The organism is Streptomyces sp. NPDC057697 (assembly GCF_042799335.1).
Lineage (GTDB): Bacteria > Actinomycetota > Actinomycetes > Streptomycetales > Streptomycetaceae > Streptomyces.
This window is the reverse complement of the sequence record NZ_JBHVJA010000003.1, coordinates 344,879-458,944: the sequence shown is the minus strand read 5'-3', so window position 1 is coordinate 458,944 and position 114,066 is coordinate 344,879. Positions and strand designations below refer to the sequence as shown.

Annotated in this window: 101 protein-coding genes and 1 pseudogene (1 of these 102 running past the window's edge); 48 read left to right on the top strand and 54 right to left on the bottom strand. The window is 71.9% G+C overall.

The window, feature by feature from the left end:
• Positions 1 to 80: 80 nt before the first annotated feature.
• Complete coding sequence (locus ACFVFH_RS11865) at positions 81 to 1,538, top strand: flotillin family protein (RefSeq protein WP_383766165.1); 1,458 nt, start codon at positions 81 to 83, stop codon at positions 1,536 to 1,538.
• A 195-nt stretch (positions 1,539 to 1,733) separates the two neighbouring features.
• Here the strand turns inward: ACFVFH_RS11865 and ACFVFH_RS11860 are convergent, their stop codons facing one another.
• From ACFVFH_RS11860 to ACFVFH_RS11850, 3 genes are all read right to left on the bottom strand, one after another.
• Entirely contained in the window at positions 1,734 to 2,129 is a 396-nt protein-coding gene (locus tag ACFVFH_RS11860) for a nitroreductase/quinone reductase family protein (protein ID WP_383766163.1), read from the bottom strand.
• Positions 2,130 to 2,380: 251 nt separating this feature from the next.
• The gene (locus ACFVFH_RS11855; protein ID WP_383766162.1) at positions 2,381 to 3,208 is read right to left on the bottom strand and encodes a hypothetical protein; all 828 of its coding nucleotides are present in this window, start codon (positions 3,206 to 3,208) and stop codon (positions 2,381 to 2,383) included.
• A 66-nt stretch (positions 3,209 to 3,274) separates the two neighbouring features.
• A complete protein-coding gene (locus ACFVFH_RS11850; protein WP_383766160.1) occupies positions 3,275 to 3,781 on the bottom strand; it encodes a SigE family RNA polymerase sigma factor in 507 nt (168 codons plus the stop codon).
• A 264-nt stretch (positions 3,782 to 4,045) separates the two neighbouring features.
• On the opposite strand from ACFVFH_RS11850, the gene ACFVFH_RS11845 reads away from it, so the two are divergent.
• Positions 4,046 to 6,259, top strand: coding sequence for an FG-GAP repeat domain-containing protein (locus ACFVFH_RS11845; protein ID WP_383766159.1), 2,214 nt, complete (start codon positions 4,046 to 4,048; stop codon positions 6,257 to 6,259).
• 112 nt (positions 6,260 to 6,371) lie between these two features.
• Here the strand turns inward: ACFVFH_RS11845 and ACFVFH_RS11840 are convergent, their stop codons facing one another.
• A complete protein-coding gene (locus tag ACFVFH_RS11840; RefSeq protein WP_383766157.1) occupies positions 6,372 to 6,794 on the bottom strand; it encodes a hypothetical protein in 423 nt (140 codons plus the stop codon).
• Between the two features lie 149 nt (positions 6,795 to 6,943).
• Here ACFVFH_RS11840 and ACFVFH_RS11835 point away from each other — a divergent pair, with 149 nt between their 5' ends.
• Complete coding sequence (locus ACFVFH_RS11835; RefSeq protein WP_383766156.1) at positions 6,944 to 7,414, top strand: cation:proton antiporter regulatory subunit; 471 nt, start codon at positions 6,944 to 6,946, stop codon at positions 7,412 to 7,414.
• Positions 7,415 to 7,416: 2 nt separating this feature from the next.
• A complete protein-coding gene (locus ACFVFH_RS11830) occupies positions 7,417 to 8,676 on the top strand; it encodes a cation:proton antiporter (protein ID WP_383766154.1) in 1,260 nt (419 codons plus the stop codon).
• Positions 8,677 to 8,737: 61 nt separating this feature from the next.
• Here ACFVFH_RS11830 and ACFVFH_RS11825 read toward each other — a convergent pair whose 3' ends face one another.
• Positions 8,738 to 9,685: a M56 family metallopeptidase gene (locus ACFVFH_RS11825; protein ID WP_383766152.1), complete on the bottom strand. Its 948-nt coding sequence runs from the start codon at positions 9,683 to 9,685 to the stop codon at positions 8,738 to 8,740.
• 7 nt (positions 9,686 to 9,692) lie between these two features.
• Positions 9,693 to 10,133: a BlaI/MecI/CopY family transcriptional regulator gene (locus ACFVFH_RS11820; RefSeq protein WP_383766792.1), complete on the bottom strand. Its 441-nt coding sequence runs from the start codon at positions 10,131 to 10,133 to the stop codon at positions 9,693 to 9,695.
• A 263-nt stretch (positions 10,134 to 10,396) separates the two neighbouring features.
• Here ACFVFH_RS11820 and ACFVFH_RS11815 point away from each other — a divergent pair, with 263 nt between their 5' ends.
• A complete protein-coding gene (locus ACFVFH_RS11815; protein ID WP_189543223.1) occupies positions 10,397 to 10,852 on the top strand; it encodes a tellurite resistance TerB family protein in 456 nt (151 codons plus the stop codon).
• A gap of 362 nt (positions 10,853 to 11,214) precedes the next feature.
• Here ACFVFH_RS11815 and ACFVFH_RS11810 read toward each other — a convergent pair whose 3' ends face one another.
• Positions 11,215 to 12,285, bottom strand: coding sequence for a PucR family transcriptional regulator (locus ACFVFH_RS11810; protein WP_383766150.1), 1,071 nt, complete (start codon positions 12,283 to 12,285; stop codon positions 11,215 to 11,217).
• A gap of 262 nt (positions 12,286 to 12,547) precedes the next feature.
• On the opposite strand from ACFVFH_RS11810, the gene ACFVFH_RS11805 reads away from it, so the two are divergent.
• The 6 genes from ACFVFH_RS11805 to ACFVFH_RS11780 all read left to right on the top strand — a co-directional run bounded on the left by ACFVFH_RS11805 (position 12,548) and on the right by ACFVFH_RS11780 (position 24,338).
• Entirely contained in the window at positions 12,548 to 13,219 is a 672-nt protein-coding gene (locus ACFVFH_RS11805; protein ID WP_383766148.1) for a hypothetical protein, read from the top strand.
• A gap of 181 nt (positions 13,220 to 13,400) precedes the next feature.
• On the top strand, positions 13,401 to 15,530 hold the full coding sequence (locus ACFVFH_RS11800; protein ID WP_383766146.1) for a flotillin family protein: 2,130 nt from the start codon (positions 13,401 to 13,403) through the stop codon (positions 15,528 to 15,530).
• Positions 15,531 to 16,140: 610 nt separating this feature from the next.
• The gene (locus tag ACFVFH_RS11795) at positions 16,141 to 21,222 is read left to right on the top strand and encodes a DNA repair ATPase (RefSeq protein ID WP_383766145.1); all 5,082 of its coding nucleotides are present in this window, start codon (positions 16,141 to 16,143) and stop codon (positions 21,220 to 21,222) included.
• 29 nt (positions 21,223 to 21,251) lie between these two features.
• Positions 21,252 to 23,243 (top strand): NAD-binding protein, encoded by a 1,992-nt coding sequence (locus ACFVFH_RS11790; protein WP_383766143.1) that lies wholly within the window; start codon positions 21,252 to 21,254, stop codon positions 23,241 to 23,243.
• 99 nt (positions 23,244 to 23,342) lie between these two features.
• Complete coding sequence (locus ACFVFH_RS11785; protein ID WP_383766141.1) at positions 23,343 to 23,555, top strand: hypothetical protein; 213 nt, start codon at positions 23,343 to 23,345, stop codon at positions 23,553 to 23,555.
• 117 nt (positions 23,556 to 23,672) lie between these two features.
• Positions 23,673 to 24,338 (top strand): exonuclease domain-containing protein, encoded by a 666-nt coding sequence (locus ACFVFH_RS11780; protein WP_383766139.1) that lies wholly within the window; start codon positions 23,673 to 23,675, stop codon positions 24,336 to 24,338.
• A gap of 106 nt (positions 24,339 to 24,444) precedes the next feature.
• Here ACFVFH_RS11780 and trpS read toward each other — a convergent pair whose 3' ends face one another.
• On the bottom strand, positions 24,445 to 25,491 hold the full coding sequence (gene trpS / locus ACFVFH_RS11775) for a tryptophan--tRNA ligase (RefSeq protein ID WP_383766137.1): 1,047 nt from the start codon (positions 25,489 to 25,491) through the stop codon (positions 24,445 to 24,447).
• Positions 25,492 to 25,744: 253 nt separating this feature from the next.
• Here trpS and ACFVFH_RS11770 point away from each other — a divergent pair, with 253 nt between their 5' ends.
• Complete coding sequence (locus tag ACFVFH_RS11770) at positions 25,745 to 25,957, top strand: hypothetical protein (RefSeq protein ID WP_383766135.1); 213 nt, start codon at positions 25,745 to 25,747, stop codon at positions 25,955 to 25,957.
• Between the two features lie 68 nt (positions 25,958 to 26,025).
• Here ACFVFH_RS11770 and ACFVFH_RS11765 read toward each other — a convergent pair whose 3' ends face one another.
• From ACFVFH_RS11765 to ACFVFH_RS11755, 3 genes are all read right to left on the bottom strand, one after another.
• Positions 26,026 to 26,436 carry a VOC family protein gene (locus ACFVFH_RS11765; RefSeq protein WP_383766133.1) on the bottom strand — a complete coding sequence of 137 codons (411 nt, stop codon included), beginning with the start codon at positions 26,434 to 26,436 and terminating at the stop codon, positions 26,026 to 26,028.
• Between the two features lie 250 nt (positions 26,437 to 26,686).
• Positions 26,687 to 27,514: an RNA methyltransferase gene (locus ACFVFH_RS11760; protein WP_383766131.1), complete on the bottom strand. Its 828-nt coding sequence runs from the start codon at positions 27,512 to 27,514 to the stop codon at positions 26,687 to 26,689.
• Positions 27,515 to 27,618: 104 nt separating this feature from the next.
• Positions 27,619 to 27,759 carry a DUF6126 family protein gene (locus ACFVFH_RS11755; RefSeq protein ID WP_383766129.1) on the bottom strand — a complete coding sequence of 47 codons (141 nt, stop codon included), beginning with the start codon at positions 27,757 to 27,759 and terminating at the stop codon, positions 27,619 to 27,621.
• 171 nt (positions 27,760 to 27,930) lie between these two features.
• Between ACFVFH_RS11755 and ACFVFH_RS11750 the strand changes: the two genes are divergently transcribed.
• From ACFVFH_RS11750 to ACFVFH_RS11740, 3 genes are all read left to right on the top strand, one after another.
• Positions 27,931 to 29,073, top strand: coding sequence for an LLM class flavin-dependent oxidoreductase (locus tag ACFVFH_RS11750; RefSeq protein WP_383766128.1), 1,143 nt, complete (start codon positions 27,931 to 27,933; stop codon positions 29,071 to 29,073).
• 14 nt (positions 29,074 to 29,087) lie between these two features.
• The gene (locus tag ACFVFH_RS11745; protein WP_383766789.1) at positions 29,088 to 29,759 is read left to right on the top strand and encodes an FMN reductase; all 672 of its coding nucleotides are present in this window, start codon (positions 29,088 to 29,090) and stop codon (positions 29,757 to 29,759) included.
• Positions 29,760 to 29,878: 119 nt separating this feature from the next.
• Positions 29,879 to 30,301, top strand: a complete 423-nt coding sequence (locus tag ACFVFH_RS11740) for a universal stress protein (RefSeq protein WP_383766126.1) — start codon at positions 29,879 to 29,881, stop codon at positions 30,299 to 30,301.
• A gap of 163 nt (positions 30,302 to 30,464) precedes the next feature.
• Here ACFVFH_RS11740 and ACFVFH_RS11735 read toward each other — a convergent pair whose 3' ends face one another.
• Both ACFVFH_RS11735 and ACFVFH_RS11730 read right to left on the bottom strand, forming a co-directional pair.
• Positions 30,465 to 31,631, bottom strand: a complete 1,167-nt coding sequence (locus ACFVFH_RS11735; RefSeq protein WP_383766124.1) for a MerR family transcriptional regulator — start codon at positions 31,629 to 31,631, stop codon at positions 30,465 to 30,467.
• A 55-nt stretch (positions 31,632 to 31,686) separates the two neighbouring features.
• Positions 31,687 to 32,121, bottom strand: coding sequence for a hypothetical protein (locus tag ACFVFH_RS11730; protein WP_383766122.1), 435 nt, complete (start codon positions 32,119 to 32,121; stop codon positions 31,687 to 31,689).
• Positions 32,122 to 32,240: 119 nt separating this feature from the next.
• Here ACFVFH_RS11730 and ACFVFH_RS11725 point away from each other — a divergent pair, with 119 nt between their 5' ends.
• From ACFVFH_RS11725 to ACFVFH_RS11710, 4 genes are all read left to right on the top strand, one after another.
• Entirely contained in the window at positions 32,241 to 33,137 is an 897-nt protein-coding gene (locus tag ACFVFH_RS11725; protein WP_383766120.1) for a hypothetical protein, read from the top strand.
• Positions 33,138 to 33,307: 170 nt separating this feature from the next.
• On the top strand, positions 33,308 to 34,258 hold the full coding sequence (locus tag ACFVFH_RS11720) for an NADP-dependent oxidoreductase (protein WP_383766118.1): 951 nt from the start codon (positions 33,308 to 33,310) through the stop codon (positions 34,256 to 34,258).
• A 58-nt stretch (positions 34,259 to 34,316) separates the two neighbouring features.
• Complete coding sequence (locus tag ACFVFH_RS11715; protein ID WP_383766116.1) at positions 34,317 to 34,568, top strand: DUF2630 family protein; 252 nt, start codon at positions 34,317 to 34,319, stop codon at positions 34,566 to 34,568.
• Positions 34,569 to 34,590: 22 nt separating this feature from the next.
• Positions 34,591 to 36,549: an FUSC family protein gene (locus ACFVFH_RS11710; RefSeq protein WP_383766114.1), complete on the top strand. Its 1,959-nt coding sequence runs from the start codon at positions 34,591 to 34,593 to the stop codon at positions 36,547 to 36,549.
• A 165-nt stretch (positions 36,550 to 36,714) separates the two neighbouring features.
• Here the strand turns inward: ACFVFH_RS11710 and ACFVFH_RS11705 are convergent, their stop codons facing one another.
• Positions 36,715 to 37,119: an RNA-binding S4 domain-containing protein gene (locus ACFVFH_RS11705; protein WP_383766113.1), complete on the bottom strand. Its 405-nt coding sequence runs from the start codon at positions 37,117 to 37,119 to the stop codon at positions 36,715 to 36,717.
• A gap of 350 nt (positions 37,120 to 37,469) precedes the next feature.
• Here ACFVFH_RS11705 and ACFVFH_RS11700 point away from each other — a divergent pair, with 350 nt between their 5' ends.
• Positions 37,470 to 39,119: a VWA domain-containing protein gene (locus ACFVFH_RS11700; protein ID WP_383766111.1), complete on the top strand. Its 1,650-nt coding sequence runs from the start codon at positions 37,470 to 37,472 to the stop codon at positions 39,117 to 39,119.
• Here the strand turns inward: ACFVFH_RS11700 and ACFVFH_RS11695 are convergent.
• Positions 39,053 to 40,246 carry a sensor histidine kinase gene (locus tag ACFVFH_RS11695; protein WP_383766109.1) on the bottom strand — a complete coding sequence of 398 codons (1,194 nt, stop codon included), beginning with the start codon at positions 40,244 to 40,246 and terminating at the stop codon, positions 39,053 to 39,055. The two genes, ACFVFH_RS11700 and ACFVFH_RS11695, sit on opposite strands and share 67 nt — an antisense overlap.
• A gap of 14 nt (positions 40,247 to 40,260) precedes the next feature.
• Positions 40,261 to 40,914 carry a response regulator transcription factor gene (locus tag ACFVFH_RS11690; protein WP_383766787.1) on the bottom strand — a complete coding sequence of 218 codons (654 nt, stop codon included), beginning with the start codon at positions 40,912 to 40,914 and terminating at the stop codon, positions 40,261 to 40,263.
• Between the two features lie 148 nt (positions 40,915 to 41,062).
• Between ACFVFH_RS11690 and metG the strand changes: the two genes are divergently transcribed.
• Positions 41,063 to 42,703: a methionine--tRNA ligase gene (gene metG, locus ACFVFH_RS11685; protein ID WP_383766107.1), complete on the top strand. Its 1,641-nt coding sequence runs from the start codon at positions 41,063 to 41,065 to the stop codon at positions 42,701 to 42,703.
• A gap of 69 nt (positions 42,704 to 42,772) precedes the next feature.
• Here the strand turns inward: metG and ACFVFH_RS11680 are convergent, their stop codons facing one another.
• The 6 genes from ACFVFH_RS11680 to ACFVFH_RS11655 form a co-directional block, all read right to left on the bottom strand.
• Entirely contained in the window at positions 42,773 to 43,357 is a 585-nt protein-coding gene (locus ACFVFH_RS11680; protein WP_383766106.1) for a Uma2 family endonuclease, read from the bottom strand.
• 62 nt (positions 43,358 to 43,419) lie between these two features.
• Positions 43,420 to 44,247 carry a L,D-transpeptidase family protein gene (locus ACFVFH_RS11675; RefSeq protein WP_383766104.1) on the bottom strand — a complete coding sequence of 276 codons (828 nt, stop codon included), beginning with the start codon at positions 44,245 to 44,247 and terminating at the stop codon, positions 43,420 to 43,422.
• 241 nt (positions 44,248 to 44,488) lie between these two features.
• Positions 44,489 to 45,322, bottom strand: coding sequence for a CPBP family intramembrane glutamic endopeptidase (locus ACFVFH_RS11670; RefSeq protein ID WP_383766102.1), 834 nt, complete (start codon positions 45,320 to 45,322; stop codon positions 44,489 to 44,491).
• 117 nt (positions 45,323 to 45,439) lie between these two features.
• Positions 45,440 to 45,934 (bottom strand): hypothetical protein, encoded by a 495-nt coding sequence (locus ACFVFH_RS11665; RefSeq protein ID WP_383766101.1) that lies wholly within the window; start codon positions 45,932 to 45,934, stop codon positions 45,440 to 45,442.
• Positions 45,931 to 47,460, bottom strand: a complete 1,530-nt coding sequence (locus ACFVFH_RS11660) for an ATP-binding protein (RefSeq protein WP_383766099.1) — start codon at positions 47,458 to 47,460, stop codon at positions 45,931 to 45,933. Before ACFVFH_RS11660 ends, ACFVFH_RS11665 begins: the two co-directional genes overlap by 4 nt.
• A complete protein-coding gene (locus ACFVFH_RS11655) occupies positions 47,457 to 48,152 on the bottom strand; it encodes a response regulator (RefSeq protein ID WP_383766097.1) in 696 nt (231 codons plus the stop codon). Before ACFVFH_RS11655 ends, ACFVFH_RS11660 begins: the two co-directional genes overlap by 4 nt.
• Positions 48,153 to 48,287: 135 nt before the next feature.
• Here ACFVFH_RS11655 and ACFVFH_RS11650 point away from each other — a divergent pair, with 135 nt between their 5' ends.
• From ACFVFH_RS11650 to ACFVFH_RS11635, 4 genes are read left to right on the top strand one after another with little or no spacing between them, the layout of a single operon-like run.
• On the top strand, positions 48,288 to 48,965 hold the full coding sequence (locus ACFVFH_RS11650; RefSeq protein ID WP_383766096.1) for a hypothetical protein: 678 nt from the start codon (positions 48,288 to 48,290) through the stop codon (positions 48,963 to 48,965).
• A complete protein-coding gene (locus ACFVFH_RS11645; RefSeq protein WP_383766095.1) occupies positions 48,962 to 50,035 on the top strand; it encodes a peptidoglycan-binding protein in 1,074 nt (357 codons plus the stop codon). Before ACFVFH_RS11650 ends, ACFVFH_RS11645 begins: the two co-directional genes overlap by 4 nt.
• Positions 50,032 to 50,826: an ABC transporter ATP-binding protein gene (locus ACFVFH_RS11640; protein WP_383766094.1), complete on the top strand. Its 795-nt coding sequence runs from the start codon at positions 50,032 to 50,034 to the stop codon at positions 50,824 to 50,826. Before ACFVFH_RS11645 ends, ACFVFH_RS11640 begins: the two co-directional genes overlap by 4 nt.
• A complete protein-coding gene (locus tag ACFVFH_RS11635) occupies positions 50,823 to 52,019 on the top strand; it encodes an ABC transporter permease (RefSeq protein ID WP_383766092.1) in 1,197 nt (398 codons plus the stop codon). The genes ACFVFH_RS11640 and ACFVFH_RS11635 overlap by 4 nt, the downstream gene beginning before the upstream one ends.
• 79 nt (positions 52,020 to 52,098) lie before the next feature.
• Here the strand turns inward: ACFVFH_RS11635 and aspS are convergent, their stop codons facing one another.
• Positions 52,099 to 53,928: an aspartate--tRNA ligase gene (gene aspS, locus ACFVFH_RS11630; protein ID WP_383766091.1), complete on the bottom strand. Its 1,830-nt coding sequence runs from the start codon at positions 53,926 to 53,928 to the stop codon at positions 52,099 to 52,101.
• Positions 53,929 to 54,135: 207 nt separating this feature from the next.
• Here aspS and ACFVFH_RS11625 point away from each other — a divergent pair, with 207 nt between their 5' ends.
• Positions 54,136 to 56,250: a SpoIIE family protein phosphatase gene (locus tag ACFVFH_RS11625; protein ID WP_383766089.1), complete on the top strand. Its 2,115-nt coding sequence runs from the start codon at positions 54,136 to 54,138 to the stop codon at positions 56,248 to 56,250.
• Positions 56,251 to 56,257: 7 nt separating this feature from the next.
• On the opposite strand, the gene ACFVFH_RS11620 is transcribed toward ACFVFH_RS11625, so the two are convergent.
• The 3 genes from ACFVFH_RS11620 to ACFVFH_RS11610 all read right to left on the bottom strand — a co-directional run bounded on the left by ACFVFH_RS11620 (position 56,258) and on the right by ACFVFH_RS11610 (position 58,979).
• Positions 56,258 to 57,340 carry an AI-2E family transporter gene (locus tag ACFVFH_RS11620; RefSeq protein WP_383766087.1) on the bottom strand — a complete coding sequence of 361 codons (1,083 nt, stop codon included), beginning with the start codon at positions 57,338 to 57,340 and terminating at the stop codon, positions 56,258 to 56,260.
• A gap of 81 nt (positions 57,341 to 57,421) precedes the next feature.
• Positions 57,422 to 58,378 (bottom strand): pirin family protein, encoded by a 957-nt coding sequence (locus ACFVFH_RS11615; protein WP_329921663.1) that lies wholly within the window; start codon positions 58,376 to 58,378, stop codon positions 57,422 to 57,424.
• A gap of 160 nt (positions 58,379 to 58,538) precedes the next feature.
• Entirely contained in the window at positions 58,539 to 58,979 is a 441-nt protein-coding gene (locus ACFVFH_RS11610) for an SseB family protein (protein ID WP_072487501.1), read from the bottom strand.
• 171 nt (positions 58,980 to 59,150) lie between these two features.
• Here ACFVFH_RS11610 and ACFVFH_RS11605 point away from each other — a divergent pair, with 171 nt between their 5' ends.
• The 6 genes from ACFVFH_RS11605 (at position 59,151) to ACFVFH_RS11580 (ending at position 67,166) form a co-directional block, all read left to right on the top strand.
• The gene (locus ACFVFH_RS11605) at positions 59,151 to 60,977 is read left to right on the top strand and encodes an acyl-CoA dehydrogenase (protein WP_383766085.1); all 1,827 of its coding nucleotides are present in this window, start codon (positions 59,151 to 59,153) and stop codon (positions 60,975 to 60,977) included.
• A gap of 111 nt (positions 60,978 to 61,088) precedes the next feature.
• On the top strand, positions 61,089 to 61,712 hold the full coding sequence (locus ACFVFH_RS11600; protein WP_383766084.1) for a Uma2 family endonuclease: 624 nt from the start codon (positions 61,089 to 61,091) through the stop codon (positions 61,710 to 61,712).
• Between the two features lie 69 nt (positions 61,713 to 61,781).
• Complete coding sequence (locus tag ACFVFH_RS11595; RefSeq protein WP_383766083.1) at positions 61,782 to 62,459, top strand: hypothetical protein; 678 nt, start codon at positions 61,782 to 61,784, stop codon at positions 62,457 to 62,459.
• Positions 62,460 to 62,520: 61 nt separating this feature from the next.
• Positions 62,521 to 63,819 carry a M18 family aminopeptidase gene (locus ACFVFH_RS11590; protein WP_383766082.1) on the top strand — a complete coding sequence of 433 codons (1,299 nt, stop codon included), beginning with the start codon at positions 62,521 to 62,523 and terminating at the stop codon, positions 63,817 to 63,819.
• Between the two features lie 103 nt (positions 63,820 to 63,922).
• Entirely contained in the window at positions 63,923 to 64,144 is a 222-nt protein-coding gene (locus tag ACFVFH_RS11585) for a DUF6458 family protein (RefSeq protein WP_383766080.1), read from the top strand.
• A gap of 121 nt (positions 64,145 to 64,265) precedes the next feature.
• Complete coding sequence (locus ACFVFH_RS11580; RefSeq protein ID WP_383766078.1) at positions 64,266 to 67,166, top strand: BTAD domain-containing putative transcriptional regulator; 2,901 nt, start codon at positions 64,266 to 64,268, stop codon at positions 67,164 to 67,166.
• A gap of 38 nt (positions 67,167 to 67,204) precedes the next feature.
• Here ACFVFH_RS11580 and ACFVFH_RS11575 read toward each other — a convergent pair whose 3' ends face one another.
• Complete coding sequence (locus ACFVFH_RS11575; protein WP_383766076.1) at positions 67,205 to 69,031, bottom strand: NHL domain-containing thioredoxin family protein; 1,827 nt, start codon at positions 69,029 to 69,031, stop codon at positions 67,205 to 67,207.
• Between the two features lie 64 nt (positions 69,032 to 69,095).
• On the opposite strand from ACFVFH_RS11575, the gene ACFVFH_RS11570 reads away from it, so the two are divergent.
• A complete protein-coding gene (locus ACFVFH_RS11570) occupies positions 69,096 to 69,587 on the top strand; it encodes an LURP-one-related/scramblase family protein (RefSeq protein ID WP_383766075.1) in 492 nt (163 codons plus the stop codon).
• Between the two features lie 99 nt (positions 69,588 to 69,686).
• Here ACFVFH_RS11570 and ACFVFH_RS11565 read toward each other — a convergent pair whose 3' ends face one another.
• Complete coding sequence (locus ACFVFH_RS11565) at positions 69,687 to 70,481, bottom strand: carbon-nitrogen family hydrolase (protein WP_383766073.1); 795 nt, start codon at positions 70,479 to 70,481, stop codon at positions 69,687 to 69,689.
• A 178-nt stretch (positions 70,482 to 70,659) separates the two neighbouring features.
• Here ACFVFH_RS11565 and ACFVFH_RS11560 point away from each other — a divergent pair, with 178 nt between their 5' ends.
• Positions 70,660 to 71,484 carry a maleylpyruvate isomerase family mycothiol-dependent enzyme gene (locus ACFVFH_RS11560; protein WP_383766071.1) on the top strand — a complete coding sequence of 275 codons (825 nt, stop codon included), beginning with the start codon at positions 70,660 to 70,662 and terminating at the stop codon, positions 71,482 to 71,484.
• A gap of 111 nt (positions 71,485 to 71,595) precedes the next feature.
• Here ACFVFH_RS11560 and ACFVFH_RS11555 read toward each other — a convergent pair whose 3' ends face one another.
• Positions 71,596 to 72,906, bottom strand: coding sequence for a nitrate/nitrite transporter (locus ACFVFH_RS11555; RefSeq protein WP_383766070.1), 1,311 nt, complete (start codon positions 72,904 to 72,906; stop codon positions 71,596 to 71,598).
• The gene (locus tag ACFVFH_RS11550) at positions 72,903 to 73,625 is read right to left on the bottom strand and encodes a GntR family transcriptional regulator (protein ID WP_383766068.1); all 723 of its coding nucleotides are present in this window, start codon (positions 73,623 to 73,625) and stop codon (positions 72,903 to 72,905) included. Before ACFVFH_RS11550 ends, ACFVFH_RS11555 begins: the two co-directional genes overlap by 4 nt.
• A 280-nt stretch (positions 73,626 to 73,905) precedes the next feature.
• Here ACFVFH_RS11550 and ACFVFH_RS11545 point away from each other — a divergent pair, with 280 nt between their 5' ends.
• On the top strand, positions 73,906 to 74,805 hold the full coding sequence (locus ACFVFH_RS11545) for a D-alanyl-D-alanine carboxypeptidase family protein (RefSeq protein WP_383766066.1): 900 nt from the start codon (positions 73,906 to 73,908) through the stop codon (positions 74,803 to 74,805).
• 77 nt (positions 74,806 to 74,882) lie between these two features.
• Here ACFVFH_RS11545 and ACFVFH_RS11540 read toward each other — a convergent pair whose 3' ends face one another.
• From ACFVFH_RS11540 to ACFVFH_RS11525, 4 genes are all read right to left on the bottom strand, one after another.
• A complete protein-coding gene (locus tag ACFVFH_RS11540) occupies positions 74,883 to 75,317 on the bottom strand; it encodes a VOC family protein (RefSeq protein ID WP_383766064.1) in 435 nt (144 codons plus the stop codon).
• Positions 75,318 to 75,498: 181 nt separating this feature from the next.
• Positions 75,499 to 76,086 (bottom strand): hypothetical protein, encoded by a 588-nt coding sequence (locus ACFVFH_RS11535; protein ID WP_383766063.1) that lies wholly within the window; start codon positions 76,084 to 76,086, stop codon positions 75,499 to 75,501.
• A gap of 39 nt (positions 76,087 to 76,125) precedes the next feature.
• On the bottom strand, positions 76,126 to 76,317 hold the full coding sequence (locus ACFVFH_RS11530; protein WP_383766061.1) for a DUF397 domain-containing protein: 192 nt from the start codon (positions 76,315 to 76,317) through the stop codon (positions 76,126 to 76,128).
• 5 nt (positions 76,318 to 76,322) lie between these two features.
• Positions 76,323 to 77,204, bottom strand: coding sequence for a helix-turn-helix domain-containing protein (locus tag ACFVFH_RS11525; protein ID WP_383766060.1), 882 nt, complete (start codon positions 77,202 to 77,204; stop codon positions 76,323 to 76,325).
• A 251-nt stretch (positions 77,205 to 77,455) separates the two neighbouring features.
• Between ACFVFH_RS11525 and ACFVFH_RS11520 the strand changes: the two genes are divergently transcribed.
• On the top strand, positions 77,456 to 77,935 hold the full coding sequence (locus ACFVFH_RS11520) for an ATP-binding protein (protein ID WP_383766058.1): 480 nt from the start codon (positions 77,456 to 77,458) through the stop codon (positions 77,933 to 77,935).
• Positions 77,936 to 77,941: 6 nt separating this feature from the next.
• Here ACFVFH_RS11520 and ACFVFH_RS11515 read toward each other — a convergent pair whose 3' ends face one another.
• From ACFVFH_RS11515 to pdhA (ACFVFH_RS11480), 8 genes and pseudogenes are all read right to left on the bottom strand, one after another.
• Positions 77,942 to 78,409, bottom strand: a complete 468-nt coding sequence (locus ACFVFH_RS11515; RefSeq protein WP_383766056.1) for a hypothetical protein — start codon at positions 78,407 to 78,409, stop codon at positions 77,942 to 77,944.
• Between the two features lie 82 nt (positions 78,410 to 78,491).
• The gene (locus tag ACFVFH_RS11510; RefSeq protein ID WP_383766055.1) at positions 78,492 to 78,722 is read right to left on the bottom strand and encodes a DUF397 domain-containing protein; all 231 of its coding nucleotides are present in this window, start codon (positions 78,720 to 78,722) and stop codon (positions 78,492 to 78,494) included.
• A gap of 141 nt (positions 78,723 to 78,863) precedes the next feature.
• Positions 78,864 to 79,700, bottom strand: a complete 837-nt coding sequence (locus tag ACFVFH_RS11505; RefSeq protein WP_383766054.1) for a Scr1 family TA system antitoxin-like transcriptional regulator — start codon at positions 79,698 to 79,700, stop codon at positions 78,864 to 78,866.
• Entirely contained in the window at positions 79,675 to 80,208 is a 534-nt protein-coding gene (locus tag ACFVFH_RS11500; RefSeq protein WP_383766053.1) for a DUF6879 family protein, read from the bottom strand. The genes ACFVFH_RS11505 and ACFVFH_RS11500 overlap by 26 nt, the downstream gene beginning before the upstream one ends.
• Positions 80,192 to 80,398 (bottom strand): annotated as a pseudogene (locus tag ACFVFH_RS11495) (hypothetical protein). Before ACFVFH_RS11495 ends, ACFVFH_RS11500 begins: the two are co-directional and overlap by 17 nt.
• Positions 80,399 to 80,635: 237 nt before the next feature.
• Positions 80,636 to 82,069: a dihydrolipoamide acetyltransferase family protein gene (locus ACFVFH_RS11490; RefSeq protein WP_383766052.1), complete on the bottom strand. Its 1,434-nt coding sequence runs from the start codon at positions 82,067 to 82,069 to the stop codon at positions 80,636 to 80,638.
• 10 nt (positions 82,070 to 82,079) lie between these two features.
• Complete coding sequence (locus ACFVFH_RS11485; RefSeq protein WP_383766050.1) at positions 82,080 to 83,060, bottom strand: alpha-ketoacid dehydrogenase subunit beta; 981 nt, start codon at positions 83,058 to 83,060, stop codon at positions 82,080 to 82,082.
• A 2-nt stretch (positions 83,061 to 83,062) separates the two neighbouring features.
• Entirely contained in the window at positions 83,063 to 84,244 is a 1,182-nt protein-coding gene (gene pdhA, locus ACFVFH_RS11480) for a pyruvate dehydrogenase (acetyl-transferring) E1 component subunit alpha (protein WP_383766048.1), read from the bottom strand.
• Positions 84,245 to 84,582: 338 nt separating this feature from the next.
• Here pdhA (ACFVFH_RS11480) and ACFVFH_RS11475 point away from each other — a divergent pair, with 338 nt between their 5' ends.
• From ACFVFH_RS11475 to ACFVFH_RS11465, 3 genes are all read left to right on the top strand, one after another.
• Positions 84,583 to 85,242 carry a response regulator gene (locus tag ACFVFH_RS11475; protein WP_383766784.1) on the top strand — a complete coding sequence of 220 codons (660 nt, stop codon included), beginning with the start codon at positions 84,583 to 84,585 and terminating at the stop codon, positions 85,240 to 85,242.
• A 153-nt stretch (positions 85,243 to 85,395) separates the two neighbouring features.
• On the top strand, positions 85,396 to 85,836 hold the full coding sequence (locus ACFVFH_RS11470; RefSeq protein ID WP_383766046.1) for a pyridoxamine 5'-phosphate oxidase family protein: 441 nt from the start codon (positions 85,396 to 85,398) through the stop codon (positions 85,834 to 85,836).
• Between the two features lie 225 nt (positions 85,837 to 86,061).
• A complete protein-coding gene (locus tag ACFVFH_RS11465; RefSeq protein WP_383766781.1) occupies positions 86,062 to 87,054 on the top strand; it encodes a phosphotransferase in 993 nt (330 codons plus the stop codon).
• A 112-nt stretch (positions 87,055 to 87,166) separates the two neighbouring features.
• On the opposite strand, the gene ACFVFH_RS11460 is transcribed toward ACFVFH_RS11465, so the two are convergent.
• Positions 87,167 to 88,804, bottom strand: coding sequence for a protein kinase (locus tag ACFVFH_RS11460; RefSeq protein WP_383766045.1), 1,638 nt, complete (start codon positions 88,802 to 88,804; stop codon positions 87,167 to 87,169).
• Positions 88,805 to 89,098: 294 nt separating this feature from the next.
• Between ACFVFH_RS11460 and ACFVFH_RS11455 the strand changes: the two genes are divergently transcribed.
• The 6 genes from ACFVFH_RS11455 to ACFVFH_RS11430 all read left to right on the top strand — a co-directional run bounded on the left by ACFVFH_RS11455 (position 89,099) and on the right by ACFVFH_RS11430 (position 97,197).
• Complete coding sequence (locus ACFVFH_RS11455) at positions 89,099 to 90,745, top strand: protein kinase (protein ID WP_383766044.1); 1,647 nt, start codon at positions 89,099 to 89,101, stop codon at positions 90,743 to 90,745.
• A 272-nt stretch (positions 90,746 to 91,017) separates the two neighbouring features.
• Positions 91,018 to 91,926: a hypothetical protein gene (locus ACFVFH_RS11450; protein ID WP_383766042.1), complete on the top strand. Its 909-nt coding sequence runs from the start codon at positions 91,018 to 91,020 to the stop codon at positions 91,924 to 91,926.
• Between the two features lie 128 nt (positions 91,927 to 92,054).
• Positions 92,055 to 92,669: a PadR family transcriptional regulator gene (locus ACFVFH_RS11445; protein WP_383766040.1), complete on the top strand. Its 615-nt coding sequence runs from the start codon at positions 92,055 to 92,057 to the stop codon at positions 92,667 to 92,669.
• A gap of 129 nt (positions 92,670 to 92,798) precedes the next feature.
• On the top strand, positions 92,799 to 93,566 hold the full coding sequence (locus ACFVFH_RS11440) for an ABC transporter ATP-binding protein (RefSeq protein WP_383766038.1): 768 nt from the start codon (positions 92,799 to 92,801) through the stop codon (positions 93,564 to 93,566).
• Positions 93,563 to 96,421: an FtsX-like permease family protein gene (locus ACFVFH_RS11435; RefSeq protein ID WP_383766036.1), complete on the top strand. Its 2,859-nt coding sequence runs from the start codon at positions 93,563 to 93,565 to the stop codon at positions 96,419 to 96,421. The genes ACFVFH_RS11440 and ACFVFH_RS11435 overlap by 4 nt, the downstream gene beginning before the upstream one ends.
• A gap of 227 nt (positions 96,422 to 96,648) precedes the next feature.
• Positions 96,649 to 97,197, top strand: a complete 549-nt coding sequence (locus ACFVFH_RS11430; RefSeq protein WP_383766035.1) for a bacterial proteasome activator family protein — start codon at positions 96,649 to 96,651, stop codon at positions 97,195 to 97,197.
• Between the two features lie 289 nt (positions 97,198 to 97,486).
• Here the strand turns inward: ACFVFH_RS11430 and ACFVFH_RS11425 are convergent, their stop codons facing one another.
• From ACFVFH_RS11425 to pdhA (ACFVFH_RS11395), 7 genes are all read right to left on the bottom strand, one after another.
• On the bottom strand, positions 97,487 to 98,473 hold the full coding sequence (locus ACFVFH_RS11425; RefSeq protein ID WP_383766033.1) for an NAD(P)H-quinone oxidoreductase: 987 nt from the start codon (positions 98,471 to 98,473) through the stop codon (positions 97,487 to 97,489).
• A gap of 235 nt (positions 98,474 to 98,708) precedes the next feature.
• Positions 98,709 to 99,857, bottom strand: coding sequence for a potassium channel family protein (locus ACFVFH_RS11420; RefSeq protein ID WP_383766031.1), 1,149 nt, complete (start codon positions 99,855 to 99,857; stop codon positions 98,709 to 98,711).
• Positions 99,815 to 101,353, bottom strand: a complete 1,539-nt coding sequence (locus ACFVFH_RS11415; protein ID WP_383766029.1) for a molybdopterin molybdotransferase MoeA — start codon at positions 101,351 to 101,353, stop codon at positions 99,815 to 99,817. The genes ACFVFH_RS11420 and ACFVFH_RS11415 overlap by 43 nt, the downstream gene beginning before the upstream one ends.
• 395 nt (positions 101,354 to 101,748) lie before the next feature.
• Positions 101,749 to 102,603 carry an NTP transferase domain-containing protein gene (locus ACFVFH_RS11410; protein ID WP_383766028.1) on the bottom strand — a complete coding sequence of 285 codons (855 nt, stop codon included), beginning with the start codon at positions 102,601 to 102,603 and terminating at the stop codon, positions 101,749 to 101,751.
• Between the two features lie 303 nt (positions 102,604 to 102,906).
• Complete coding sequence (locus ACFVFH_RS11405; protein ID WP_383766026.1) at positions 102,907 to 104,481, bottom strand: dihydrolipoamide acetyltransferase family protein; 1,575 nt, start codon at positions 104,479 to 104,481, stop codon at positions 102,907 to 102,909.
• Positions 104,481 to 105,512: an alpha-ketoacid dehydrogenase subunit beta gene (locus tag ACFVFH_RS11400; RefSeq protein ID WP_383766024.1), complete on the bottom strand. Its 1,032-nt coding sequence runs from the start codon at positions 105,510 to 105,512 to the stop codon at positions 104,481 to 104,483. Before ACFVFH_RS11400 ends, ACFVFH_RS11405 begins: the two co-directional genes overlap by 1 nt.
• Positions 105,509 to 106,672 carry a pyruvate dehydrogenase (acetyl-transferring) E1 component subunit alpha gene (pdhA, locus tag ACFVFH_RS11395; protein WP_383766023.1) on the bottom strand — a complete coding sequence of 388 codons (1,164 nt, stop codon included), beginning with the start codon at positions 106,670 to 106,672 and terminating at the stop codon, positions 105,509 to 105,511. The genes ACFVFH_RS11400 and pdhA (ACFVFH_RS11395) overlap by 4 nt, the downstream gene beginning before the upstream one ends.
• 263 nt (positions 106,673 to 106,935) lie before the next feature.
• On the opposite strand from pdhA (ACFVFH_RS11395), the gene ACFVFH_RS11390 reads away from it, so the two are divergent.
• Positions 106,936 to 107,442, top strand: coding sequence for an Lrp/AsnC family transcriptional regulator (locus ACFVFH_RS11390; protein WP_383766779.1), 507 nt, complete (start codon positions 106,936 to 106,938; stop codon positions 107,440 to 107,442).
• 123 nt (positions 107,443 to 107,565) lie between these two features.
• On the opposite strand, the gene ACFVFH_RS11385 is transcribed toward ACFVFH_RS11390, so the two are convergent.
• On the bottom strand, positions 107,566 to 108,159 hold the full coding sequence (locus ACFVFH_RS11385) for a TetR/AcrR family transcriptional regulator (protein ID WP_383766021.1): 594 nt from the start codon (positions 108,157 to 108,159) through the stop codon (positions 107,566 to 107,568).
• 123 nt (positions 108,160 to 108,282) lie between these two features.
• On the opposite strand from ACFVFH_RS11385, the gene paaN reads away from it, so the two are divergent.
• Entirely contained in the window at positions 108,283 to 109,983 is a 1,701-nt protein-coding gene (gene paaN / locus ACFVFH_RS11380; protein WP_383766020.1) for a phenylacetic acid degradation protein PaaN, read from the top strand.
• A gap of 211 nt (positions 109,984 to 110,194) precedes the next feature.
• On the opposite strand, the gene ACFVFH_RS11375 is transcribed toward paaN, so the two are convergent.
• From ACFVFH_RS11375 to ACFVFH_RS11365, 3 genes are read right to left on the bottom strand one after another with little or no spacing between them, the layout of a single operon-like run.
• Entirely contained in the window at positions 110,195 to 110,944 is a 750-nt protein-coding gene (locus ACFVFH_RS11375; RefSeq protein WP_383766776.1) for a TrmH family RNA methyltransferase, read from the bottom strand.
• A gap of 38 nt (positions 110,945 to 110,982) precedes the next feature.
• Positions 110,983 to 112,236, bottom strand: coding sequence for an HTTM domain-containing protein (locus ACFVFH_RS11370; protein ID WP_383766018.1), 1,254 nt, complete (start codon positions 112,234 to 112,236; stop codon positions 110,983 to 110,985).
• Entirely contained in the window at positions 112,233 to 113,042 is an 810-nt protein-coding gene (locus ACFVFH_RS11365; protein WP_383766017.1) for a DUF5819 family protein, read from the bottom strand. The genes ACFVFH_RS11370 and ACFVFH_RS11365 overlap by 4 nt, the downstream gene beginning before the upstream one ends.
• 115 nt (positions 113,043 to 113,157) lie before the next feature.
• Here ACFVFH_RS11365 and paaA point away from each other — a divergent pair, with 115 nt between their 5' ends.
• On the top strand, positions 113,158 to 114,066 hold the 5' portion of the coding sequence (gene paaA / locus ACFVFH_RS11360) for a 1,2-phenylacetyl-CoA epoxidase subunit PaaA (protein ID WP_383766015.1). Its footprint extends 132 nt past the window's final position; only the first 909 of its 1,041 coding nucleotides appear in the window; it begins with the start codon at positions 113,158 to 113,160; the stop codon falls past the right edge of the window.

The window sequence follows — 114,066 nt, the reverse complement described above, 5'->3', positions numbered from 1 at the left end:
AGCCGATCACGGTGCCGCGCCGCGGCACACCGCCCGAAACCGAGCTGCCGTCCCCGCAGGGAGGCAGGGAGGACACTCATATGAGCCCAGTCGTGACCGCAGTCGCCGGAGTCGTCGTACTCCTGGTGCTGCTCGCCCTCGTCGTCATCACCCGCTACAAGGTCGCCGGGCCCAGCGAGGCGTTCATCATCACCGGCCGCCGCGGCAAGAAGTCGACCGACCCGGTGACCGGCCGCACCAGCATCGACAACAGCGGTCAGAAGGTCGTCGTCGGTGGCGGCGTCTTCGTCGTCCCGTTCGTCCAGCAGAAGTTCACCCTGGACCTCTCCAGCCGGCACATCCCGATCGCGGTGCGCGGCGCCGTCACCCTGCGCGGTGTGAAGTCCAACCTCGAAGGCGTCGCGATCGTCAAGGTCGGCGGCAGCGAGGAAGCGATCCGCGCCGCGGCCCAGCGCTTCCTCCAGCAGCAGGACGGCATCGTCGGCTTCACCCAGGAAGTGCTCTCCGGCGCGCTGCGCGCCATCGTCGGCCGCATGTCGGTCGAGGACATCATCCGTGACCGGGCCGCGTTCGCCGGGCAGGTCGCCGAGGAGGCCGAGGCCAGCCTCTCCGGCCAGGGCCTGATCCTGGACGCCTTCCAGATCCAGGACATCACCACGGAGGGCTCCTACCTGGAGGACCTCGGCCGCCCCGAGGCCGCCCGCGCCAAGCAGGAGGCGGACATCGCCGAGGCGATCGCCAAGCGGGCCTCCGAGCAGGCCCGGCTGAAGGCCGCCGAGGAGATCGCCATCGCGGAGCGGACCTTCTACCTCAAGCAGGCCGAGATCAAGGCCGAGACGGAAGCCGCCGCGGCCAAGGCCAACGCGGCGGGCCCGCTCGCCGAGGCCGCCCGTCAGCAGGAGGTCCTGGAGGAGCAGGAGAAGGTCGCCCAGCGCCAGGCCGCACTGACGGACCGCGAGCTCGACACCAAGGTCCGCAAGCCCGCCGACGCCGCCCGCTACCAGGCCGAGCAGGAGGCAGAGGCCCGCCGGATCGCCCAGGTCAAGGAGGCCGAGGCGGACGCCGAGCGCTCCCGTCTGACCGGTCAGGGCGAGAAGCTGCACCGCTCGGCGCTCGCCGACGCCGTCCGCATCGAGGGCGAGGCGGAGGCCGCGGCCATCGCGGCGAAGGGTGCGGCCGAGGCCGAGGCCATGCAGAAGAAGGCCGACGCGTTCGCGCAGTACGGCGACGCGGCCGTGCTCCAGATGCTGGTCGAGGTGCTGCCGCAGGTCGTCGCCAAGGCGTCCGAGCCGCTGAGCGCGGTCGACAAGATGACCGTGATCTCGACGGACGGCGCGAGCCAGCTGTCGCGTACGGTCACGGACAACGTCGCCCAGGGCATGGAACTCCTCAGCTCCACCACGGGAGTCGACCTCGCCGCGCTGCTGAAGAACCTCAAGGGCGGCCGGAAGGACACCGCTCCGGCGGGCCTGCCCGCCCAGGGTGCGGACGCCCAGGCCGCCCCGGCGCCCGAGGGAAAGATCGAGATCACCGACTGATCCCGATCCCCGCGGCAACACCCGTAACCCGTACGTGCCCGGCCGGTCGACGACCAGCCGGGCACGTGCACGTCCGGGCACGTGCACGTCCGGGCACGTGCACGTCCGGGCACGTGCACGTCTGGTCACGTACGCGCCCGGTCACGTACACGTCCGGCACGTACGCGTTCGGTCACGTACGTTCACGCACCGGGTTCAACTCTTCAGGTCGACCCGTACCGTCAACAAATTCGTACCCACCGCCCGCACGACGGTGCTGTTGTAGCGCGGGAGGGTCCTGAGCCGGGCGCGGGCGTCGTCCTCGGGCAGCGGGTGCGCCGTCCCGTCGTACCAACGGCCCTCGATCCGGACCCGGACCCGGGGATCGGCGCGGATGTTGCGGATGTACTGGGACTTGTCGCCGTACTCCGAGACCAGCCAGAACTCCTGGCCCACGCGCCGGCCGCCGACCGGGGTCCGGCGCGGCAGGCCGGAGGTGCGGCCCGTGGTCTCCAGCAGGATCTGCGACTTCGACCGTCTGGCCAGCGGGTTGACCACATGCCGCTGAAGCGATGTGACCGCCCGGAACTTGAGCTCTCGACTGCGCGCCATGCGTGCCCCTTCCGCCCGTTGCCCTCGTGGCCGCCTTCGTGGCTGCCTTCGCGGCCGCGTCCGTGGCTGCCATCGCGCCGGTGTACGACTGCGCCCGCGAGGCTTCGACGCTACGCCCCGGCCACCGCATCGCGCACGCCGCTGGAACGGGCGTGGCGCGAGAAGCCCGGGGTGCGACGAGCACCCCGGGAGCCCGGCTTCCGGCTTCCGCCTTCCGCCTTCCGGCTTCCGGCCACTCGGCACGGGAGGAGTCAGCCGACGGCGCCGAGGATCGAGGCCCAGGCGCTGCCGGTGAGCGCGGCCACCGCCTGCTTCGGGGAGAGCGGAGGGGCGTCACGGGTCGGCTTCGGCGTGTGCCCGTCACCAAAGTCGCCTGCGGTGTTCCACTGCACCATCTGGAGCTGGGCGCCGGTCGACTTCAGGGTCACCGTCGTCGTCCAGCGGTGGGCGATCTCGGAGTCGGGGACGGAGTCGGCACCCATCGGCCGCCGCTCCGCGATCTTCTCCGACACCACCAGGGCTCCGCCGGGAAGCGCGGCGCTGCTCGGCAGCTCGCTCAGCTCGCAGGTGTCACCGGAGTCGGCACGCCCGGCCATGTTGTCGCAGCTCAGCCCGGAGCCGTCGCCGAGCGGCAGTTTGAGCCGCAGGGCCGAGACACCGACGGCGGCGACGCCGTGCCCGTCGTCGACGTCCACCTCGCCGTTGGCGACCCACCCCCCGTTCGGGTTCGAGGGGTCGTTGCTCTGTCCGTGCTGCCGGCCGAAGCGGCTGCCGGGGAACGTCTTCTTCACGGCGTCGATCATCCGGGTGCCGGTGATCGCGGACCGGGGCATCGCCAGCGCCACCGGTTCCATGTCGGGGCCCGGGGAACGGAGCCCGGCGAGCGCACCGGGCAGCACCAGGCCGCCCGCCGCGATCACGGCGCAGGCACCGACCCCGGCGAGGACGCCCACCCGGCGCCGGCGCCTGCTGCGGCTCCGCCCGCGCTGGACGGCTCCGTCCGTGATCCTGGTGAGGTCGGGGTCGAGGGAGTCGGCCGTACGGTCCAGGGCGTGTGCGAGGTCTGCTTCGAACGGCATGCTGGCGTCACCTTTTCTGTCTCTGATGGGGGTCATGCGACGAACTCGGCCCGTGCGTACCGTCGTTCAGTGCGGCACCAGGTCGGACAGGCTGTCGCCGAGCAGGGCACGCACCCGGTTGAGTGCCCGGGTGCCCTGGGAGCGGACCGCGCCGCTGCTGAGCCTGAGCATCCGGGCGGTCTCCTCGATGCTGCGGTCCTCCCAGTAGCGCAGCAGCAGCACCGCCCGGTCCCGGGGCGGGAGTTGGCCGAGCGCGTCCAGCAGGGTGAGCCGCAGTGCGGCGTCCGGGCCGGGGGCCACGCTGTCGGGCACGTTCCCGGTGGGACGTTCGCCGGTGCTGCGCCGACGCCGCAGGGTGAGGGAGGTGCGGACCAGGACCGTCTGCGCGTAAGCCGCCGGGCTGTCCGCCCTGGCCACCCGCTTCCAGTGCACGTACACCCGGCTGAGGGTCTCCTGGACCAGGTCCTCGGCCAGATGCGTGTCACCGGCCGCGAGGACGTACGCCGACCGGTACAGCGCCTTCGCCCTCTCGGCCACGAACTCCAGGTACTGGTCCTCCTGCGCTGATTTCACTCGGCCCCCGCCTGTTCTCTCGTTCCGTGGTCCCCGTCCATACCCCTGTTGACTACGTGGGACGGCAGGATGTCGCGCGGTGGGAGCGCCTTCCCGCGCACCGCCACGGCGTCGGCCCCGTCCCGGGGAGATCGCCTCCGATCGGGCCGGAGAATCCGACACACGGGATGATCTTGGCTGATATACGCTGCGCCTGACTTGATCGAACGGTTCAGCGAATCCGTCTCAACGGACCGGATACGCCTGCCCGGGGGGGGCATTCCCATGACTTCGCAGACTCCGCCGTACCGCGTGGTGCTCGGCATCGCGCTCGCTCCCGTACTCGCCCTGGCGGCCGCCGTCCCGGCCGCCGCAGGCACGGCCACCACCGCCACCACTGCGGCCACCACCGCCACCACCTCCGCCACCTCCGCCACCTCCGCCACCTCGGCCGCCTCCACCACCTCGGCCGCCGTCGAGACACGCACGCCGGGCCCGTGGGGTGCCCGCACCCTGCATGCCGCGAGCCCTGTCCCCGCCTCCGCCTCGGGCGGGCTGAACGCGCTGGAGTCGGCGGGGAACGGCGCACTCGTCTCCCTCACCGGCGACGGGCTCTCCCGCTCCACCCGGATCCGTCCGGCGGGCGGCACCCGTTGGCTCGCCCCGCAGACCTGGCCGGGCGCCGGCGGGTACAACACCGAGCTGGTGGCGCTCGGAGACGGCACGGTGCGCCTGGTCTGGCGGGCCCCGCGCGCCGACGACCACGGCAACCACTGGCTGAAGGTGGCCACCCTCGCGCCCGGCGCCACCGCCTTCTCCGCGTCCGAGTACGTGGCGCCGGTCCCCGAGAAGGGCTACCACCACCTGGCGGCGGCCCCCGATGGCCGACTGGTCGCCGTGTGGTCGGTCTCCGGTGTGGTGAAGGCCGCCACGAAGTCCGGCCCGCGGGCCGCGTGGTCCGCTCCGGTGGACCTCAACACGCAACCGCCCTCCGGCAGCCGGGACATCTCCGCCCTGGACCTGGCCGTCGCCGAGGACGGCACCGCCCTGGTGGTCTGGCAGTGGCAGGCGAGCAAGGGCGTCGTCGCCCTGGAGAAGGCCCCCGGCGCCACCGCCTGGACGGCGGTCAAGAACTTCCCGGTCCCGGGCGTGGACCTGGCGCGCCCGAGGGCGTTCGCCGGGGCGCGGGGAGGCTTCGACGTGTTCTACGACAACGACGCGCACCTCATGCACACGCGCCGGTCCGCCGGGGCCACCCAGTGGAGCACCCCCCGGACCGCAGCCGACCACGGCAGCACCTCCGGGATGACGACCCCCGTCCACCTGCCCAACGGCGACCTCTTCGTCGCGGGTGGCCCCGGCTACGCGACCGGCCCCTGGTACGCGGTGCGCTCGGCGGCCACCGGCGCCTGGCAGCCGTACACCCAGCCCTTCTCCACGCACAAGAAGGTGCGCGCGGTCGACGCGGCCGCCACCTCGGGCGGCACGGTCACGGTGACGTGGCGGGAGGGCTACTCGGGCGCGGAGTACGCGATGGCCGCCGTCTTCAAGGGCGGCACCTGGTCCACCGCACAGCGGCTGAGCGCGACGGGCGCCCGGTCCGCCGGGGCGCCCGAGGTGGCGGCCGACGCGCTCGGCCGTCCCGTCGCGCTGTGGGACGAGTACCGGCCGACCGACACCAACGGCATCGCCCTGGACGGCGTCCAGCAGTCCACGACCACCAGCCGCACGCAGCCCGTGCCGGGGGACTACACCGACGACGGCAAGCCCGACCTGTTCGGCCGGGACCGCACCGGACTGAAGGTGTACTCGGGCACCGCGACGAAGCTCTCCGCCGGGAAGCGCACCACCAGTTGGCCGTCCGGCACACTGGTGCTGCCGTACGGGGACCTCGACGGCGACCGCTGCAACGACGTGTTCGTCCGCTCCCCGAAGGGCGAGGCCCTCGTCTACCCGACGGTCTGCGGCGGGCTGCCCGACCAGCAGTCGTCCCACATCCGGGTCTCCTCGGACTGGAGCGGCTACGACACCGTCCTCTCCCCCGGCGACCTGACAGGCGACGGCCGCCCCGACCTGCTGACCCGTTCCGCCTCGACCGGAAAGCTGTACATGTACGCCAACAACGGCGCGGGCGGCTTCAAGGCCCGTGCGCTGGCCGGGTCGGGCTTCGGCGGCTACAAGAAGCTGCTGGCCGCCGGGGACCTCGACGGCGACGGCAAGAACGACCTGCTGGCCCTGGACGCCTCGAACGAACTGTGGCGCTTCCGGGGCACCGGCTCCGGCACCTTCAAGCCCCGCTCCCTGGTCTTCAAGGACTGGGGCACCTCCTACAAGGACGTGACCGGCGGCCTCGACCTCTCCGGCGACGGCCACCCCGACCTGATCTCCCTCGACCACTCCGGCCACGCCTGGCTGAACCGGGGCAACGGCCACGGCGGCTTCGACAACCGGACCCAGGCCGGAAAGACCACGAACTGGTCGGACGTCCGGATCTCCTGACACCCGGACCTCTGACGTCCGAACCCCCTGACGTCCGGGTTTCCTTGCGGCGTCCGCTCCTTGTGGAGCGCGCTCCGGGTCCGGGTCCGGGAATTACGGACCCGGACCGGGGTCATCGTCCGGTGGCCGCCGCCCCGGGGCCGGCGTCGTACAGGACGGCGAGTTCGCCGAGATCGTTCGCGACCATGACGTGCGCGAGACGGCCGGCCACCGCCACGACCTGCGGCCATGCGGCCGCTCGTAGGTACTGCTCGTCGGTCTCGTCCGGGGCCTCGGAGGCCGCGGCGGAGAGGGCGGCGCCGAGCTGACGCATGAGGGCGACCTCCTCATCGGTCCGCAGACTGACACCGAGGTACCGCTCCGGTTCGTCGGCGTCGCAGAAGTCGTCGAAGAGCGTGTGAAAGATGTGGTCCACGTTCTCGAAAGCCGACGGGTCGAGCCACACCGCCTGCTGCCACGGGGGATTGGCCAGGGACAACACCGCCGGCACGAGGTTGACGCGTGAGTTCGCCAGGAGCCTCCCGTTCTCGGTCATGGGCCGGAGCGTACTGCCGCGCCGAAACACCCCGCACACCCCCCGAAAACCCCGCACCCCCGGAGGCGGCGGGAGCCTCCGGATAAGGTAATGGCCGGATAAAGAGATCACCAAGTGCGTCAAGAGCCGCCGCACCTCGGGAGGAAGCCATGGGAACCCACCGCACCACGCTGCCCGGAGTCGGTGTGCAGTACGACTACACGACCGAGTCGGGCCAGCACATCTCTGTCGTCGTCCACCACGACGGACGGCGGTTCATCGGCTTCTACGACCAGGACGACCCTGATTCGTGCCGGCTCTCGGTACCCCTGACGCCGCAGGAGGCCACCGGTCTCGCGCATCTCATCGACGCCGCGCCCATCGACGCCGTACGCACCGAGGGCATCGACCTGGTCACCGAGCACATCCCCCTCGGGACGCGCTCCCCGTACGGCGGGCGGCTGCTCGGGGAAACGAAGGCGCGGACCAGGACCGGGGCCTCGATCGTGGCGGTGCTGCGGACCCACAGCGCGCATCCGTCGCCCGGGCCGGACTTCCGGCTCGCCATCGGGGACACGCTCGTGGTCGTCGGAACACGTGAGGGCGTCGACACGCTCTCCGAGATCATTGCGGAGGGCTGACCGTGCACGACACGACCGCACTGCTGGTGGAGCTCGGCTCCGTCATTCTGGGGCTGGGCATCATCGGCCGCTTCGCCGGGCGGATAGGGCTCTCGCCGATCCCGCTGTATCTGCTGGCGGGGCTGGCGTTCGGCGAGGGCGGGCTGCTGCCGCTGGGCGCCAGTGAGGAATTCACCGCCGTCGGCGCCGAGATCGGCGTCATCCTGCTGCTGCTCCTGCTCGGTCTGGAGTACAGCGCGTCGGAGCTGGTGACCAGTCTCAAGACCCAGTACCCCTCCGGAGCCGTGGACTTCGTGCTCAACGCGACCCCGGGCGCGGTGGCGGCGCTGCTGCTCGGCTGGGGGCCGGTGGGGGCGGTCGCCCTGGCCGGGGTCACCTGGATCTCCTCGTCCGGGGTCATCGCGAAGGTGCTCACCGACCTCGGGCGGCTCGGCAACCGGGAGACACCCGTCATCCTCGGTGTGCTCGTCATCGAGGACCTCTCGATGGCCGTCTATCTGCCGCTGCTCACCGCGATGCTCGCGGGCGTGGGCCTCGCCGGGGGCAGCATCGCCCTGCTCATCGCGCTCGGCACCGTCGGGTTCGTGCTCTACCTCGCGCTGCGGCACGGGCGGCTGATCAGCCGCGCGGTCTCCTCCGACAATCCGGAGATGCTGCTCCTGGTCGTGCTCGGGCTGACCGTCCTGGTGGCCGGTGTGGCGCAGGAGTTGCAGGTGTCCGCCGCCGTCGGCGCGTTCCTGGTCGGGATCGCGCTCTCGGGCGAGGTCGCCGAGGGGGCGCGCAAGCTGCTGACGCCGCTGCGGGACCTGTTCGCCGCCGTCTTCTTCGTGTTCTTCGGGCTCTCCACCGACCCGTCCGCGATCCCGCCGGTGCTGCTCCCGGCGGCCCTGCTGGCGATCGTCACCGTCCTGACCAAGATCGCCACCGGGTGGTACGCGGCCCGGCGGGCCGGGATCGGTTCGCGCGGGCGCTGGCGGGCCGGTGGGACGCTCGTCGCACGCGGCGAGTTCTCCATCGTCATCGCCGGTCTGGCCGTGGCGACCGAGCCCCGGATCGGGCCCATCGCCACCGCCTACGTACTGATCCTCGTCATCGTCGGACCGCTCACCGCACGCTGGACCCAGCCGGTCGCGGCCCGCGTCCAGGCCTGGCGCGGCCGGGGTGACGCCGGCGGCGGCAAGGGGAGCGGCGAGGTCGCCGCTCCGCGTCCGGCGCCCGCAGCGGCCACCGTCCAGGAGGAGTTCGCCTCCTCCGCCGACTGAGCGGAACCTCGCGGTCGTACGTACGGGCCCGGTGGACAGTCGTCCGCCGGGCCCGTGCCGTTCACAGCGGGGTCGCCGCGTGCAGGATCCCCACCAGGGTCACCGTCGCGTTGAGCGACGACAGCGCCGAGGCCGCCGTGCCCACCGTCGCGACCAGGGCCGCGAGGGCGACATGGGCGGAGGACGGCGGCCACAGCCGGACCGGCGGAACGGGGGCGAGCAGCGCCTCCACCCGGCGCGGTACGGGGCCCGCCGGGGCCGCGAAGGCCGCGAAACCGGCCGAGACGTCGGGCGCGCGGTGCGAGTACAGCGCCGCCTTGCCCACCGCGACCGCCACCACCCTCCGGTCCCCGACCGCGCAGGCGGCCTCCTCGTCCGCCCACCGTTCGGTGCTGAACGACACCGCGGTGCGCAGCGGCAGCAGAAACGGGTTGGCGCGCGCCGCGAGTTGGACGGCCAGCAGATAGCGGTGGTGCCGAGCGGCCAGATGGGCCCGCTCATGGGCGATCAGCGCCCGCCGCTCACGGGCGTCCAGGCACTCGGCCATCGCGGTCGAGACGACGACCCGCCCCGGACTCCCGGGCAGCGCGTAGGCGTACGGCTCCGCGTCCGGCAGCACCGCGACATCGCCGGAGACGACGGAAGGCGCGGCGGCCAGCGCGCGACGCGCCCCGATCCGCAGCCGCAGATGACGGCAGACCGTCCACCCGCACCCCACCAGCACCGCCGCCAGTGCCCCGATCGCGACGATGCCCGCCTTCTCCTCGTACGGCACCGCCTCCCGCACCTCGGGGTCGGACCAGCCGTCCGGCAGCGGATTGCCCGGGAGCTGCGCGGTGCCCACCACCATCAGCAGCCCCAGGCACAACGTGCTGCACAGGGCGAGCAGCGCGCCGACGACGGCGAGCAGCCGGGTCGCGATGCGGGGGTGCAGATGCTGTTCGGCCAGGCGCGCGATCGGCAGCGCGGTCAGCGGCAGCACGAGCGGCAGACAGACGAAGACACCCATCGGCGGGCTACAGGCCTTCCGTGTCACGGGGGCCGTGGCCGTCCCCCGGATCGTCCGGCGCGTCCGCCCGTGCGAGCAGCGCGCGCAGGCGGTCCTCGTCACCGGGGGAGAGCGCCGAGATGAAGCGGGCGAGCACGGCGTACCGGTCCCGCTCGCCCTCCAGCACGCGGCGCATCCGCAGGGCCGCGAGACCGGCTTCGTCGGAGGCGGGCGTCCAGGTGTAGGAGCGGCCCTCGCGGGACCGGGTCACGGCGCTCTTCGCGTAGAGGCGGGAGAGGATCGTGATGACGGTGGTGTAGGCGAGGTCGCCTTCGAGGTGCTCCTGGACCCACCCGGCCGTCGCGGGGCCGTTCGCCGAGTGCAGCACGGCGAGCACCTGCGACTCCAGTTCGCCCTGGCCGCGCCTGCGCAGGCGGCGGCCTGCGGGACCCAGGCTGCCGGGGAGCACCGCGCCGGAGCGGGGATCCGCGGGAGCGGGCACTCCGTCGCGCGGTGGTTCGTTGTCCGGGTGGCCGGAGCCGGCCGGGTCCATCAGGGGGGTCCGCCCTTCTGTGAAGCCGCGTCGGCCGCGGCGTCGCAGCATCCTACTGACCGCCGGCCCCCCGGGGCCCGTTCCCGGGACACAGCGGACGCCGCTGCTGCTAACTTCTACACGTCTGTAGAGTTGGCTTCAATCCGGCAACGCACCGCAACGCAACGTATGGAGACGTCATGGCACTGTGGGATCGGATCAAGGAATCCGCCTCGTCGATGCAGTCGCAGCTGGAAGCGAAGAAGAACGACCTGAAGAGCGGGGCGTTCCGCGACGCGAGCATGGCCATGTGCGCCCTCGTGGCCGCGGCCGACGGTTCCATCGACCCGTCCGAGCGCCAGCGCGTCGCCTCGCTGATCGCCACCAACGAGGTGCTGCAGAACTTCCCGGCGGACGACCTCCAGCGCCGGTTCAACGACTACGTGAACAAGCTCACCGCCGACTTCGCCTTCGGCAAGGTCAGCGTGCTCCAGGAGATCGGCAAGGCGAAGAAGAAGCCCGCCGAGGCGCGTGCCGTCATCCAGATCGGCATCGTCATCGGCGGCGCCGACGGTGACTTCGACAAGTCGGAGCAGGCCGTCGTCCGGGAGGCGTGCTTCGCGCTCGACCTCCCGCCGCACGAGTTCGACCTGTAGCCCCGCGCGGTCACCCCGCCGGACCGGCCCGACCGGACCGACCACGGTCCGGCCCACCGGACCGACCGACCGGACCGGCCCACCGGTCCGCCCCGAGCCGCCGGAAGAAGCGCGACCGACTGACCACCGGCCGCGCCCGGCGGGCCGGGGGCGCACGACTCCCCCCTGTGCGTCCCCGGCCACCCTCTTCGGACCCCGCCTCCACGGCACCCGCCGGTGGACGCGGGGTCCTGTGGCGTCCGACGGGCCGTCACCGTGCCCCGGGGCCTCGGGGGTGACGCGGGCCGGGTGTCGTGGGGTCGCGTTCCGTTCCGTACGGCTCGTCGCTTCGCCCTGTTTCCGGTCCCCCGTCACCGCCCCCGTCACAGCTCCTTGGTCGGCCAGTCCAGCAGCCGGGCGCCGATCACCGCCGTCTGCAAGGTGTAGCGGTGCATCGGGTCGGACGGATCGGAGCCGGTCAACTGGTTGATCCGTTCCAGCCGGTAGGTCAGCGCCCGCACGCTCAGCGAGAGCCGGCGGGCCGTCTCGGCGGCCACGCAGCCCGCGTCGAAGTAGACCGTGAGCGTCTTCAGGAGCGGCTCGGCACCGCCGCGGGCCTTCTGGAGCGGGCCCAGCTGACTGCGCACCAGGTCGGCCATCGCCTGCCGGTCGCGGGTCAGCACCGGATAGACCAGCAGATCCGCGGCGTACAGCACCGGGTCGTCCAGATCCATCCGCTCCGCCAGATCCAGCGCGTCCAGCGCCTCGTCGTAGGAGTGGACCACCCCGCCGGGCCCGTGGTGCGGGCGGCCCACCGCGACCCGGCCGCCGTCCGTCGCCGCGTGCGACTGCTTGGCGAAGTACCGCAGGACGTCGGGCTGGCTGCCGGGGGCGATGCAGACCAGCCGCCCGTCCTTCGTGGTGAGCAGGATCTTCCGGCCGCTGAACCGGGCCAGCAGCGCCGCCTCGACCGTGCGCGGCACGGAGTCGGTCTCCGTGTACGCCTCCGGGCCCGTGGCCACCGCGACCGCGTGCGCCCGCGAGAGCCGCAGCCCGAACCGGGTGGCCCGCTCGGCGAGCCTGCCCAGATCGCTGCGCCCGTACAGCAGGTCGTCGATGAACTCGCGGCGGGCCGCCTCCTCGCGGCGCACCGTCATCCGCTGGGCCCGCTCGAAGCCCTCCGCGAAGGCGTCGACGGCCTGCTCGACCGCGGCCAGCACGGAATCCGTGGCCGCGCCGTCGGCGGACGAGGTGAGCGGCCAGGCCGCGCGGGTCGCCGAGAGATGACGGACCACCAGGGCGCGCAGCTGGAATCCGTCCTCCGCGGCCTCCTTGCCCAGCAGGCGGCGGTCCTCCAACTCGTCCCGGTTGAGACGGCGGCCGGTGGCGGCCACATCGGCCAGGATGCGGGCATAGTCCCCCAGAACCTCATCGGGAATCTCCGGCTCCGGCACGCGTTCTCCTCCAGTTCTGACGCAACTCCGACACTCGTCCAACGCATACCTGCCGATGCCGGTGCCCGGCATCAAGGAAGGGCAAAGATTGCCGGAATCCGGCAGTGCGACGCGGTGGCCTCCGTGACACGATCCGGTCAGCACCAACCGGGGGAAACACGGGGGGACACGGGGGAAGACCCGGCTGCTGCGGCACCGTTTCAGGCGGTGTCGCGGCACCTGGGTCACCGTCGGCCGCCCGGCAAGTCAAGGGGGTGGACCGATGCGGGAGTTCCTGAGCGCTGCGACCGCCTTTCCCGCCGTTCTGTTCGGCGCCGCACTGGCCGTCGTCGTCTTCTTCTGGCTCCTCGTACTGATCGGCGCGGCCGACCACCATTCCTTCGACGGCGACCTCGGCACCGGCACCGGCATGGCCGGGATCGGCGGCGTGCCGGTCACCGTCTCGGTGTCCGTGATGGTCGTCGTCGGCTGGTTCACCAGTCTCACCGGTACGGTCCTGGTGCACCGCAGCGGGGTCACCGGCCTCACCCGGGCCGCCGCGGCCTGCGGGGTGCTCGTCGCGGCACTGCTGATCGGCCGGATCGTCCTGAGGGTGCTGGTGCGCTGTTTCCGGCGGAGCTTCCCTGACCAGCCGCCGCCATCGCGGCAGGACTTCCTGGGGCGGGTCTGCACGGTCCGTACCGGCACCGTGAGCGCCGACTTCGGCCAGGCCGAGGTCACCGCGGACGACGGCTCCACCGCGATCGTCCAGGTCAGGCTGCTCGCTCCGGCGGACGCCACCGCGCTCGCCGCGGGCAGTGCGGGGCTGCTGTACGCGTACGACGCCGAGGGCGAGTTCTTCTGGGTCTCGCCCTACGACAAGGCGCTGGACCCGGGGCCGCCGACGCCCCGACCACGCACGGCGTCGCGCCGGAACCCGCGCCGCACCGGCTGACCGACCGGACCACTCGCCGGACGCACCGTCCGGCCGCACGGTCCGAGCGCTCCGGCCGGGTGCGCCACCCGCCGCGCCGCCGCCCCTCGACGGGCCCCGCCACCGGGGCCGCCCGTCGCCGCACCGCCGCACCCCCGTCCCTTCACATCTTCATCTTCCTCACCAGCCGTCAAGGACTGTCATGGATGCCATCACCCTGGGCTTCGGTGTGCTCGTAGCCGTCGTCCTGCTCATCGCCGTCGCCCTGCTCTTCGTCATCAGCCGGCTCTTCCGCAAGGTCGAGCAGGGCAAGGCGCTGATCATCTCCAAGACCAAGAAGGTCGATGTCACCTTCACCGGGGCCGTCGTCCTGCCGGTGCTGCACAAGGCCGAGACCATGGACATCTCGGTGAAGACCATCGAGATCCGCCGCACCGGGCGCGAGGGCCTGATCTGCCAGGACAACATCCGCGCCGACATCCACATCAACTTCTTCGTACGGGTCAACAAGACCGTCGAGGACGTCATCAAGGTCGCCCAGTCGATCGGTACGGAACGGGCCAGCGACAAGGTGGCGATCCAGGAGTTCTTCGGCGCGAAGTTCGCCGAGGCGCTCAAGACCGTCGGCAAGCAGCTGGACTTCGTCGACCTGTACACCAAGCGTGAAGAGTTCCGGGACCGGATCATCCGGGTCATCGGCACGGACCTGAACGGCTACCACCTCGACGACGCCGCCATCGACTTCCTTGAGCAGACGCCGATGGCGCAGCTCGACGGCGCCAACATCCTCGACGCCCAGGGCATCCGGAAGATCACCGAGCTGACGGCGATCGAGCATGTGCGCACCAACGAGTTCCAGCGCACCGAGCAGAAGGAGATCACCCGGCAGGACGTCGACGCCCGCGAGACAATCCTGGAGCTGGAGCGCCGGCAGGCCGAGGCCGAGATCAAGCAGCGCCGCGAGGTCGAGACGCTGCGCGCCCGCGAGGAGGCCGCCACCGCCAAGGTCCAGGAGGAGGAACGGCTGGGCGCCCAGGCCGCGTTCATCCGTACGGAGGAGCAGCTCGGCATCCAGCGCGAGAACCAGGCCCGGGAGATCGCCGTCGCGCAGAAGAACCGCGAGCGCGTCATCGCCGTGGAGAACGAGCGCATCGAGAAGGACCGGCTGATCGAGGTCATCGGGCGCGAGCGGCAGACCGAGCTGGACCGGATCGCCGCGACGAAGGAGGTCGAGGCCGAGCGCCGCGAGGTCGCCGATGTGATCCGCGAGCGGATCGCGGTGGACCGTACGGTCGCCGAGCAGGAGGAGTCGATCAAGACGCTGCGGGCGGTCGAGGAGTCGGAGCGCACCCGCAGGTCGGTCATCATCGCCGCCGAGGCGGAGGCCCAGGAGAAGCTGGTCAAGGACATCAAGGCCGCCGAGGCGGCCGAGGCCGCGGCCACCCACCTGGCCGCCGAACAGCTGACGCTCGCGGAGGCCCGGCTGAAGACCGCCGACCTGGACGCCCAGGCCAAGCTGCGGCTGGCCGAGGGGGTCCAGGCCGAGTCCGCGGCGCCCGGCCTGGCGGAGGTCCAGGTGCGGGACGCGGAGGCGGACGTCATCGAGAAGGCCGGTCTCGCCGAGGCCGAGGCCACGTCCGCCCGGCTCAAGGCCGAGGCGGAGGGGGCCAGGCTCAAGGCGCTGGCTGCGGCCGAGGGCACCCAGGCCCAGGCCACGGCGGACGCGGCGATGATCGGTGAGAAGCTGAAGGCCGAGGCGGCGGGACTGACCGAGAAGGCGGCCGCGATGGCGGCGCTGGACGACGCCTCGCGCGGGCACGAGGAGTACCGGCTGCGGCTCGCCGCGGAGAAGGAGATCCGGCTGGCCGGGCTCGACGTGCAGCGGCAGGTGGCCGAGGCGCAGGCGACGGTGCTGGCCACCGGCCTGGAGAACGCCGACATCGACATCGTCGGCGGGGAGTCGGTCTTCTTCGACCGGCTGGTCTCGGCCATCTCGATGGGCAAGAGCTTCGACGGGTTCATGGAGAACTCGGACACCGCGAAGGCCCTCGCGGCCCCGTGGCTCGACGGCTCCTCCTCGTTCACGGACGACCTGACCCGGGTACTGGGCTCGGTGTCCACCGGCGACGTGCAGAACCTGACGGTGTCCGCGCTGCTGATGCGGATGATGCGGGCCCCGGGGGCCGGGGTCGCACCGGCCCAGGTGCAGCAGCTGCTGGCCGCCGCCAAGGAGATGGGACTGGCCGATCTCCCGGTCTCCGCGGTGACCGGCGCGGCGCCGGAGGCCCCGGCCGTGCCCGTCTCGCGGAACGGGGCGGCACCGGTCGCCTAGGACCGCGCGTCCGGCCCGGCCCGGTCCGACCCGGTCCACGCCGGGCGGGTCCGGGCGGGCAGGACGGGGCCGGGCGGGGCCGGACGAACCCGGTCCGACCGGGTCCACGCCGGGCGGGGCGGGTCGGAGCAGGTCGGACGGGCCAGATGAACCGGATGAACCCGGTCCGACCCGGCCGAAGGGCCCGACGGCCTCCCGCTCGGACCGGGCCAGGACCACTCGGACCCGGCCAGGCCCGCTCCGACCCGACCCGACCCGGTCCCGCCCGCTCCGACACGACCGGGTCCGGACGCCGGTCCGGACGCCAGCCCCGGTCCGGACGCCGGCCCCGGCCCCGGCCGCGCAGCCCCGTCAGGCTCGCGGCGCCCGGCACGTACGCTCGCCGCCTGGCCGGTATCGCCCCCGTGCACCCCGTACGAGGACGGTCCGCCGGCCCGGGGGCGCACGCGCCGGACGTCGCGGGCCACGCCCCCGGGCGTACGCCGGGACGCCACGGTCCCGGCCCGGGGCAGGCGCGGACCGCCGGACGGGCGGGGCACCCGGAGCCCGTCCGGCGCGACGAACCCGCCCCACCACACCCCGTAACACCTCGCAGGGAGAAGCCGTACGCATGGACACCGACACCACGACCGCAGCGCCCACCGGCGGCCCCGTGGACGCGGGGACCTACGACGTGCTGCGCCGCAGGCTCGGCGACCGGGCCGGCGAGCTGGCCCGCCGCGCCGAGGAGCTCAACGCGCGGCGCACCGAGGAGTTCGGCTCGACCGAGCTCCGGCTCACCGGCACCGAGCAGCTCCGCACCGCGCGCCCGGCCGTGCCCCGCGACCTGGTGGCCGTCGGCGGGCAGCTGCTGTTCGGCTTCGAACGCGGCCCCGGCGCACCGGATCCGGCCGAGGTGTCCGACGTACTGGCGCTGTACGGACCCGAGTTGGGGGAGCCCGTCGAGGACGGGCCGCCGGCCGACGAAGGCTTCGTACGCGAGTTCACCGGGCTGCACCGCTACTTCCGCGACGCCCGGCTGCTGCGGCTGCGCCGGGTGGACGGAAAGCTGCTCGCCGTCTTCCGTACCGGCGAGAGCGCGGACGGCATCCGGGTGCTGCGCTGGGCGCTCGGCCCGGACGGCTCGCCCGGCGCGTTCCTCGACGCGCGCGGCGACCGGGACCACGTCTTCCCGCCGTCGCACGACTTCACCTGGACCGTCGCGGGCCGCGAGTCGCACGTGCTGGGCCGGCACCCGCACATCGCGGTCGGCGGGAACGGCGTGGACGACGCCGTCCTCTTCGTCGACACGCTCAACGGCGCCCTCACCGTGAAGACGGTGAACGACACCGACACCCCGGACGGGATCTACCGGGAGCCGGTCGCCGAACCCCTCCAGTCGCTCGCCGACGCGGAGGTCGGGCACGCCACGATCGGTCCGCTGGTCCTGCTCCGCGTCCGCCCGTACAACGAGGAGTCCTGGCGGTATCTGGTCTTCAACTCGCTGCTCGGCACCGTGCGGCGGCTGGACGGCATCGGACCGGCCTGCCACCGGCTCCCGGAGGACCAGGGGATCATCTTCCCCGGCGGCTACTACCTCACCACCGGCACCGCCAAGACCTTCGACATCGCCGAGCCGCTCACCGACCCGGTCTTCGAGGGCGCCGTCCGCTCCCCGAACGGCGAGGACGTCCTCTATGTCTTCCGCTCCCCCGACGACGGCCGCGGCCTGCTCCTGCCGTACAACCTGATCCGGCAGGAGGTCGCCACCCCGCTCCAGGGCCGCGGCCACGCCCTGCTCGACGACGGCACGCTGATCCTGCTGCGCACCCCCGCGGGCGGCGACGAACCGGCCCGGGTGCACCCCTTGCAGCGCTGGGCGACCCCGTACGTCTCCGAGACCCACGCGGCCTCCCGCCCCGCCGGGACGGGCCCGCTCGCCCGGATCGGCAACGCCGACCTGGTGCGCGGGATCTCCGACTGCCTGGCGCTGGCGCACAGCGCCGCCGAGACCACCCCGACCGCCGCCGTCTACGCGCAACTGGTCGCGGACTGCACCCGCGCCACCGACCGCTACCACTGGCTCGACGACGGCGAACTCGGTGATCTGGCCGCCCCACTGGCGGAGTTGAGGGCCACCGCCGAACAGGTCGTCGTCGAGTTCGAGACCGTGCGGGAGCTGACCCGGCAGGCCGCCGAGGCGCTCGACGCGGCGGCCGACCGCCTCACCGCGCTCGTCCGCCGGATCCGCGGCGAGGCCCCCCGCTCGGCCGCCGCCTGGGTCGACCAGCTCACCGAACTGCGCCACGCCCACGGCCATCTGGCGACCCTGGCCGAGATGCGGTACGCGGACACCGCGCGGATCTCCGAACTCTCCGCCGCGACCGCCGCCGACCTCGAATCGGCCGCCCAGCGCGCCGTCGCGTTCCTCGGCCGGGACGACGCCTTCACCGGCTACCACGACGACATCGCCGCGCTCGGCGCCGAGGCCGCCGCGCTCGCCACCGTCGCGGACGCGGCGGCGCTGGGCGACCGGCTGGACGGGATGACGGCCGGTCTGAGCACCGTCACGGACGTCGTCGCCGGACTCGACATCGGGGACACCACGGTCCGTACGTCGATCCTGGAGCGGATCGCGGAGGTCCTCGGCGGGGTCAACCGGGCCCGCGCCACGCTCGAAGCCCGCCGCCGCGAACTCCTCGACCACGAGGGCCGGGCCGAGTTCTCCGCCGAGTTCGCCCTGCTCGGACAGGCCGTCACGGGCGCGATCGCCGCGGCGGACACCCCGGACGCCTGCGACGACCAACTTGCCCGGCTGTTGCTCCAGCTGGAAAACCTGGAGTCCCGGTTCGCGGAGTTCGACGACTTCCTCGCCGAGCTGGCCGAGCGCCGCACGGAGGTGTACGAGGCGTTCTCGGCCCGCAAGCAGACCCTCCAGGACGCCCGCGCCCGGCGCGCGGAGCGGCTGGCGGACTCGGCCGCCCGGGTCCTGGAGACGGTCTCCCGGCGGCTGGCCGCCCTGCCCGACCAGGACGCCGTCCACACCTACTTCGCCTCCGACCCGATGGTCGCCAAGATCCGCCGCACCGCCGAGGAGCTGCGCGGCCTCGGTGACCCGGTGCGCGCCGAGGAGCTGGACGGACAGCTGCTGGCCGCCCGCCAGGAGGCCGGGCGGGCGCTGCGCGACCGCAGCGAGCTGTACGCGGACGACGGCGCCACGATCCGGCTGGGCCGGCACCGGTTCGCCGTGAACACCCAGCCCTTCGACCTGACGCTCGTCCCGCAGGGGGACCGGCTGTCGTTCGCCCTCACCGGCACCGACTACCGCGCCCCGGTCACCGACCCGGAGTTCGAGGCGAGCCGCCCGTACTGGGAGCAGACCCTCCCCTCGGAGTCCCCACGGGTCTACCGGGGCGAGCATCTGGCCGCCCGGCTCCTCGACGAGCGGGGCGCGGACGCCCTGGCCGCCCTGGACCCGGCCGCTCTCACCTCCCTGGTGCGGGAGTCGGCGGCGGCCGCGTACGACGAGGGCCATCAGCGCGGGGTCCACGACGAGGACGCCACCGCGATCCTCACCGCCCTGCTGCGGCTGCACGCCGGGGCCGGACTGCTGCGCTTCCCGCCCGCCGTCCGGGCGGCGGCCCAGCTCTTCTGGACGTACGGGGCGGACGAGGACCGGCGCGCGTCCTGGACCCGGCGGGCGCTCTCGCTGGCCCGCGCCCGTGACACCTTCGGCCTCACCCCGGCCGTGGACGCCCTGCGGGAGGAGTGGGCGGCCGTCATCGCGGGCGACGGGCCGTCAGCCGCCGGAAAGGCGACCGTCCCCGGGGGCGAGGTTCCACCCGCCGCCGGAAAGGCGGTCGCCATCGGGGGCGAGACCCCGTCCGCCGCCGGGGAAGCGGCCGTCCCCCCGGGCGTGACCCCGTCCGCCGTCGCCGGGTACCTCTTCGAGGAGCTGACCAGCGGCCCGGCCGGGTTCGTCACCAGCGGCGCCGCCCGCACCTTCCTGGACAAGTTCCGCCGCACGACCGGCACTCCGGCCTACGACGAGGACCTCGCCGCGCTCGGCGACGACCTGCCGTCCCGCCGCCAGCTCGTGGAGGGCTGGCTCGGCTCGTACGCCGCCGCGAGCGGCACCCCGATCGACGCCGGGGACCTCGCGGAGGCCGTCGCCGTGGAGCTCTGCCCGGAGCCGCTGCTCGACCGCTACGACTGCGAGGCCCCGCTCACCGCGCGGGTGGACGGCCTGCTGGGCACCCACCCGCGCATCGACCGGGGCACCCTGGACGTCCGGCTCGACGAACTCCTCGCCCGGACCGCCGAGTTCCGTGCCGTGACCGTCCCCGGCTTCCGCGCCTACCAGCGCCGCCGCACCGCGCTGGTGAGCGCCGAGCGGGCCCGGCTGCGGCTGGACGACCACCGGCCGCGCGTCATGTCGGCGTTCGTCCGCAACCGGCTGCTGGACGAGGTGTACCTGCCGCTGATCGGCGACAGCCTCGCCAAGCAGATCGGCACCGCCGACGCCGACCGGCGCACCGACTCACAGGGTCTGCTGCTGCTCGTGTCGCCGCCCGGCTACGGCAAGACCACGCTGATGGAGTACGTGGCCGACCGGCTGGGGCTGGTCCTGGTCAATGTCAGCGGGCCCAACCTCGGCCACGACGTGACCTCGCTCGATCCGGCCCAGGCCCGCACCGCGACCGCCCGCCAGGAGGTCGAGAAGATCAACTTCGCGCTGGAGGCGGGCAACAACACACTCCTCTACCTCGACGACATCCAGCACACCTCGCCCGAACTGCTCCAGAAGTTCATCTCCCTCTGCGACGCCACCCGGCGGATCGAGGGCGTCCGGGACGGCGAACCGCGCAGCCACGACCTGCGGGGCAAGCGGTTCGCGGTGTGCATGGCGGGCAATCCGTACACCGAGTCCGGCGAGCGGTTCCGCATCCCGGACATGCTCGCCAACCGGGCCGACGTCTGGAACCTCGGCGAGGTGCTGAGCGGCCGCGAGGACGTCTTCGCGCTGAGCTTCGTGGAGAACGCGCTGACCGCCAACCCGGTGCTGGCCCCGCTCGCCGGGCGTTCCCGCGACGACCTCGCCCTGTTCGTACGGCTCGCCTCCGGCGACTCCTCGGCACGGGCGGACCGGCTGGAGCACCCGTACACGCCCGCCGAGACGGACCGGATCGTCGCGGTCCTGCGCCATCTGCTGACCGCCCGGGACACGGTGCTGGCCGTGAACGCCGCGTACATCGCCTCGGCCGCGCAGACCGACGCGACGCGCACCGAGCCGCCGTTCCGGCTCCAGGGCTCCTACCGCGACATGAACAAGATCGCCGAGCGGATCGTCCCGGTGATGAACGACGCGGAGCTGTCCGCCGTCGTCGACGACCACTACGCGGGCGAGGCCCAGACACTGACCTCCGGCGCGGAGTCCAACCTGCTCAAACTCGCCGCGCTGCGCGGCCGCCTCACCCCCGAGCAGTCCGCGCGCTGGTCCGCGATCACCGCCTCCTACGTCCGCACCCAGGCCCTGGGCGGCCCGGACGGCGACCCCATGACCCGGGCGGTCGCCGCGCTGGGGCTGCTCGCGGACCGGATCGCGGCGGTCGAGTCGGCCATCGCCCGGGTCGCGGACCCGCGCCATGTGCTCAGCAACCCGCAGGCCCGGCACGCGGCTCCGCCGCCCGCCGCACCCGCCGAAGACCACTGACGGACACCCACGCAGGAGAGGACCGAGGCATGCTGGGTCATGTGCCCCCACTTCCCCAGCAGCCCCAACGTTCCCCGTTCGGCGCGCACATGGTCGTCTGCGGCGATGACGCGCTGGCCCGCAGACTCGCCGTCGAACTGCGCTATGTGTACGGGGAGCGGGTCACCCTCGTCCTGCCGCCCGGACGCGACGCCCGCCGCCCCGAACTGCCGCTGACCGGGCGGGGCCGGGCGGCGGCGCTCTTCGGCCGCATGTCCTCGGCGATGATCCGCAACGGCGGCGGGCAGGGCGGGGCCGACGCGCTCGGCGACGACACCAACGCCGGGGTGGAGGCGGTCCGCATCCTGGAGGCGCCGGAGCCGTCCGACGAGGCGTTCGAGGAGGCGGGCGTCGAATCGGCCGCCGCACTGGCGCTGGTCTACGACGACGACGAGCGCAACATCCGCGCCGCGCTGACCGCCCGCCGCATCAACCCCCGCCTCCGGCTGGTCATCCGGCTCTACAACCGCAAGCTCGGCCAGCACCTGGAGACCCTGCTCGACCAGGCCGCCGCCGTCGCCTCCCCCGGCCTGGACCGGGCCGCGCTGGACGCCTCCACCACCGTCCTCTCCGACGCCGACACCGCCGCACCCGCCCTCGCGGCGACCGTCCTCACCGGCTCCAGCAAGGTCATCCAGGCGGAGGGCCTGCTGCTGCGCGCCGCCGAACGCACCCCGCCCGGGGGCGGCCAGATCGCCGACCCCGGCCTGTGCACCCTCGCCCTGCTCTCCTCCACCACCCACGACCCGGCGGGCACCGAGGGGTCCGACAGCAGCGGCGACGAAGGCCCCCGGCTGCTCCCCGACGAGCGCCAGGTGGCGGCGGCGACGGGGCGCGGCACGATCGTCCTGGAGGCGGTCAGCCAGGCCGGTCCGCCCGGCCCGCCGCCCCGGATGGGCGGCCGGGGCGCGCCCCTCGGCCAGGTCTTCTCGCGGCGGCTGCGCTGGTCGGCGCTGGGCGTCGGCCTGGCCGTGCTCGGCCTCGCCATCGCCTCCACGATCACCACCGGCGACAACCCGGTGCACGCCACCTACCTCACCCTGCTCGACCTGTTCGCGATGGGCGACCCGGCGATCGGTGACCCTACGGCCCGCCAGATCATCCAACTCCTCTCCGGTGTCGCCGGACTGATGCTCCTCCCCCTCCTCGTCGCGGGCGTCCTGGAAGCCTTCGGCTCCCTCCGCACGGCGTCCTCGCTGCGCCGCCCGCCCCGCGGACTCTCCGGCCATGTGGTCCTCCTCGGCCTCGGCAAGATCGGTACGCGGGTCCTCGTCCGGCTGCGCGAGCTGGGCGTTCCCGTGGTGTGCGTGGAGGACGACCCGGACGCGCGCGGCATCGCGGTGGCCCGGCGGCTGCATGTGCCTGTGGTCCTCGGCGACGTCACACAGGAAGGGGTGCTGGAGGCGGCGAAGATCCAGCGTTCCCGCGCCCTCCTCGCCCTGACCAGCATCGACACCACCAACCTGGAGGCGGCCCTCTACGCCCGCTCGGTCAAGCCGGACCTGCGGGTGGCGCTGCGCCTGTACGACGACGAGTTCGCCACCGCCGTCTACCGCACGCTGCGCACCGCCCACCCCCAGGCCGTGACCCGCTCCCGCTCCGTCTCCCACCTGGCCGCCCCGGCCTTCGCGGTCGCCATGATGGGCCGCCAGATCCTGGGCGCGATCCCGGTCGAGCGGAAGGTGATGCTGTTCGCGGCGGTCGAGGTGGCGGGCCATCCGCAGCTGGAGGGCCGCACGGTGGAGCAGGCGTTCCGCTCGGGCGCCTGGCGGGTCCTCGCCCTGGACGCCACCCCGCCCGAGGACCGCCGCCCGGACCTGGCCACGCCCGGCCCCGTCGCCCCGGACCACCCGTCCGGCCTGGTGTGGGACCTGCACCCCGGGTACGTACTGCGCCCCGAGGACCGGGTGGTGATCGCCGCGACCCGCCGGGGCCTGGCCGAACTCCTGCGCAGGCGGCAGGGTGTGGCGCCGAGGTCGTAGGCCGTGTACGGCACGGGGCCGACCGGGGCACGGCCATCGCGGACCGGTGCGACCGCGCGGCCCTGGTCAGGTCAACTTCCCCTGATTACACTGCTGTTCATGACAATGCGGACAATCATCACCAGTCGTATCGCCGCCGTGGCGCTGGCCGGCGCTTTCGGGTTCGGAGCCGTGTCCTACGCCACGGCATCGCACACCGAGGCGAACAGAAGAACCGTGGCCTACGAGTTCGAGTGCAACGCCGAAAGCTGCAACCCCAGCAGCTGCAACTGGATCTGGGGCTCGTACCCCGGAACCGGCTCCGGCTGCTGACCGCTCGCGGCGGCAGCGCCCGGGGGTGCGGGGTGCGGGGCTCCAGGGCTCCGGCGGGACTCCGGGGCACTCGAAATCCGGGTGCCCCGACGCGCGCCCGCCCCTACCCTGCCCCTCATGGACACCGACGCCCCCGACCTCCTCAACGTGATCGACATCGAGGCGACCTGCTGGGACGGGCAGCCGCCGCCCGGTGCGGTGAGCGAGATCATCGAGATCGGGCTGACGGTGGTCGACCTGAGCGCGGCCGGCCGGGTATCCCCTGATCGAAATCGAAATCGAAAGGGGCCGGGGGCCGGGGGAAGGCTCGCCCGGCACCGGATCCTGGTCCGGCCGGCCCGGTCCACGGTCAGCGCCTTCTGCACCGAGCTGACCGGCCTCACCCAGGCCGAGGTGGACACGGGCGTCCCCTTCGCCGAGGCCTGCCGCCTGCTCGCCGCCACGCACGAGTCGGGCGTACGCCCCTGGGCCAGCTGGGGCGACTACGACCGCAACCAGTTCATCCGCCAGTGCCGGGCGACCGGCACCCGGTACCCCTTCGGCCACCGCCACATCAACGCGAAGCTCCCCTTCACCGCCGCCTACGGGCTGCGCAAGCGCCCCGGAATGGCCCAGGCCCTCAAGGTGGCGGGCCTCCCGCTGGAGGGCCGCCACCACAGCGGCGCGGACGACGCCTGGAACATCGCGGCCCTGATCCTGGAAGTGGCGGCCCGGGGCGCCTGGCCGGGCCCGGACGAGACGGGTGAGTACCGGCCGGGCCTGGTCGAGAGCCCCTGGAACTGACGGGCCCGGACGAGAGCCCCGGGAACCGACTGGCCCGGACGAGAGCCCCTGGAACCGACCGGCCCGGACGACACGCCCTGGAACCGACCGGCCCGCACGACACGCCCTAGAACCGGCCGCCCATCGCCCCCCGCACCTCGTCCAGCGTCGCCCCCGCGATCTCATTGGCGCGTGCGTTCCCCGCCCGGAGCACCGAGCGCACATACCCCAGGTCCCGCGCGTACTCCGCCCGCCGGGCCCGGATCGGCGCCATCCGGCTGTTGACCGCCTCGGTCACGGTCCGCTTGAGTGCGGCCGCACCGCCACCGCCGATCTCCTCCGCCACGGCGTGCGGGTCCCGGTCCAGACAGAGCGCCGCCAGCAGCACCAGCGAGGACACCCCGGGCCGGTGCTCGGGGTCGTAGGTGATGTGCCGCTCGGTGTCCGTCCTGGCGCCCTTGATCAGCCGGGCGGTCTCGTCGGCGTCGGCCCCGAGCGCGATGGAGTTGCCCCGGCTCTTGCTCATCTTGGTGCCGTCGGTGCCGAGGAGGAGCGGCGCGGCGGAGAGCAGCGCGTCCGGTTCCGGGAAGACCGCCCCGTACCGCTCGTTGAAGCGCCGGGCGACGGTCCGGGTGACTTCGAGGTGCGGCAGCTGGTCCTGCCCGACCGGCACCAGGTTGCCCTTGCAGAACAGGATGTCGGCGGCCTGGTGCACGGGGTAGGTGAACATCAGCCCGCTCACGGCCGACTGCCGGGAGTGGGCGATCTCGTCCTTGACGGTGGGGTTGCGGTTCAGCTCGGCGACGGAGACCAGGCTCAGGAACGGCAGCATCAGCTGGTTGAGCGCGGGCACGGCGCTGTGGTTGAACACCGTCGAGCGGGCCGGGTCGATGCCGATGGCCAGGTAGTCCAGCACCATCCCCTCCATGTACGCGCCGAGCCGGTCGGCGACGTCCCGGTCGGTGAGCACCTGGTAGTCGGCGATGATCACGAAGACGTCCACCCCGAGCTCCTGGAGCCGGACGCGGTTGTGCAGCGTGCCGAAGTAGTGCCCGAGGTGCAGGGGCCCGGTGGGCCGGTCCCCGGTCATCACCCGGAACTGCCCCGGGGCCTGCCGGATCCGTGCTTCCAGCTCGACGCCGGTCGCGGTGGCGGTGGCGGTGGCTGTGCTCATTGGTTCTCTCTCCTCGCGATGGTGGTTGCGTGGAGGACGGCCCGCCGTGATCACCGGCATCCGCACCCGTACGAGGGCAACGAAAAGGGCCGTCCATGATGAACGGCCCTGATTCCATGCAGAGGGAGGCGGCCGCTCCTAGAAGGAGCGCCACCAGTTCCGGCACGGTACGGAGGTCATGGGGCGATGGTAACGCGCGCCCTATGGTCCGGTCACGGTCCGAGAGGGGTTGTGCTCCGCCGCGCCCCCGGCCGTGGCGTTCGATCTCGTCTTCGTCTGCCGCTCGGGCGCGTGGGTGCCGCCGTGGGCAGACGCTTCGTTCACCGATTTCCTGCACAGCGCCCCGATGCCGCGAACGGTCTTCCACCGGAATCGCTGGGTTCATCCACGGCCCGACCCGGGCCGTATGGCGGACGCCAAGGCCGCGCTGTACAGCAAGGTCGAAGAGATCACCGACAACAGCTGACAGGGCGGCCGGGCGACGGTTACCCCGAGTCCGTGGCACCCGGTCCGGCCCGCCCGTCCGGCCATCCGTCAGGAGTTGGACCAGCCGCGTCGGCAGAGCACGAGCCGGTAGCCGTCCGGGTCCTCGATGGTGACGCCCCACTCGTTCCAGTACGGGTTCGGCGACGCGACCTGCCTGCCGCCGTGCTCGCGCAGCCGGTCCACCGTCTCCTGGGGCACCGGGCCGTCGAAGTAGAGGACGAGCAGGTCCTCCTCGGTGGGGCGGGGGTCGGTGGGGTGGTCGCCGCCGTGGACGAGTTCGAGGTGCCAGGACGCGTCCGGGTGGCCCAGCATCAGGAGGTCGTGCGTGCCGGGTTCGCGGCCCGCCTCGGCGCGATGGAGGACGTCGAGGCCGAGGCCGTCCGCCCAGAACCGCTCGGCCGCGCCGAGATCGCGGGACGGCCTGGCGATGCGGACATGGGTCCGTGCGGTGAACGGCATGGTGGCTCTCTCCTGCCCGGCGGCGGCACGCCTCACGCGTAGCCGGGCCCAGGGTAGGCAGCGGGTGCCCGCGACCGCCTCGGCACAGGGACCCGCTCGCCCCGGGGCCGTGGTCCTACGACCTTGGGCGTGGTTCCCGGGCCGGGGGTGTGGCTCCCGGGCCGCAGGTGTGGTCCCCGGGCCGGGGGCGTGGTTCCCGGGCCGGGGGCGTGGTCCCCGGGCCACAGGTGTGGTCCCCGGGCCGGGGGTGTCAGCGCTTTCTGGTGAGGCGCTGGCGGTGTGCCTCGTAGAGCACGGCGGTCGCGGCGTTGGCGGCGTTGAGGGAGCTCGCGGAGCCGGTCATCGGGATGCTGACCGTGTGGTCGCACAGCCGGCGCCAGGCGTTGCTCAGCCCGGACGTCTCGTTGCCGATCAGCAGCAGCACCGGCTGGGTGAAGTCGAAGTCGAAGACGTCGCAGTCGCCCTTCTCGTCGGTGGCGACGAGCACGATCGGCTGTCCCGCGGCCCGCCGCTCCTCGACCCAGGCCATCACGTCGTCGGGCGACGGCACGCGCACGGTCGGCAGGGCGAAGAGCGAACCGGTGCTGGCGCGCACCGACTTGGGGTCGTACACATCGGCGGCGTGCCCCGAGACGATGAGGCCGTGCGCGCCGAAGGCGTCCGCGGAACGGATGATGCTGCCGATGTTCCCCGGGCTCGTCGGCCGGTCGAACATGACGCCGAGGAAACCGTTGTCGGCCCCGATCCGGCCGAGATCGTCGGACGGCGTCCCGACCACGGCGACGAGCTCCGGCGCGCCGCCGTCCTTCTCCCCGAGTTCCGCCAGCAGTTCGGGCGCCATGGCGATCCGCTCGGCGTCCACCGTGCGCAGCAGCTCCCGCGCCCACCCGGACAACGTCCGTCCGCCGTCGTGGATCAGCGCCCTGACGGGCCAGCCGTACTCCACCGCCAGCGAGATCGGGCGCACGCCCTGCACCAGGAACTCCCCTGCCCGCGAGCGCTTGTTCCGGTTGCCGAGCAGCGATTCCCATTGCTGGAAACGGGCGTTGCGTGCGGTGATCCGCTGGAGCGCCGGCACCTGTCCTCCGAAGTGAGCGTCACGGGTGGTGCGCCCCAACCTACGGGGTCCGCATCGGGGGCGGGGCCGCGTCCTCCCCGGGCGCCTCCCCGCTCCGGCCGCCGCTACTTCTTGGCGTGCTCGCCGACGTAGAAGAGGATCCAGATGAAGCCCGCGAAGAGATGCGTGGCGAAGACGTAGACGAAGACGCGCAGGGCGACGCCGCGCTCCTTCCAGCGCTCGCTCTCGCTGCCGTTCTCGCTCACTGCCTGCCTGCCCGCCTCCGCCGAAGGTGCGGTCCGTGCCGGTCCGCGCGTCCCGTCCAGGGTACGCAACGGCCCGGGGACCCCCCGCGGAATAGGTCAGGGGGGTGCCCCGTTGTAGGGTGTGTCCACATAGTTCAACGTTCAACCAAACTAGGTTTCTGGAGGCGGGCCATGGAATTCGGCATCTTCACCGTCGGAGACGTCACCACCGACCCGACGACCGGCAGGACACCGAGCGAGAACGAGCGGATCAAGGCCACGCTCGCCATCGCCCAGAAGGCGGAGGAGGTCGGCCTCGACGTCTTCGCGACCGGCGAGCACCACAACCCGCCGTTCGTCCCGTCCTCGCCGACGACCACGCTCGGCTACATCGCCGCCCGCACCGAGAACCTGATCCTTTCCACGTCCACGACGCTGATCACCACCAACGACCCGGTGAAGATCGCCGAGGACTACGCGACGCTCCAGCACCTCGCGGACGGCCGGGTCGACCTGATGATGGGGCGCGGCAACACCGGACCGGTCTATCCGTGGTTCGGCAAGGACATCCGGCAGGGCATCCCGCTCGCCATCGAGAACTACGCGCTGCTGCACAAGCTGTGGCGCGAGGACGTCGTGGACTGGGAGGGCAAGTTCCGCACCCCGTTGCAGTCCTTCACCGCGACCCCGCGCCCGCTGGACGGCGTCCCGCCGTTCGTCTGGCACGGCTCGATCCGCTCGCCGGAGATCGCCGAGCAGGCCGCGTACTACGGTGACGGCTTCTTCCACAACAACATCTTCTGGCCCATTGAGCACACCAAAAAAATGGTGAGCCTGTACCGGCAGCGGTACGCGCACTACGGGCACGGCACCGCCGAACAGGCCGTCGTCGGCCTCGGCGGCCAGGTGTTCATGCGGAAGAACTCGCAGGACGCGGTACGGGAATTCCGCCCGTACTTCGACAACGCGCCGGTCTACGGCCACGGGCCCTCGATGGAGGACTTCACCCGGCAGACGCCGCTGACCGTCGGCTCGCCGCAGGAGGTCATCGAGCGGACCCTGTCCTTCCGGGACGCCGTCGGCGACTACCAGCGCCAGCTGTTCCTGATGGACCACGCGGGGCTGCCGCTGAAGACCGTCCTGGAGCAGCTCGACATCCTCGGCGAGGAGGTCGTCCCGGTGCTGCGCAAGGAGTTCGCCGCTCTGCGCCCGGCCGGGGTCCCGGACTCCGCGCCCGTCCACCCGGCCGTCGCGGCCGCCCGCGCCGCCACGGCCACCACGGCCACGGCCACCGCCTCTGCCTCTGCCTCTGCCTCTGCCTCGAAGGAGGGCTGACCGCCATGTCCGCCATGTCCACCGCGTCCGGCACCTTCGCCACCGAGCCCCTGCGCATCGTCGCCGTGTCGGCCGGGCTGAGCAGCCCGTCCTCGACCCGGCTGCTGGCCGAGCGGCTGGCCGGGGCCGCCCGTGAGCGGCTGCTGGCCGAGCAGGACCGCCCGGTCGAGGTCCGGGTGGTGGAGCTGCGCGACCTGGCCGTCGACATCGCCAACCACCTGGTCACCGGGTTCCCGCCGGCCGCCCTGGACACGGCGATCAAGGAGGTGGCCGAGGCAGACGGGCTGATCGCCGTCTCGCCCGTGTTCACCGCCTCGTACAGCGGACTGTTCAAGTCGTTCTTCGACCTGATCGACAACACCGCGCTGACCGGCAAGCCCGTCGTCATCGCGGCGACCGGCGGCACCGCCCGCCACTCGCTGGTCCTGGAACACGCGATGCGCCCGCTCTTCGCCTACCTGCGCGCCACCGTCGTCCCGACGTCCGTGTACGCGGCGTCGGAGGACTGGGGCGCGTCCGGCGACGAGTACACCGACGGCCTGCCATCCCGCATCCGGCGGGCGGGCGGCGAGCTCGCGGCCATGATCACGGGCGGCCGGGCGGCCTCCGGGGCGCCGAGGGCGCTCGGGCTCGACGACGAGGTGGTGCCGTTCGAGCAGCAGCTCGCCGACCTCCGCCTGGACTGAGCCCACCCGCCGCCGGAAGCGTTGTACCGGTTTGATTAGAGTTGGAACGAAAGGTGCGTCGTACGGGCTCGCCTGTACGACGCGTCCGCGCACTGAGCCGAACCGAGCTGGAGGCAGTGATGGGCAGGATCGTGGTGGGCGTCGACGGGTCCGAGTCGTCGGTCAAGGCGCTGCACTGGGCCGTACGCCAGGCGGAGCTGACCGGTGACACGGTGGAGGCCGTCAACAGCTGGGAGTACCCGGCGACGAGCTGGGCGTCGATGATGCCCGGCATGCCGGAGGACTTCGACCCGCAGGCCCTGGCGACCGTGGCCCTCACCGAGACGCTGGAGGAGGCCCTGGGCGCCGAGGGCGCGGCGGCGGTCAGCAAGGTCGTGGTGATCGGCAACCCCGCCCAGTCCCTGCTGGACCGGGCCGAGGGGGCGAACCTCCTCGTGGTGGGCGCCCGCGGCTACAGCGGCCTCAAGGCGACCGTGCTCGGCTCGGTCAGCCTCCACGTCACCCAGCACGCGCCGTGCCCGGTGACGGTCGTACGCGGCTGACGACCGCCGGGGCGGGCCCGCACGGACGTGCGCGGGCCCGCCCCCGTACGCGCCGCAGGGACACGACGTCCGATCCGCGTCACAGGGACACGACCTTCCCCGTCCGTGTCACAGGGACACACCCCCGATCCGCGTCACAGCGACACGACCTCCCCCGTCCACGTCACAGCGATACGACGTCCGCGACCACGCAGGACACGTCGTCCGGGCCGCCCGCCGCCACGGCCAGGGCGACCAGCTCCCGCACGGCCGTGCCGGGCCCGTCCGCCCCGGCCAGCACCCGGGCCGTCTCCGCTCCGCCGACGACCGTCGAGAGGCCGTCCGAGCAGAGCAGATAGCGGTCGCCGGGCCGGACCTCCTGGAGCCGCACATCGGCCGTCGAGACCCCCGCACCGCGGCCGTCCCCGGCTCCCAGGGCCCTGAGCAGCAGCGCGCGCCGCGGGTGCGAGGCCGCCTCGGCCTCGGTCAGCGAGCCGTCGTCGATCATCGACTGGACGACGCTGTGGTCGTGGGTGATCCGGAACAGTTCGCCGTCGCGCAGCAGATGCGCCCGCGAGTCCCCGATGTGCACCAGCCCCAGCTGCGCCCCGTTCCACACCATCGCGGTCAGCGTCGTCCCCGAACCGTCCGACGCACCGCCCGCCCCGCTCCCGGCGACCGCCTCCCGCACCGCCCGCGCGGCCCGCTCCGCCGCGTCCTCCAGGACGTTCAGGAGCCCCGCCGCGCCCGCCGCCCCGAGCACCACCGGCTTCAGCGCGTCGATCGCCGCCGCGCTCGCCCCCGCGCCGCCCGCCCCGAACCCGTCGGCGACGGCCAGCAGCCGGGCCCCCGCGTACGCCGCGTCCTGGTTGTGCTCCCGGACCGCCCCCTGCTCGGAGCGCGCCGCGTACCGGATGCCCAGCGTTCCCAGCGCGCCCGGAACGCCGGGCGTGCCCGGCGCCTTCCCCTCGGACAGATGGTCGGCCAGGAAGACGGCCAGGTCCCGCCGGGCCGCCGTCTCCGCCTCCACCCGCGCCCAGTAGTCCCTGATCGACGCGGCGGCCGCGGCCGGGTCCCCGAGGGCGACCACCTCCTTGATCCGGTCCAGCGGCATGCCGATCCGGCGCAGCCAGGCCACCAGCCTGGCCGTCTCCACCTGCTCCTCGGCGTAGTACCGGTAGCCGTTCGCCGGATCGACCAGGGCCGGCGGGAGCAGCCCCAGTTCGTCGTAGCGGCGCAGTGCCTTCGCGGACAGCCTGCACAGCCGGGCGAACGCCCCGATCGTCACCCGCGAACCGCTCTCCTCGCGCTCCACCCGTACCTCCTCGCACCGAAAGGGAAGCCCCAGCATCGGCGATGCTGGGGCTTCCCCCACGGAGAAGGTCAAGCGGGACGCTACGGGCGGCTCACGTTCCGCTGCCCGGGACGGGGTACGTCCTCTCGTGCGTGTAGAAGATGTAGAACGTGCTGATGAACATGCCGAGGCCGACCGCCAGCCCCAGCGCCGAGGACCTCAGCACGCTCGAATCGGTCAGCCCGACCAGCAGGCCGATCGCCGCCGCCGTCAGCGCCCCGTAGGCCGCCGCCCGCACCAGGGGCAGCATGCGGTGCTGGATCCGGCCCAGCGCGAAGCAGAGGACGGCGAGCACCACCGCGGTGATCAGGCCGTACCAGAACTGCCGGAAGCCGGTCGCGCCGTGGTTGCGGAGGACGAACGACGCGTAGAGGCCGTACACCGCGCCCAGCGTCACGGGGATCGCCCAGGAGAGTGCGCTGTGCCCGCGTGCGCGTGCCCTCGGCCCGGACCGTCCGCGGGCCGGCATTGCTGCGTGTGTGGACATGGCGGGGTGCTCCTTCCGCGGCTGCTTTCCCTCCAGCGCACACCCGGCGGCGCCGCCCGGCAACTCGGATGGCGTACGGCCCCGGGGCGCGCCGCCCGTCCGCGGGATTCCCTGGGAGGGTGCGGACGTATCTCTCGGCAGGTCTCTCGGCGGTACTGGTGGTGCTGCTCGCCGTCCTCGTCCCGTTCGGCGCGCTCTCCGCCTGGGTGGACCTGGAGATCGACAACACCGACCGCTACGTCGACGCGGTGGCCCCGCTCGCCTCCGACGCCGATGTACGGAGCACCGTCACCGATCTGATCACCGACGGCGCGATGAAGCAGATCGAGGCCGGGCCGCTCCAGGACACCGTGCGGGACTTCCTGCGCCAGGCGGTGCTCTCCTTCACCACCACCCATGCCTTCCAGGACGCGTGGAACGCCGCCAACCGCACCGCCCACGAGGCCGTCACCGCCGCCCTGGACGGCAACACCGGCGAGGCCGTGACCATCGACCTGGCGCCCGTGACCGAGCGGGTCAAGCAGAACCTGGAGGAGAACGGGGTGCCGTTCGCCGACCGCATCCCGGTCCAGCACACCGACATCACGCTGATCTCCGCCGACCGCGCCGACCAGCTGCGCCAGAGCTTCCGGCTGCTGCGGGCGGGCGGCATCCGGCCCGCCGTGGCCACGCTCGTGATCGCCCTCCTGGCCGTGGCCGTGGCCTGGGCGCGCGGCGGCGGTCCGGGGCACCGCCGCTCCGGGGCGTCCGCGCTGTCCGCCACCGCCGTGACCGGACTCGGCTTCGCCCTGGGCGCGCTGGTGCTGCGCGCGGTGCTCGCGGTCGCCCGCGACCGGGTGCTGTCCGAGGTGCCGGACAGCGAGACCGCGGGGGCGGCGGCGGTGTACGACGCGCTGACCGGCTCGCTGCGCACCACGGTGTGGGCGGTGTTCGCCGCGGGCCTCGCGGTGGCGGTGTGCGCGGTGCTGCTGCGGCTGCGGGCGGCCCGGGGACGGCCCGTGCCGGGCCCGGAATGACCCCGGGGGCGGCACGGGCCGGCCTCGGAACGACCCGGGGGCGAACCCCGTACCGGCCCCGGACGCCGCCGCGCGACCGGGCCGCGCGGGCTCGACGTGCGGCGGCGGACGGGCCGGGGAAGAGTGGGATGCGTGACTGCCGGACCGGGGGCGACTGAGAGGTCTTCCGCATGCGAGCCATAGCCGTCGGCGCGTTCCGGGCCGACCCCGCACTGGTGGAGATGCCCAAGCCCGAGCCGGAGGCCGGCGAGGTACGGGTCAGGATCGAGTACGCCGCCCTCAACCCGACGGACTGGCAGACCGCGCAGGGCTCCCCGGACGACGGACCGGCCCCGCGGGTGTTCCCGATGGTCGTCGGGGTGGACTTCGCGGGCCGGGTCGACATGATCGGCGGCGGCGAGAACCGCTTCCGCGTCGGCGACCAGGTCTTCGGCCGGGTCGCCCGGCCCAACCCGGCCGGGTGTGGCACGTACTGCGACTACGTGTCCGTGCCCCAGGACTCCGCCATCACCGTGGTCCCGCCCGGTCTCCCCCTCCGGGCCGCGGCCGCGCTCCCCTCCGCGGGGATGACGGCCGCCCAGATCCTGGAGACCGTGGTGGTCCGCGGCCACGAGAGCCTGCTGGTGCTCGGTGCGGCCGGGGGCGTGGGCAGCTATCTGACCCAGCTCGCCTCGGCCCGCGACATCCGCGTGATCGCGGCCGTGCGCGGCGCCGAGCACCGGCGGATGGCGGAGCTGGGCGCCGCCGTCACCCTCGACGTCACCGCCCGCCCGCTCCGCGAGGCGGTCCGGGAGCACTGCCCGGACGGCGTCGACGCCCTCGTCGACCTGGTCTCCACCACCGCGGACGCCTTCGCCGCCCACGCCGCCCTGGTCCGGCCCGGCGGCATCGCCCTCACCACCCGGGGCGTCGCCGCCGGGACCGACCTGCCCGACGGCGTGACCGGCATCGACTTCCGGCTGGAACCCTCCCCGGTCCTGCTCGACGTGCTGGCCGCGGGCGCCGCCGAGGGCGTGCTGCGGGTGCCCATCGACATCGAGCTCCCGCTGGAGAAGGCCCCGCAGGCCCTCGACCGGAACCGGACGGGCGGCGCACGCGGCAAGACCGTCATCGTGCTCTGAGCCCCCACGCCCCGAGCGGCGGCCGCCGCCCCGGAGAACCCGAAGGAGACGAGACGTCATGGACGAACGGGAACGCGACATCATCGACGACATCGGCGGGCTGATCTCCGAGGAACGGGGCCTGCGCGACCGCTCCACCCGGGAAATGGGCCTGAGCGCGGACGAGAAGTCCCGGCTGCGTACCGTTGAGGTACGGCTCGACCAGTGCTGGGACCTGCTGCGACAGCGCCGTGCGCTGAGCGAGTTCGGCGAGGATCCCGCCGCGGCGGAGGTCCGGCCCGCCGACGAGGTCGAGGGCTACCGCAGCTGACCGCACGACTCAGGGGGACGCGTTGACCGACACGGGAACCGCATCCGGACGGCGACGGGCGGCACCGCCCCCCTGGCTGCTGAGCGGACTGCGCCCGCAGCCCGCCACGCCCATCGCCTGGGCGGCCGTCGTCCGCGCCGCCGTCTCCCTGGCCGCGCCGCTCGCCGTCGGCTTCGCGCTGGAGCGGCCCGCGTACGGCGCGCTCGTCTCCATGGGCGCCCTCTCCGGAGTCATCGGCGACACCGCCGACGCGTACCGGATGCGCATCCTCAATATCGCCGTACCGCAGCTCTTCGGCGCGCTCGGCGTCATGCTCGGCACGCTGGTGCACGGGACCGGCTGGGCGGCCGTCGCCGCGCTGACCCTGGTCGGCCTGGTCTCCGGAATGATGTCGACGATCGGCGCCGTCGCCTCCGTGTCCGGGCTGCTGCTCCTGCTCAACGCGGTGGTGGGCGCCGGGCTGCCGTTGCCGCGGCCCTGGTGGGTGGCGCCGCTGCTGCTCCTCGTCGGCGGCCTCTTCGTCCTCGCCCTGACCCTGCTGGCCTGGCCGTTGCGCCGGAAACTCCCGGAGCGGGTCCAGGTCGCGGGCACCTACCTCGCGGTCGCCGATCTGCTGGCCGCCGCGGGCACCGACGCGTACGAGGAGCGGCGCCAGGACGTCACCCAGTCCCTCAACACCTCCTACGACCTGATCCTGGCCCGCCGGGCCCGCTACCACGGCCGCAGCAACGCCATGGTGCGGCTGCTCGCCCAGCTCAACGTGGTCATCCCGCTCGTCGAGGCGGCGCCCGCCGTCCATGTGCGCCGGATCAGCCTCCCGGACGAGATCCCGGCGGCGGTGCGCGAACTGGCCGCCGCCGTCGAGGAGAGCCGCACCGGCCGCCCCGAACTCACCCTGCCCGCACCGGACTCGCCCGCCACCCGGGCGGTGGACAGCGCCCTGCGGCACGCGGCGGTCGTCGTGCACAAGGCCGACCCCGACCCGTACAACGTCGACGACCGGCTCGGCCGCCCCGCCGTGCTCGGGGTCCGCATCCGGCGGGCCACCCGCGACGTACTGCTCTCCGGGGCCTCCTGGCGGTACGGGCTGCGGCTCGCCCTGTGCATCGGGCTGGCCCAGGCGCTGACCTCGCTGGTGCTGGTGCCGCGCTCCTACTGGGTCGCGCTCACCGTCACCTTCGTCCTCAAGCCGGACTTCGGTTCGGTGTTCTCCCGGGCCGTGCTGCGCTCGGTGGGCACCGTGGCCGGGCTCGTGATCGCCGCACCGGTGCTCGCCGCGGTGCCGATCGGCTGGTGGGACGTGCCGGTGATGGTGGTGCTCGCCGCGCTGATCCCGGCGCTCACCGCGAAGGGCTACGCCTTCCAGACCGCGGCCATCACCCCGGTCATCCTGCTCCTGTCCGACCTGCTGAACCACCAGGGCTTCCACCTGGTCTGGCCGCGCCTCCTGGACAGCCTGATCGGCTGCGCGATCGTACTGGTGGCGGGCTATCTGCTGTGGCCGGAGAGCTGGCACGTACGGATCGGCCACCGGCTCGCGGACGCGGTGACGGACATCGCCGACTACGTGGCGTACGCCTTCGATCCGGGCCGCTCCGGCGACCACGCGGAACGGGTACGGGCCCGGCGCCGGATCTACCGCGACCTGTCGGTCGTGCGCTCCGAGTTCCAGCGCGCCCTGACCGAACCGCCCCCGGTCGGCACCCGGGCCGCCGCGTGGTGGCCGCTGGTCGTCGCGGTCGAACGCATCGTGGACGCGACGACGGCGGCCCGGGTCCGGGTCAACCACGGAGCACCCGAACCGCCGCCGGGCGAGGTCGCGGAGATCCGGCGGCAGCTGCGGGAGCTGGCCGACGGGATCCGGACGAGCGAGGTCCTGGTGGGGGTGCGCGCCGAACTCCCGGGCGACGAGGAGGGCGTACTGGCCCCGCTGCGCCAAGAGGTGGCGGCGGCCAGGGCGATCGCCTCGCCCCAGCCGTAGTCGGCGGCGGAGGCGAGGCAGGGGCAGGGACAGGGGCAGGGGCAGGGACGGAGGCAGGGACACGGGGACGGGGACGGAGGCAGGGGCAGGGACACGGGGACGGGGACGGAGGCAGGGGCAGGGGGCTGCGGCGGGGCACCGGGCACGCTGCACGGTGCCGCGTCGTCACTCCGTGGTGCCGGTCCCCCGCAGCCGCTCCATCTCGCGCCGGTCCCGCTTCGTCGGACGGCCCGCGCCCCGGTCCCGTACCGGAACCTGGATCGCCACCTCGCGCGGCGGTGGCGGCGGGCTGTTGTCGATGAAGCACTCCGCCGCGACCGGCGGACCGACCCGCTTCCTGACGATCTTCGACACGACCACGATCCGGTCGCGGCCCGCGTGCCGGAGCCGTACCTCGTCGCCGACGCGCAACGCCTGGGCGGGCTTGGCACGCTCACCGGCGACCTTCACATGTCCCGCGCGGCAGGCGGCAGCGGCCTGCGAACGGGTCTTCGTCAGCCGGACCGACCAGATCCAGACATCGACCCGTACGCTGCCCTCCGCCTGCGGCGCCTCACCACCGGAAACCATGCCTCCGACTGTAGGGCCTGTCCGGCGGACCGGTCGCGGTCTCCGGTCGCTCGGGCCCCGCTCCCCGGCCGGTACGGGCACGGGCGCCGCCCGCACCGGACGCACCGTCACCCCCGCGCCGAGCAGCCGTCCCGGTCCCCGGCGGACCCGGATGACCGGCCCTCATCAGGCCCCCGGCGTCCGCACACAGGACTCGTTCAGGGCTCGGTCGCGGCTCGGTTCTCCCACGGGCGGGCCGCGCCACCGAAGGGCCGGATCCGGCCGCTAACCTTACGTATCCGCCCTGGCCAGGGATCAATTTCCGCAGGTCGGACATTTCTCGCACTCAACTCACGCGAAAGGCCTCGCCCATGGGCATTCGGAGCTTGCTGCGCAAGGTGTTCGGCCGTGACCGCGCGGAGCAGGACGCACCGACGGCCACGGTCCCGCCCCAGACCGAACGCACCGCGCCCGCGGAGTCCGAGCCGGTCAAGGCCGCGGAGACGGCTGCGGCGGACGAGCCGGCCGCGGAGCCGGCTCCGGTACGCGAAACCGCCCCGGCCCCCAAGGTCCCCGCCCCCGCCTCGCCCCGGTCCGCCGACGAGAGCGGTCTGGCCTCGGACCTGGTGGCGGCCGCCTTCGACAAGGCGGCCCTCTCCACGGTCCCCTCGCAGGGCTCCGCCCCGAAGCCGGAGTCGACGAAGCCGGAGACGGAGACGGAGACGGAGACGGCACCTGAGCCGGAGCCGGTGGCCGAGGCGAAGCCGGAGACGGATCCCGAGCCGGTGGCAGAAGCGAAGCCGGTCGAGGCCAAGGCCGAGCCGGAGCCGGTGGCCGAGCCGGAGCCGGTGGCCGAGCCGGAGCCGGTCGAGGCCAAGACCGAGACCCCCGCCGAGCCGGAGCCGGTCGAGGCCGAGGCCAAAACCGAGGTCAAGGCCGAGCCCGAGGCCAAGGCCGAGACCGAGGCCGAAACCCTCGTCGAGCCCGACCCGGAGCCCGTCGCCATCACCGAGCCGGAGCCGGTCAAGGCCGACACCGAGCCCGAGGCCGTCGCCATCACCGAGCCCGAGCCCATCGAGCCCGTCACCGAGCCCGTCAAGGCCGCTGCCGAGCCGGAGGCACAGGCCGAGGCCGCCCCCGAGCCGGAGCCCGCTCCCACCCCGGAACCCGCCCCGGAATCCACCCCGGAACCCGTTCAGGAGACCCCCACCGAACCCACCCCCGACCCGGTGGCCGAACCCACCCCCGGCCCGGTGGTCGAACCGGTTGCCGAGACCACCCCCGAACCCACCCCCGCGCCCGCTGCCGAGGCCCCCGCGCCCGCGCCCGCCAAGCCCGCCCTCACCCTCACCAAGGTCAAGTCGCGCGCCCCCGGGCTCGTCGACGCGTACAAGGCGGCCCAGGCCGGGCTGAAGGCGCACGGGCTGACCGGGCTGCGCGCCGGTGTCTACCTGGTCCTCGACCGCTCCGGCTCCATGCGGCCGTTCTACAAGGACGGCAGCGCCCAGCACCTGGGCGACCGCACCGTGGCGCTCGCCGCGCACCTGGACGAGGGCGCGACCGTCCCCGTCGTCTTCTTCTCGACCGAGATCGACGGCACCGGCACGGTCGGCCTCGCCGACCACGAGGGCCGGATCGACGAGCTGAACGCGGGCCTCGGCCGCCTCGGCCGTACGAACTACCAGTGCGCCATCGAAGAGGTCGTCGCGCACCACGAGAAGTCCGGGGCCACCGGGCCCGCCCTGGTGATCTTCCAGACGGACGGCCCGCCGGACGCCAAGCAGGCCGCCAGGCAGGCACTGGCCGACGCGGCGCAGCTGCCGCTGTTCTTCCAGTTCGTCGCGTTCGGCGACGAGGACGCCAAGGGCTTCGACTTCCTGCGCAAGCTGGACGCCCCGAACGCCGGGTTCTTCCACGCGGGCCCCGCGCCGAAGGAGGTCGCGGACGCCACGTTCTACCGCGAGGTCCTCGCCGCGCTCCCCGCCTGGATCGCGGCCCGCGACACCGCGGCCGGCGCCTGAGCCACCGGCACCCGTACGGTCACGGCGAGCCCGCCCCCCGGGCCCGGCACCGCCGTGACCGTACCGCCGTGCGCGACGGCGATGGAGCGCACGATCGAGAGGCCGAGCCCCGAACCCCGCCCCATCCGGTCCTTGCCCTCGCCCCGCCGGAACGGCTCGAACAGCCCGGGAATGTCCGACGCGTCGACCACCGGCCCGGTGTTGCGCACCTCCAGCAGCGCCCCGCCGCCCGCCGTCACCAGTGACACGTCCACGGTCCCGTCCGGCACGTTGTACGTGACGGCGTTGACCAGCAGATTCGCCACCAGCTGCGCGAGCAGCATCCGGTTCCCCCGCACCACGCAGAAATGGGTGTCGGCCCGCACGCCCGGGTGCCGGGCGGCCTCCTCCGCCACCACCTGGGCGAGATCCACCACCTCCCGCTCGCCCTCGGCGAGCCCGCGCTCACTGCGCGCCAGGACCAGCAGCCCCTCTATCAGCCGCTCGCTGCGCCGGTTGTTGTCCAGGAGGGTCTGCCGGGTCCGTACGAGATCCTCCGGCGTCGGGTCGTCCAGGCCGATCTGGATCGCGGCCCGCTGGGTGGCGAGCGGGGTCCGCAGCTCGTGCGAGGCGTTGGCGATGAACCTGCGCTGGCTGTCGAACGCCTTCTCCAGCCGGGCCAGCAGCGCGTCGAGCGTGTCGCCGAGCTCCTTCAGCTCGTCGTCGGGGCCGCTGGACGCGATCCGCTCGTGCAGATTGTGTTCGGAGAGCCGCCGCGCCTTGGCGGTCATCGCGTGGACGGGCCGCAGCACCCGCCCCGCCGTCCACCAGCCCACGGCGACCGCGCAGGCCGTCATCACGAGCAGCGCCGCCACGGACCAGATGAGCAGCTGGTGACCGGCCGCGTCGCTGACGTTGTCGGTGAGGTCGTAGACGGTCGGCGGCCCGAGGCTCCGCCGGGTGATCAGCGGGCCGTTCACCGCGTAGCCGGGCTGGACGACGGCCGCCGTGCGGGCGATGTCGCGCGCCTGGGAGTCCGTGCCCGCGCGGGAGGCGAGATTGACGGTGGCGAGCAGCGCCGTACCGAGGATCAGGAACACCCCGCCGTACACGAGGGCGATCCGGGTCCGGATCCTGGAGTGCGGCACCTGGGCCCGGCCCCTCACAGGGCGTACCCCACGCCCTGCACCGTGCGGATCAGCGCCGGTTCGCCGAGCTTCCCGCGGAGCTTGCTCATGCAGACCCGCACCGCGCCGGTGAAGGGGTCGGCGTTGGCGTCCCAGGCCCGTTCCAGCAGCTCCTCGGCGCTGACCGTCCCGCCGTCGGCCTCCAGCAGCAGCTGGAGCACGGTGAACTCCTTCGGCGAGAGGTCCAGCTCCCGTCCCTCCCGCGAGGCGGTGCGCCGGACCGTGTCGAGCCGGATGCCGTGCCGTTCCAGCTGCGGCGGTACGGGGCGGGCGCTGCGCCGCCGCAGTGCCCGGACCCGCGAGACCAGCTCGGGGAACTCGAACGGCTTGCCCAGGTAGTCGTCGGCGCCGAGGTCGAGCCCGGCGACCCGGTCCTCCATGGAACCGGCGGCGGTGAGCATCAGGATCCTGGTCCGGGAGCCGGAGGCGACCAGTCCGCGCGCCACGTCGTCGCCGTGCACCCGTGGCAGATCGCGGTCGAGGACGACGACGTCGTAGTCGTGCAGCCCCAGGTAGGCGAGGGCGGCGTCACCGCTGTACACCGTGTCGACGGCGAAACCGGCCCGCCGCAGCCCGGTGGCGACCAGCTCGGCCAGGATCTCCTCGTCCTCGGCGACCAGTACCCGCATCGTGATGTCCCCTGCCTCGTCCACGCGTGTCCACTCCCTCCCAGGATGCGTCTTTGCTACCGGAAGGGATGTTTCGCAAAGGTCTCCGGGCCCGGTGCCGGGTTTATCGGTGTGAATCGATCTCCCGCAGGCCGTTAGGATTTCGACCATGGCGGCCACTGGATCCGAGAAGCAAGGGGGCGACGGCGTGAAGAACTTCTACGTATCGACCCCCATCTACTACGTCAACGACGCTCCTCACCTGGGCCACGCCTACACGACCGTCGCAGGCGACGTGCTCACCCGCTGGCACCGCCAGCGCGGCGAGAAGGTGTGGTACCTCACCGGCACGGACGAGCACGGTCAGAAGATCATGCGCACGGCCGAGGCGAACGACGTCACGCCCCAGGCCTGGTGCGACAAGCTCGTCGAGGAGGCGTGGAAGCCCCTCTGGGAGCACCTGGACATCGCGAACGACGACTTCATCCGTACGACGGAGAAGCGCCACACCGACCGGGTGCAGGAGTTCGTGCAGGACCTGTACGACAAGGGCGAGATCTACAAGGGCGGGTACGAGGGCCCGTACTGCGTGGGCTGCGAGGAGTACAAGCTCCCCGGCGACCTCATCGAGGACGCGGACGGCGTCAAGCTCTGTCCGATCCACAAGAAGCCGGTGGAGATCCTCAAGGAGGAGAACTACTTCTTCAAGCTGAGCGCCTACGGCCCGAAGCTGATGGAGTTCTACGCGAACAACCCGGGCTTCATCCAGCCCGAGTCCGCCCGCAACGAGGTCGTGAACTTCGTCAAGCAGGGCCTCCAGGACCTCTCCATCTCCCGCTCGACCTTCGACTGGGGCGTCCCGGTGCCGTGGGACGAGAAGCACGTCATCTACGTGTGGGTCGACGCCCTGCTGAACTACGCCACGGCGGTCGGCTACGGCGCCGACCAGGAGAAGTTCGACAGGACCTTCCCCGCCGACGTGCACCTGGTCGGCAAGGACATCCTGCGCTTCCACGCGGTGATCTGGCCCGCGATGCTGATGGCGCAGGGGCTTCCGCTGCCCGGCAAGGTCGCGGCCAACGGCTGGCTGATGGTCGGCGGCGAGAAGATGTCGAAGTCGAACCTGACGGGCATCAAGCCGCAGGACCTGACCTCGCACTTCGGCGTGGACGCGTACCGCTGGTACTTCCTGCGGGCCATCGCGTTCGGCAGCGACGGTTCGTTCTCCTGGGAGGACTTCACCGCCCGCTACACCTCCGAGCTCGCCAACGACTACGGCAACCTCGCCTCGCGCCTCGCGGCCATGGTCGGCAAGTACTTCGGCGGGACGCTCCCGGAGGCCACCGCCGCGGGCGACGCCGAGACGGCCGTCCAGGAGGGGCTGGCGAAGGCCGTCGCCACGGCCGACGAGAAGATCGGCGAGGAGCTGGACTTCCAGGCCGGCATCCTGGCGGTCTTCGACTTCGTGAAGCAGGTCAACGGCTACATCACGGAGCAGGAGCCCTGGAAGGTCGCCAAGACCGCATTCGCCGATACCGCTGACGCAGCGGGCTCCCCCGAGGACCGGGCCCGCCTCGCGACGATCCTCTACACGGCCGCCGAGTCGCTGCGCGGTGTCGCGGTCCTGCTGAACGCCGTGATGCCGGAGACCTCGCAGAAGCTGTGGGAGTCGCTGGGCGCCGAGGCGTCCCTGGGCGCGCTGGCCGACCAGCGCGTGCAGGACGCGGGCACCTGGGGCCGGCTCCCGGCGGGCGCGACGGTGACGAAGGGCGCGGTGCTGTTCCCGCGCCTGGAGGACAAGCCCGCGTAACACGGGTGCGTACGGCGAAGGGCGGGACCGCGTTGCCGGTCCCGCCCTTCGCCGTGCCGCTGCTCGCGGTCAGCGGACCCAGTTCTTCAACGGCTCGGTGTCCAGCTCGATGCCGACCGGGTCGGGCAGTTCGACGGTCTTCCCGTACGGCACGGTCACCACCTGCTCGTACCGCACGCCGTCCGGCTGCGAATGCACCTTGATCTCACAGGTGTCGCGGTCGATGAGCAGATGGGCGGGGATACCGGTCCCGGCGTGGGCGCGCGGCTTCTCGACCCGGTCCCGGCGGTCGGTGTCCTCGTCGTACGAGGTGACCTCGACGACCATCAGGACACCGTCGGGGCCGGCCCATTCGCCCTGGCCGACGAAGGTGTCGAGCGGGGCGAGCACACCGTCCGGGCGGGCGTTGCCCTTGCGGTACGTCCCGACGCGCAGACCCTGCGCGGCGAAGAGCCAGTTGCCCTGATCGGCCTGCGCGCACGGACATGTCAGCCATTCGACGATCCGCCCGCGACTTCCGTACGGCCGTACCTTGAACGCCGGCTTCCCGTTCAGGAACTCCAGCCAGGGCGCTTCCTCGACCCGCTGGGCCTGTCCGGCGAACTCCTCGAAGGCCTCCTGAGTGAGCCCACTCCGCTCGACCACGAAGATCACTGCCTCCTGCTACGGAAACCGGCTTCCTCCAGCGTACGGGCCCGCCCCGGCCCGTATCGCGTTCACCGCGCCAGGCCCTCCTCGTCGCCCATCACGACGACCGGCTTCTTCGCCGGGTCGAGGTCGCTCAGGAGTTCCCGCATCCGGTCCAGGGGAAGCGAGACGCAGCCCTGGGTCGGGCCGCCGTGGTCGACGTGGATCCAGATGCCGCCGCCGCGCTCCTGGCCGAGCGGGCGGCCCGGGTCCAGGGGGGTGACGCCGGGGGTCCGGTTGTAGTCGACGGCGACGACGTAGTCGAAGGAACCCTCCAGCGGTTCCCCGTCGAAGCCCTCGCCGCTGACCACGAACGCCGGGTTCTGGTCGTAGGGGAACGCCGTGCGCGGCGGAGCGTACAGACCGCCCCCGTACGTCAGCCCGAAGACGCCGACCGGGGTGCGCAGGTCGCCCTGCCGGTGCTCGTCGGTCCAGCCGTTCAGCGCGTTGTGGGCGGGCCAGCGGGTCGTGACGGGCAGCCAGCCCGACGACGGGTTGTCGCGGGTGTAGAGGACCGCGGTGGAGAGGCTGGAGTCGTAGTCGTCGCCGGTGACGACGAAGACCTGTTTGGAGTCCGCCGGAATGGCGGCGCGGGTCCTCGGCCCCAGCGCGGGGATCTCGCGCGGCCGGACGACCGGCGCGTGCGGGACCGGTGCGGCCCGTCTGCGGGCCCGTCCGGCGGGTGGGCCCGCGACACCGGCGGAGGCCGTGGCGTTCGCCGGGGCGGCGGGGGTCTTGGGGGTGGCCGTGCCGGAGCTGTTGCCGCAGGCGGTGAGCAGCAGCAGCGCGGCGGCGCAGGCGCCGGCGTGGACGGCGTACGGGGGACGGCGGTGGGCCGGCGGACGGGAAACGGGCATGGCGAAGCTCCTCGGCGCTCGCAGGGGTGACGGCGGTGCGGGCGGGCTCCCCGTCACGCCTCGTGCCGCCGAACTCAGTTAACGCCGCGTCGGGCGCGCGCGAATCCGCACGAGGGCCATACGGATGTATCGGCCGCCCGACACGCGCGTCGCTCACGCCCGGAGCCGCTCCTTGCGTGTAGGTTCCCGGCCTTGCGCTCCGTGGGGGGGCGGCGGCCTGATTCCGGGTCAGGACTCCGGGTCAGGATTCCGCGCCGTCGGGGAGCGCGTTCTGTGGGCGGGTGGCGGCACCGGCCGCGAGAGCGGTCGCGGCGACGGCCACCAGGACGGTGAGGCCGCCGATGATCAGCGACATCCGAGGCAGGCCGTATCCCGGGGTCATCGCGGCGCAGACGTTGAGCGAGGCGTGGACGCAGATCGCGGACAGCACGCTGCGGCCGGTGCTCCGGTGGAGCCGGACCATGACGACCCGCACGGCGACGGTGGTGGCGAACCAGCCGCCGATCCAGAGGGCGCCGTGATGTGCCTGGACCAGCGGGACCAGGTGCCAGGCACCCCAGAACACCCCCAGCGCGACTCCGGTGTTGAGCTCTCCCCAGCGCCTGATCATCGGGTCCGTGGCGTACCCGGTCCAGCCCAGCTCCTCCGCCGCCGCGGCGATCAGGAACACCACGGCGAGCACCGGAACCGCCGTGAGCGGCATGGGCAGGCCGCCGAGCGCGGCTCCCGACAGCCCGGCGAGCACGACGGCGGTCACGACGACGGCGGGCATGAGGCCGACCGCGAGCGCGTACCGGCCCTTGCGCGGGGCGCGCGAACAGTCGGCCACCCGTGCCAGCAGCCGGACGACACCGGCCCGGCCCTCCCGGCGGTGGACCAGGACCGAGGCGGCGACGGCCGGGCAGACGAACATCAGCGCGCTGACCGGCAGCCCGATGGGCGCCTCCCCGGTGGTGTCGATCCACGCTCCGAGCAGCCAGAACGGCACGGACACCGCCGTCACCAGGGCGAAGAACGCGGGCAGCGACCGCCGGCCGGGCCCTCGGTCCGGTGCCGTGTCCGCCGCGGATCTCATGGCTCGCTGCCTCCGTGGGCTAGTCGGGGAACGGGTGACGCGGCCACGACCCTGCCACGCACCGGCCCGCCGGGCCTCGGGGATGTCCCGGAGCCCACCCCGGAATCCGACGGGCCCTCAGCCGTTGAGGAACTCCGGACACCGGTAGGGGCCCAGCGCCCCGCCCTCGGTCGGGCGCACGGTGACCTCGACGTCGTCGGTCCTGACCTCCGGTTCCAGCACGGACTGCGCGCGGGCCAGGGTGCAGACCAGCTGGCCGGTGGCCTGGTCGCGGCCCGACTCCCCGTAGGGCCCCTCCACGCGCACGGTGACCCGGGTGCCCGAGCCGGTCGCCGAGTAGCCGCCGAGGTGGACGAGGGAGGTGAGCCCGTCGCCCTGCCCGGTGGGCGGCGGGGTTCCGCCCAGCAGCTTCAGCACCCCGTCGAGGCTCTCGACCTCCTTGTCGATCAGCGGCACCGCGCGCAGCCCGCCCGCCGAGGCGTAGTACAGCCGCATGCCGCGGGTCAGCCCGGTCGCGGGCTCGCCCGCCCCTATCACCCCGGTCGGCTGGACGCCGCAGCCCGTCAGGGCGATCCCCAGCGCGGCCGCCGCGGCCGCCTGTCGAAGCCTCATTCCGTGTCCTCTCCCGTACGCCGCAGCGGCAGCCGCAGCGTGAACACCGCGCCGCGCCCGGAGCCCCGTCCCGGTCCGGCCGGCGCGTCGGCCACCGCGATCGTGCCGCCGTGCAGCCGGGCGTTCTCCAGCGCGATCGCCGTGCCGAGGCCGCTGCCCTGTCCGCTGTCGTCGGCCGCGCCGCGCGTGCGGGCCGCGTCCGCCTTGTAGAACCGGTCGAAGACCCGCTCCTCCGTGCCCGGCGGCAGCCCCGGGCCGTGGTCGGCGACGGACAGCACCACCCACGCGCCGTCCGCCGCGCGGTCCGTCGTCAGGGTCACGGTGACCGGCGGGGCGCCGTGCCGCAGCGCGTTGCCCACCAGATTCGCGACGATCACATCGATCCGGCGCCGGTCGACCACCGCCCGGACGTCCGCACCGAGCTCCGTCTCCACCCGGTCCGTCCAGCCGCGCAGCGCGAGCGAGGCCCGCACGGTGTCGGCGAGGTCGGTCTCCACCGCGTTCAGCCGGGCCGCCCCGGCGTCGAAGCGGGAGATCTCCATCAGGTCCTCGACCAGCCGGGACAGCCGCGCCGTCTCCTCGCCGACGGTACGGGCCGCGCGCGCCGCGTCCGGCGGCAGCTGGTCGGCGTCCTCCTCCAGGACGGTCGCCACCATCGTCATCGCCGCGAGGGGCGTGCGCAGTTCGTGCGAGACGTCCGCCACGAAGCGGCGCGCCTTCGCCTCCTGCTCCCGCAGCTCCGCGTCGGACGCCTGGAGCGCGTCGGCGCTCTCGTTGAACGTCCGCGCCAGGTCGGCCAGTTCGTCGTGGCCGGTGACGGAGACCCGGCTGCCGAGGTCCCCCTTCGCCAGCTCGCGGGTGGCCCGGCCCAGTCTCCGTACCGGCCGCAGGACCGTCCCCGCCGCCAGCAGCGCCAGCACGGCGGAGAGCAGCACCACCGGCACGATGCCCGTCCGGACGGAGTCCAGCAGGGCGGCGGTGTCGTCGCGCTCGGCCCGCAGATCGCTGATCGCGTAGACCTCCAGTCCGGAGGCGCGGCGGTCCCCGTCCGCGTACGTCACGGGCATGCCGACGACCAGATAGGGATCACCGCGCCACCGCACCCGCTGGAACTTGGCGTCCTTGCCGGTCGTGACGGCCGCGCGCAGTCCGACGCCGATCCGGGACGCGGTGTCGGCGAGCGAGTCGGAGACGGCGGACAGGTCCTGGTAGCGGACGACCACGATGTTCCCGCCGAGGCCGTCCGACACCCGCGCCGCGAACCGGGAGAGCGACTGCTGGTCGGGCGGTACGTCGAAATCGGCGGCCACCGCGCCGACCCGCTCCCTGAGATCGTTCACGGCCGCGTTCTGGGTGCGCTGGAGGACGGCGGTGCGGGCGTCCCGGTAGGCGAGGGCGGTCGCGGTCACCGCGCTGATCAGGGCGACGACGACGAAGGTGACGACGAGCCGGGTGCGCAGCCCGCCGACCAGCCGCCACGGGCGCCGGGCCGGGGCGGCGCGCCCGCCGTTCCCCCCGCGTCTCACAGCGGTCCGAAGCGGTAGCCGAAGCCCCGCACCGTCTGGACGTACCGGGGTCTGGCCGGTACGTCCTCCAGCTTGGCGCGCAGCCGCCCGACCGCCGCGTCCACCAGCCGGGAGTCGCCCAGGAAGGTGTGGTCCCAGACCGATTCGAGGAGCTGTTCGCGGCTGAAGACCCGGCAGGGGGAGGCCGAGAGCTCCAGCAGCAGCCGCAGTTCGGTGGGCGGCAGCGGGACGGGGACGCCGTGCTTGGTGATGGTCAGCCCGGCGCGGTCGATGACCAGCCCGGCGAGGTCGGCCTCGGCCCCCTGGGCCGGCCCGGACGGTTCCGCACGGCGCAGCGCGGCCCGGATGCGGGCCTCCAGGACGGGGGCGGTGACCGGTTTGACGACATAGTCGTCGGCGCCCGCCTCCAGGCCCGTCACGATGTCCTGGTCGTCGCCGCGCGCGGTCAGCATGATGACGGGCAGGGCCGCCGAGCGGGCGCGGATGCGGCGGCACACCTCGAAGCCGTCCATGCCGGGCAGCATCAGGTCCAGCACGGCCAGTTCGATCCGGGCACCCCGCTCCCCGGCGAGCAGGGCGAGGGCCTGTTCGCCGGTGGCGGCGGTGTCCACGCCGTATCCGTGGCGGCGGAGCACGAGCTCCATCCCGTCCCGTACGGAGGCGTCGTCCTCGATGAGCAGCACATGGGGCATGGGGCCGATTATGGGCACGCCCGGACCGTTCCCGTCCCCCTCGCAAGGGGGCGAACCCGCAGGCCGGGGCCATTGTTTCGTTCCCATCATGTGCCCATGGACGGGCCATCATCCGCGGCGGCGAGCGTACGGCCCATGACCTTCCTCAGGACGAACCCCCGGACGAAGACCCCGACCGGCACCCGTACCGCCGCCCGGCTGCGCCTGGCCGCCCTCGTGGCCCTGCCCGTGCTCACCCTCTCCGTCGCCTGCGGCGGCGGGGACGACGGCACGGACGCGGCGAAGAAGAGCGACGCGATCGCCGACGTACCGAGCACCCCGGCGGCCGGCGCCACGAAGAAGGCGGACAAACCGAGCGCCCCGACCGCGGGCAGGAGCGCCTTCTACGACGCCCAGCTGAAGTACGTCCGGTGCATGCGCGCCAAGGGCGGCTACAAGGAATTCCCCGACCCCACGCTCAGCGGATACCTCGACTGGGACAAGGTCAACGAGATCGGCTCCCGGCCCGGCCGCAACGAGGGCATCAAGGGCGGCCGGAACGGCGCCTGCGTGACCGAGCTCCGGGCCGCCATGGCGGCCGAGCCCGAGCGCGACCAGCAGAAGGCCTACGAGTCGATGCTCGCGCACGCCAAGTGCATGCGGGACAACGGCGTCTCCCGGTTCACCAATCCGACCATGAGCGGCGGCAACGCCATGCCGGGCGGCGACCCCGACCCCGCCTCCCCGGTCCTCGACTCGAACTCACCGGCGTACAAGAAGGCCCGCGAGGCGTGCCGGTCGAAGCTGCTCGACGGTCTGGACGGCATGCAGTGAAGCGCCGCACCGCCCTTCTCGCGCTCGGCGCGGTGACCGCGGCCGCCGCCGTCACCGCGGGCGCCCTGTTCCTCGGCGACCCGGCCGGGGCGGGCGACCCGGCCGGGTCCGACGGTCTGCCGCCCGCCACCGCGACCGTCCGACGCACCGACCTGGTGCGGTCCACGACGGTCGACGGCAGGCTCGACTTCGCGCGGCGCCGCGCGGTCAAGTCCGCCGTCGAGGGCACCGTCACGGTGGCCGCCGCCGAGGGGAGGACGCTGACCAGGGGACAGGCCCTGTACGAGCTGAACGACAAGCCCGTCTCCCTCCTCTACGGGCCGGTCCCGATGTTCCGCGAGATGAAGCCCGGGGACCGGGGCAGCGATGTGCTCCAGCTTGAGCGCAACCTCCGCGACCTGGGGTACGGCGCCGGGCTGTACGTCGACGTCCGGTACGACGAGGACACCGCGGCCGCCGTCGAACGGTGGCAGAGGTCCCTGAACCGCGAGCCCACCGGCCGGGTCGGCCGGGGCGATGTCGTCTTCCAGCCGGGACCGGTCAAGGTGGTCTCCGCCGACGCGGCGCTCGCGGACCAGGTCGGCCCGGACGGGCCGGTGCTGACGGTCGCCTCCACCGAACCCGTCGTACGGGCCGGGCTCGACCAGAGCGACGGCGCGCTCACCGCACGCGGCACCAAGGTCGAGGTCACCCTGCCGAGCGGCAGGACCGTGGCCGGCAAGGTCTCCGGGACGGTGCGCCCCGAGAAGTCCGGGAGCGAGGCGCCCGCCGAGGACGGCATCACGGTGGAGGTCGTCCTGAACGGCGGGGCGGGCGCCGTGTCGGGCGAGGACGCCAAGGCGTCGGCGAGCGTGAAGTTCGTCAGCGAGGCGCACAAGGGGGTCCTCGCGGTCCCCGTCGAGGCGGTCGTGGCCCTGCGCGGCGAGAACGGCGGCTACGGCCTCCAGGTCGTCGAGGGCACCACGTCGCGGATGGTGCGGGTGGAGACGGGCATGACCGCCGACGGGCGGATCGAGGTCTCCGGTCCGGATGTGCGCGAGGGACTGAAGGTGGGAGTGGCGGCGTCATGACGGCGACCCCGGTGATCGGGACGGCGACCCCGGTGATCGAACTGCGGGGCGCCGGGAAGTCGTACCCCGGCGGCGTCCACGCCCTGCGCGGGGTGGACCTCACCGTCGAGGAGGGCGAACTCGTCGCCGTCGTCGGCCCCTCCGGCTCCGGCAAGTCCACGATGCTCAACCTGATGGGCACCCTCGACCGGCCCACGACGGGCACCGTCCGGATCGCCGGGTACGACGTGTCCGAGCTGTCCGACGCCCGGCTCTCCGCACTCCGCGCCCGCCACATCGGCTTCGTCTTCCAGCACTTCCACCTCGCGGCGGGGCGGGACGCGGTCGACAACGTCGCCGACGGGCTGCTGTACGCGGGCGTCCCGCCCGGGGAGCGGCGTGCGCGGGCCCGGGAGGCGCTCGCCGGGGTCGGGCTGGACCACCGCCGCTCGCACACGCCGAACGAGCTGTCCGGCGGCGAGAAGCAGCGCGTGGCCATCGCCCGCGCCCTGGTGGGAGAACCCCGGCTGCTGCTGGCGGACGAGCCGACCGGGGCGCTGGACACCGCGTCCGGCGCGCTCGTCATGGAGCTGCTGCACCGGCTGAACGGCTCCGGCACCACCATCTGCGTGATCACCCATGACAACGAGATCGCGGACGCGCTGCCGCGCCGGGTCCGGTTCCGGGACGGCGGGATCGTCTCGGACCTGCGCTCCGGCCCGCGTCCCGGCTCCCGTACGGAAGGGGCCGGTGCATGCGCCCGTGCGGAAGGGGCCGGTGCATGCGCCCGTACGGAAGGGGCCGGTTCATGAAGCACGACCTCAGGCCCGCCCGCCTCTCGCCGCGCGACGTCCTCCGGGTCGGCGCGGTGGGGCTCCGCGCGCGGCGCGCGCGGGTGGTGCTCTCGGCGCTCGGCATCGCCATCGGCATCGCGACGATGGTCGCGGTCGTCGGGCTGTCCGAGTCGAGCCGCGCGGACCTGATGACCCGGCTCGACCGCCTCGGCACCAACCTCCTCACCGCCGAGGCGGGCAAGGACGCCCAGGGGCAGGAGATCAAGCTCCCCAGGAACGCGGTCGCGATGGTCGAGCGCATCGGTCCGGTGCGGCACGCCACGGCCACCGCCGATGTCGACGCCCGCATCCGCCGGAGCGACGTGGTCCCCGAGGAGCGCACCGCGGGCGTCACCGCCCAGGCGGTCCGCACCGATCTGCTCTCCGCGCTCGGCGGCGAGGTCGACCGGGGCGTCTGGCTGACCCCGGCCGGTGAACGCCTTCCTACGACGGTCCTCGGCGCGGTGGCCGCGGAACGCCTCGGCATCACCCGCACCGGCGAAACGATCATGATGAACGACACCCGGGTGGCCGTCGTCGGCATCCTCCGGCCGATCGAGCTGGTCCCCAATCTGGACCGGGTGGCCATGGTCGGATTCCCCGCCGCCGAGCGCTACTTCGGCTTCGACGGCCACCCCACCACCGTCTTCGAGCGCTCCACGGACGCCTCGGTGGAGGACGTACGGGCGATCCTGGCGCGCACCATCAGCCCCGGCGACGGGGCGAGCGGCATCAAGGTCTCCCGGCCCTCGGACGCGCTGGCCGCCAAGGCGGCCGCCGACGAGGGGCTGACGAACCTGATGCTCGGCCTGGGCGCGGTCGCCCTCCTGGTCGGCGGGGTGGGGGTCGCCAACACCATGGTCATCTCGGTCCTGGAACGCCGCCAGGAGATCGGTCTGCGCCGCTCGCTGGGCGCGACCAGGGGCGCGATCCGGCTCCAGTTCCTGACCGAGTCGCTGCTGCTGTCGGCGCTGGGCGGGGCGACGGGCGCGCTGCTGGGCGCGGCGGCGACCTTCGGGTTCGCCCGGGTGCAGGGGTGGACGGCGGTGGTCCCGCCCTGGTCCCTGGCGGGCGGTCTGGCCGCCACCCTCGTGATCGGCGTGGTCGCGGGCCTCTATCCGGCGATCCGCGCCTCCCGCCTCCATCCGACGGTGGCCCTGAACGCGATGTGAGGGGCCCGGACGTGAAACATCCCCCGGCCGGGTCGGCCGGGGGATGTTTCACGTGGAACCGGAGCGGAACCGGTGACGCCTACTTCGCGCCGGTGTCCCGCGCGACGGAATCCCGGGCGTCCGCCCTGGCCTCCGTCTTGTCCTTCGCCGGCGCGACCGGCTTGCGGAGCTGGATGTTCAGCTCGCGCAGACGGGTCTCGTCCAGCTCCGTCGGGGCGCCCATCATCAGGTCCTGGGCGTTGCCGTTGAGCGGGAAGGCGATCGTCTCGCGGATGTTGGGCTCGTCGGCCAGCAGCATCACGATGCGGTCGACGCCCGGGGCGATGCCGCCGTGCGGCGGGGCGCCGAGGCGGAAGGCGCGGAGCATGCCCGCGAACTCGTGCTCGACGGTCTCGCGGTCGTAACCAGCGATCTCGAAGGCCTTGAGCATCAGCTCGGGCTCGTGGTTCCGGATGGCGCCGGAGGACAGCTCGATGCCGTTGCAGACGATGTCGTACTGCCAGGCGAGGATGTCGAGCGGGTCCTTCTCCTCCAGGTCCTTCAGACCGCCCTGGGGCATCGAGAAGGGGTTGTGCGAGAAGTCGATCTTCCCCGTGTCCTCGTCCTTCTCGTACATCGGGAAGTCGACGATCCAGCAGAACCGGAAGACGCCCTCCTCGAAGTGACCGGCCCGCTTGGCGGCCTCGACACGGACGACGGACATGATCCTGGAGACCTCGTCGAACTCGCCCGCGCCGAAGAAGACCGCGTGGCCCGGGACGAGGGAGAGACGCTCGGTGAGGGTCTTGACGTCCTCCTCGGTGAGGAACTTGGCGATCGGACCCGCCAGCGTGCCGTCCTCGCCGACGCGGACCCAGGCCAGGCCCTTGGCGCCGTGCTGGACGGCGTAGTCGCCGAGGCCGTCGAAGAACTTCCGGGACTGGCCCGCGGTGTCCGGGACCGGGAGGGCACGGACGTGCTTGCCCGCGAAGGCCTTGAACCCCGAGTCCGCGAAGACGTCGGAGATGTCGACCAGCTCCAGCTTGGCGCGCAGGTCCGGCTTGTCGTTGCCGTACTTCAGCATCGACTCGCGGAACGGGATGCGCGGGAACGGCGAGGTGACCTCGCGGCCGCCGCCGAACTCCGTGAACAGCTCGGTCATGAGCTTCTCGATGGGCTGGAAGACGTCTTCCTGCTCCACGAAGCTCATCTCGACGTCGAGCTGGTAGAACTCGCCCGGCGAGCGGTCGGCGCGCGCGTCCTCGTCGCGGAAGCAGGGCGCGATCTGGAAGTAGCGGTCGAAGCCGGAGATCATCAGCAGCTGCTTGAACTGCTGCGGGGCCTGGGGCAGCGCGTAGAACTTGCCCGGGTTCAGCCGGGACGGGACGACGAAGTCACGGGCGCCCTCGGGGGAGGTCGCGGTGAGGATCGGGGTCGCCATCTCGTTGAAGCCGAGGGCCACCATCTTGGCGCGGATGGCGGCGATGACCGCCGAGCGCAGCATGATGTTGCGGTGCATGCGCTCGCGGCGCAGGTCGAGGAAGCGGTACTCCAGGCGCCGCTCCTCGTTGACCCCGTCCTCGGCGTTGATCGTGAAGGGCAGCGGGGCGGCCTCGCCCAGCACCTCGACCTCGGTGACCTCGATCTCGATCTCGCCGGTCGGGAGCTCCGGGTTCACGTTGTCGGCGCCGCGCGCGGAGACCTTGCCGTCGATGCGTACGACGGTCTCCTTGGTGAGCTTCGCCAGCGCCTCGTTGCCGGGGGTACCCGGGCGGGCGACGAGCTGCACCAGACCGTAGTGGTCGCGCAGATCGATGAAGAGGATGCCACCCAGGTCTCGGCGATTGTGCAGCCAGCCGCTCAGTCGGACGTCGGTGCCGACGTCAGAGGCGCGGAGCTCGCCGCAGGTGTGGGACCTGTACCGATGCATCGTCGTTCATCCAGTCTTCGCGGTTCGGGGTGGATTCAGCCACCCCAGGCTACCGCCCGCACCCGCGCCGAATCATTGACATTGACATTTCAAGATCATCCGGCGCCGGGCGGAGGTCCCGGCGGGACGCCCCGCGCCCCTCCGTCCGGACTCCCGGGCGGCCGCCCTCGGTGGCGTTTACGGAGCAGATCTTCTTAAAGTAGGGCAATGCGCACCGAGGACGTCCTGGCCGCCACCGCGACCGGTCTGTGGCGGTGGGACAACGGATCCGGGACCGTCACGCTCGATGCGGAGGCGGCCCGGCTGCTGGAGCTGCCCGCCGCGGCCGGTGTCTTCCGCGATTCCGCGGTGCGCTCCCGCTTCCACCCCATCGACTGGAACGAGATCTACGCGGTGGTGAACCTGGCGCGCGCCGAGGGGACCCTCGCCGAGGCCCGGCTGCGGATCGTGGACGGCGACGGCCGGGTGCTGCGCACGGTGCGCAGCCGCTCCAGACCGCTCCCGGCCGGGGCCGCGGACGACGCGGACTACATACTCGTCGGCACCCTCCAGGAGGTCCCCGAGCCGCAGCCCGGCGCCACCGGGGCGCACGTCCCGATCACCGGGGACTGGCGCCGCTCCCGCGAGGCGTTCCTGCTGGACGCGGGCCGGGCGCTGGCCGAGGCCAGATCGACGGAGGAGGTGCTGCGGGTCGCCGCCTCGCTCTCCATGCCGGGCTTCTCCCCGGACGGCCTGGCGGTCTTCGGCGTCGCGGGCGACCGGCTGACGGTCATCGGGCACCACGGGCACAGCGTGGGCGACGAGGACCCGTTCAGCGACATGCCGCTGGAGACCGACTACCCCGCCGCCGAGGTGGTACGGACGGGGCGCGCGATCTATCTGCCCTCGCCCGAGGACTACGGCCGCCGCTACCCGGTCACCTGGCCGCTCGCCAGCCGCTTCGGGCGCCGCTCCTGGGCCTTTCTGCCGCTGATCGTCGCGGGGCGCACCATGGGCGCCTGGATGGCCGGGTTCAAGCACCCGGTGTCGTTCTCGCCGGACGAACGGTCCGTGCTGACGACCGTGGCCCGGATGCTCGCGCAGGCGCTGGCGCGCGCCGGGGTCGCCGAGACCGAGCGGGAGCTGTCGCTGGGGCTCCAGCGCTCGATGATGCCGACGCTCGGCCCCGACATCCCGGGCATGACGGTCGCCGCCCGCTACATCCCGACCGGCGGCGGTCTCCAGGTCGGCGGCGACTGGTACGACATGATCCCGCTGCCCAGCGGCCGTATCGCCCTGGTCATCGGCGACGTCCAGGGCCATGACGTGCGGGCCGCCGGGCTGATGGGCCAGTTGCGGATCGCGCTGCGGGCGTACGCCGCCGAGGGGCACCGCCCGGACGCGGTGCTCGCGCGCGCCTCGCGCTTCCTCTCCGGGCTCACGGACGCGTACGAGAACGGGGCGGCCGTCGCGCCGCGCTTCGCCACCTGTCTGTACGCGGAGGTCGACCCGGTGACCGGCACGCTCGACATCGCGCGGGCCGGCCACCCCGACCCCGTGGTGACCACCGCCGACGGGACCGCGATGATCCGGCAGACCGAGGGCGGACTGCCGCTCGGCGTCGAGGAGGACGCCGACTATCCGACCAGCCGGCTCACCCTGGAGCCCGGGGAGACGATCATGCTCTGCACGGACGGGCTGATCGAGACCGGCGGCCACGACATGTTCTCCGGCTGGGACCGGCTGCGGCCGGTCCTGGAGCTGCAGACGACCGATCTGGAGAAGCTCGCCGACGCCCTGGTGCAGGCCGTGCACGGACCGACGTCGCACTACACCACGGGCCCGCTGTCGGACCGCAGGGAGGACGACATCGCGCTGCTCCTGCTCCGCCGCGACGGGGACACCCGCAAGCAGCCGGCGCCGCGGCGCACCGCGCTGACCATCGCCCAGGCCGAGCCGGAGCGGATCGCGGCGGCCCGGCAGCAGCTGCGGGACCTGCTGCACGACTGGGCGGACCCGGAGCAGGTCGACGCGGCGGTGCTGATGGTCTCCGAGATGGCCACCAATGTCCTCGTCCACACGGACGGGGACGCGCTGCTGCTGGCGCGGGCGACGGGGGAGCACGGCGAGCGGCGGCTCCGCGTGGAGGTGTCCGACGGCAGCGACGAGCTGCCGCACAAGCGGCGCCCGGGGGAGATGGCCTCCAGCGGCCGGGGCCTGGTGCTGATGGAGATGCTCGCCGACGCGTGGGGGGTGGATCCGCAGGGCGCGGGCAAGTCGATCTGGTTCGAGCTGAACGAGTCGGGGCCGGAGGCCGCGGCGGACGGCGTCCCGGTGGGCTGAGCCCGGCTCAGGCGCCGGGGGCGGCCGACGGCTCGCCCCCGGGCGGCGGCCCCGGGGATCGGCCGCGCAGCTCACCGAGGATGCCGAAGGCCGCCGCACAGACCGGGACGGCGAGCAGCATGCCCAGCAGCCCGGCCACACCGGCGCCCGCGGTGAGCGCGATCATGATCATGGCGGGGTGCATCTGCACCGTACGGCTCTGGATCACCGGCTGGAGGACGTGCCCCTCCAGCACCTGGACGGCGAGCACCACCCCCAGCGCCCAGAGCGCGATCACGAACCCCCGGTCGGCGAGCGCGACCAGCACCGCGACGGCGCCCGAGATGAAGGCCCCCAGATAGGGGATGTAGGCGCCGACGAAGACCAGCGCGCCGAGCCCCACCGCGCCGGGAACCCGCAGGATCAGCAGCCCGACGGTGATGCAGACGGCGTCGATCAGCGCGATGAAGGTGGTGCCCCGCATGAAGCCCTGGACGGCCTCGAAGGCCCGCCGCCCCATCGCCTCGACCAGCTCCCCGGTCCCGCGCGGGGCGACCGCGTGGGCGAGTCGCGCGGCCCGGTCGGAGTCGCGCACGAAGAAGAAGGTCAGCAGCAGGGCGAGCACGCTGGTGGCGATGAGCGAGCCGATCAGGCTGATGCCGGAGAGCAGCCCGCCCGCGGCGCTCGCGCCGAACTTCTGCACGAGCTTCTGGCCGTTGGACGCCAGGGCGTCCACATCGGTGTTCCCGCGGATGCCGAAGTGGTCGACGACCCACTGGGCGGCGTCCTTCAGCGACCGGACGATCTGGTCGCCGGTGTCGACGAGCGCGGTGACGACGATGTACCCGGCGCCGCCGACCACCGCGACGAGCAGCACACAGGTGAGCCCGGCGGCGAGCGAACGGTTCAGCCCCCGGTCGGTCAGCCACCCGGACACCGGGCCGAGCAGCGCCGTACCGAGCAGCGCGAGCAGCACCGGCGTGATCGCGGTCTTGAAGATGATGCACAGCCAGACGAAGACGGCGGCGACCCCGGCGACGAGGAGGACCACGCCGCACCAGGCGGCCACGCGCCGCGCGCCGTCGGGCAGGAGGGGCTTGTCGGTCTGCACCCTCCCACCCGATCACGGCGCGGGGGCCGTGTCCCGCCTGCGCGCCCGTACGAGTGACGGGCCGTCATGCGGCGGTGGCGGTCACATCCCGTGGACGGCGGGCACGGTGCCGAGGCGGCCGGCCTGGAAGTCCTCGAAGGCCTGCTTCAGTTCGGCCTGGCTGTTCATCACGAACGGTCCGTAGTGCGCCATCGGCTCGCGGATCGGGCGGCCGCCGAGCAGCACGACCTCCAGGTCCGGGGTGTTGCCGTCCTGCTTCTCGTCCGCGCGGACGGTCAGCGAGGAACCGGTGCCGAAGACGGCGGTCTGCCCCATGTGGACGGGCCGGCGCTCCGCACCGACGGTGCCGCGCCCGGCCAGCACGTACGCGAGTCCGTTGAAGTCCTCGCGCCACGGCAGGGTCACCTCGGCGCCGGGGCGCACGGTGGCGTGGATCATCGTGATGGGGGTGTGGGTGATGCCGGGGCCCTCGTGCCCGTCGAGCTCACCGGCGATGACGCGGAGCAGCGCGCCGCCGTCCGGGGAGGCGAGGAGCTGGACCTGGCCGCCGCGGATGTCCTGGTAGCGGGGGTCCATCATCTTGTCGGCCTTGGGCAGGTTCACCCAGAGCTGGAGGCCGTGGAAGAGGCCGCCCGACATCACCAGGGACTCCGGCGGGGCCTCGATGTGCAGCAGGCCGGACCCGGCGGTCATCCACTGGGTGTCGCCGTTGCGGATGGTGCCGCCGCCGCCGTTGGAGTCCTGGTGGACGAAGGTTCCGTCGATCAGGTACGTCACGGTCTCGAAGCCGCGGTGCGGGTGCCAGGGGGTGCCCTTGGGCTCACCGGCCGCGTACTCCACCTCGCCCATCTGGTCCATCATGATGAACGGGTCGAGGTACTTGTAGTTGATCCCGGCGAACGCGCGGCGCACCGGGAAGCCCTCGCCCTCGAATCCGCTCGGCGCCGTGGTGACGGCGAGCACGGGACGGTCCGCCGCGTCGCCCGGGGCGGCGACCTTGGGCAGGGTCAGCGGGTTTTCGACAGTCACTGCGGGCATGGGAGCCACCTCCGGGATCGTTCTGCCTTCAATTTAGTTGAATGGTGAACATCTCGCAAGGGCCCATCCATTCCCTCAGCCGTCCGGAGCAGCGGAAGGGGCCCGCACCCAGCGGTGCGGACCCCTTGCGAAGGATCGGATGCCGGACGCGCGCCCGGTCTCAGCCGTACATCCGGCGCATCGCGAAGTCGACCATCTGCTCGACGGCCTTCGCGTCGAAGACCATGCGGTGCTCGCCCTCCATGTCGAGGACGAAGCCGTAGCCGGTGGGCAGCAGGTCGATCACCTCGGCGCCGGTGATCACGAAGTACTTGGACTCCTTGCCCGCGTACAGCCGCAGTTCCTTGAGCGTGGTGAACATCGGGATCACCGGCTGCTGGGTGTTGTGCAGCGCCAGGAACCCGGGGTTGTCGCCGCGCGGGCAGTAGACCTTCGACGTCGCGAAGATCTGCTGGAAGTCCTCGGCGGACAGCGAGCCGGTGGTGAAGGCCCGTACCGCGTCACCCAGGGACGGCGGCGAGGGCTCGGGATACAGCGGCTGCTCGCCGTAGCCGCCACCCATCTGCTGCTGTGCACCCGGGTTCTGGTCGTAGCCGTACATAGCCCAAAGAGTAATCGGACACATCGGGGCCTTGAGGGGTTGCGTCTTATTACTGACGGGTAGCATCATCGTAGAGGTCAGCTGATGTACGCACGCCAGCTCGTCGCCCGCCCGGCCCTCACCCCGTCCCGGGGCGCTGCGCGCCACTGCTATTGATTACGGAGCCTTCCCATGGGGCACTACAAGTCGAATCTCCGCGACATCGAGTTCAACCTCTTCGAGGTCCTCGGGCGCGACAAGACGTACGGCACCGGCCCGTTCGCCGAGATGGACGTCGAGACGGCGAAGAGCATCCTCGACGAGGTCAACCGCCTCGCGGAGAACGAGCTGGCCGACTCCTTCGCCGACGCCGACCGCAACCCGCCGGTCTTCGACCCGGAGACCAACACCGCGCCGGTCCCGGCCACCTTCAAGAAGTCGTACCAGGCGTTCATGGACTCCGAGTACTGGCGCCTGGGCCTGCCCGAGGAGATCGGCGGCACCACCTCGCCGCGCTCCCTGATCTGGGGCTACGCGGAGCTGCTGCTCGGCTCGAACCCGGCCGTGTGGATGTACTCCTCCGGCCCGGCGTTCGCCGGCATCCTCTTCGAGGAGGGCAACGAGGCGCAGAAGAAGATCGCCGAGATCGCCGTCGAGAAGCAGTGGGGCTCGACGATGGTGCTGACCGAGCCGGACGCCGGTTCCGACGTCGGCGCGGGCCGGACGAAGGCCGTCGAGCAGGAGGACGGCTCCTGGCACATCGAGGGCGTGAAGCGCTTCATCACCTCGGGCGAGCACGACATGTCCGAGAACATCATCCACTACGTGCTGGCCCGCCCCGAGGGCGCCGGACCCGGCACGAAGGGCCTCTCGCTCTTCATGGTCCCGAAGTTCCACTTCGACTGGACCACCGGCGAGCTGGGCGAGCGCAACGGCGTGTACGCGACGAACGTCGAGCACAAGATGGGCCTCAAGGCGTCCAACACCTGCGAGATGACCTTCGGCGACCAGCACCCCGCCAAGGGCTGGCTGATCGGCGACAAGCACGACGGCATCCGCCAGATGTTCCGCATCATCGAGTTCGCCCGCATGATGGTCGGCACGAAGGCCATCGCCACCCTCTCGACCGGCTACCTGAACGCGCTGGAGTACGCCAAGGAGCGCGTCCAGGGCACGGACCTGTCGCAGTTCATGGACAAGACCGCCCCCAAGGTCACCATCACGCACCACCCCGACGTGCGCCGCTCCCTCATGACGCAGAAGGCGTACGCGGAGGGCATGCGCTCCCTGGTGCTGTACACCGCCTCCGTCCAGGACGCGATCCAGGAGAAGGAGGCCGCGGGCGAGGACGCCAAGGCGCTGCACGGCCTCAACGACCTGCTGCTCCCGATCGTGAAGGGCTACGGCTCGGAGAAGTCCTACGAGCAGCTGGCCCAGTCGCTCCAGACCTTCGGCGGCTCCGGGTACCTCCAGGAGTACCCGATCGAGCAGTACATCCGTGACGCCAAGATCGACACGCTGTACGAGGGCACCACGGCGATCCAGGGCCAGGACTTCTTCTTCCGGAAGATCGTCCGCGACCAGGGCGCCTCGCTGAACGCCCTCTCCGAGGAGATCAAGAAGTTCCTCTCCGGCGCCCAGGGCAACGAGGAGCTGGCCGGTGCGCTGGACTCGCTCGCCAAGGCGGCCGTGGACCTGGAGGCGATCGTCGGCACGATGATCACCGACCTCACCGCGACCGGCGAGGACGTCAAGAACATCTACAAGGTGGGCCTCAACACCACCCGCCTGCTGATGGCCTCCGGCGATGTCGTCGTCGGCTATCTGCTCCTCAAGGGCGCGGCCGTGGCGGCCGCGAAGCTGCCGACCGCCGCCACGAAGGACGTCGCCTTCTACCAGGGCAAGATCGCCGCCGCGAAGTTCTTCGCCGCGAACGTCCTGCCGGGCGTCTCGGCCGAGCGCGCGCTCGCCGAGTCCGTCGACAACTCCCTGATGGAGCTGGACGAGGCCGCCTTCTAGGATCCCCTCCGCTCACGATCGTCAACACGCACCGTCACCCGGACACGCTTTCGGGTGGCGGTGCTGTCGTATGAGCTGGGTACGCTGAGTGCACGGCCCAGAATCCCTTCCATGGGAGGAACCATGACCGCCGAGGCACTGCCCGAAGCGTCGCAGTCGCGGCGCGACGATTCCAAGTGGCCGGTCCCGCCTGAGGACGGCTACACCGTGGACGAATTCTTCACGCTTCACCTCCCGCCGCACACAGAGCTGATCGACGGGAGCCTGGTTTTCGTGAGTCCGCAGCGAGAATTCCACACGCTGGTGATGGACCTGCTGGTCAACGGCCTGCGGGTGCACATCCCGGAGGATTTGCGCGTTCGCCGGGAAATGGCCGTCGTTCTGGGTAAGAGGAATGCCCCCGAACCCGACATCGTCGTGGTCAGGGCCGAGGCCGTTACCGGCCGCCGCCAGACCCGCTACGAGGCCGCCGACGTCCTGCTCGCCGTCGAGGTCGTCTCCCCCGACTCCGAGGACCGCGACCGCGACACCAAGCCGCACAAGTACGCGGCGGCGGGCATCCCGCACTTCTGGCGGGTCGAGATGAGCGGCGAGCACGACCGTCCCGCGGTGTGGACGTACGAGTGCGACGAGGTGACCAAGAGGTACGTCTCCACCGGCGTCCACCACGACCGGCTGAAGCTCTCCGACCCGTACGACATCGACATCGACCTGACCGCCATCGACGCGCTGTAGCCCCTGGCCCCACCGCCCCGGACTTCCCTAGGATCGGACGTCCGGCAGCCGGAGGGGACGGGTTCGCGCATGGGGGACGAGGGTTTCGTGGGTACGCGAGGGGTCCGGGGGCTCCTGGCGGCCGGGGCAGCGGTGCTGCTGCTCGCGGGCTGCGGCGGCGCGGACGACGACACCGGAGCGGCGGCGCTCGGCAAGGAGCAGGTCGCCTCCGTGCTGCCGGACGCGAAGGCCGTGCCGGGCTGGCGGGTGCAGACGAAGCCCGCCGCCTTGAAGCCGCTGGCCGAGTACCCGCCGCCGGTCTGTGTGTCCCGGACGAAGGAACAGCGGGAGACGGCCTGCAGGCCGGCCACGTCCTGGGGTTCGTCCGCCTTCGTGCGCGACGCCGACAAGACCGCGCTGAACTTCTGGGTCCTCGCCTACCGGGACCAGAAGTCCGCGACAGCCGCGTACGACGTCCTGATCAAGTGGTACGGCGGCGACCGGGTCGGCCAGGACGCCCGGAAGGTGGACCTCGGCTCCACGGGCGCCCAGCGCGAGGCCAACCGCGCGGCCGTCGGCACCATGGGCGGGCCGGGCACGATCGCGCAGATCCGGGTCGGGACGACCGTCCTGGGCATCAGCACCGGCACCGAGACCGCGCCGGCCGTTCCCGACCAGGACGTCAAGGCGTTCGCGACCATGTTCGCCGCCCGCGCCCAGCAGGCCCAGAACGGCGAGAAGCCCTCCGCCGCCCTGCCGGGGCGCTGAACGGACGTCCTCGCACGACAGGGGTGAAGCCGCCCGGTCCGGCCTCGTTACAGTGAAGAACATGAGTTCCTCCCTCCGCTTCGACCGCGGGCACACCGACGATCTGATGGCCTTCCTGATGGCCTCCCCCTCCCCGTACCACGCCGTGGCCACCGCGGCCGCCCGGCTGGAGAAGGCCGGATTCCGGCAGGTCGAGGAGACCGCGGCCTGGGACGGGACCAGCGGCGGCAAGTACGTCCTGCGCGGCGGTGCGATCGTGGCCTGGTACGTGCCGGAGGGAGCCTCGGCGCACACCCCGTTCCGGATCGTCGGGGCGCACACCGACTCGCCCAACCTGCGGGTCAAGCCGCTGCCCGACACCGGGGCGTACGGCTGGCGGCAGGTCGCCGTGGAGATCTACGGCGGGACGCTCCTCAACACCTGGCTCGACCGGGACCTCGGCCTGGCCGGCCGGATCTCGCTGCGCGACGGCACCCACCGCCTCGTCAACATCGACCGCCCGCTGCTGCGCGTCCCGCAGCTGGCCGTGCACCTGGACCGCTCGGCCAACCCCGACGGGCTCAAGCTCGACCGGCAGAAGCACATGCAGCCGATCTGGGGGATCGGGGACGTCGAGGAGGGCGACCTGATCCAGTTCGTCGCCGAGGAGGCGGGCGTCGACGCCGAGGACGTGACCGGCTGGGACCTGATGCCGCACGCCGTCGAACCGCCCGCCTACCTGGGCCGGGACCGCGAGCTGGTGGCCGGGCCCCGGATGGACAACCTGCTCTCCGTGCACGCGGCGGCCGCCGCGCTCGGCGCCGTCGCCGGACAGCCGGACGAGAACCTTCCGTACATCCCGGTCATGGCCGCCTTCGACCACGAGGAGAACGGCTCGCAGTCCGACACCGGCGCCGACGGTCCGCTGCTCGGCACGGTCCTGGAGCGCTCCGTCTTCGCGCGCGGCGGTACGTACGAGGACCGCGCCCGCGCCTTCGCCGGCACCGTCTGCCTCTCCTCCGACACCGGCCACGCGATCCACCCCAACTACGCCGAGCGCCACGACCCGACCCACCACCCGGTGATCAACGGCGGACCGATCCTCAAGGTCAACGTCAACATGCGGTACGCGACCGACGGCAGCGGCCGGGCCGTGTTCGCGGAGGCGTGCCGGAAGGCGGACGTGCCGTGGCAGACGTTCGTCTCCAACAACTCGATGCCGTGCGGCACCACGATCGGCCCGATCACCGCCGCCCGGCACGGCATCCAGACCGTGGACATCGGCGTCGCGATCCTCTCGATGCACAGCGCCCGTGAGCTGTGCGGGGCGGACGACCCGTATCTGCTGGCCAACGCGGTGGCGGCGTTCCTGGCTGGCTGAGCCCGCCGGGCCCGGCCATGCTCCCGGGCATGGCCGCCGCCGGGCCGGGTACGCGATCCGTACACCGGCCCGGAAGCGCCGGGCCGTCGAGGAGGCGGAATTCATGGGACTCGGAGGATGCATCATCCTCATCGCAGCCGGGGCGATACTGGCCTTCGCCACCGACTGGAAAATGGACACCGTCAACGTCGACCTGGTCGGCTGGATCATGATGATCGTCGGCATCATCGGGGTCGTCGCCTACGCGAGCATCGCCCGGCGCCGCCGGATGATCGTGCCGCCCAGCACCACCGTCGTATCCGAGGACGAGCGCCGCTACCCCTGACTCGCGGCATCCGACGGACCACGCCGGGCACAACCCGTCGCCCGCTTCACGGCACCCTCGATATCCTGGGACTTTCCCGTGCCCGACCCCGGGCGCATCCCGCCCGGAAGGGAAGCCGCTCGTGGAGTTCCGGCTGCTCGGCACCGTCTCCGTCGACACGTTCACCGGACCGCTGCCGCTCGGCCCCGCCAAGCGCCGCAGCCTGCTCGCCGCGCTGCTGCTGTCCGCCAACACCCCCGTCTCGATCGCCAGACTGACGGACTCCCTCTGGGACGACACCCCGCCGCTGCACGCCCGCAGCGTCATCCAGGGCCATGTGTCCCGGCTGCGCGCCCTGCTGGTGGGCGCGGACGCGGAGGCGTACGGGGTGGAGCTGGTCACGCTCGGCGACGCGTATGTGCTGCGGCTGCCGGAGACCCTGCTGGACGCGCAGCGCTTCGAGGAGCTGCTGACGCTGGCCCGGGGGCAGCGCAGTCCGGCCGACGCGGTGCTGATGCTCAAGGAGGCCCTGTCCCTGTGGCAGGGCCCGGCGCTCAGCGGCGCCTTCACCGGGCGACCGCTCCAGGCCGCCGCGCATTCGCTGGAGGAGTCGCGGCTGGCGACGGTCGAGCAGCTGGCGCGCGCCTACGCGGCGCTGGGCGAGCACAACCGGGCGGCGGCGGTGCTGCGGGCGGAGGCCGTCGCGCACCCGATGCGGGAGTCGCTGGCGGCGGCCCTGATGACGGCGCTGTACCGGGCGGGGCGCCAGTCGGAGGCGCTGGACTGGTTCCACCGCACCCGGCGGCTGCTCGCCGACGAGCTGGGGATCGACCCGGGCCATGAACTCGCCGACGCCTACGCGCTGATCCTGCGCGGCGACCCCGGACCGGACGGCGGACGCGAGGCCGGACGGAACGCGCCCGAAGGGCGCAGCGCGCCGGACCGCGGCCCGGCCCGCCCGAGCGGCGGCGACGGCTCCGACGCCTCCGCCCACGGCACCGAGCGACCGGCCGGCGCGGACGGCGGAGCCGCGGCGCAGCCGCCCGGCCCGTCCGGCGCCACGGGCGGCGCCCCCGCTCCGGCACCGCCCCGCCCGATCCCCGTGCCGTCCCTCGGGGGCGAGCCGCACCCCGCCGATCTGCTGCCCCGCGCCCCGCGCGGCTTCCAGGGACGGAGCGCCGAGCTGGCCGCGCTCACCCGGGCCGCGGCGGGCGAGGCGCCCGTCTGCCTGGTCACCGGCCCGGCCGGGGTCGGCAAGACCGCGCTGGCCCTCCAGTGGGCGCACCGCAACGCGGCCGCCTTCCCCGACGGGCGGCTCTTCGCCGATCTGCGCGGGTTCAGCGACACCGGTGAGCCCTCGCTCGTCGAGGTGCTGCGCGAATTCCTGCTGGCGCTGGGCGTCGCGCCGCGCCGCGTCCCGGAGTCCGCCGCGGCCGCGGCGGCGCTCTTCCGGTCCCTGACCGACCGGCGCCGCCTGCTGGTCGTGCTCGACAACGCCCGCCACTCCGCCACCGTCCGGCCGCTGCTGCCGGGCGGCACCGACTGCGTCACGCTGGTCACCAGCAGGCACCGGCTGGAGGGCCTGATCGCCTCGGACGCGGCCCGTCCCGTGCCGCTCGACATACTCGAACCGTCGGACAGCACGGCCCTGCTGGCCGGGGTGCTGGGCGAGGACCGGGTGCTCGCCGAACCGGTCGCGGCCCGTCGGCTCGCCGAGCTCTGCGGCGGACTGCCGCTCGCCCTCCGGGTCACCGCGGCCCGGCTGGCCGGGCGTCCGGGCTGGACGCTGGCCGGTCTCGCCGACGAGCTGGCCGACGAACGCAGCCGGCTGACCTACCTCGACGTGGACGACACCGGTGTCTCGGCCGCGCTGCGGCTGACCGTCCAGCAGCTGCCGCAGGACGCCGTCCACCAGCTCGCCCGGCTCGGCCACCACCCCGGCAGCCACTTCGACCCGCACACGGCGGCCGCCCTCGCGGGCACCGACCCGGTCGTCGCCACGGCGGCGCTGGAGCGGCTCGCCGCCGCCCATCTCGTCACCGAGGCGGCGCCCGGCCGCTGGGTGCTGCACGACCTGGTGCGCCTGTACGCCCGTGGCATGGACCCGGAGGGCGGGCGCGTCGCGCTCACCGGGGTCCTCGACCACTACATCGCCACCGCGCTCGCCGCCGCCGACACGGCCGAGCCGGGCGGCGAGCCCTGCTTCGTCCTGCCGGAGGGCTACCGCCGCCCGGCCGCCGTGCGGGACTTCGTGGACCGGCCGACGGCGATGAACTGGCTGGCCGCCGAACGCGACGACCTGGCGCTGGCGGCGGACGCCGCACGAACCGCCGGTCTCCACGACCGGGCCTGGCGGATCATCCTGCTCCAGTGGCCGCAGGTGGTGTGGCGGGTGCGGGACAACTGGTCCCCGCTGCTGGAGCTGGCGCTGGACTCCGCCCGCGCCCTCGACGACGCGTACGCCGAGTCCAGGGTGCTCAATCTGCTGGGCTGGGTGCTGACCGAGGAGGGCAGGGCCGCCGAGGCCATCGCCCTGCTGGAGCGCTCGCCCGCGCTGGCCCGGCAGGCCGGTGACCGGCTCGGCGAGGCGACCGCGCTGATCAACCTCGCCGTCGTCCACGCCGAACAGGGGGAGCTGGACACGGCCCTGGAGGACTGCGGGCGCGCGGTCGGCCTGGCCCGCGAGGAGAAGGACGCGCACACCGAGATGCTGGCGCTCCAGCACCTCGCCCGGATGCAGCTGACCGCGAACCGGCCGCACGAGGCCCTCGCCTCCGTACGGACCGCGCTCGACCTGGGACCCGAGCACGAGGAGGTCGCCCGCCGGGTGCTGCTGCTGACCACCAGCGGCGAGGCCCGGCTCTCGCTCGGCGAGGAGAACGACGGGATCGAGCTGCTGGACCGGGCGGCCGGAGAGGCGGAGCGCGCCGGCTACGACGAGGGCGCGGTCCGGGCCCTCCAGGCCCTGCTGCGGGTGACGGCCGAGCCGGAGTACCGCAAGCGGTACGAGGAAGCGGTCCGCCGGCTCACCGACGACGGGTGAACCCTCCCGGACGCGGGCCGCGCGCCCGGGGTCCGGCCCTACGCCTGCTCGTCCATGCCCGCCAGCACCAGCGGAAGCCGGGCCGCCCCGTCCGGGTCCACCCGGACGGGGACGCCCCAGTCCTGCTGGTGGACATGGCAGGCGGGGTACTCGTTCGACGGGTCGTCGTCGCAGGACGCCGCCATCGCCGACACGTGCAGGACGCCCTCCGTGACGCCCTCGGCGAGGACCAGGTCGCGGAAGAGGTCGGTACCGGCGCCCGCGCCCCCGGCCAGCAGCTCCGGCGGGGTCGCCGAGACCAGCAGCCGGGTGGAGGGGCCGTAGCGGGTGTCGAGCTTCTGCCCGGCGGGGGCCTGGAAGACCACGTCGAGCCGGAGCGTGCCCGGTGCGATCGCGGTGGCCGCGCGCCGGGTGCGGTGGGCCCGGTCGGTGACGCGTACGGCCTCCTCGGGGAGCCGGAGCCGGGTCAGCCGGTGGCGGGCGGACTCGACGACGACGAGATCGCCGTCGACCAGCACGGCGTCGCTGGGCTCGCGCAGGTCCGTGGCGAGGGTGGTGACCTCGCCGCCGACGGGGTCGTACCGCCGCAGCGCGTGGTTGTACGTGTCGCAGACGGCGACGGACCCGTCGGGCAGCGCGGTCACGCCCAGCGGGTGCTGGAACAGCGCCTGTCCGGCGGCGCCGTCGCGGTGCCCGAAGTCGAAGAGCCCGGTGCCGACCGCCGTACGGACGGCGAACCCGTCCCCCTCGCGCTCGACGTAGCGCAGGGCGGAGGTCTCCGAGTCGGCGAGCCAGAGCCGCTCCCCGTCCGCGGACACGGCGAGCCCGGACGGCTGGGCGAACCAGGCCTCGTCGGCCTTCCCGTCGACCAGACCCTCGTTGGTCGTGCCCGCCGCGACCCGGACACTGCCCGTCGCGGGGTCGTACGTCCACAGCTGGTGCACGCCCGCCATGGCGATCCACAGCCGGCCGGCGAACCAGGCGATGTCCCAGGGGGAGGACAGGTCGACCTCGCGGGCCGGTCCGGACGTCGGTGAGCCCTGCCACCACTGGCGGCCGGTACCGGCGAGCGTCGTGACCGCCCCGGTCACGGGGTCCAGGGCACGGACGGCGTGGTTGACCGTGTCGGCGACGGCGATCCGCCCGTCCGGCAGCACGGCGAGGCCCTGGGGCTCGGAGAACCGCGCCTCGTCGGGCCCGCCGTCGGCGAACCCCCGGTCGCCCGTGCCGATGTGGCGGCGGACCGTCTCGCCGTCCGGACCGAGCTCGACCAGCCGGTGGCGGGTGGTGTCGGAGACCAGGAAGCCGCCCTCGGGCAGGAGCAGCGCCTTGCCGGGGAAGCGCAGATGCGTGGCGACCGGTTCGGGCGCGACATAGGGTCCGTCGCCGCGGCGCAGCGTGCCCTTCGCCGCGTGCTCGGCCTCCAGCTCCTCGACCAGCTTCTCGATGGCGTGGGCATGGCCCTCGCCGGCGTGCTGGGCGACGACATAGCCCTCGGGGTCGATGACGACGAGCGTGGGCCAGGCCCGCACCGCGTACTGCTTCCAGGTCGCCAGTTCCGGATCGTCGAGGACCGGGTGGTGCACCCCGTACCGCTCGACGGCGTCGACGACGGCCTGGTGCTCGGCCTCGTGGACGAACTTCGGCGAGTGCACCCCGATGATCACCAGGGTGTCGCGGTGCTTCTCCTCCAGCTCGCGCAGCTCATCGAGGACATGCAGACAGTTCACACAGCAGAAGGTCCAGAAATCCAGGACCACAATGCGTCCCCGCAGGTCAGCGAGGGTGTACTGCTGGTCGCCTGTGTTGAGCCAGCCGCCCTTGCCGACCAGCTCGGGGGCCCTTACGCGCGCACGTGTTGCCATGCCACCAGTCAACATCACCGTGGCGTCCACGCATTCCGCAGGGACCTCGGGGAACCTGTGAGCCATGAGATTCCAGGTACGCGAACGCCTCTTCGCCATCGGTGACGACTACTGGATCGAGGACGCGGACGGCCGCAAGGTCTTCCTCGTCGACGGCAAGGCCATGCGGGTGCGGGACACCTTCGAGCTGAAGGACGCCCAGGGCCGGATCCTGGTCGAGATCCGACAGAAGCTGCTCAGCCTGCGCGACACGATGCTCATCGAGCGCGACGGCGAACAGCTCGCCAAGATCAAGCGGAAGCGGCTGTCGCTGCTGCGCAACCACTACCGGGTCACGCTGGCCGACGGCACCGAGCTCGATGTCAGCGGCAAGATCCTGGACCGCGAGTTCGCCATCGACTACGACGGGGAACTACTGGCCCAGATCTCCCGGCGCTGGCTGACCGTACGGGACAGCTACGGCATCGACATCGTGCGGGAGGACGCCGATACGGCGCTGCTGATCGCCGTATCGGTCTGCGTCATCGTGCTCGCGGAGAAGGAGCGCGAGGACTGACCCGCCCCGGTTCCGCATGCGCCGGCCCCGGCCCGGTCCCGCCCCGGCCCCGACCCGGTCCTGCGGTTCCGCGGTTTCACGTGAAACGGAGCGGCGGCGCTAGGCCGTGGGCGGGGCCAGTCCCAGGCGCCGGTCCTTGAGGGCCGGGAACTGCTCGCGGGTCGCCGCCACCTTCGCCGGGTCGAACTCCACGTCGAGCACCTCCTCGTCCGCGCCCGCCTCCGCGAGCACCTCGCCCCACGGGTCGACGACGATGCTGTGCCCGGCCTGCTGGATTCCGGCGTGGGTGCCTGCGGTGCCGACGGCCAGGACGTACGACTGGTTCTCGACGGCGCGGGCACGGGCCAGCAGCGTCCAGTGGCCGCGGCGCCGCTCGGGCCATCCGGCCGCGACCACCAGCGTCCCGGCGCCGGCGTCGACCAGGCCGCGGAACATCTCCGGGAAGCGCAGGTCGTAGCAGGTGGCGAGGCCGATCGTGGACCACGGCAGGGCGACCGTGACCAGTTCCTCCCCGGCGCCCATCATGACCGCCTCGCCCTGGTCGAAGCCGAAGCGGTGGATCTTGCGGTACGCGGCGGCCCGTTCGCCCTCGGGCGTGAAGACCAGCGAGGTGTTGTAGAGCGTGCCGTCCGGGGCGCGCTCGACGAAGGAGCCCGCGTGCAGCCAGACCCCGGCCTCGGCGGCGGCCTTCGCCATGATCTCGTGGGTGGGTCCCTGGAGCGGTTCGGCCTCGTTCTCGAAGTCGTTGTACGCGAAGGCGCCGACCGGCCAGAGCTCGGGAAGGACCACCAGATCCGCACCGCGCCGGGCCGCGATCAGCGAAGCCGCACGCTGCCTACGGGCGTTGACGGATTCGTCCGGGTCTACTGCGATCTGGATGAGGGAGGCGCGCACACTACCACCGTCCTGGCATTCGAGCCGTCAACACGGGCCTACGATCGTCACACGAAAGCACTGCCGGGGTGCCTGCTCGCAGCGTAACTTAGCGAACGAACCTCCCACGCAGCCCGCCGCCCGCCGTCCGCGCCCAGCTTCTTCAGCCCATGCACCGCAGAACCGCACGAGGGGTCCCGTGACCGTCCATCCCAGCCTCCAGACCTACGCCGATGCCTGGACCCACTCCATCGAGTCGATAGCCGAGCTGGTGAAGCCGCTCGCCGAGGGAGAGTGGAACCGCCGTACGCCCTGCCCCGCCTGGTCGGTGCGCGACATCGTCTCGCACGTCATCGGCATGGAGTCCGAGCAGCTCGGCGACCCGCGTCCGATCCACACGCTGCCGCGCGACCTGTACCACGTACAGAACGACTTCGCCCGCTACATGGAGATGCAGGTCGATGTGCGGCGCCACCACACCGCACCGGAGATGACCTCCGAGCTGGAGTACACGATCATTCGCCGCGCGCGTCAGCTGCGCAACGAGAGCCGTGCTCCCGAAACCATGGTCCGGGCGCCGCTCGGCGCCGAGCAGACGCTCGAACTGGCGCTACGGATGCGCGCCTTCGACGTCTGGGTCCATGAGCAGGACCTCCGGGCGACGCTGGGCAGGCCCGGCAATCTGGACTCCCCCGGCGCCACGATCGTGCGGGACACCCTGCTGGAGGCGCTGCCGAAGGTGGTCGCCAAGGACGCGGGGGCACCGCCCGGTTCGGCGATCGTGCTCGATGTGCACGGGCCGCTGGAGTTCCTGCGCACCGTCAGGGTCGACGCGGAGGGCCGCGGTTCGGTGGACGGTTCGCCGTCGCTCGGTCCGCTGGTGACACTGGCGATGGACTGGGAGACGTACTTCCTCCTCGCCTGCGGGCGGGTGCGCGCGGGTGCGGTCGCCGAGCGGATCAAGGTCGAGGGCGACGAGGACCTGGCGACGGCGATCCTCCAGAACTTCGCCGTGACGCCGTGACTCCGTGACGCGCGAAGCGTGACGCCGTAGCGGCACGCCGCGGCAACGCCATGACCGGCGGCGCCCGTCGTACGGAAGACGGGCGCGCCGCCGGTTCGGCGCGGAGCACGGTCACACCGGCACGTGCACGGCCTCCACACGGCTGACCACATGGTGGCTCCGCTCGCGGTGCGTGGCCCTGGAGTGCAGCCGCAGGATCTGCACGACGCCGAGCGCCTCCAGTACGAAGACCGAGGCGAACGCGATCCGGTAGTTGTCACCGGTCGCGTCCAGCAGCACACCGACGGCGAACAGCGTGGTCATCGACGCGATGAAGCCGCCCATGTTGACGATGCCCGAGGCGGTGCCCTGGCGCTCCGGCGGATTGGCCGGCCGGGCGAAGTCGAAGCCGATCATCGAGGCCGGACCGCAGGCGCCGAGCACCACGCAGAGCACGATCAGCAGCCACATCGGCGCATGGTCGCCCGGGTAGAAGATGGCCGACGCCCAGAGCAGCGCCGTCACCGTCACCGTGCCGAGGGCCAGCGGGGCGCGCGCCGCGTGGTGGCGGGCGATGATCTGCCCGTAGACCAGCCCGAAGGCCATGTTGGAGAGCACTACCAGGGTCAGCAGCTCCCCGGCGAGGGACCGGCTGAGCCCCTGCGCCTCCACCAGGAACGGCAGCCCCCACAGCAGCAGGAACACCATGGCCGGGAACTGCGTGGTGAAGTGCACCCACATGCCGAGCCGGGTACCGGGCTCCCGCCAGGAGGCGGCGATCTGCTTGCGTACGTAGGCACCGCCCGCGTGTTCCACGGGCGGCGGCTCATGGCCCTCGGGGTGGTCCTTCAGGAAGAGCAGCAGCAGGACGAGGACGACGATCCCGGCGGCGGAGCTGCCGACGAACGTGGTGGTCCAGCCGTATCCGTGCAGGGCGCGCGCGATGAAGAGCGTCGAGACGAGGTTGCCCGCCATCCCGAAGAGCGCAGCGACCTGGCCGATCAGCGGGCCGCGCCGCGCCGGGAACCAGCGGGCACCGAGCCGCAGCACACTGATGAACGTCATCGCGTCGCCGCAGCCGAGCAGCGCCCTGGACGCCAGCGCCATGCCGTACGAGGGGGAGAGCGCGAAGCCGAGCTGTCCGAGGGTGAACAGGACGGCCCCGAGGGTGAGGACCTTCTTGGTGCCGAGCCGGTCGACCATCAGGCCGACGGGTATCTGCATGCCCGCGTAGACGAGCAGCTGGAGTATGGAGAACGTGGAGAGCGCGGAGGCGTTGACGTGGAAGCGGTCGGCGGCGTCCAGCCCGGCGACGCCCAGGCTGGTACGGAAGATGATGGCGACGAAGTAGACCGCGACGCCGATGCCCCAGACCCATACGGCACGCCGTCCGCCGGGGGGATCGCCGGGCAGGGACAGGGTGGGAGCGGCGGCAGAACTCACCGGTCCTCACCCCTGACCAGCACCTTGACCCGGCTGACATGGCGCCGTACGACCTGCGCGGCGCCCTCCGCGTCCCCGGCCCTGATCGCCTCCAGCAGCTCACCGTGCTCGGTGATGTTGGCGGCGATCCTCCCCGGGTGCGCCTCCATCACCGCGACGCCCATCCGCAACTGCCGGTCGCGCAGCTGGTCGTAGAGGCGCGAGAGGATGTCGTTGCCCGCGTTGCGCACGATCTCGGCGTGGAAGCAGCGGTCCTTCACCGACACCTCCGCCAGGTCCCCGGCCTCGGCCAGCCGCCGCTGCTCCTCCAGGAGCCCTTCGAGCCGGCCGATCAGCTGCGCGGAGGCGGGCACGGCCTTGCGGGCCGCGAATTCCTCCACGAGCAGCCGGGTCTCCACCACGTCCGCGATCTCCTGCGCGGAGACGGCGAGGACGAGCGCGCCCTTCTTCGGGTACAGCTTGATCAGCCCCTCGACCTCCAGCCGCAGCAGGGCCTCGCGCACCGGCGTACGGGACACCCCCACGGCCTCGGCGAGATCCCCTTCGGTCAGCAGCGTGCCGCCCTCGTAACGGCGGTCCAGGACCGCCTCCTTGATGTGGGTGTACACACGCTCGGCGGCAGGCGGCTGCTTCACAGCGGCCTTCACGGCAGGCTTCTCGGACGACTTCACGGCGGACTTGGCGGCAGGCTTCACGGCTGGGGGTGCGGCGGCAGGCATGTACACAGCATAGATACAAGATGCGTGCATGGCGAAACCGGTCCGCCATCCGGACGGAGAGCCGGGCCGCCCCGACCCTCCGGACGGAGAGCCGGCGCCACCCCGAACCACCCCGGGCGGCCCGCCCCGCCGCACCCCCGCCCCGTCGATCGCGGCCGGAATCACCCGTAGCCCCGAAATTGCCCCAGGAATCAGCACATCCATCCCCCGCCCTCATGAGTCTCACCACCGAGCGGCACCCTCATGTGGCCGCATTCCAGGGGCATTTGGAGCATTCAAGTTGAAAATCGGCATTAAGGTCATAAGCCGCGCAACCGCCACTGCCACCGTGACCCTGACGGCAGGTGCCGTCATCGCGGGCAGCGCGTTCGCCTCCACCGCGCAGGCCGCCACGCCGGCCACCCCCAAGATCACCGCCGCGGGCGGCTTCACCATGAACAACGGCACCGCGAAGACCCTGTTCTCCAAGGCCGCGGACACCCGTCGTTCCACGGGCTCCACCACCAAGATCATGACCGCGAAGGTGGTGCTGGCGCAGAAGAACCTGAACCTGGACTCCAAGGTCACGGTCCAGAAGGCGTACAGCGACTACATCGTCTCCAAGGGCGCCTCGTCGGCCCGCCTCATCGTGGGCGACAAGGTCACGGTCCGCCAGCTGCTGTACGGCCTCATGCTGCCGTCGGGCTGCGACGCCGCCTACGCCCTGGCCGACAAGTTCGGCTCCGGCTCGACCCGCGCGGCCCGCGTGAAGTCGTTCATCGGCAAGATGAACTCCGAGGCCAAGTCCCTCGGGCTGAAGAACACCCACTTCGACTCGTTCGACGGCATAGGGAACGGCTCGAACTACTCGACCCCGCGCGATCTGACGAAGCTCGCCAGCAGCGCGATGAAGAACTCCACCTTCCGCACGGTCGTCAAGACCAAGTCGACCAAGCAGAAGGTCACCACGAAGTCCGGCGGCTACCGCTACATGACGTGGTCCAACACCAACAACATGCTGAGCAGCTACAGCGGCGCCATCGGCATCAAGACCGGCTCCGGCCCGACGGCCAAGTACTGCCTGGTCTTCGCCGCGACCCGCGGCAGCAAGACGATCGTCGGCACGGTGCTCGCCTCCACGAACGCGACCAACCGCACCGCGGACATGAAGAAGATCATGGACTACTCCTTCAAGAAGTAGCCCACTCGCTTCACGGCGACACACACGAAGAGGGGGCCCGCGTCACGCGGGCCCCCTCTTGCCGTACCAAAGAACGCTCAGTCGAGGCAGAACTCATTGCCTTCGATGTCCCGCATATTGATGCACGACTCGTTCTCCTCGTCGGCGTACAGCACGTTGTCGCACACCGCCCCGAGAGCCACCAGCCGATCGCGCTCGGCCTCCAGCACGGCCAGCCGCTCCGCACCCACGAGCCCGGTACCGGCCCGCACGTCGATGTGCACCCTGTTCTTGGCGACCTTGCCTTCGGGGACGCGCTGGAAGTACAGACGCGGGCCCTCACCCGTGGGATCGGAGCACGCGAACCACGCACCCCGCTCCTCGGCCGGCAGGGATTCGTTGTAGGCGTCCCAGGAGTCGAACCCCTCCGGCGGCGAAGGCGCGACGTACCCCAGCACCTCGCACCAGAAACGGGCGACGCGCTCCGGATCCGCGCAGTCGAAGGTGATCTGGATCTTCCTCAGCGATGCCATTCGGCCACCCTAACAGCGGGCCTTCTCCGGCCAATTTCTTTTACTGACAGCCCCGTTGACCAGCGAACGAAAGGCATCGGCTCCGAGGCGCTGCCGGAACTCCGGACCCGGCGGCGGGGCGCCCGCCGTGGGACTGCGGGGGGGACGGACCCGGTCGCCGTGCGGCGACCCGCGCAGAAAGCTACGTGAGGGCCGAGCCGGGCAGGCCGTCCACCGGGCCGACCCTCCGCAGATGCCGCGCCCAGGGCGGCATCCAGCCACCCACCTCGGCCATTACCTCCAAGCGCGTGCGATAGGCGGCGACATCCGGTCCGGTGCTGTCGAACCAGTGGGTGACGGACCGCCAGGCCGGTCGCGCCGGTTCCCCCTCGGTGATCAGCCATACTGGCGGATCCGGATGGCCGAGGTCGGCGCCGTCGACGACATGGAACGCGTACGCCTGGTGCATGACCAGCACCAGCAGCCCGGCGGGGTCCCGGACCACACCGCCGTCCTGTGCCAGGGCCGCCCGCGCGTACCGCTTGGCCTCGGCGCCGATCTCGTCCACGCCGAAGGAACTGCCGGCCTGCCACAGCCCGTGGTCCACACCGATCAGGCGCAACACCTCGCGTACGGCCGCGGGCACCGCCGTGACACCTTGGGCGGCGGCATACGCCTCCACCTGCTCATCCGTGGCACCCGTCACCGACTCCGGCGCCAGCCCGTCAGCGATGACCTGGTCGAAGACCGCCCGGACCGCCGCCACGGCCTCCTGGTCGTGACTGTCCACGCCGGACTTCCTCACCTGAACACCTCGCAGCCGGGGCGCTCAGTCCGACGACCGGACCAGCCCGGCCCGGAAGGCGTCCCAGGCGGCGGGGCCGAGGATCAGGACGGGGCCAGCAGGGATCTTCGAGTCTCGGACAGCGACCGAGTCCGGGATGTTTCGGGCTACTTCGACGCACTCCTGGCCCGCGTTGCCTCCGCTGTAGGTGGACTTGACGAACTTGTAACCGGGCACGCGGTCTACAGCTCCCTGAGGATGTTGTTGATGAGCTTTATCGAGGTGTGTTGCGCAAGCCCCAGGCGCGAGATGCGGTCGAAGAGTCTGCCGTGGCGCTCAGCGTCAGTATCGCTCTCCAGCCAGAGAGTGGTCGAGGTCGTATCCATGTGAACCACGTCCAGAGCGCCCGGCTCAGCGAAGGACACGATGGTGAAGGCACTCGTCATGCCGGGGTGAGCCCCCGCAATGTACGGCATCACTTGAAGCTTTACGTTCGGCTGCCGAGCCACTTCCAGAAGCCTGCCGAGCTGTTCCTTCATCACCTCGCGCCCACCCACCAGCTGGCGCAGGGCGCCCTCGTGCACAACCGCCCGCAGTTCGAGCGGCCGGTCGCCGCTCAATCGAGCCTGCCTCGTCATCCGGGATTCGACGAAGGGTTCAATCTCATCGGGATCGTCCCAGGACCCGTTTCCCACGGCGAGCGCCCTGGCATAGTCCGCGGTCTGCAACAGTCCGGGCACGATGGCGACTTGCCAGGTACGGAGACTGGTGGCGATGTCTTCCAAAGCCACGTACTCGGCCATGGACTGAAGTCCCGGGTACTGGTTCCACCAACCGCTCGCCTTCCGACGCTCGCGGTCAGCCTTGGCAAGAGCCAGCAGCCTGTCGACGAAACCGGCGTCGGTTTCGCCGTAGAGGTGGCACAGAGCCCTGATGTCGGGGTCCCGTATCGGCACAAGGCCCCGCTCGATCTTCGCCACCTTGGCGACGGACGCCGTCAGCGCATTCGCTGCGTGCGATTGCCGCAGAGAACGGGCCTCACGCATGCGCAGCAGCTCACCGCCGAGACGGCGCCCAAGCACAGTCGAGACGGTCCGGCCCCGATCGGGGCTGTTACCTGCCATGTCGCATCCCTCCGCCGAGTGGCCCAAGTCTGGGACTCATTCTTCTCGAACACCAACTAGGGCAGAGAACTTTCTGCCCGAAGTTATTGCTGCGAACGCGATTACACCGCTACCTTCGGTGTCGAGCCGCTCACGCAGCGGAGCCCGCACAGGCGGAAGTGCACCGCCCTGCCCTGCACCGGAACCGAACCCAGTCCCGGCGCCCCGCAGGCGCGGCATCGCCACCGCCCGCACCCACGGAGGCACGCGTCATGACCGCAGCCGAACAGATCTCCGTCCCCGATCCCGTCCTCCGTGAGGACCGGATCGATTTCGCCCCGACCGCCGACAGAGTCTCCTTCTCCCGGCGTCGTGCCGCTCGGCTCGTTCGGGAGTGGGGGTTTCCGGGGCTGGCCGGCGACGCGGCCCTGCTGGTCAGCGAGTTGGCGACCAACGCACTACTGCACGGGGCCATCCGGGGACGGCTCTTCCGCGTTCATCTCACGCTCACCGCGACCGCGCTCCGGATCGCGGTCAGCGACCCACGTGGCGAACGGCTGCCGGACCTCCGCGAGGCGACCGCCGACGAGTGCTACGGCCGGGGCCTCCTGATCGTCACGCGGATCGCGGACCACTGGGGCGTCGAGCCGCGCACCGTCGGCAAGACCGTGTTCGCCGAACTCACCCTGAGGCAGCGGCCGGACACGCCGATGGGCCCGCGCGAACTTCGCGCGGGCCCATCTCGTGACTGAGTGGACCTACCGCAACGGGCACTCCAGTCCCGGCATGGCCAGATTCGAGGAACAACAGACCAGAGCCAGGGACAGGAACGCAGGCCGCTCCAGATAGAACCCGTGTGACACATCTCCACCCCAACCGATCCGGTCAGAGGCGGAATTGACCAGTATCGCCATGCGCGCACCCTCGCGTTCCGACTCGGAGACAAACCGGGGCGCGTGCTCGGCAAGTCGTTCCCCGAACCATTCCGCCGCTTCCTTCGGCCGTCCCCAGGTTCCGCGCACCAACTTCCTGGGCTTGATCAGCCAGTACGCCGTTTCGAGCGGCGGGAGGTCCACGACGGGAAACTCCGTCGTCACTTCCTTGTACCGCTGAGCCAGCTCCGGCTTGCCGTCCGCCGAGGGCGGATCAGGATAGGGAGGCCGCCTCAGGGCCTCATCGTCGAAGCGCTGCTTGGCTCCAGTCCATGCGTAGCCGTGATAGTGCAACTGATCCTCCTTTCGTGGGCAGTTGAAGGCGACCTCTGCTCTTCCGGGCGAGCAGAGATCGCCGGCCAGCAGGGCAGGCCGCTCAAGCCGAGATGGTGAAGCGGGCCGGGTCCACGCCGGCCGCATTCAGTTCGTCGGTGGTGAACCTCAGCGGCTCCGCACCGGGCCGCTTGCTGTCGCCCAGTGCCCACGCGTCGGGGCCGATCTTCGCCAGCATGGCGCAGGACTCTCCGTCCGGATGCGTGTTGCCCCCGCACGCCTTGAGGAACGCGACCCCCTCGACGGGCAGGCTGTACAGGTCTGTTTCGGACATGGGTGTGCCTTTCTGCGCGATCAACAACGGGTAGACATGCCGGGCACCTTCCGCCTGTAACTCTTCGGCTCGGCCGGCATGGATAAATCATCGGACTACCGATGATTCATCTCTAGCTTTATTCGTGTTACCGAATAAAAATCACTGCCGGAATGACCAGGCCCACTTGGACAGTAGCGCTCGCGCGTCTTCCCCGAAGAGGGCATGTGTCTCATAACCAGAAAACCGGTTGAGGAGTGAATGAACATCTTTGGGATTACGAAAGACGGCCGCGCCAAGGTCCGTCTCAATGGTTGCCAAGCGGTCATCGTAAACAGTGAACGTACTGAGCGGAGCGTTGCTGAACTTTACCCGCATGGGCAGGACACCAACACGGATATTTGCCTGTAGCGCGAGCGAGGCCAGCCGGTCGATCTGTATGGCCATCGCGTCCATCGGCAGCAGTGGATATCTGACAGCTTGCTCGGTGAGGAGAAACGTGAAGCGCTTGGCTCGGTCGAACAGTACGGACTGCCGGTCCAGCTTCATGCCGATCGCCTTGGCCTGTTGCGTCGGCGGAGCGTGGGCAATGCTCTCCCTGATGTACTCCGGCGTCGCCAGCAGGCCTGTGTTCATGGACAACAGGAAGTACCGGAACTCACTGGTCGCAGCCTCCAGTCCGGCCAGTTCAAGTTGCTTCTTGTCCAGTCCCTTTCGATGCAGAGCTTTCCGGTCCTGCCATTCCGTCTGGGCTATGCGAGCCATGGCCATCACTTCAGCTGCAACGACCGGGGAAGCTCCAATTCCCCTCAGGATCTGCTCAACATCCACCAAAGACGGCCGGATCTTGTTCCCCTCGATCCTGCTGATTTTGGACTGAGAAATGTTGCAACGCACAGCAAGCCGGACTCCCGAGAGTCCGGCTTGCTTGCGCAGTTGCTTGAGCATGGCCGCCAGTTCCAGACCGGACTGGTCAAGCCGGTCGGGCTCGAAGGCCACCGTTCACGTACTCCTCGAAAGGGACCGACTCGGCTGTCGCGACGCGCTGGTACTCGATGAACGAGGAAACATCACCCTCGAACAACTCACGGCTGATCTGCCTCCCGTCCGCCTCGTAGTTCATGAGGACGACTTCTGCCTGGTCGAAAAGCCAGAAGTCCTGAACCTTGTCGAGGGGATTGGCCCGGTTCGTCACGTCAAGAATCCGAATGTCATCCCCCACCCGACTGTGCACCTCGTAGTAGCGGGCGAACTCGAATCGCAGGTAGTCGGAAAGCGGCTGCGTGACGATATGCACCCGCCCGTTTCGCTTCCCCTCGGCACGCTGACGGGAGACGCGTTCCGTGTACGGGGAAGTCGAGTACGGGGCGATCGGCCGCCCCTCACGGAAGGCCGCGAACTCTTCTGCCTCGTGCGCCACGAGGTACTGCGGCAAGGTCTCAAGCCGCCACGCTTCTCGTCTGATCTGCGCGAACCGTCGACGCCATTCGTCACCGTCCAAGAGCACGTACGGCCTCCTTCAACACGTCTTCCGGAATCTCCACCAGAGCCTCTCCGGACGGCGGCGCGAACGCCTCGGAGACGATTCCCTGAACGACCAGCGTGCCGCTCGGCGTCCGGTAGACGTTCGGTCAGTCCTCGTCGCCACAGGTGCCGTTCCCGTTACCTGTGAGCCGGGTCAGTTCCTCGCGTGCCATAGCTGTCGAGCCCCCTTGCCCTGGCCCCCTGCGGGCCGGTCATCACGACGCTACGGCGGGGGCATAAGGGACGTCTACGCACGGACGCACCTTATGCGCGTACTCGCATAAAGATCACGTCGGATGACCGCGTGCGTCTGCGGAGGACATCTGTGATCGACCGCCCCGATTCCAGCATGACGATGGGCCCGCGCGAACTCCGCGCGGGCCCATCTCGTACGGATACCGAAGTGACTGCTACGCCCAGGTGATCAGCCGCTTCGGGCGCTCCAGGATCGCGGCGACGTCCGCCAGGACCTTGGAGCCCAGCTCGCCGTCGACCAGGCGGTGGTCGAACGACAGGGCCAGCGTGGTGACCTGACGGGGCTTCACCTTGCCCTTGTGGACCCACGGCTGGAGCTTGATCGCGCCGACCGCGAGGATCGCGGACTCGCCCGGGTTCAGGATCGGGGTGCCCGTGTCGACGCCGAAGACGCCGACGTTGGTGATGGTCACCGTGCCGCCCGCCATCGCCGCCGGGGACGTCCTGCCCTCGCGGGCCGTGGAAACCAGCTCGCTCAGGGACGCGGCCAGCTGCGGGAGCGTCTGCTCGTGCGCGTCCTTGATGTTCGGGACGATCAGTCCGCGCGGGGTGGCGGCCGCGATGCCCAGGTTGACGTAGTGCTTCTGCACGATCTCCTGGGCGGCCTCGTCCCAGGCGGCGTTGACGCCCGGGTTCCGCTTGATCGCGACCAGGAGGGCCTTGGCGATGAGCAGGAGCGGGTTGACCCGCACCCCCGCCATCTCCTTGTCCTCCTTCAGCTCCGCCACCAGCTTCATCGTGCGCGTCACGTCGACGGTGACGAACTCGGTGACGTGCGGGGCCGTGAAGGCGCTGCCCACCATCGCCTGGGCGATGGCCTTCCGTACGCCCTTGACCGGGATGCGGGTCTCGCGGGCGCCCGGCGTGGTGACCACGGCCGGGGCCGGGGCCTCGGGTGCGGGCTCGGCCACCGGCGAAACGGCGGTCGGTGCCGGGGCCGGGGCCTGGGCCTGGGCCTGCGCCGGTACGGGCGTGGCCGCCGCGTGGACGTCCTCGCGGGTGATGATGCCGCCCTCGCCGGTCGGGACGACCGTCGCCAGGTCGATGCCCAGGTCCTTGGCCAGCTTGCGGACCGGCGGCTTGGCCAGCGGGCGGCTCTCCGGGACGGCGGCGGTGTGGCCGTTCAGCTCGCCCTGGATCGCGGAAGCCGCCGGGGTCGCTTCGGCGGCCGCGCCCTTGCGGGCCCGTCGCTTGGTCGAGCTCTCGGAGACGCCGTACCCGACCAGGACCGGCTGGCGGCCCTTCGGAGCCTCGGGCTCCGCTTCGGGCCGGGCGGCCGGGGCCGGGGCGGGAGCCGGGGCCGCGTCACCGCTGCCCGGGGCCACGTCCACCGCGATGATCACCTGGCCCACGTCGACGGTCGTGCCCTCGGGGAAACGCAGCTCGTGCACCACCCCGTCGAACGGGATCGGCAGCTCCACGGCCGCCTTCGCCGTCTCGACCTCGCACACGACCTGGCCGTCGGTGACCGTGTCACCGGCCTGGACGTACCACTTGAGAATCTCGGCCTCGGTCAGTCCCTCGCCCACGTCGGGCATCTTGAACTCACGGAAGCGAGCAGCGTTGGAAGTGTCGGTCATCGTTGTCACGTCCCCGTCCTCAGTACGCCAGCGAGCGGTCGACGGCGTCGAGCACACGGTCGAGACCCGGCAGGTACTCGTCCTCCAGGCGCGCCGGCGGATACGGGGCGTGGTAGCCGCCGACCCGTAGTACCGGTGCTTCCAGGTGGTAGAAGCAGCGCTCGGTGATCCGGGCGGCGATCTCGGCCCCGGAGCCGTAGAACACCGGAGCCTCGTGGACCACGACGAGCCGGCCGGTCTTCTCGACCGAGGTCTGGATGGCGTCGAAGTCGATCGGGGACATCGAGCGCAGGTCCAGGACCTCGATCGACTTGCCCTCCTCCTGGGCGGCCGCGGCCGCCTCCAGGCAGACCTTCACCATCGGGCCGTACGCGGCGAGCGTGAGGTCGGTGCCGGTGCGGGCCACCGAGGCGCTGTGCAGCGGGCCGGGGATCGAGTCGGTCTCGACCTCGCCCTTGTCCCAGTAGCGGCGCTTCGGCTCGAAGAAGATGACCGGGTCGTCGCTCTGGACGGCCTGCTGCATCATCCAGTAGGCGTCGCTCGCGTTCGACGGCGAGACCACCTTCAACCCCGCGACGTGCGCGAACAGCGCCTCGGGCGACTCGCTGTGGTGCTCGACCGCGCCGATGCCGCCGCCGTACGGGATGCGGATGACGACCGGCAGCTTGATCTTGCCGAGCGCGCGGGCGTGCATCTTGGCGAGCTGCGTGACGATCTGGTCGTACGCGGGGAAGACGAAGCCGTCGAACTGGATCTCCACGACCGGGCGGTAGCCGCGCAGGGCCAGGCCGATCGCCGTGCCGACGATGCCGGACTCGGCGAGCGGGGTGTCGATCACCCGCTCCTCGCCGAAGTCCTTCTGGAGCCCGTCAGTGATCCGGAAGACCCCGCCGAGCTTGCCGACGTCCTCACCCATGATGAGGACCTTGGGGTCGGTGTCGAGAGCCTTGCGCAGCGACTCGTTGAGAGCCTTCGCAATGGACATCTTTTCCATGGCCATGGCTACTTGCTCTCCTCGGCGGTGTCTGCGAACGAAGCCTGGTAGGCGGCGAACTGGGCGCGCTCCTCGTCGACGAGCGGGTTGCCGTCGGCGTAGACGTTGTCGAAGATCGCGATCGGGTCGGGGTCGGGCATCGCCCGTACCGCCTCGCGCACCCGCTTGCCGAGCGCCTCGCTCTCCTCGTCCAGCGCGGTGAAGAACGCCTCGTCGGCGGCGCCCTCCTTCTCCAGGTACGCGCGCAGCCGCAGGATCGGGTCCTTGGCCTCCCAGGAGGCCCGCTCCTCGTCCGCCCGGTACTTCGTCGGGTCGTCGGAGGTGGTGTGCGCGCCCATCCGGTAGGTGAACGCCTCGACGAGCGTGGGGCCCTCGCCCCGGCGGGCCCGCTCCAGCGCCGACCTGGTGACCGCCAGACAGGCCAGTACGTCGTTGCCGTCGACCCGGACGCCGGGGAAGCCGAAGCCCTGCGCGCGCTGGTAGAGCGGGACGCGGGTCTGCTTCTCGGTCGGCTCGGAGATCGCCCACTGGTTGTTCTGGCAGAAGAAGACGACCGGGGCGTTGTAGACCGCGGAGAAGGTGAAGGACTCGGCCACGTCGCCCTGGCTGGAGGCGCCGTCGCCGAAGTACGCGATCACGGCCGAGTCCGCGCCGTCCTTGGCGACGCCCATGGCGTAGCCGGTGGCGTGCAGGGTCTGCGAGCCGATGACGATCGTGTACAGGTGGAAGTTGTTGCTGTTCGGGTCCCAGCCACCGTGGTTCACGCCGCGGAACATCCCGAGCAGATTGGTCGGGTCGACCCCCCGGCACCAGGCGACGCCGTGCTCCCGGTAGGTCGGGAAGACGTAGTCGTCGTCGTTCAGGGCCCGGCCGGAGCCGATCTGGGCCGCCTCCTGGCCGAGCAGCGAGGCCCACAGGCCCAGCTCGCCCTGGCGCTGGAGGGCGGTCGCCTCGGCGTCGAAGCGGCGGGTCAGGACCATGTCCCGGTACAGACCGCGCAGCTCGTCCGCGGTCAGGTCGATCGAATAGTCCGGATGCTCCACGCGCTCGCCCTCGGGCGTCAGCAGCTGTACGAGCTCGGGCTCGGAACTCTGTGGCGTCTTCGCGGACGTCTTCGCGGTCGTTTTCACGGCGCTGGTCCGCTTGCTGCTGCGTCGCGGCTTGCGCGCGGCAGTGCTCTCCACGGTCACGTGCGTGCTCCTCCGTCGGTCCGGCCCCCGGGGTCTGCCGGGAAACCAGTGCGGCTCGCCTGGGTCCGTACCCGTGCACGGGGTGGGTGCCGCTCGGTCCGGGAACAGGCGTGACAGGTGCCCCGGCGAGCCCTGCCAAAAGCACGTTACCCAGTACGCCGCATAACTGCGAAACCCTATCTGACCTGCGATTTTGCTTGGATTTCCAAGTAAATCGAAAAAGTCGGGAACTCTCGCTGGTCACAGCACTGGTAACAGCCTTGCAGGCCGTCGGAACAACGGCACGTTATCCCGCCGTTCGGCGGCAGGGAAGAGGCGAGTGTGTGAGACTGCGTTTTGTGCGCGAACAAGGAAAAATCACCGTTTTTCTGCTGGACGACCACGAGGTCGTCCGACGCGGAGTCCATGAACTGCTCTCGTCCGAGGACGACATCGAGGTCGTAGGCGAGGCCGGGACGGCGGCGGACGCGCTGGTCCGCATCCCCGCGACCCGGCCCGATGTGGCGGTGCTCGACGTACGGCTGCCGGACGGGAGCGGGGTGGAGGTCTGCCGGGAGATCCGCTCCCAGGACGAGAACATCAAATGCCTGATGCTCACCTCGTACGCCGACGACGAGGCGCTTTTCGACGCGATCATGGCGGGCGCGTCGGGATACGTGCTGAAGGCGATCCGGGGCAACGAACTGCTGAGCGCGGTGCGCGACGTGGCGGCCGGGAAGTCGCTGCTGGACCCGGTGGCGACCGCCCGCGTGCTGGAACGGCTGCGCGACGGGAACAAGGGCCGGGGCGAGGACAAGCTCGCCGGTCTCACCGAACAGGAACGCAAGATCCTCGACCTGATCGGCGAGGGGCTGACCAACCGGGCGATCGGCGAACGGCTGCACCTCGCCGAGAAGACGATCAAGAACTATGTCTCCAGCCTGCTCTCCAAGCTGGGCATGGAACGGCGTTCGCAGGCCGCCGCGTACGTGGCCAGGCTCCAGGCCGAGAAGGGCTGAGCACCGCGCCGAGCACCGCGCCCCGGCCGCCGGCACGAAGCGGGGCGGGTCCGGAGGGGCCGCGCAGCCGGTGATCTTCGGGACTTTGGTCCCGGACCAACCGGGGCCGCGGCCTCTTTCCGCGCCCTTCGGGGTGACGGGAGAGTGGAGGCCATGTCCTCCGAGGAACTCCAGGCGATCGAACTGCTCGGTCGCGTCCGCTACGGCCGGCTGGCGACGAGCATGCGCGCCCTCCCGTTCCTGTCGGTGGCCCGCCACGTCGTGATCGACGGCCGTGTGGTCCTGCGGATGCACAGCGGTTTCGGCTACCACACCGCCTGTGACGGAACGGTCGTGGCGTACGGCGCGGACAACTTCGACACCGCGGGCCCGGGGGGCTCCGGACCGGAGGGCGACGATCTGTGGGCCGTGCAGTTCACCGGCACCGCCCAGATCGTGCACCCGGCGCCCGGCCAGCGCGAACTCTTCGGCGCGGGTCCCGCCCGGGTCAACGGGGAACTCTTCGACCCGGCGTACCTCAGGCTCGAACCGCACTTCGTCTCTGTGCACACTCTGGGCTTCGACGCAAGTCAATCGATCAGCAACACAGCGTGATCTAACATCTGGTGAGTGCCGCGCTCATTTGTCACCCTTCCGCCCGCTCCGTCGGCCGGTGAGGTGTTGTTCCCGACCCTGCCCGCTCCGCCCGTGTCCCCGGTGGACCGGCTGCCGCTCCCGTCCGTGTCCCCGGTGGACCGGCCGCCACTCCCGTACGTGTCCCGGGTCGCCCGGTCGCCGCTCCCGTACGTGCCGCGGCCGCCCGTGCCGCCGGTGGACGAGGTGCTGCGCCGCTATCCGGACGCCGGCGAGCCCCTCAGCTGCAAACCCATCACCAAGGGCCTGCTCAACCACGGCTACCGCGTCTCCACCACCCGCGGCTCCTACTTCCTCAAGCACCACCTCGACGACTCCACCGGCGACCGCGCCACGATCGTCCGCCAGCACCGCGCCACCCAGCGGCTCCAGTCGCTCGGCGTGCCCGTCGCCCCGCCCGTGCAGGACACCCAGGGCGACACGGTCACGGAGATCGGCGGCCGGTGCTACGCCCTGCACCCGTGGGTGGACGGGCTGCACCGGGCGGGCGCCCAGCTCAGCACCGACCAGTCCGAGCGGCTCGGGGCACTGCTCGGGGCCGTGCACACCGGCCTGGAGCAGGTCATGGGGGCGGTCACGGGGGGCGCCCAGCGGTCCGGCGGATACCGGAGCCCGGACCCCGTGGACACCTTCGCGCTGATCGACGACCTGCTGACGGTCGCGCGCCGGAGTTCTTCCCGGGACGCCTTCGACGAGCTGGCCGAGCACCGCCTCCTGGAGCGGCGCACCCTGCTGGAACGTCACGCCGACCGCAGGCCCCCCACCCCCGACGCCCCCGCCACCGGCTGGGTGCACGGCGACTTCCACCCGCTGAACGTCCTGTACCGGGGCGCGGACCCGGTCGCGATCCTCGACTGGGACCGGCTGGGGGTCGAGCCGCGGGCGGAGGAGGCGGTACGGGCCGCGGCGATCTTCTTCGTACTGCCGGCCGGAAAGCTGGAGCTGGAGAAGGTCCGGGCGTACGCGCGGGCCTACCGGCGGGCGGCCGGGGCGAGCGCGGCGGAACTGGCGGCCGCGGTGCACCGGGTGTGGTGGGAGCGGCTCAACGACTTCTGGATACTGCGGTGGCGGTACTGCCTGGACGACCGGAGGGCCGACCCGCAGTTCCCTGCGGTGTCGGCCCTGGCGGTCTGGTGGACGCGCGAGTACGAGTCGGTGTGCGAGGCGTTCACGGGGTGACCGGGCCGGTGCCCGGATGCGGCCGGGCACGCGCCCGGCCGTTCACGGGGACGGAGGGGCCGGTGTCCGGTCGTTCACGGGGCGGTGGCCCGGTTGGCGGCCGCCGGTCGGGTCAGGGCGTGGTGCCCGTGCCCGGCCCGGCCGCCGCGGACGTACCGGTGGTGGCTGCGCCCCCGTTGTCCGTGCCCGTGCCGCCGTTGTCCGTACCGGTACCGCCGTTGTCCGTACCCGTGCCGCCGTTGTCCGTACCGGTACCGCCGTTGTCCGTACCGGTACCACCATTGTCCGTACCCGTGCCGCCGTCGTCCGTGCCCGTGCCGCCGTTGTCCGTGCCGGTACCGCCGTTGGCCGGGTTGGTCGGTTCGTTCGACGGGGGAATGGACGGCTGGGTCGGGGTGGTCGACGGGGGGTAGGTCCGCCTCGGCCGGGTGTCCTCCTGGCTGCCGGTGGAGTTCTCCGGCGTCTGGTCCTGGTCGCTCTGCTCGTCGGTCGGCCCGGACGAACTCTTCTTCGGGGACGGCGAGCTGGAAGACTTGTCGGGCTTCTTCTCGTGGGTCGAGCCGTTGTCGTTCGCGGCGTTGACCGCGATGGCGACGCCCGCGCCGATCGCGATCAGCGCGAGCACGACGAACAGCCACAGCTTGCCGCGGCCGCCACCGCCCTGGTGCCCACCGTCGTAACCGCCGTCGTCGGGGTTCATCGGCGGCAGGATCGGGCCCTGCGAGGTGTCCCCGTGCGGCGGGTGGCCCATCGCCATGGTGCTCCCGGCGACGCCCATGGCCGGGGTGTGCCCGCCCTCGTGCATCGTGACCGGGCCGGTGTTCCACGTGCCCGTGTGGCCGCCCTGGACCTGGAGCATCTGGAGGCTGTACTGGACCAGACCGCGCATCTCCTCGGCGCTCTGGAACCGGTCGTCCGGGTCCTTCGCGAGGGAGCGCATGACCAGCCCGTCCAGCTCCGGCGGCACCGAGCCCAGGACCTCGGACGGCGGGACCGGGATGTCCTGGACGTGCTGGTAGACCACCGACAGCGGGGTCTCTCCGGTGAACGGGGGCCGCAGCGCCAGGAGTTCGTACAGCAGGCAGCCGGTGGCGTAGAGGTCGGAGCGGTGGTCGACGGCCTTGCCCAGCGCCTGCTCGGGGGAGAGGTACTGCGGCGTGCCCATGACCATGCCGGTCTGGGTCATCGTCGACTGCGCGCCGTGCAGCGCGCGGGCGATGCCGAAGTCCATCACCTTGACCGCGCCGGAGTTGGTGATGATCACGTTGGCGGGCTTGATGTCGCGGTGCACGATGCCGTGCTGGTGCGAGTACGCGAGCGCTTCGAGCACGCCGGAGACGATGATCAGCGCCTGCTCGGGCGGCGGGGCCTCGGCGCTGATCAGCAGATCGCGGATGGTGCGGCCCTCGACCAGCTCCATCACGATGTAGGGGACGGTCGCCCCGCCCACGACGTCCTCGCCGGAGTCGTACACGGCGACGATCGCGTGGTGGTTGAGTCCGGCCACGGACTGCGCCTCGCGCGTGAACCGGGCCTTGGAGACCGGGTCCTCGGCGAGATCGGAGCGCAGGAGCTTCACCGCGACCGTGCGTCCCAGCCTGACGTCCTCGGCCGCGAACACCTCGGCCATTCCGCCCCGGCCGAGACGGTGGGTCATCCGGTAACGTCCGTCACCGACGACACCACCGATGCCCCAGGAGTCGGTGCCATCCGAAACTCCGCCGCCGTTTGCTTCGGAATCGGGTGCCATCAGTCCTCGCCGTCGTATCTGTCCGCGCGTCCGCGGGTTCTCACGGTGTCTAGCTGCATTGCCACGCCACGCTACAGCCTCTTCCGGACACCCCGGTTCCGAGAGGGACCGGTCATCCAACCGCCCGGCGCGGCGTCCAGGCAAATTTCATGCGGTTCCTGTAACGCTTCCGAGACGCTTCTTGTGCGTACGGTCACGGAACGGGCACCTGGCTTGACGTGTCGTACCCCTCGGGCAGACTTGGCCCGTCACAGGGTTGATCGCGTCAGTCGCGCGCCGAGGGGGAAGCCAGACATGAGCCAGGACGGCGCACACGGCGCACAGGGTCGCTACGCGGGCGGTTCGGTCGCCGGCGGGCGCTACCAGCTTCGCGACCTGCTCGGCGAGGGCGGGATGGCCTCCGTATACCTGGCGTACGACAGCGCTCTCGACCGTCAAGTCGCAATCAAGACACTCCACACCGAGCTGGGCCGCGAGCAGTCATTCCGCGAGCGCTTCCGCCGCGAGGCCCAGGCTGTGGCGAAATTGCAGCACACCAACATCGTCTCGGTCTTCGACACCGGTGAGGACGAGCTCGGCGGCGCGCTGATGCCGTACATCGTCATGGAGTACGTGGAGGGGCAGCCGCTCGGCTCCGTGCTCCAGTCGGACATCCAGAACTACGGCGCGATGCCGGCCGAGCGGGCACTGAAGGTGACGTCCGACGTGCTGGCCGCCCTGGACACCAGCCATGAGATGGGCCTGGTCCACCGCGACATCAAGCCCGGCAACGTGATGATGACCAAGCGCGGTGTCGTGAAGGTCATGGACTTCGGCATCGCCCGCGCCATGCAGTCGGGCGTCACGTCGATGACGCAGACCGGCATGGTCGTGGGCACCCCGCAGTACCTCTCCCCCGAGCAGGCCCTGGGCCGCGGCGTGGACGCCCGCTCCGACCTGTATTCGGTCGGCATCATGCTGTTCCAGCTGCTGACCGGGCGGATCCCCTTCGACGCGGACTCCCCGCTGGCCATCGCGTACGCGCACGTCCAGGAGGAGCCGGTCGCGCCCTCCACCATCAACCGCTCGGTCACCCCGGCGATGGACGCGCTGGTCGCCCGCGCGCTGAAGAAGAACCCGAACGAACGTTTCCCGAGCGCGGCGGCGATGCAGGACGAGATCGCCCGCGTGCTGGCCGCGAGCGGCTCCACCGGCGCGCCGGTGATCGTCCCGGGCGGCGGCGCCCCGGCGAACAGCGGCTCGGGCGTCGGCTCGGCGGTCTTCCCGCCGGTCGACCAGTCCGGTGGGATGCCCCAGAGCGTGCAGACGCCGTACCAGCCGGGTCCGTACCAGTCCGGCGCCCAGCCCGGCCCGTACGGCTCCGCGACCCCGGCGCCCGCGCCGTCGTACGGCTACCCGCAGTCCACCCCGGCGTACCAGGGCCAGGCCCCGGTGCCGCAGCAGACCCCGCCGCCCTACGCGCTCTCGCAGACCGGGACGCAGTCGTACTCCGGCTCGGGCGGGGGCGGGGGCGGCTCCAAGCGGAACATGCCGGTGATCGTCGGCGCGATCGTGGTCGCGCTGATAGCGATCGGCGGGCTGATCACGGTCCTCGCGCTGAAGGACGACGACAAGGGCGACACGACCGCGAACGAGTCCCCGGCCGCGAGCGAGCACAAGGATCCGGAGCGGAACCGGACGATGAAGACCGAGGACTGCACGGACGCCATGGAGGACAGCGACGACCCGGAGAAGGTCGACGCGCCGAAGTTCCTCTACAAGGACTTCCTCTCCGCGAAGGCCTGCGCGGACAAGGCGGGCTGGACCGTCAAGAAGATCAAGGTGCCCGGGAACGCGTACGCGGAGGACCAGGTCATCGACCAGTTCCCGTCGTCCGGCACCGCCGTGGACAAGACCGGCGCCCACTTCGAACTGCGCGTCGCGACGGGCGACCCGGCCTGAGCGGAGGGCAGGGCCGAGCGGGCGGCATGCCCTGAGCAGGGGTACGGCCTGAGCCACGGTCGGGATTCGGTGCGGGCCGCGATGCGGCCTGAGCCCGGAGCGGCCGGGGCGGGGCTGGGCGGGCGCGTGCCCGGGGCGTGCGGTCCGGCGCGTGTGGTCCGGGGTGCGATTCACGGTGTGGACGGCGGCTCGGTGCGGGCCGTACATCGGCGGACGCCGGATCGGCGTACATCCAAGATGCCGGACATATCGTCACATGTGACGCTGACCCCATGGCTTCAGGACTTCTCCCCTCACGGCCCACGAGGTGCGTGGCCTGCCTGGTACTGACGGCGAGCGCGACGCTGGCGGCGGCCGCGGGCGAGGCACGGGCCGGTCAGCACCCGACCGGCCACCCGACGGGATTGTTCAGCACCCCGGCGGCATCACCCGGGCACACCCCGGACGGGACGTCCTCCCCGCCCTCCAGCGCTGCTGATGTTGTGGGTGCTGCTGGTGGGAGCGCCGGTGCCCCTGGCACTTCTGACGTCTCCAGCGATACCAGAGCCTCCAGGGGCTCCAGCGCCTCCAGCACCTCCGCCGAGACCGACGAACCCGACGGTTTTCACGGCTCTGACGGCTCCGACGACTCCGACGACTCCAGCGCCGATCCGTCGACCGAGGAGCCGCCCGCCCCCTCGTCCACTCCCTCGGCCGCGCCGACGACAGCCGGTTCCCCGGACGGCGGGTCGGCCGCGGCCGTCCCTACCGGCGGACCGCACCCCTCCCGATCCCCCGGGGCCCCCGATCCCGCCTCGGCACCGGGCCCCGCGTCCAGCCCCGCCTCGCGCCCCGGCTCCGGTGCCACCCCGGGCTCGCCGCAGCCCGGGTCACAGCCCCCACTGGCCGGGCTGAAGGCCGGGGAGGGGCGACTGCGGCCCGGACGGCAGCTCTCGCCGCAGGAGCTGGCGCGCGCGGACAGTGCGTTCCAGTCCACCCCGCCCGCCGCCGCGACCGATCCGGATCCGGAGCACGCCGCGGCCCCCGTCGCGAGCGCGTCCCCCGGCGCCGGTCCCCTCTCGCCGCAGGCCCTGAGCGCACCGGCCGTACAGCAGGTGAAACAGGTGTCGCTGGGCGCGGGCATCACGTTGATCGGGCTGGGTCTGGGCTTCCTGGCGCTCCGCATGCGCCGGTCGGACTGACCAGTAGGAACGGAGCCCCGCCGAACCACCAGCAGGCCGTCGCCGGACCGTCGCCGCCCCTCTCACCAGCGCCTGCGTGCCCCGGAGGAAACTTGCGCCGAACGACATACTCGGTATACATACTCAGTATGTCGATCCGCCACGGGCTCCTGGCCCTCCTGGAACGGGGGCCCCGATACGGCTCCCAGCTCCGTACCGAATTCGAATCACGCACTGGCTCCACCTGGCCGCTCAACGTCGGCCAGGTGTACACGACGCTCAGCCGTCTGGAGCGCGACGGACTGGTCGTCCAGGACGACGAGGACGACCAGGGGCACGCCCTCTACGCGATCACCGACGCCGGGCGCACCGAGCTGCGGAGCTGGTTCGAGACGCCCGTAGACCGGAGCAACCCGCCCCGCGACGAGCTGGCCATCAAGCTCGCCATGGCGGTCGGCGCGCCCGGGGTCGACATCCGTGCCGTCATCCAGTCCCAGCGCCACCACACCGTGAAGGCGATGCAGGACTACACCCGGCTCAAGGCGCAGTCGCTCAGCGACGTCCCGGCCAACCGCGACGAGGTCGCCTGGCTGCTCGTACTGGAGCAGCTGATCTTCCAGGCGGAGGCCGAGGCCCGCTGGCTGGACCACTGCGAGACCCGGCTGGTCCGGCTCGCCGAGGCCGCCGCCACGGACCCGGAACCCGAAATCCGTACGGCAGGCCGCGCCGCGTTCCGCATCGCCCGCACACCCAGCCGGCGCTGACGCGCCCCGCAGGCCCAGAGCCCGCCGCGCCCCGCGACCCGCAGACCACGGGCCGCACCCCGCACCAGGTCACGGACCCGGGCCGCGGGCCCCTCGCCCCACATCCGTTCCAAGGGGGAACAACCCATCATGTCCTCGCACGTCCCGCCCCGATCCGCCCCACCGACACCGGCCGGCGAACCGGTGCTCGAACTCCGGGCACTCACCCGTACCCACGGCTCCGGCATCGCCGAGGTGCACGCCCTGCGCGGCGTCAACCTCTCCGTCCACGCCGGTGAGCTCGTCGCCGTGATGGGGCCGTCCGGCTCCGGCAAGTCCACCCTGCTGACGATCGCGGGCGGCCTGGACACCGCGACCGGCGGCCAGGTGATCATCGAGGGCCAGGACATCTCCGGACTCGGCCAGAAGGGCATCGCCGCCCTGCGCCGCCGCAGCGTCGGCTACGTCTTCCAGGACTACAACCTGATCCCCGCCCTCACCGCCGCCGAGAACATCGCGCTGCCGCGCGAGCTCGACGGTGTCTCGGTCCGCAAGGCCCGCAAGGAAGCGCGGGCGGCGCTGGAGGAGATGGGGCTCCTGGAGATCGCCGACCGGTTCCCGGACGAAATGTCCGGCGGCCAGCAGCAGCGGGTCGCGATCGCCCGCGCGCTGGTGGGGGACCGGCGCCTGGTGCTCGCCGACGAACCGACCGGAGCGCTCGACTCCGAGACCGGCGAGAAGGTCCTCGCGCTGCTGCGCAGCCGCTGCGACCAGGGCGCGGCCGGGGTGATGGTGACGCACGAGCCGCGCTACGCGGCCTGGGCGGACCGGGTCGTGTTCCTGCGGGACGGTTCGATCGTCGACCAGACGCTCACCGGCAACGCCGATTCGCTCCTCACTTCCGAGGCCGCCAAGTGAGCGTCCTCCCCGGCTGGCGCGCCGCCCTCCGGATGGCCCGGCGCGACGCGATACGGGCCAAGGGCCGCAGCGCACTGGTCGTCGCGATGATCGCCATCCCCGTGCTCGGCGTCACCGCCCTCGACGTGACCTACCGCAGCGTGACGCCGACCGCGGCCGAGAAGCTGACGGCCGCCATGGGTTCCGCCGACGCCCTCTTCAGCGATCAGGAAAGCGGCCCCATCCAGCAGCTGCCCGACGGGCAGTCGTACCGCCAGGTCGACGAGAACGCGCCGCTGGACGAGAACGCCCCGAGGACCGACCTCAGCACCACGTTCCCCAAGGGTTCGCGGGCGATCAGCCTCCAGACCGCCCCGGCGAGCGTCACCACCGAATACGGCATCACCGACACCGACATCCGCGAGATCCGCACGTCGGACCCGCTGGCCCGCGGCATGATCGAACTCGTGCGCGGCGCCTATCCGCGCGGCATGAACGAGATGGCCGCCACCGAGCCGTTCCTGAAGTCGACCGGGCTGGACGTCGGATCGACGACGACCGTGCGCAGCTCCGGCAAGAAGTACCGGATCACCGGAGTGGTCGAGCAGCCGTCCGAGCTGAAGACCGAGGCGCTGTTCGCCGACCCCGGAGCGGTCATCGCCCCGTGGGAGGCCAGGTCGAAGCACGACAAGAAGGTGACGCCCCCGAACATCCAGCCCCCGGAGTGGCTGGTCAAGGGCCCCGAGGGGGCCGGGGTGACCTGGCCGGACGTACTGCGGGCCAACAAGTCGGGCATCCTCGTCACCTCCCGCCAGGTCGTGCTCGACCCGCCGCCGGACTCCGAGATCCCGCTGCTGGCCAGGAAGGACTACACCCCGTTCACCAACAGCCCCGAAGGGCTGAGCACGGCGCTCATCACCGTGACCGCCCTGGCGATGCTGGAGATCGTGCTGCTCGCCGGTCCGGCCTTCGCGGTCGGCGCGCGCCGCTCCCGCCGCCAGCTGGGCCTCCTCGGCACCTGTGGCGGGGACCGGCGCCATGTCCGGGCCGTGGTGCTCGGCGGCGGTCTCGTGCTCGGCGGGATCGGGGCGGTGACCGGTGTGGTGGTCGGACTCGGGCTCACCGCGGTGTTCCGTACGATGATCGAGGAATGGGCCGGACACCGCTTCGTCTCCATCGCGCTGAGGCCGACGGAGCTGCTGGCCATCGCGGTGCTCGGTCTGGTCACCGGTCTCCTGGCGGCGTTCGCCCCCGCGCTCGTGGCGAGCCGGCAGTCCGTACTCGAATCGCTCACCGGCCGTCGCGGCGTCCGCCGCTCCTCCCGGGTGCTGCCGATCGTGGGCGCCTGTGTGCTGGCCGTCGGTACCGGCGTCGCCGTGTACGGCGGCACCTCCGGCAACGCGACGCTGGTCTCCGGTGGCTCGGTGGTCGCGGAGCTCGGGCTCCTCGCCTGCATCCCGGTGATCGTCGGCTTCCTCGGCCGGCTCGGGCGCAGGCTCCCGCTCTCGCCCCGGATGGCGCTGCGCGACGCGGCCCGCAACCGCGGTCGTACGGCTCCGGCGGTCGCGGCCGTGATGGCGGCCGTCGCGGGTTCGGTGGCCGTCGCCACCTACATGTCCAGCACCGCGGCCGAGGCCGACTTCAACTACACCCCCTCGTTGACGGAGGGCACCGTCGTCCTCTCCTCCGCGTCCTCCGCCGAGGCCGGGGCCGCCGGGCGGCTCCCGCAGGCACGGACCGCGGTCGAACGGAACATGGCCGTCACCGGCCCGCCCGCCGACTACAGGCGGCTCTGGGCGGGCAGCGACTGCAACCTGTACGGCGACGCGGAGAACGACTGCGGCACTCTCGAACTGGTCAAGCCCACCGGCAAGGCCCACTCCTGCCCGCTCACCGGCAAGGGCGCCAAGGAACTCGCCGCACGGCTCTCCGACGACGAGCACAGGGAGCTGGTCCATTCCCCCGCCTGTCTCGTCAGCAACCGGCCGACGGGGCTCTTCAACACCAACGCGACCAACATCGTCGTGGCGGACGCGGCCATGCTCAGCACCTATGTGAAGCTCGACGACCCCGCTGCCGCCAAGGCGCTGGAGGCGGGCACACCGGTGCTGCTAAACGAGGCGCTCGCGGAGCACGGCGAGGTCACCCTCACGGCGACCCACGCCTTCAGCAAGAAGGACAAGAAGAACTGGGCACAGCACCCGGGCAAGGCACGGACCACCACGGACAAGCTGAAGGTGTACGTGGCTCCCGCGAAGTTCGCGGCCACCCCCGGGATCAGCATGATCATGCCGCAGCGGACCGCGGAGCGGCTCGGCCTGCACACCGAGGCCGCCGGCAGCGTGTATCCCGTCGCCCACCCGCCGACGGACGCCGAGAGCCAGGCGACGTACGCCGCGCTCGCGCAGGTCGGCGGCAGCGTCTGGGTGCAGTCCGAGAGCGGCCGCGGTGAGACCGACAACAGCATGCTGATGATCCTCACGCTGTTCGCCGGGCTCGTGACACTGGGCGCCGCCGCGATCACCACGGGCCTGGCCAAGGCAGACGCGGAGGCCGACCTCAACACCCTCAGCGCGGTGGGCGCGCCCCCGGGCGTACGACGGAAGCTGTCCGGCTTCCAGTGCGTGGTGGTGGCGTTGACCGGCGTGGTGCTCGGAACGCTGTCGGGGCTGGTGCCCGCGGTGGCGCTGCGGCTGGTCGATCTGCGCAAGGCACTCCAGACCATGCGGATGGACCCCATGGAGTCGGCGTACACCCCGATCGTGCTGCCGTGGGCCACCCTCGCCCTGCTCGTCGTGGGCGTCCCGCTGGTGGCCGGTCTGCTGGCGACGGCACTCACCCGCTCACGCCTCGCGCTGGCGCGGAGGGCCGGCTGACGGGAATGCCGGTGCGGTCGGCGCGGCCAGTACCGCTGGTGCGGCCAGTGCGGCCAGTGCGGCCAGTACCGCTGGTACGGCCGGTGCGGCCGGTGCGGCCGGTGCGGCCGGTGCGGCCGGTGCGGCCGGTTCGCTGAGCGGCCGACTCGGTGCCCCCGTGAACGGTGGATCAACCGTTTGCGGGGGCACCACAGTGTCGTACGGCAGGTGTGCGAGACAATGGCGCCATGGAGATGCCGAGGAATGAACGGTCGCAGGAGCACCCCCAAGTCCTCGTGGTGGGGCAGGACGGCATGGCGATCGGCGGCGGTGGCACTGACGACGAATCGCGCGAGGTCCCGGTGACGGAGATGGTCGAGCAGCCCGCGAAGGTCATGCGCATCGGCAGCATGATCAAGCAGCTCCTGGAGGAGGTCAGGGCGGCTCCTCTCGACGAGGCGAGCCGGGTCAGGCTCAAGGAGATCCACGCCAGCTCCGTGAAGGAGCTGGAGGACGGGCTCGCGCCGGAGCTGGTGGAGGAGCTGGAGCGCCTCTCCCTGCCGTTCACCGAGGAGTCGGTGCCCTCCGAGGCGGAACTCAGGATTGCCCAGGCCCAGCTGGTGGGCTGGCTGGAGGGCCTGTTCCACGGCATCCAGACGGCGCTGTTCGCCCAGCAGATGGCCGCGCGCGCCCAGTTGGAACAGATGCGCCGCGCCCTTCCGCCGGGCAGTGTGCACGAGGACGAGGACGGCGGCGGGGACCCGCACGGGGCCATCCGGTCGGGCCCGTACCTCTAGAAAAGACGGCAGGGCCGGAAGGGGACCTGCCCCCGGAGCGACACCGAGGCCCGGCGCACCTGGACCACAATCCGTGCGCCGGGCCTTCGCGTGGGCGGGGCGAGGCTTCGCGTGGGCGGGGCGGGCCTTCGCGTGGGCGGGGGCGAGGCTTCGCGTGGGCGGGGCGGGCCTTCGCGTGGGCGGGGGCGAGGCTTCGCGTCGGCGGGGCGGGCCTTCGCGTGGGCGGGGGCCGGTCCGCTGCCCGTCCCGGCGGGCCGGGGCGGCCCGCCGCCCGTCCCCGTGGGCGGGGTCAGCCCGCCGGGGCCCGCAGCAGCACCTTGCCGATGTGCGCGCTGGATTCCAGCACCCGGTGGGCCTCGGCGGCGTCCGACATCGGCACGGTACGGTCCACGACCGGCCGTACGACGCCCTCGACGATCAGTGGCCAGACATGCTCGCGCACCGCGGCGACGATGGCGGCCTTCTCGGCGAGCGGACGCCCGCGCAGCGAGGTCGCGGTGACGGCGGCCCGCTTGTTCAGCAGGGCTCCCAGATTCAGCTCGCCCTTGGCGCCGCCCTGGAGCCCGATGATGGCCAGCCTGCCGTTGACGGCGAGCGCCTGCACATTCCGGTCCAGGTACTTCGCTCCGACGATGTCGAGGATGACATCCGCACCGGCCCCGTCGGTCGCCTTGCGCAGTTCCTCGACGAAGTCCTGTTCCCGGTAGTCGATCAGGATGTCGGCGCCGAGCTCCGCGCAGCGCTCCAGCTTCTCCGGTCCCCCTGCGGTGACCGCGACCCGTGCGCCCACGGCCTTGGCGAGCTGGATCGCCATCGTGCCGATGCCGCTCGACCCGCCGTGCACCAGCAGCGTCTCACCGGGGCGCAGATGGGCCACCATGAAGACGTTGGACCAGACCGTGGCCGTCACCTCCGGCAGCGCGGCGGCGAGGACCGGGTCGATGCCGCCCGGCACGGGCAGGAGCTGCCCGGCGGGTACCGCGACCTTCTCCGCGTATCCGCCGCCCGCGAGCAGCGCGCACACCTCGTCGTCGACCGACCAGCCGGTGACGCCGGGCCCGACCGCCGAGATGCGGCCCGAACATTCAAGGCCGGGGTACGGGGACGCGCCGGGCGGCGGGTTGTAGAACCCCTGCCGTTGCAGCACGTCCGCGCGGTTGACCGCGCTGGACACGACATCGACGAGGACCTCGCCCTCGCCGGCCACCGGATCGGGCACCTCGGCCCAGACGAGCGCCTCGGGACCGCCGGGTTCAGGGATCGTGATCGCATACATGGCGGCGAGGCTACTCCGTAGCAGGTGAAGGACCTCGAAGGACGCCGCACGGAATCAGTGGCACGTAATCAATCACGCGGATTCAGTGGCACGGGTTGCATAGCGCGGGTTGCATAGCGCGGGTTGCATAGCGTGGTTGCGTAGCGCGACTTGGGCAGCCCGGGTTGGGAAGGGTCGTCTTGGGCGGCGCGGGTTGGGCAGCGCGGGTTGGGCAGCGCGGAACCAGCGGCACGACTCAGTCGCGTGGGCGCGATGCCCCCATGGAGGTGGGCGGGCCGTCCTGCGGTGACTCGTTCGAAGCGCGGACGATGGTGATCAGACGGTCCGTCAACTGAAGCGGACTGGCCGCCGGGTCGTCGTAACCCAGCAGCCGGTGTCCACGCAACACGCTGACCACGAGATCCTCGGTCTCCCGGACGCTCTTGCCCACCTCGGCCTTTATCACCGGCCGTTCGACGAGATCGAGCCCGCTGCCCTGCTGGATCAGGTCCTCCATCACGGTGCCCGCACTGGGGCTGAGCACGGAGAGGCCCAGCAGCCGGCCCGCGGCGCTGGCACTGGTGATCACCGCGTCGGCACCGGACTGCCGGAGCAACGGGGCGTTCTCCTCCTCGCGCACCGCCGCGACGATCTTCGCGCCCCGGTTGAGCTGCCGTGCCGTCAGCGCCACCAGCACCGCCGTGTCGTCGCGCTGGGTGGCGATGATGATCTGACGTGCCTTCTGGAGTTCGGCCCGCAGCAGCACATCGCTGCGGGTGGCGTCGCCGACCACGCCGACGAACCCTTCGGCGTTGGCGATCTCGATCACCTTGGTCGCCGGGTCGACGATGACGATCTGTTCCTTCTTCAGGCCGGTGGCGCACAGGGTCTGGATGGCCGAGCGGCCCTTCGTCCCGAAACCGACGACAACGGTGTGATCACGCAAGTTGGTTCTCCAACGCTTCAGCCGAAAATCCTCCCGGGTCCGTTCCGTGAGGACCTCAAGAGTGGTGCCGACCAGGATGATCAGGAAGAGCACCCTCAGCGGTGTCACCAGCACCACATTGGTGAGGCGGGCGCCGTCCGAGTACGGAGTGATGTCGCCGTAGCCGGTGGTGGAGAGGGTGACCGTGGCGTAGTACACCGCGTCCAGCAGATCGACCTTGCCATCGGCGGCATCGTGATACCCGCCGCGGTCCGTCCAGACGATCAGCACCGTCGCGGCAAGCACCAGGAGCGCCATCAGCAGCCGCTTGGCGACCTGCCGCGCCGGTCCGGCGACCGCCCGGCGCGGGAGCAGTACCCGGGTGGGCACGACATGTTCGTCCGCACGCCTGGCCATCAGATCGTGGCCGGGAAGTTTCACGTGAAACACCCTTCCGTCCACGGCATCGCCGAGGCCCACGGTAGATCGAGGATCTCCACTTCGGTGCCGGACCGTACCCCGCCCGGCGGTACGACGGCCAGTCCATCGGCAGCGGCGATCCCCCGGAGCATGGCCGGACCGCTGTACCGCAGCGGTACGACGTGCTCGGCACCACTGCCGGTTCCCGCGCCGTGGACGACGGGCACCAGGCGGGTGTCTCGCGGATGCCCGTGCACCTCGTCGCGCACCACGGCCCGGTAGGGCAGCTGCGGCCCCTGTCCCGCCAGCCCGCGGAGCAGGGGCTCGGCCAGCGTGAGGAGCCCGGACACGGCGGCCAGAGGATTGCCCGGCAGTCCCACGAGGTACGGTCCACCGCCGCGTGCCCCGCTCCGGCGCTCCGCCCGGCCCGCCGACGCGTCCTGGTTCGCGAGCCGGGCCAGCAGCATCGGGTGGCCGGGACGGACCGCGACCCCGTCGACCAGCAGCTCGGCCCCGATCCCGGCGAGCACGGGGTGGACGTGGTCGACGGGGCCCGCGGCCGTACCGCCCGTGGTGACGACCAGATCGGCGTCGGACGTGATGAGGGCGTGCCGCAGGGCCGTCGCGTCGTCGCCCAGGCGCTGCGGGGCCGAGACCTCGGCGCCCAGCGCGCGCAGCCAGGGCCCGATCATCGGGCCGAGCGCGTCGCGGATCAGCCCGTCGTGCGGCAGGCCATCGGTGAGGAGTTCGTCGCCGAGAACGAGTACGTCCACGCGCGGGCGCGGCACCACGACAAGGCTGTCGTACCCGGCTGCGGCGGCCAGCCCCAGAACGGCCGGCGTCACCAGCGCTCCGGCGGGCATGAGCTGATCACCGGCACGGCACTCCTGGCCACGGGGCCTGATGTCCTGGCCGGGCAGGACCTGATGCTGCGCGTGGAGCAGTCCTCTGACCTCGTCCTCGTGGGCGTGCTCGCTGCGGATCACGGCATTGGCATCGGTCGGAATGCGGGCGCCGGTGGCAATCCGTACGGCATCTCCGTCGGCGAGCGCGGCGGGAGCGCTCTGCCCGGCGAGGATGCCCATGCTCCGGCCTGAACCGACAGCGGCCCCAGGACTCTTCCCGCCCCCGGCCCCGGCCGCACTCTCTCCCCGGTCTTTGGTCTCTTCCCCGGCTTCGGTCTTGTTTCTGGCTTCGGTTCTGTCTCCGGCTTCGGTCCTATTTCCGGCTTCGGTTCTGTCTCCAGTCCCGGCGGGCTCGCGGATGGTCCACGGCCCCGGTCCGGAGACGACCCAGCCGTCCATGGCGGAGGTGTCGAAGGACGGCAGATCGGTGAGGGCGACGAGCGGCTCGGCCAGTACCTGTCCGAGCGCCCGGTCGAGGGGCAGCCGGTCGGCCCGCACGGCGATGGAACGCCCGCACCGAACGGCGAGCGCACGCGCCTCCTCCCAGGGGACGGAGTGCCCACGGGCTGCTTCGGACGCTTTCCCGGAGTCGCCCACAGGACGAGTCCGGTCCGTGGAGCACGGCTGCTCCGTGGCACGGGGTGGCCCCATGGGGTGCGGACCGCCGCAGGGCTGGCAGGAGTCGCCTGAGGACTGATGGGGGTCGCCGCCGGACTGGCAAGAGCCGTCCGAGGACTCATGAGAGTCGCCGCAGGACTGATGAGAGGTGCCGACGGAGGGCTGATAGGGGGTGCTGACGGAGGGCTGACGGGGAGTGCCGGAAGGCTGATGACGGTCGCCGGAGGATGGTCGTCCGACCAGTGCGAGGGCCTGTTCGACAGCCCGGTCCTCCTCGGCCGCCCAAACCGCCGACGAACCGACGCCCCGCCCCTGCCCGACAGCCGCGGACGAGTCGGCCGACGAGCGGGTGTCCGCTGCCGAGGGCCCGATGCCCGTCGGTGCGGCGCCCGCGGCGGGAGGCCCATCCGTCCCGCCGCTGTGGGCGGTCACCGCGTCTCGTTCTCGTCCGCCCAGCGGAGGGCGAGCGCGGCAGCCTTACGGGCCGCCTCGGCCACTGCCGTGGCGCCGTCACCGCCTTCTTCGCTGCTCGCCCTGGCTGCCGCGTACCCGACCAGGAAGGTCGTCAGCGGCGCGGCGGGCCGGGCGACGCCGTGGGCGGCGTCACGGGCGAGATCGAGCAGGATGCCGGTGTCGACGTCCAGTTCGATGCCGAGTTCGTTCTTGACTGCGGTGATCCATTCATCGAGCACGGACCCATGCTCTCTGATGCGGGCCCGAGCCGATGCAATGTCCTCCCAGGTGTCGCAGTCGAAGGAGGCGAGCGGACCGGCCTCCACCCGGGCGAGGTCGAGCTCATGCGTCAGCAGGCGCAGGGGGAGCCCGGCCAGACCGCCGTGCTCGGCGGCGAGCAGCGCGAGCTCACGGCGGAGCGGCTCGGCGCGGTAGACGGCGACGAGCGGCTGGTCGCGCCCCTGCTGATCGGCGCAGAGCGCCCCTTCCCGCTGTCCTTCCCCGGCGGCGGCGAGGAGCGTTCCGACCGTGTCCGGTCCGAGGAACGGCAGGTCGGCGGAGAGCACCAGAACCCGCTCCGCCGTGATCTGCCGGACCCCCGCGTCGAGCGCGGCCAACGGGCCCCCGCCCGGAGGCTCCTCGCACACCCATGTCACCGGCCGCACGGTGGGCCGTCGTCCGCCCACCACCACCGTCGACGAGGCGTCGGCGCAGGCCGCGAGCACCCGGTCGAGCAGCGCACGGCCACCGACCCGGATCCCGGGTTTGTCGGCGCCGCCGAGCCGCTTGGCGGCCCCTCCGGCAAGGACGATGGCGTCATACGCGGTCATGCATCCGAGTATGCGGAGCGCGGGCTCCCGCCGATCCTCCCGGTCAGCGATCCCGCCGGACCTCCCGGTCAGCGATCGGGCCGGACCTCCCAGTCGGCGATCGGGCCGGACCTCCCGGTCAGCGATCCCGCCGGACCTCCCAGTCGGCGATCCCGCCGGACCTCCCGGTCAGCGATCCCGCCGGACCTCCCGGTCGGCGATCGGGCCGGACCTCCCGGTCAGCGATCGGGCCGGCGCCCCGGAACGGTCGGGCGGCAACCGGACCGGGCGGGACGGAAGGCGGGGCCCACGGCCGCCCCGCGCCTACAACGTACGCAGCAGCACCGCCGGTTGCTCCACACAGTCGGCCACGTAACGCAGGAAGCCGCCCGCCGTACCGCCGTCGCAGACCCGGTGGTCGAAGGTCAACGACAGCTGGACCACCTGTCGTACGGCCAGTTCGCCCTGGTGCACCCAGGGTTTGGGCACGATCCGGCCGACACCCAGCATCGCCGCCTCGGGGTGATTGATGATCGGGGTCGATCCGTCGACCCCGAACACCCCGTAGTTGTTCAGCGTGAACGTGCCCCCGGTCAGCTCCGCCGGGGTCAGCCGCCCGGTGCGCGCCGCCTCGGTCAACCGGGCGATCTCGGCCCCGATCGACTCGGCGTTCCTGGCCTGCGCGTCCCGCACGACGGGAACGACCAGGCCCCGATCGGTCTGCGCCGCGAACCCGAGATGGACCTCCGGCAACCGCACGATCTCCCGCGCCTCCAGGTCCACCGTGGAGTTGAGCTCGGGGAACCTGGCCAGCGCGGCGGTGCAGATGCGAGCCAGCAGGGCCAGCACCGACACCTTGGGTCCGGCTGCCGGACCACTCGTGCTGTTCATCGCGGTCCGGGCCGCCATCAGCTCGGTGGCATCGGCGTCGACCCAGCACGTGGCGTCGGGAATCTCCCGTCGACTGCGCGCCAGCTTGTCGGCGACCGCGCCCCGTACACCGCGCAGGGGAACCCGGTGCGCGCTCTGCCGTGCCGCCGGCCGAGAAGCCGACTCCGGCACCGGGGCCACTGGTACCTGCGCCGCTGGTACCTGCACCGCCATCGGCACCCGCACCGTCTCTGTCACGGCCCCCGGCACCGGGGCCGGGGCCGGAGCCGCGGACGTCGAGGAAACCCTCACCCCTTCCGCCGACACCCTGATCGCGGCTTCGACATCGGCCCGCAGAATCAGCCCGTCCGGACCGGACCCCACCAGCTGCCGCAGATCGACTTCATGCTGCCGTGCCAGCTTCCGTACCAGCGGGGAGACGACCGCCACCGGCCCCAGAACCGCATCCGACACGGAACCGGAACCGGAAGCCGACCCCGGAGCCGCGACCGGCACCGAGACAGGAGCAGGAGCAGGAGCAGGAGCAACGGCCGGCACCGGAGCCGCGGCAGGGGCCGCCGCCGAAGCCGAAGCCGGAACCACAGGCGTCTTCGCGGCAGCAGCTGCCGTCAGGGCCGTGGGACGGACCCGCCGACGACGGGCCGCCGGTGCACCCGTCCCGTACCCGACCAGCACATTGCCGGACGACTCCACTTCACCGGCCCCGGACCCGGTCCCGGCCCCACCGGAACCGGAACCCGGGGTGTCGTCGGCCCCGTCGCCCGATCCCACCGCGACCGTCAGCAGCGGTGCCCCGACCGGAAGTTCCGCGCCCTCCTCACCGAACCGGGCGGTCACCACACCCCCGTACGGGCACGGCACCTCCACCATCGCCTTGGCCGTCTCGACCTCGACGACCGGCTGGTCGATGGCGACGACGTCGCCGACCTCCACCAGCCAGCGCACGATCTCCGCCTCGGTGAGCCCCTCACCGAGGTCCGGCAGCTTGAATTCGAGTACCTGGGGCATCAGCTCTCCGCCTCCCACTGCAAGCGGGCGACCGCGTCCAGCACCCGGTCCACGCCCGGGAGATGGTGCTTCTCCTGCATCGGCGGCGGATACGGGATGTCGAACCCGGCGACCCGCAGCACCGGCGCCTCCAGATAGTGGAAACAGCGCTCGGTGACCCGGGCCGCTATCTCCCCGCCCGGCCCGCCGAAGCCGGAGGACTCGTGGACGACGACCGCTCGCCCCGTGCGCCGGACGGAAGCGGCGACGGTCTCGTCGTCGAACGGCACCAGGGAGCGCAGGTCCACGACCTCAAGATCCCAGCCCTCCTCGACTGCCGCCTCCGCCGCCTCCATACAGACGGGCAGCGACGGCCCGTAGGTGATCAGCGTCGCGCTGCGGCCCGGTCGACGTACGACGGCGCGGCCGATCGGCTCCACCGTCGCCGGGGCACCGGGCGACCAGTCCGCCTTCGACCAGTAGAGCCGCTTCGGCTCCAGGAACACCACCGGATCGTCGGAGGCGATCGAGGCCCTGAGCAGCCCGTACGCGTCCTCGACGGTGGCGGGTGTGACGACATGGAGGCCGGGCGTCGCCATGTAGTACGCCTCGGAGGAGTCGCTGTGGTGCTCGACCCCGCCGATCCCGCCGCCGTACGGCACCCGGACCGTGATCGGCAGCGGCATGGCGCCGGCCGTCCGGTTCCGCATCTTCGCGACATGGCTGAAGAGCTGCTCGAACGCCGGATAGGCGAAGGCGTCGAACTGCATCTCCACCACGGGCCGCAGCCCGTACATCGCCATGCCCACGGCCGCACCGAGGATGCCCGCCTCGGCCAGCGGGGTGTCCGTGCAACGGTCCTCGCCGAACTCCTTCGCCAGACCGTCGGTGATCCGGAAGACCCCGCCGAGCGTGCCGACGTCCTCGCCGAGGACGTGCACTGTCGGGTCCTCGGCCATCGAGTCGCGCAGTGCCTGCCCGAGGGCCTGCGCCATCGTGGCGGGTTTGGCCTTCGCCGTCCGCTCGCCAACCGTCGCCGCTGCGGTGGTCATCGTCCCTCCTCCACGTCGTCCTGGCCGTGCTGGTCCTGCTCGGCGTCCAGTTCGACCCGCAACCGGGCCGCCTGCTCCCGTAGTTGCTCGGTCTGCTCCGCGTAGACATGGGTGAACAGAGCCATCGGGTCCAGCACCGGATCGGCGTTCATCCGCTCGCGCAGTGCGGCCGCCATCCGCTCCGCGGCCGCGCGCGCCTCCTCGATCCCGTCGTCCCCGAGCAACCCCCGTCCGGTCAGCTCCCGCTCCAGGAGCCGGATCGGGTCATGCGCACGCCATGCCTCCACCTCGCTGTCGACGCGGTAACGAGTGGCGTCGTCGGCGTTCGTATGGGCATCCATCCGGTACGTCACCGCCTCGACCAGCGTCGGCCCACCGCCGCTGCGGGCCCGCGCCACCGCCTCGCCGAGGACCTGGTGCACGGCGGCCGCGTCGTTTCCGTCCACCAGCCGGCCCGGCATCCCGTACCCCACGGCCTTGTGCGCCAGGGACGGCGCGGCCGTCTGCTTCGCCAGCGGCACGGAGATCGCGAAGCCGTTGTTCTGCACGAGAAAGACGACCGGGGCACGCCAGACGGCCGCGAAATTCAGCGCCTCGTGGAAATCGCCCTCGCTGGTGCCGCCGTCACCGACCATGGCGAGCGCCACCACGTCGTCGCCCTTGAGCCGCGCCGCGTGCGCCAGCCCGACCGCGTGCGGCAGCTGAGTGGCGAGGGGGGTGCAGAGCGGCGCGATGCGGTGCTCGCGCGGGTCGTAACCGGTGTGCCGGTCGCCGCGCAGCAGCGTCAGCGCCTCGACCGGGTCCAGACCGCGCGCCACGGCCGCGAGGGTGTCCCGGTAGCTGGGAAAGAGCCAGTCCCGCTCCTCCAGCACCAGCGCGGCCGCTATCTCGCAGGCCTCCTGCCCCGTGCTCGACGGGTAGACGGCAAGCCGCCCCTGCTTGGTGAGGGCGGTCGCCTGCGCGTTGTACCTCCGGCCCCGCACCAGCTCCGCGTAGAGCCGGAGCAGCAGCTCGGGAGCGACGTCGGCCGCGGCATCCGTGCCGAGCACGCGGTACGGCTCGGGGTCCGGGAGCAGCGGCGCGGGATCGGTGAGCGGCTTCCAGGCCGGGGGCGGCGTGGGCCGGTAAGCCGCCGCGCCGGGCAGCTCTTGGACCGTCATGACAAGCACCTCCTGGCATCGAGTGGTTTCGAGCGGCGTCTGACGGCATCGGGGGTCGTCCGGTGCCGAGGGGTGTCGAAATGCATCGGAATGTCGAGCGCTGTCCGAGGCACTGCTGTGGTGCGCCTCACCTACCGATTGTTCGGTCGTGAGCGCATTTTGGCTACAGGCACCTTCAGCCTGTGGACAAACGGTTCTCCACAGCCTGGGATAGAGACAGGTCGTCCAGGACAGGGAGGCGGGGGCACATGTCAGCTGAACAAATGGCCGACGGGGGCGAGGAGCCGGTCCAGGCTCCGCCCGCGCGCCCGCTCGACGCCATCGACCGCGGCATCCTTCGACTGCTCCAGACGGACGGCCGCGCCTCGATACGGTCGGTGGCCGATCGCGTCCATGTGTCCCGGGCCAACGCCTACGCCCGGATCAGCCGGCTCATCGACGACGGCGTGATCCGCGGCTTCAGCGCTCGCGTGGACCACGAGCGGGCGGGGCAGGGGGCCTCGGCGTACATCACGCTCAAGATCGTCCAGAATTCCTGGCGCACGGTGCGCGAGCAGCTCCAGGCACTGCCGGGGGCCACGCACATCGCGCTGGTCAGCGGCGACTTCGACGTCCTGCTGCTGGTGCACACCCCGGACAACAGATCACTGCGCGAACTGGTCCTGACGAGGATCCAGGCCATCCCGGAGGTGCTCTCCACCCGCACGCTCCTGGTGTTCGAGGAGACGGACCTGGCCCCCGGCCCGGACGGCCCCACCGAACTCGCCTGAGAACCGCGCGCCCACCCGCACCCCGGCGCCCCAGCACCGCGCCGACGCGACGACCCAGCAGCCGACGACTCCAACTCCGCGGCTCAGCGGCTCAGCGGCTCAGGGACTCAGCGGCTCAGGGACTCAGCGGTTGGACCGCATCCCCTCGAACGCCACGCGTACGAGCGTGTCCGCCACCCGCTCCCCGTCGACCCCGCCGTCGGGGAGCGGCCGGTACCACTCCACCAGGGAGTTGACCATGCCGAAGAGCAGCCGTGTCACCAGCCGTATGTCCACGTCGGAGCGGAGGTCGCCCTCCGCGACCGCCGCCTTCAGCAGATCGGTCACCCGCTGGTCGAACTCGCGCCGCCGCTCCATGGCCCAGCGCTCCGTCTTCGTGTTGCCCCGTACGCGCAGCAGCAACGTGACGTAGGGAAGTTCGGCTATCAGCACGTCGACGGTGCGACGGGTGACGTACTCGACCCGCTCGATCGCACGCCCCTGCGTCGACCCCGTCTCTTCGAGAATTCCGAAGAGCCCGTCCAGCGCCCGGCTGACCGCGCGGCGCAGGAGCTCCTCCTTGCCCGCGACGTGGTGGTAGATCGACGACTTGGAGATGCCCGCCGCCTTGGAGAGATGCTCCATGGACGTGCCGTCGTAGCCGCGCTCGTTGAAGACACGGACGGCAACGGTGAGCAGAGTCTCCGGGGTGTACGTGTCCCGCTTGGCCGTGGTCATGTCCGCGATCCTCCCCTACGAGTTGTCCACAGGTTTGGCGGGCCCCCTTGTCCCGACCGATCGTTCGGTTACTCTAACTCTGTCCGCCCGTCCCTGCCCAGCTCGACGAGGAGTTGGTCCGTCATGGCCGCCGAGCTCTCCCCGCACCTGCTGTCCGAGAAGCACCGCCCCACGCTCGACCAGGCCCTCGACGCGATCCGTACGCGCGCCTACTGGTCCCCGCACCCCGAGCACCCGAAGGCATACGGCGAGGGCGGCGCCCCCGGCAGCCTGGGCGCGGCCGAGGGCAAGGCAGCCTTCGACGCCGTGCTGAACACCCGGCTCGACCTCGGCCAGCCCGGTACCGACGGCTGGACGGGCGGGGAGATCTCCCCCTACGGGCCCGCTCTGGGCGTCGAATATCCGCACGCCGACCTGGACGTCCTGCTTCCCGCCATGCGCGCGGGCATGTCCGCCTGGCGCGCGGCGGGCCCCGAGACCCGGGCCCTGGTCTGCCTGGAGATCCTCGCCAGGATCAGCGCCAGGACCCACGCATTCGGTCACGCCGTGATGCACACCAGCGGCCAGGCCTTCATGATGGCGTTCCAGGCGGGCGGCCCGCACGCCCAGGACCGCGGCCTGGAGGCGGTGGCGTACGCGTACGAGGAGCAGCTCCGCACCCCCGGGAACGCCGACTGGGCCAAGCCCCAGGGCAAGCGCGACCCGCTCCGGCTGCGGAAGTCGTTCACCCCGGCTCCGCGCGGCATCTCGCTCCTGATCGGCTGCAACACCTTCCCCACCTGGAACGGCTACCCCGGCCTCTTCGCCTCCCTGGCCACCGGCAACCCCGTCCTGGTCAAGCCGCACCCGCGCGCCGTGCTTCCGCTCGCGCTCACGGTGCAGCTGGCCCGCGAGGTGCTCGCCGAGGCGGGCTTCGATCCCAACCTGGTCGCCCTGGCCGCCGAACGGCCGGGCGAGGGCATCGCGAAGACCCTCGCGCTCCGCCCCGAGATCAAGATCATCGACTACACGGGCTCCACCGCCTTCGGCGACTGGCTGGAGGACAACGCCCGCCAGGCCCAGGTCTACACGGAGAAGGCCGGGGTCAACACGATCGTCCTCGACTCCACGGACGACTACCGCGGCATGCTGTCCAACCTGGCATTCTCGCTCTCCCTGTACAGCGGCCAGATGTGCACCACCCCGCAGAACCTGCTGATCCCCAGGGACGGCATCACCACCGATGCCGGGGACAAGACGTACGACGAGGTGGTCGCCGACATCGCCGGCGCGGTCTCCGGCCTGCTGGGCGACGACGTCCGGGCCAACGCGCTGCTCGGAGCCCTGGTCAACCCCGATGTGAAGGCCCGTCTGGAGGCCGCCGCGGAGCTGGGCGAAGTCGCCCTGCCCTCCCGCGAGGTGGCCAACCCGGAGTTCCCCGACGCCGTGGTCCGCACCCCCGTCGTCGTCAAGCTGGACGCCACCAAGCCGGACGACGAGGAGCACTACCTGTCGGAGTGCTTCGGCCCGGTCGCCTTCGCGGTAGCGGTCGACTCGACGGCCGACGCCGTCGAACTGCTCCGTCGTACGGTGCGCGAGCAGGGCGCGATGACGGTCGGCGCGTACACCACCTCGCCCGAGGTGGAGCGCGCGGTGGAGGACGTCTGTCTGGACGAATCGGCCCAGCTGTCGCTGAATCTGACCGGCGGGGTGTACGTCAACCAGACCGCGGCCTTCTCCGACTTCCACGGCTCGGGCGGCAACCCCGCCGCGAACGCCGCTCTGTGCGACGGAGCGTTCGTGTCCAACCGCTTCCGCATGGTGGAGGTCCGCCGCCAGGCCTGATCCGGCCGGTGCGGGACCGGCAAGCCGGGGCCGCCGGGCCAGGGCAGGGAAGGGCCAGGGCACAGCAGGGCATGGCCAGGAGCCTGCCAGGAACGAGAAAGCGGCGACGGAAAGCCGGGACGGGGAGCGGGAGCCGTGGGACGGGAGCCCGAGCCACGGGCCCCGCCCGGCCCGGCCTACGGGCCCCGTCCGGCCCCGCCCCGGCGACGGCTCAGCTCCCCGCCTCCGGGATCTCCGCGTACCGCTGCACCCAGGCGTGCATGGCGATGGCGGCCGCGGCTCCCGCGTTGATCGAGCGCGTCGACCCGAACTGCGCGATGGAGCAGACCATCGCCGCGTGCTTGCGGGCCTCCTCGGTGAGCCCCGGCCCCTCCTGTCCGAAGAGCAGTACGCAGCGGCGCGGCAGCTCGGTCCGCTCCAGGGGTACCGCCCCCGGCAGATTGTCGATCCCGATGATCGGCAGGCCCTCGGCCGCCGCCCACGCGGTCAGCGACTCCGTGTCGGGGTGGTGCCGCACATGCTGGTACCGGTCGGTGACCATCGCGCCGCGCCGGTTCCAGCGCCGCCGCCCCACGATGTGGATCTCCTTGGCGAGGAAGGCGTTCGCCGTGCGCACCACGGAGCCGATGTTGAAGTCGTGGCCCCAGTTCTCGACCGCGACGTGGAAGTCGTGCCGCCGCAGATCCAGATCGGCGACGATCGCCTCCCGGGTCCAGTACCGGTAGCCGTCGCCCACATTGCGCCGGTCGCCGTGGGCGAGCAGCTCGGGGTCGTACCGCTCGTCCACGGGCCACGGCAGCGGGTGGGGCCCGACGCCGATCTCCGTCCCGTACTCCTCGTCGTACTGCGTCGGCTCCGCCGCCGCGCCGGGCTCCCCGCCCGCCTCGGCCGAAGAGGCCGTCCCGGGCACGACCGCCTCCTCGGCCGACGGTTCCCCGCCGCCACTGCCCCTGCCGCCCATGCCGCCCGTACTGCCCGTACTGCCGTTCTCGCTCCTGCTCACCCCACGAGCGTATGGCCCCCGTCGCCGCTGTGCTGCGGGGCCTCCTCGTCCTCGTCACCACGCCGCGGCCCAGGGACCCGGGCCCTGCCCTGGAACAAGAGCTTCCGGGTGAGGGTCACCCGGGAGCCGAGCCACACCAGGAAGACGGTCGGCAGGAAGACGGAGTCGGCGGCGATCATCGCCATGGAGAAGAAGGGCAGCCCGAGCAGCAGGGCGATGCCGGCGTGCTCGCACATCATGGCGACCAGGAGGACGTTCTTGACCCGCCGGTTGAACAGGGTGAAGGGGAACGCGACCTGGACGATGACCGTTCCGTACGACAACAGCATCACCATCACGCTGTTGGAGGCGAGGAGGTCCGACAGTCCGGGCCAGGGCGTGAAGTAGTCGAGCTTGAGCGGGTAGTACAGCGCCGTGCCGTCCTGCCACCGCGAACCCTGGATCTTGTACCACCCCGCGGTGGCGTAGATCAGACAGACCTCGGCCATGATCACGACGAGGGTCGCGTTGTGGGCGAGGTTGGCGACGACATCGAGCAGGGTGCGCGATTCGCTGTGCGGCGCGTAGCGGTTCACGGCCCACCAGGCGCCCTCACCGATCCAGAGGATCCAGAGGAGGGCCGGGAGCCACCAGGTGCCGCCGAGCCCGTCCGTCACGCTGGCCGCGATCAGCACCAGGCCGAGCACCACCCAGAGGACCGCCCCGGCCACATTCGTCCGCGCCCGGCTCCCGGGGTCGTCCGCCGCCGCGCGCGCCTGTCGCGCCGCGCGCCGGGCGTCCAACGACCAGACCCGCCCGCAGCGGGTGAGCACCAGATAGATCGCCATGAGGTGGATGACGTTGTCGCCGCCGTCCCCCATGAAGATGCTGCGGTTCTGCAGGGAGAGCACCCCGGCCATGAAGAGGACCGACATGGCCCGGGTGTGCCAGCCGACCATCAGCAGTGCCGCGGAGACCAACGCGATCGCGTACACGATCTCGAACCAGACCGTGCTGTTCGACCACATCAGCGCGGTGAACGACTGGTTGCCGGATATCAGCTGCTGCGCCATGTCCCAGCCCCACGGGGCGTCGGGGCCGTACATCTCGTGGCGGTTGGGCAGTTCACGCAGCAGGAAGAACAGATAGGTGGCCGAGAAGCCGATCCTGATGACGGCGCTCTGGTACCGGCCGAGGACCGTGGAGGTGATGCGCTGGATACCGCGCGCGGCCTTGAGGCCGGCCTTGCGGTCGAGGGCGGGTGCGCTCACTTGTCCGCCCCCTCGGTGCTCGCGGGACGGTCAGCGGCGGTCACCGTCCACCACGGCAGCACCCGGTAGGCGGGCCGCGTACTGATCTTCTCCTCGCTCCACGGGGGCGCCGCGACGGACCGCGTCTCGGAACGGACCTGGATGCGCTCGACGGTGCCGCCGTAGTCGTGCTCACCGAGACGCAGCATCACGAGGCGGCGGATGTAGCGCTCGGAGAGCTGTCCGCGAAGTCCGTTGGCCCGGTTCTCGTTGTCGTGGGAGCCGAGGTAGAAGTCCCAGCCGCGACGGAGTTCGTTCTGGTGGATGTGGCTCGGGAGAAGATTGCCGCGAATCGCCTTGCCGTCCTCGCCGGAGAGGCTCATCCAGGGAGTGGTGCGGCGCCCGTCGGCGCCGGCTATCTCGGCCCGTACGTGCACGGCGATGTTCTGCTGAAGCGGGTTCGGGGCGAAGAGCTTCCAGTTCTGCTCGAACTCGGGGTAGATCCAGTCGTCGACCGCTTCGCCGTGCTGCTTGGTGAGGGTGTTCGAGGGGGCGACGTGCAGAAACACCATGGCCAGGTGTCCACAGGCGACCAGCCCGATGACGGACAGCGCGACCGCGGCGACGATCTGGTACGGAAGCGACAGTGCGGCGATTCCACTCCGAGGACCTGATCCAGGCGCCTGCCGGGGAGCTGGATCAAGCAGCTGCCGAGGGTCCGACTCAGCCGTCCGACCAGCACCGGAAGGCTTTTCCCCGCTCGGATCCGGCCCCGGATCGGCAGCCTCGCCGCCGCTCTCGGCGCCCCTGTCGTCGTACGAATCCATCCCGCCCCGATCCCCGTCGATCCCCGGTCAGTCATCCACAGGGTTGACACCCTACGGGCCACCGACTCACCATTGAAGACATTGAACCGAACGATCGGTCGGTAGGGAGTCCGGGATGGCGGCAGTGACTGCGGACCAGACAGCGCAGGCGGGAGCACACGGGCCCGAAGGGGCACAAGAGGCCCTGGAGGCGGTGTTCGACGCCGCGGTGGCGGCGGACGAACGCATCGAGCCGCGCGACTGGATGCCCGACGCGTACCGTGCGTCGCTGGTCAGGCAAATGGCCCAGCACGCCCACTCGGAAATCATCGGCATGCAGCCGGAGGCCAACTGGATCACGCGCGCACCCTCACTGCGCCGCAAGGCGATCCTGATGGCCAAGGTGCAGGACGAGGCGGGCCACGGCCTCTATCTGTACAGCGCGGCGGAGACCCTCGGCACCGGACGCGAGGAGCTGCTCGACAAGCTGCACGCCGGCCGCCAGCGCTATTCGTCGATCTTCAACTATCCGACGCTGACCTGGGCGGACGTCGGCGCGATCGGCTGGCTCGTGGACGGCGCCGCGATCACCAACCAGGTGCCGCTCTGCCGCTGCTCCTACGGCCCGTACGCCCGTGCGATGGTCCGTATCTGCAAGGAGGAGTCCTTCCACCAGCGCCAGGGTTACGAGCTGCTGCTCACCCTCAGCCGCGGCACCCCGGCGCAGCACGAGATGGCGCAGGACGCGGTGAACCGCTGGTGGTGGCCGTCCCTGATGATGTTCGGCCCGCCGGACGACGCGTCGGCCCACTCGGCGCAGTCGATGACCTGGAAGATCAAGCGCCACTCCAACGACGAGCTGCGGCAGCGCTTCGTGGACATCTGCGTCCCGCAGGCCGAGACGCTGGGGCTCACCCTCCCGGACCCGGACCTCCGGTGGAACGAGGAGCGCGGACAGCACGACTTCGGGGCGATCGACTGGAAGGAGTTCCAGGAAGTCCTCAAGGGCAACGGCCCGTGCAACGAGCAGCGCCTCACCCAGCGC

Coding starts and splice junctions, on each gene's coding strand:
- ACFVFH_RS11865 (WP_383766165.1), top strand. CDS start 81: ATGAGCCCAGTCGTGACCGCAGTCGCCGGAGTCGTCGTACTCCTGGTG.
- ACFVFH_RS11860 (WP_383766163.1), bottom strand. CDS start 2,129: ATGGCGCGCAGTCGAGAGCTCAAGTTCCGGGCGGTCACATCGCTTCAG.
- ACFVFH_RS11855 (WP_383766162.1), bottom strand. CDS start 3,208: ATGCCGTTCGAAGCAGACCTCGCACACGCCCTGGACCGTACGGCCGAC.
- ACFVFH_RS11845 (WP_383766159.1), top strand. CDS start 4,046: ATGACTTCGCAGACTCCGCCGTACCGCGTGGTGCTCGGCATCGCGCTC.
- ACFVFH_RS11840 (WP_383766157.1), bottom strand. CDS start 6,794: ATGACCGAGAACGGGAGGCTCCTGGCGAACTCACGCGTCAACCTCGTG.
- ACFVFH_RS11835 (WP_383766156.1), top strand. CDS start 6,944: ATGGGAACCCACCGCACCACGCTGCCCGGAGTCGGTGTGCAGTACGAC.
- ACFVFH_RS11825 (WP_383766152.1), bottom strand. CDS start 9,685: ATGGGTGTCTTCGTCTGTCTGCCGCTCGTGCTGCCGCTGACCGCGCTG.
- ACFVFH_RS11815 (WP_189543223.1), top strand. CDS start 10,397: ATGGCACTGTGGGATCGGATCAAGGAATCCGCCTCGTCGATGCAGTCG.
- ACFVFH_RS11805 (WP_383766148.1), top strand. CDS start 12,548: ATGCGGGAGTTCCTGAGCGCTGCGACCGCCTTTCCCGCCGTTCTGTTC.
- ACFVFH_RS11800 (WP_383766146.1), top strand. CDS start 13,401: ATGGATGCCATCACCCTGGGCTTCGGTGTGCTCGTAGCCGTCGTCCTG.
- ACFVFH_RS11795 (WP_383766145.1), top strand. CDS start 16,141: ATGGACACCGACACCACGACCGCAGCGCCCACCGGCGGCCCCGTGGAC.
- ACFVFH_RS11790 (WP_383766143.1), top strand. CDS start 21,252: ATGCTGGGTCATGTGCCCCCACTTCCCCAGCAGCCCCAACGTTCCCCG.
- ACFVFH_RS11785 (WP_383766141.1), top strand. CDS start 23,343: ATGACAATGCGGACAATCATCACCAGTCGTATCGCCGCCGTGGCGCTG.
- ACFVFH_RS11780 (WP_383766139.1), top strand. CDS start 23,673: ATGGACACCGACGCCCCCGACCTCCTCAACGTGATCGACATCGAGGCG.
- trpS (WP_383766137.1), bottom strand. CDS start 25,491: ATGAGCACAGCCACCGCCACCGCCACCGCGACCGGCGTCGAGCTGGAA.
- ACFVFH_RS11765 (WP_383766133.1), bottom strand. CDS start 26,436: ATGCCGTTCACCGCACGGACCCATGTCCGCATCGCCAGGCCGTCCCGC.
- ACFVFH_RS11750 (WP_383766128.1), top strand. CDS start 27,931: ATGGAATTCGGCATCTTCACCGTCGGAGACGTCACCACCGACCCGACG.
- ACFVFH_RS11745 (WP_383766789.1), top strand. CDS start 29,088: ATGTCCACCGCGTCCGGCACCTTCGCCACCGAGCCCCTGCGCATCGTC.
- ACFVFH_RS11740 (WP_383766126.1), top strand. CDS start 29,879: ATGGGCAGGATCGTGGTGGGCGTCGACGGGTCCGAGTCGTCGGTCAAG.
- ACFVFH_RS11735 (WP_383766124.1), bottom strand. CDS start 31,631: ATGCTGGGGCTTCCCTTTCGGTGCGAGGAGGTACGGGTGGAGCGCGAG.
- ACFVFH_RS11730 (WP_383766122.1), bottom strand. CDS start 32,121: ATGTCCACACACGCAGCAATGCCGGCCCGCGGACGGTCCGGGCCGAGG.
- ACFVFH_RS11720 (WP_383766118.1), top strand. CDS start 33,308: ATGCGAGCCATAGCCGTCGGCGCGTTCCGGGCCGACCCCGCACTGGTG.
- ACFVFH_RS11715 (WP_383766116.1), top strand. CDS start 34,317: ATGGACGAACGGGAACGCGACATCATCGACGACATCGGCGGGCTGATC.
- ACFVFH_RS11705 (WP_383766113.1), bottom strand. CDS start 37,119: ATGGTTTCCGGTGGTGAGGCGCCGCAGGCGGAGGGCAGCGTACGGGTC.
- ACFVFH_RS11700 (WP_383766111.1), top strand. CDS start 37,470: ATGGGCATTCGGAGCTTGCTGCGCAAGGTGTTCGGCCGTGACCGCGCG.
- ACFVFH_RS11690 (WP_383766787.1), bottom strand. CDS start 40,914: ATGCGGGTACTGGTCGCCGAGGACGAGGAGATCCTGGCCGAGCTGGTC.
- metG (WP_383766107.1), top strand. CDS start 41,063: ATGGCGGCCACTGGATCCGAGAAGCAAGGGGGCGACGGCGTGAAGAAC.
- ACFVFH_RS11675 (WP_383766104.1), bottom strand. CDS start 44,247: ATGCCCGTTTCCCGTCCGCCGGCCCACCGCCGTCCCCCGTACGCCGTC.
- ACFVFH_RS11670 (WP_383766102.1), bottom strand. CDS start 45,322: ATGAGATCCGCGGCGGACACGGCACCGGACCGAGGGCCCGGCCGGCGG.
- ACFVFH_RS11665 (WP_383766101.1), bottom strand. CDS start 45,934: ATGAGGCTTCGACAGGCGGCCGCGGCGGCCGCGCTGGGGATCGCCCTG.
- ACFVFH_RS11655 (WP_383766097.1), bottom strand. CDS start 48,152: ATGCCCCATGTGCTGCTCATCGAGGACGACGCCTCCGTACGGGACGGG.
- ACFVFH_RS11650 (WP_383766096.1), top strand. CDS start 48,288: ATGACCTTCCTCAGGACGAACCCCCGGACGAAGACCCCGACCGGCACC.
- ACFVFH_RS11640 (WP_383766094.1), top strand. CDS start 50,032: ATGACGGCGACCCCGGTGATCGGGACGGCGACCCCGGTGATCGAACTG.
- ACFVFH_RS11635 (WP_383766092.1), top strand. CDS start 50,823: ATGAAGCACGACCTCAGGCCCGCCCGCCTCTCGCCGCGCGACGTCCTC.
- aspS (WP_383766091.1), bottom strand. CDS start 53,928: ATGCATCGGTACAGGTCCCACACCTGCGGCGAGCTCCGCGCCTCTGAC.
- ACFVFH_RS11625 (WP_383766089.1), top strand. CDS start 54,136: ATGCGCACCGAGGACGTCCTGGCCGCCACCGCGACCGGTCTGTGGCGG.
- ACFVFH_RS11615 (WP_329921663.1), bottom strand. CDS start 58,378: ATGCCCGCAGTGACTGTCGAAAACCCGCTGACCCTGCCCAAGGTCGCC.
- ACFVFH_RS11610 (WP_072487501.1), bottom strand. CDS start 58,979: ATGTACGGCTACGACCAGAACCCGGGTGCACAGCAGCAGATGGGTGGC.
- ACFVFH_RS11605 (WP_383766085.1), top strand. CDS start 59,151: ATGGGGCACTACAAGTCGAATCTCCGCGACATCGAGTTCAACCTCTTC.
- ACFVFH_RS11600 (WP_383766084.1), top strand. CDS start 61,089: ATGGGAGGAACCATGACCGCCGAGGCACTGCCCGAAGCGTCGCAGTCG.
- ACFVFH_RS11595 (WP_383766083.1), top strand. CDS start 61,782: ATGGGGGACGAGGGTTTCGTGGGTACGCGAGGGGTCCGGGGGCTCCTG.
- ACFVFH_RS11590 (WP_383766082.1), top strand. CDS start 62,521: ATGAGTTCCTCCCTCCGCTTCGACCGCGGGCACACCGACGATCTGATG.
- ACFVFH_RS11585 (WP_383766080.1), top strand. CDS start 63,923: ATGGGACTCGGAGGATGCATCATCCTCATCGCAGCCGGGGCGATACTG.
- ACFVFH_RS11575 (WP_383766076.1), bottom strand. CDS start 69,031: ATGGCAACACGTGCGCGCGTAAGGGCCCCCGAGCTGGTCGGCAAGGGC.
- ACFVFH_RS11570 (WP_383766075.1), top strand. CDS start 69,096: ATGAGATTCCAGGTACGCGAACGCCTCTTCGCCATCGGTGACGACTAC.
- ACFVFH_RS11550 (WP_383766068.1), bottom strand. CDS start 73,625: ATGCCTGCCGCCGCACCCCCAGCCGTGAAGCCTGCCGCCAAGTCCGCC.
- ACFVFH_RS11540 (WP_383766064.1), bottom strand. CDS start 75,317: ATGGCATCGCTGAGGAAGATCCAGATCACCTTCGACTGCGCGGATCCG.
- ACFVFH_RS11525 (WP_383766060.1), bottom strand. CDS start 77,204: ATGGCAGGTAACAGCCCCGATCGGGGCCGGACCGTCTCGACTGTGCTT.
- ACFVFH_RS11520 (WP_383766058.1), top strand. CDS start 77,456: ATGACCGCAGCCGAACAGATCTCCGTCCCCGATCCCGTCCTCCGTGAG.
- ACFVFH_RS11510 (WP_383766055.1), bottom strand. CDS start 78,722: ATGTCCGAAACAGACCTGTACAGCCTGCCCGTCGAGGGGGTCGCGTTC.
- ACFVFH_RS11485 (WP_383766050.1), bottom strand. CDS start 83,060: ATGGCCATGGAAAAGATGTCCATTGCGAAGGCTCTCAACGAGTCGCTG.
- ACFVFH_RS11470 (WP_383766046.1), top strand. CDS start 85,396: ATGTCCTCCGAGGAACTCCAGGCGATCGAACTGCTCGGTCGCGTCCGC.
- ACFVFH_RS11460 (WP_383766045.1), bottom strand. CDS start 88,804: ATGGCACCCGATTCCGAAGCAAACGGCGGCGGAGTTTCGGATGGCACC.
- ACFVFH_RS11455 (WP_383766044.1), top strand. CDS start 89,099: ATGAGCCAGGACGGCGCACACGGCGCACAGGGTCGCTACGCGGGCGGT.
- ACFVFH_RS11450 (WP_383766042.1), top strand. CDS start 91,018: ATGGCTTCAGGACTTCTCCCCTCACGGCCCACGAGGTGCGTGGCCTGC.
- ACFVFH_RS11445 (WP_383766040.1), top strand. CDS start 92,055: ATGTCGATCCGCCACGGGCTCCTGGCCCTCCTGGAACGGGGGCCCCGA.
- ACFVFH_RS11440 (WP_383766038.1), top strand. CDS start 92,799: ATGTCCTCGCACGTCCCGCCCCGATCCGCCCCACCGACACCGGCCGGC.
- ACFVFH_RS11430 (WP_383766035.1), top strand. CDS start 96,649: ATGGAGATGCCGAGGAATGAACGGTCGCAGGAGCACCCCCAAGTCCTC.
- ACFVFH_RS11425 (WP_383766033.1), bottom strand. CDS start 98,473: ATGTATGCGATCACGATCCCTGAACCCGGCGGTCCCGAGGCGCTCGTC.
- ACFVFH_RS11415 (WP_383766029.1), bottom strand. CDS start 101,353: ATGGGGCCACCCCGTGCCACGGAGCAGCCGTGCTCCACGGACCGGACT.
- ACFVFH_RS11410 (WP_383766028.1), bottom strand. CDS start 102,603: ATGACCGCGTATGACGCCATCGTCCTTGCCGGAGGGGCCGCCAAGCGG.
- ACFVFH_RS11405 (WP_383766026.1), bottom strand. CDS start 104,481: ATGCCCCAGGTACTCGAATTCAAGCTGCCGGACCTCGGTGAGGGGCTC.
- ACFVFH_RS11400 (WP_383766024.1), bottom strand. CDS start 105,512: ATGACCACCGCAGCGGCGACGGTTGGCGAGCGGACGGCGAAGGCCAAA.
- pdhA (WP_383766023.1), bottom strand. CDS start 106,672: ATGACGGTCCAAGAGCTGCCCGGCGCGGCGGCTTACCGGCCCACGCCG.
- ACFVFH_RS11390 (WP_383766779.1), top strand. CDS start 106,936: ATGGCCGACGGGGGCGAGGAGCCGGTCCAGGCTCCGCCCGCGCGCCCG.
- ACFVFH_RS11385 (WP_383766021.1), bottom strand. CDS start 108,159: ATGACCACGGCCAAGCGGGACACGTACACCCCGGAGACTCTGCTCACC.
- paaN (WP_383766020.1), top strand. CDS start 108,283: ATGGCCGCCGAGCTCTCCCCGCACCTGCTGTCCGAGAAGCACCGCCCC.
- ACFVFH_RS11375 (WP_383766776.1), bottom strand. CDS start 110,944: ATGGGCGGCAGGGGCAGTGGCGGCGGGGAACCGTCGGCCGAGGAGGCG.
- ACFVFH_RS11365 (WP_383766017.1), bottom strand. CDS start 113,042: ATGGATTCGTACGACGACAGGGGCGCCGAGAGCGGCGGCGAGGCTGCC.